This window comes from Cupriavidus sp. JZ107 (assembly GCF_053903255.1).
Genome location: NZ_CP096481.1, coordinates 1149961 through 1265303, shown reverse-complemented (window position 1 = coordinate 1265303; position 115343 = coordinate 1149961). Strand labels below are relative to the sequence as shown.

Genomic DNA, 115343 nt, shown 5'->3' with positions numbered 1-115343 from the left:
GTTGCGCCAGCGCGATCCAGTCGCCGTCGGCCGTGGCGATGCCCGACTCGATGCGCCGGCCGGGGAACATCGGCCGCAGCGCGGCCTCGTAGCGCCGCAGCTGCGCCGCGTAGGCGGCGTGTTCCTGCGGCAGCAGCCGCAGCTTGTAGTCGACCACCACCACGCGATCGGCGTATTCGACCAGCCGGTCGATCCGCAGCAATCGCCCCTGCGCGTCATACAGCTCGACCTCGTTGCGCGCGCTCAGCGCGCCCTCGGGCAGCAGCAACGCGCGCAGCGCCGGCGCGTTCAGCATCGCGCTGACGGCGCGTACCGCGGCCTCGGCCTGCTCTCGCCACTCGGTGCGCGCCTGCGGACTGCCGGCGCCGGCCAGCGGAAACCAGCGCATCACCGCATCGGCGTCCGGCACGCCGTCGTAGGCGCCGGGATAACGCGTGATCCGTTCGAGCAGCGCATGCACCAGCTCGCCGTGGCGAGCGGCGGCGGCATCGAAGACGATCTCGTCGTAGCCTTGCTCGCTCGCCTCGCCCTGGTCCTGCCCATCGAGCGGCGCCACGGGCAGCGCATCGCGATAGCGGGCACGAAAATCGGCAAAGCGGATCGGTCCTGCCGCCGCGCCAAAGGCGGCACCGCGCACGCGGGCATCCTCGCCCGGCAGCGCCGGCACCGGCTCGCCGACATCCGCGGCCTGCAGGCGCACATACCAGCTGCCGGCGATCTCGCTGCCCGGCTCGCTGCCGCCCTCGTCGCCCTTGCCGCCCTTGCCGTTGCGCTGGATGCCGCTGACGATCAGGCCCTGCCTGGCACGGGTCATCGCGACATAGAGCAGATTCCAGTTCTCGCGTTCGGCCAGCGCGGCCTGCTCGTCGAAGCGCGCCGCGCGCGCGAGCCCACGCTCCGAGCGCTTGCCGTACGCGGAGAAATGCACCGGCGCCGGGGCCGACGGCGGCCAGTCGATCAGGATGCCCGCGCGGTCGGCGGCCGGCTCGCTGTGGTTGGCATCGAGCAGCACCACGAACGGCGCCTCGAGCCCCTTGGCAGCGTGCACGGTCAGGATGCGCACCGCGTCCAGCGTGCCGTTGCTGTCGTCCGCGCCCTCGGGCTCGTCGGCCTCGGCTTCCGCCGCATCGCCCATGCCGCCTTCGTCGGGACTCTCGTCCTCGTCGCCGCGGCGGATCGCCTGCAGTTCGTCGATGAACTTGGGCAGGCTCGGATAGCGGCCGCCATCGAGATCGAGCGACAGCTTCAGGAACGCGTCGAGGTTGGCCAGCACCTGCTCGCGGATTTCCGCGGGCGCCGCCTGCGCATAACGGCGGCGCACCTCGCCCGTGTGATAGATGTGGTCGATCAGGTCGTGCACCGGCCGATGCGGGGCGATCTCGAGCCAGCCGCGCAGCCGCGCCAGTCCTTCGCGCAGGGCCGGCGACGCCTGCTGCGGAAGCTCGCCGGCGGACAGCGCCGGCCACCAGCGTCGCTTGCCGGCCAGCTGCGCGATCGCGATCAGATCGTCGTCGCCCGCGCCCACCAGCGGGCTCTTCAGCACGTGCGCCAGATCGAGGTCCGACTCGGGCGTCATCAGGAAGGCCAGCAGCGCCGACAGGTCCAGCGCTTCCAGCGTGGCCAGCAGGCCGCCGCGCCGCGGGCTCAGGCACGGAATGCCGGCCTCGCGGAACGCGCGTTCGTAGTCGGCCAGATAGGTCTTGCGCCGGACCAGCAGCGTGATATCGCGCCAGCAGGCCGGACGCTGGTTCTCGCCTTCTTCGACCGGCACCGTGTCGCGCAGCTGCCGCAGCCACGCGGCGACGCGACGGCCTTCCTCGAAGCGCGGCGAGTCGCCCAGCGGCGTGCGCGGCTGGGTCAGCGTGTCGCGGGAATCGGGGGCGATGGTGGAGCCTTCGTTGCCGCTGCCGTTGCCATTGCCGCTGCCGTTGCCATTGTCGCCGTTGGTGTCGCGCTCGCCGTTGTCACCATTGCCGCCATTGCTGCCATTGCCGTTCGCCGGCACCAGCGGCAGCAGCCACACCGGCCCGCCCTGCTGCGTCAGCGCGGTGGTCTGCGTTTCGTACAGCGGATAGCGACCTTCGGCGCGCGCCTGGTCGAACACCGCATTGACCCAACGCAGCACGTCGCCGCTGTTGCGGCGGGTGCGGTTGGTGCGCAGCACCGTGGCGCCGAACTCGTGCTGCAGCATCTGCCGCGCGACCTCGAACAGCCGCGCGTCGGCACGGCGGAAACGATAGATCGACTGCTTCGGATCGCCGACCAGGAACACCGTCGGCCGCTCCGCCAGATCCTGATAACCGGCCAGCCACCCCTGCAGGATGCGCCATTGCAGCGGGTTGGTGTCCTGGAATTCGTCGAGCAGCAGATGCCGGTAGCGCGCGTCGAGCCGCACCTGCAGATAGGTCGCGGTCTGCTCGTCGCGCATCAGCCGCGCGGCCAGCCATTCGAGATCGGCGAAATCCATCGCGCGCTGCTGGCCCTTGTGCTGCTGATAGCGCGTCAGCAGCGCATCGCCGAGCAGATAGAGATCGCGATTGAGCGCGAGCACCGCGGCCTCGCAGCGGCGCGCGGCGACCTGCCGCAAGACGTCGCAAAGCGCCGCATGCCGCGCCAGCAGCGCATCGGCCTGCGCCTCGCCGCCGGCCGCCTTGACCAGCGCCGCGGTGCGCCGCAGCGCGCGCGGCTCGCCCTTGCCGGTGAAGAAGGCCTCCCAGCAGCAGCCGAACGCTTCGTGCGCCGGCTGCCCGCTGTGCGCGCCGGCGTCGGTCCACTCGCGCATCGCCGCCAGCGCGGCGCCGATGCGATCGGCATGGCCCTGCTCGGTCTTGCCGCCCTGCGACAGGGTTGCCGCCAGCGCCTCGCAATCGGCGCGCAGCGCCGCATCGCCGATCGCCTGCGCCAGCACGTCGATACGCGCGTCGTCGCCCAGATCGGCGGCCAGCCGCTCGGCGGGATCGTCATCGGGCGCATCCTCGCGCATCGCCCACCATTCGCTGCGCGCGTGGAACATGGCGTCGAGCAGCGCGCGCGCCGAGAACTCGCCGATCGCATCGACCAGCCGCTCGTAGGCTTCGCGGTATGGCGCCGCCTCGGGCGCCGACAACCCGCGCCAGAACGGTGCCCAGGCCTCGCGCTTCATGCGCAGCGCATCCTCGCGCAGCGCCGCGCCGGGCACGATGCCGGAGGCCAGCGGCGCGCCGCGCAGCAAGGTACCGAACCAGCCGTGGAAGGTGTCGATGGCGATACGGCCCGGGCTGGCCAGCACGCGCGCATGCAGCGTACGCGCGCGAGGCAGCGCGGCGCGCGCCGCGTCGGGCGACAGTCCGCGCTGCTCCAGCGCGGACAGCACCTGCGCGTCGGTGCCGCGGGCCAGTTGCGCCAGCACGTCGAGCAGGCGCTCGCGCATTTCCTCGGCGGCCTTGCGCGTAAAGGTGATGGCGAGGATCTGGCTCGGCTCGGCACCGGCCAGCAACAGGCGCAGCAGCCGCGCCACCAGCAGCCAGGTCTTGCCGCTGCCGGCGCAGGCCTCGACCACGACGGAGCGCGCCGGATCGCAGGCGGCGCGCGTGAATTCCGCTTCGCTGACGTCCTGGCCGTCGCGCAGATAGGCGTGCACGGTCATGCCAGCGGTCCTCCTTCCTGGTCGCTCGATGGCGCGTTTGCTGGTTTGTTCGTTTGATCTTCCATCGGTGCGGACTGCCTCGGGGGCGCGTGCCCTGGCGCGTGCTCGTGCGTGTATCCTGGCGCTGCTGTCACCGCCTCCGGCAACGCGGTCGACTGCCAATATCCCTTGCGGCACAGCCCGCGCGCATTGCACCAGATGCATGCCGCGGCGTCGCCGAAGGCCGGCAGCGGCGCCCCTTCGCGCAGGCGCAGCGCATCGTGCGTCAGCTGCTCCTGCAACCATGCCACCGCCTCGTCGAAGTCCGGCAGCGAGACCTCGCGGCGGCTTGCCGGCGAGGCGCTACGCGGCTCGTTGCGGCCGTCCTCCAGCGCGATCCAGCTGCCCGCGCGCGCATCGGCGCGCAGCAGGCCGTAGAACGGCAACTGGCAATCCTCCTGCGCATCGCGCGCCTTGCGCTTCAGGCGAGCGGCGCTTTGCGTCTTGTAGTCGAGCACCGCATGACGGCCGTCGCGATGGCGGTCGAGCCGGTCGATGCGGCCATGCAGCCGGATCGGCTGGCCGTCGCGCATCGGCAGTTCCGCGCCGGCGTCGAGCTCGCCCGCATGCCAGTACCAGCCTTCGCGCTCGCGCGCGGCCTGCCACGCGACGTACGAGGGTAATACCGCGAGCCAGCGGCGGTAGTAGCCGATCGCATTGCCGTCCTCGGCCATCACGCCGTCGAAGACCTCCCGCGAGACGGCCTGCAGATGCGCGACGCGGGCCGCATCGTCGCGCAGGTCCCGCGCCTGCACGTCGCGGTGATAGCGCAGCAGGATCTGGTGCAGCAGTTCGCCGATATCGCGCTTCTCGAGGTCGTCGCTGACCGCCTCCAGGCCAGCCAGGCCCAGCATGCGCCCGGCGAAGAACTGGTACGGGCAGCGGCGCAGCATGTTGTACGACTGCGCGCTCCAGCGCGCCGGGGCCAGTTCCGGCGCCGAGGGTGCGGGCATGCCGCCGACCTGCGCGATCGCCTCGTGCAGCGAAGGCGCGACGCTCGCGGCGATTGGCGCACCGGCCGCTTCGCAGTGCACTGCCAATCGTTCGAGCCAGCCCGATACATGCTTCGGTTCGCCGCGGCCGCCGAAACGCTGCCAGGTCATCACGACGTCGTCGTTGTTCAGCAGCACCTCGGCCAGATCGCGCGCCTGCTGCGCAAAGCGCGCCTCGCGATCCTCGAGGCCGAGCTCGCGGCGCATCTGGTTGGAGAAGAACATCAGCTCGGCCGCGGTCGACGGCAGTTGCGCGTCGTCGCAGCCGACGATCACCACACCGTCGAAGCGGCGCATTCGCGCGCCGTTCAGCGGCAGGATCGTGATGCGCGCGGCGGCGGGCTCGCTCGGCTCCTTGTAGGCCACCGCTTCGAGCAGCGCGGCCAGCATCGCGCGGAACTCGGCCAGCGTCAGCGTGGCGGTGGCGCTCGCCTCGTCGTCGGGCAGTTCGTCGAGCCGCGCCAGTGCGTCGAGCAGTTGCGCGCCGGCATCGTCGGCGGTCAGCGCGGCGCGCATGTCGAGCGCGTCGAGCGTGGCCTGCAGGCGCTGCAGCCAGAATCCGACCGGACGCGCGTCGTTGCCGCGCGGCCAGGCTTGCGCCTCGCCGGCCAACTGGCGCAGCAGCGCCGCGGTGGCGGCCTGGGCCGCGGCCAGCACGGCCGCTTCCTCGTCGTCATGCGGGCCGATATCGGGCGCTGTGTCGGCGGTCCACTGCGCCTGTGGCGTCGCCGGAAAGCGCTGCAGCAGCCGGCGCCATCCGCCGGTGATGCCGTGGCGGCGCACCTGCCGCTCGAGCAGCGCGATCGCGGCGCCGCGCTGCGGCAGCTGCGGCAGGCAGAACGGGCTCTTGAGCAGGTCGAGCAGCGCCGCGGTATCGCCGTCGCCGACCACCAGATCGAACCAGCGCATCAGTGCGGCGGCGGCGCGCGTGGTCGACAGCTTCCAGCCCGTTTCGTCGCGTACCGGCGCCCCGGCGCGCGCCAGCAGCGCACGCGCGCGCCGCGCGACCACGCGGTCATGCGCGACCAGCGCCAGCTGCTTGCGGCCCTCGTTGAGCCAGCGCACCAGCTGATCGGCCGCGGCCGCCGCCTCGTCCTCGAAGCGCGCGCTGCCGATCAATCGCACGCGCGGGCGATCGGCGGGCAGGCGCGGCGCCATCAGCATCGGCAGCGACGGCAACGCGGACGTGTCGGCGGGCAGACGGCACTCGGGCCAGAGCCTGAGCAAGGTGCGATACCAGTTGCCGCGGCCGCCATCTTCATCGCGGCCGCCATCGCCGGCGCGATCGAAGTCGAAGCCGCTCGCCCCTTCCACAGCGCCGCCGCCTTCGTCATCGACTTCGTCGGCCTCGCCCTCGGCCGCCTCGCCGCTCCAGTCGTAGCCGATCTCCAGCACCGGCACCATGTCGGCGGCGGCGCGCAGGAAGGCCGCCTCGATCGGCGTCGGCGGAGTCGGCCCGAGCCATACCACCGGGCCGGTCAGTTGCTGGGTCAGCGCCTGCAACGCGCGCCGGCGCGCCGGCAGCGGATCGTCGGGTCCGGACAGCGCCTGCCAGAACGCCAGCACGATGCGCGCCTCCTCGCCGAGGAAGCGCTCGGACAGATGCGCATAGCTGCGTTGCAACGCCTCCTGCAGCAGGCCGGCGCGATCCTCGGCCAGTACCGCGTCGTCGTCGCGGATGGCGGCATCCTCGAGCCAGCGCGCCGAGAGTTCGTCGCAGACCGTCAGCACGGTCTGCGCCAGCCCCCAGGCCGCCGGCTCGGTCTGCGCGCCGAAGGCCTGCCGCAACCAGTCCTGGCCGCGGATCGCCTGCTGCACCGCGAGCAGGCGCGCGGCGTGGCTACGTACCTTGCCGCCATGCAGCATCGCTGGCGGGAAATCGAGCAGCCAATGGCCGAGCGTCAGGATCCGCGGCAGCAGCCGCGGCGCCCCGGATGCGCGCGCGGCGCGGTCCAGCGCCTGGCGCACGCCCGGAATCTGCGCCGCGGTAGGCACCACCAGATGCGCGGCGGACGCGCTCTGGCCGTGCTGCTCGCAGCGGTCGAGGAAATACCAGGCCGCGGCCGCGGCATTGTCGAGAAAGTCGCGGCCGGGGCGGAAGCGCAGCGTTGTCATGTAGCGGGGTGAAATGGCAGGGCCTGGCTGGCGGAAACGGTGGCAATCGGTGAACGTCGGCCCGCGTTCGGAGCGGGCGCATGGGGGCGCGCATGGGGGCGCGCATGGGGGCGCGCATACGGGCGCAGCACATACGGGCGCGGCATGGCGACACCTCGACCCCATCCTGACGCCGCGCGGTCCTGCGCCGGCGTCACGCGATCGCGGCCGGCCTCAGGAGCGGTCGCCTTCGATGCGGGCGCGGATCTCGCGCGCGGTTTCGAGCAGTCCTTCGTAGCCGGAGCGCGCATGTTCGGGCAGGTCCGGATCGCCGACCAGCGTACCGAGCGTCTCGATGATGCTGTAGACAAGGCCCTTGGCCGCACCCACCGCGATGCTGTTCTCTTCGACGGCGGTACTCAGATGGGCCAGCGCATCGCCAAGATGCTCGGCGCCGGCCGATTCGGACCGTGCTTCGGCATCCGCCTCGGGCAACGGCCTGGAATCGCGCAGGGGATCGCGGATCGGGTCGCGGGTCGGGTCGCGGGTCGGATCGTCTTCGGGCGTCATGGTCATGGCCTGATCGATAGCAAGGGACTGCGCCGGGACTTGTCCGGCACGTGTTCATTCTACGCGCGCCGTGCCCGCCCACGGCAACTACGAGCCAGTGCGGTGCCCTGCGCGCCTCGGGAAAACCCGAGGCGCAAGCATGCGATATTGACAAAATCTCTGGCGCCGATTGAAAGGGATCATTGGCTTCGCGGCGCCGGGCGCGGCAGAATGGCGCCATCCCTGGTACGAGGCCGATGCCGCCGGCGCCGGGACCGCACGGCACGCAAGCGTACGGACGAAGGCAGGCACGGTTGAAATCGAGGCTGTCGCCGCCATCTTCCATATTGCGAACCCGGGCGGCCAAACCGGCCAGCTCCAACCGGCGCAATATGACCGGCCCCGACGAGCCGCGAAAAAGTCGTGTAATGTAGCGGTTCGGCATAATCCAGCCTTTTGAAATCCCCGAGCGAAACCTGAGGTTTTCCGCCATGAGCGAACAAATCAAGTATGTGAGCGACGCCTCCTTCGACGCCGACGTCCTCCAATCCGACAAGCCCGTGCTGCTCGACTTCTGGGCCGAATGGTGCGGCCCCTGCAAGATGATCGCGCCGATCCTGGACGAAGTCGCCAAGGACTACAGCGACAAGCTGCAAGTGGCCAAGATCAACGTCGACGAGAACCAGCAGGTGCCGGCCAAATTCGGCATCCGCGGCATCCCCACGCTGATCCTGTTCAAGAACGGCCAGGTCGCCGCGCAGAAGGTCGGCGCGCTGTCGAAGTCGCAGCTGACCGCCTTCCTGGACGGCAACCTCTAATTGCCCTCGCGGCGCCGCGCAACGCGCGCCGCGACAGGCATCGCCGCCCTCCCGGGCGGCCACGATCCGACCGGCTCACCGCCTCTGGTGCGCCGGTCGGATTGTGCTAAGATGCCCCCTACAACTTCCCCGAGCGTTCGCTCATTTCTTTCCCCTTCCTTTGCTTCTGCCCGTCCGGGCCCATCTGTACCCCTCGTCTATGCACCTGACAGAACTCAAATCGCTTCACGTGTCTGCCCTTCTCGAAATGGCCGCGACCCTCGAGATCGACAACGCACAGCGGATGCGCAAACAGGAACTGATGTTTGCGATCCTGAAGAAGCGCGCCAAGATGGGCGAAACCATCTACGGAGACGGCACGCTGGAAGTGTTGCCTGACGGCTTCGGCTTTCTGCGCTCGCCCGAAACGTCGTATCTGGCCAGCACGGACGATATCTATATTTCCCCCTCGCAAATCCGCCGCTTCAATCTGCATACCGGCGATTCGATCGAGGGCGAGGTGCGGACGCCGAAGGATGGCGAGCGTTATTTCGCGCTGGTCAAGGTCGACAAGGTCAACGGGCAGCCGCCCGAAGCGGTCAAGAACCGCATCATGTTCGAGAACCTGACGCCGCTGCATCCGAACCGGCCGCTGACGCTCGAACGCGATATCAAGGCCGAGGAAAACATCACCGGCCGCATCATCGACATGATCGCGCCGATCGGCCGCGGCCAGCGCGCGCTGCTGGTGGCCTCGCCGAAGTCGGGCAAGACCGTGATGCTGCAGCACGTCGCGCACGCGATCGCCAACAACCATCCCGAAGCCGACCTGTTCGTGCTGCTGATCGACGAGCGTCCCGAGGAAGTGACCGAGATGCAGCGCTCGGTGCGCGGCGAGGTGGTGGCGTCGACCTTCGACGAACCGGCGATCCGCCACGTGCAGGTCGCCGAGATGGTGATCGAGAAGGCCAAGCGCCTGGTAGAACTGAAGCGCGACGTGGTGATCCTGCTGGACTCGATCACGCGTCTGGCGCGCGCCTACAACACGGTGGTGCCGGCCTCGGGCAAGGTGCTGACCGGCGGTGTCGACGCCAACGCGCTGCAGCGTCCCAAGCGTTTCTTCGGTGCCGCGCGCAATCTCGAGGAAGGCGGTTCGCTGACCATCATCGCGACCGCGCTGATCGAGACCGGCAGCCGCATGGACGACGTGATCTACGAAGAGTTCAAGGGCACCGGCAACATGGAAGTGCACCTCGAACGCCGGCTGGCCGAGAAGCGCGTCTACCCGTCGATCAACCTGAACAAGTCCGGCACGCGCCGCGAGGAACTGCTGATCAAGCCCGAGATCCTGCAAAAGATCTGGGTGCTGCGCAAGTTCATCTCGGACATGGATGAAGTGCAGGCGATGGAATTCATCCTCGACAAGATGAAGGCGACCAAGAACAACGCCGAATTCTTCGACATGATGCGCCGCGGCGGCTGAGGCCGCGCCGGCCCGCTTCATCGCCGCATGATCAAGGCGCGCCGCGGCGCGCCTTTTTTCTGCCTGCACTGACCGCCATGCTCGCCCGCCTCGCCCGACTGCTGCATGCCCGTTCGCGCCAGCGCAAGCTGCGCCGCTACGCCATCGACGACGCACTGTGGCAGCAGACCGTTTCCGCGCTGCCCTTCCTGCAGCGCTACGGCGCCGAAGACCTGGCGGCGCTGCGCGAGCTGGCCACGCTATTCATCGCCGACAAGGAATATTCGACCGCGCACGAGCTGGCGTTGACCGACGAGATGGTGGTCAGCGTCGCCGCGCAGGCTTGCGTGCCGATCCTGCGGCTCGGGCTGCAGTGGTATCGCGGCTGGCACGGCATCGTGCTGTATCCCGGCGAATTCATCATCCGGCGGACCGTCGAGGATGAGATCGGCCTGGTCCATGGCGTGGTCGAGGAGGCCAGCGGCGAAGCATGGGAGCATGGGCCCGTGATCCTGTCGTGGCCGGACGCGAGCCTGCCCGGCGCGGGGCTCGATGCCGCCGCGGACCATCCCGACGACACCTACAACGTGGTCATCCACGAGTTCGCCCACAAGCTCGACATGCTCGATGGCGAGGCCGACGGTGTGCCGCCCTTTTCGCGCGCGCTGCATGCCGGCGTGCAGCGCAGCCAATGGGCGCAGACGTTCGATGCCGAATACCAGCACTTTGCCGACGCCTGCGATGCGATGCCCGACGCCGCCTGGGACGAGTCCGAGCGCCTGCCGGCGCCGATGCGCGTGATCGACCCCTACGGCGCCGAGGCACCGGGCGAGTTCTTCGCGGTGGCCTCGGAAGCGTTTTTTGTCGAGCCGGCGGGGCTTTCGCGGCATTGGCCGGTGCTGTACGGGCTGCTGAAGACGTTCTACCGGCAGGATCCCGCGTCGATGTGACTCCTGCGGCATAAAGCAACATCCGATCTTCGCTGCGCGATGTTTGTTGCACCTTGCCCAAGTCCTTGTTTCTCTGCCATAATCCGCGTTTGTCCGTCACCGGCAAGTGGTTCGCTCGCCGCCAGCCAGCGCAACACCGAATGGCCAAGCTTGGCCAGCACGAACAGGCGGCCGCGGACTGGCTACCCAACCTGCAAGGAAACACCATGAAAGAAGGCATTCACCCGAATTACCGCGAAGTCGTGTTCGTCGACGTGTCGTGCGACTTCAGCTTCGTGACCCGCTCGACCATCCAGACCAAGGAAACGATTACCTGGAAGGACGGCAAGGAATATCCGCTGGCCAAGATCGAAGTGTCGTCGGAATCGCACCCGTTCTACACCGGCACCCAGAAGATCATGGACACCGCCGGCCGCGTCGAGAAATTCCGCCAGAAGTTCGGCAGCAAGCTGGGCAAGGCCGCCGCGAAGTAATCCGGCGCTGGACCCAGAGACGGCGCCGGCAGCGCATCCCGCATGCCTTCTGCCGCCGTCCGATGCGCGCCTTCCTGCAGGAATCGGTGCACATTGTGTTAAAAGAGGCAGCCCAGGCTGCCTCTTTGCATTTGCAACGCGTGGGGCGCCGCGCTGTCTTCTTTCCGATGCAAGCAGTCAACCGCGCCCACCCGGTTCGGTGCCACGTCCGGCGCCATGCCAGCGCCAAACCACGCCGCCCAGTCCGCTGACCGATCGATGAGCCCCGTCAAAGCCTCCCGCGTCCACCTGACCGCCGCCGCCACCGGGGCGCTGCCCCGCGCGCTGCTGCTGGCGATCTGCATCATCTACGGCGCCGTCGGCCTGTTCGGCCGCGACCCGTGGAAGAACGAGGACGCCGCCGGCTTCGGCGTGATGTGGCAACTGGCCATCGGCGGACTGCACGACTGGCTGATGCCCAATATCGCCGGCCGGCCCTACGGGCAGGACGGCCCGCTGGTGTTCTGGGTCGGCGCGGCGATGATCCGGCTGGCGGGCGGCTTGCTGGGCGCGCCCGATGCCGCCCGGCTTGCCACCGCGCTGTTCTACTTCGGCACCTGCGCCTTCATCTGGTACGCGACCTATCTGCTGGGACGCCGCACCGAGGTGCAGCCCTTCGCCTTCGCCTTCGGCGGCCAGCCCAACGCCCGCGACTACGGCCGCACGCTGGCCGATGGTGCGCTGCTGATCTTCCTGGCCTGCGTCGGCCTGGCGATGCGCGGCCACGAGACCACGCCGCAGGTCGGCCAGGTCTGCTTCGTCGCGATGAGCCTCTATGGCCTGGTGCGCAGCCTCGACATGCCGACCCAGGGCGCGCTGTGGCTGGGCGCCGGCCTGGGCGCGCTGACGCTGGCCAGCGGGCCGATCCTGCCGCTGGTGCTGTTCGCCGCGATCCTGATCGGCGGCCTGGTCTGCAAGCCGCTGCCGCTGCGGCGCGTGCTGACGATCGCCCTGCCGATCGCGCTGGCGATGGTCGCCGCCTGGATGGCGGCGACCTATTTCGGCGCGGCGCAGCGCGACGAGGCGGTCAGCTTCATCCGTGAATGGTCGCGCTACGACCGCCGCACCTACAGCTGGCCGAACGGCTTCGCGATCGGCTTCGTCGCGCGCAACTTCTTTCTGTTCTCGTGGCCGGTGTGGCCGATCGCGATCTGGTCGTGGCTGAGCTGGGCCGGCATGCGTCGCAGCCCTCATGTCGCGCTGCCGCTGGCGCTGCTGCTGCCATTGTTCGTGCTGCTGCTGATGCTGCGCCAGCCCGGCGACGTGCAGTTCATCCTGCTGCTGCCGCCGATGGCGGTGCTGGCGGCTTTCGGCCTGCCGACGCTGACACGCGCAACGATCAATGCGATCGACTGGTTCGCGCTGCTGTTCTTCACGATCTTCGGCGGCACCGTCTGGTTCATGTGGCTGGCCAAAACGACCGGCTGGCCGCCGCGGATCGCCAACAACATCTTCAAGCAGCTGCCCGGCTACCTGCATGTGTTCTCGGTCAGCGCGGTGCTGTTCGCGCTGGCCGCTACCGCGGCCTGGGTGCTGGTGGTGCGCTGGCGGCTGTCGCGCGCGCCCAAGCAGATCTGGCGTCCGGTGGTGATCTCGGCCGCCGGCACCACGCTGATGTGGGTGATGGCGATGACGCTGTGGCTGCCGTCGATCAACTACGGCAAGACCTACCGCGACGTCGCCGAGGCCGCCTCGATGGCGCTGCCCTCGACCTACGAATGCGTGCAGCCGATCCGCATGGGCGACGCGCAACTGGCCTCGTTCGCCTTCTTCGGGCATTTCCGCTTCGGCGGTCCGGAGGACGGCTGCGACGTGCTGCTGCGCCACGATCCGGTCGACTACGGCGAACCGTCCAGCATCTCGCGCTTCGAATGGCGCCTGATCTGGGAAGGCCGCCGCCCGTCGGACCGTGACGAGCGCTTCCGCATGTACCAGCTGATCGAAAAACCCGCGGTGCCGCCGCGCAAGAGCACGCGCCGGCTGCCGCGGCAGCCTTGATTCCCCGCCGCGGCGGCTGCGGTGCCCGCCCTTCCCGCGCTGCCGGGGCTTATCCCGTCCGCCCCGGCATGATCGCGCAGCCGCGCGGCCCGGCCTTGCGCGGCGCCCTCGAACGACCATGACCCTGACCCAGGACCTTCGCCGCATTGCCGCGCTGGCCGGCCCCGTGCTGGTGGGCCAGCTGGCCGTCATCGCCTTCAGCGTGATCGACACCATCATGGCAGGCCGCGCGTCGGCCACCGATCTGGCCGCGGTCGGGCTGGGCGGATCGATCTACGTGACGGTCTACATCAGCCTGATGGGGGTGCTGCAGGCGCTGGCGCCGATCGCCGGCCAGCTTTATGGCGCCGGCCGCCACGCCGAGATCGGCGTCGAGGTGCGGCAGGCCGCATGGCTGGGCCTGGCGCTCGCTGTGCCGGGCATGCTGCTGCTCAGTTTCCCCGGGCCGCTGCTGGCGTTCGCCAAGGCCCCGCCAGAACTGGTCGACAAGGCCACCGCCTATCTGCATCTGCAGGCGTTCGGCCTGCCCGCGGCGCTGGGCTTTCGCATCTATTCGGCGCTGAACAATGCGCTGTCGCGCCCGATCATGGTGACGCTGCTGCAATTGCTCGGGCTGGCGGTCAAGGTGCCGCTCAATGCGTGGTTCATCCATGGCGGGCTGGGTCTGGCGCCGATGGGCGGCCCGGGCTGCGCGCTGGCCTCGACGCTGATCAGCTGGATGTGGTGCCTGTCCGGCGTGCTGATCCTGCGCCATGGCGGCGCCTACCGGCCGCTCGGCATCTTCGCGGCGTGGAGCTGGCCGATGCGCTCGCACCTGTGGGCGCTGCTGCGGCTCGGCGTACCGATGGGGCTGACCTATCTGATCGAGATCACCTCGTTCACGCTGATGTCTGTCTTCATCACGCGGCTGGGCACCGTGACGCTGGCCGGGCACCAGATCATCGCCAACCTCGGCGCGGTCGCCTACATGCTGCCGCTGTCGCTGGGCATCGCCACCTCGACGCTGGTGGCGCAGGCGGTCGGCGCGCGCGACCGGGCCGGCGCACGCCGTGTCGGCTGGCGCGGGATCCGGCTGGCGGCGGCACTGGCGCTGGCTGTCGGCGCGACGCTGTGGCTACTGCGTGCGCCGGTGCTGCAGGCCTATGCCAGCGATGCGGCGGTGGTCCAGGCCGCGCTGCCGCTGGTGACCTTCGTCGCGCTCTACCAGGCCTTCGACGCCGTGCAGGTGACGACCGCCTTCGTGCTGCGCGCCTACAAGATCGCGCTGGTGCCGACCGTGATCTATGCGGTATCGCTGTGGGGAATCGGCCTGGGCGGCGGCTATCTGCTGGGATTCGGGCTGATCGACGGGCTGCCGGCCTTTACACGCGGCGCGGCCGGTTTCTGGCTGGCCAACAGCCTGAGCCTGGCGATTGCCGGTGCGCTGCTGGTGTTCTATTTCATTAGGATCAGCGAGGAGCGCAGCTGAGGGCGAGCGCGGGCGGAACCTGGAGACATGACCAGCGCCCCACTCCGCGCTTTCCGGCAAACCAGGCGACAAAATCCCGCGACCAATTCCCGCGACCAAAAGAAAAACCCGCATGGCGTTAACCATGCGGGTTCAGTTTTGGCGGAGTGGACGGGACTCGAACCCGCGACCCCCGGCGTGACAGGCCGGTATTCTAACCGACTGAACTACCACTCCTTAGTCGGCTTATCGATATTGCCGCACCGAAGTGCAGGCTTTACCGATAATCTGGACGTTTGATTACGCCCATTATCTGGCGTCCCCTAGGGGATTCGAACCCCTGTACTCACCGTGAAAGGGTGATGTCCTAGGCCTCTAGACGAAGGGGACAGAAACCTGTTTTTCAACACGTTCCGTCTTGCTTCGATCATCGCGGCGAACCGCCTGATCGAAACGGATAACACCGGACTGCTGATGTTATCGCTGGAATTTTGGTGGAGCTAAGCGGGATCGAACCGCTGACCTCTTGCATGCCATGCAAGCGCTCTCCCAGCTGAGCTATAGCCCCATGTGTACTGCCGTCGCCGTTATTGCCACCGGCGTTTCGCCTTTTGTTTCAGATTATCGTTCGTTTTACCGAAGCGATTATCTTGTCGTTTCCAGCGAAGCCAAGATTATATAACAGCCTTGCTTTTTTGCAAGCCCCTATTTCACTTTTTTTACTGCTTCGGTTGCCGTCGAAATCGCTTCGGATATTCGCCGCCAAACCGCTGCGGTACTGCCGTGATGCCCGCTTGGTGCTGAACCGCGCTGCAGGGAGAAAGAGATTATGCGCAAGTCGCGGCGAAAGCGCAAGCCCCCGCCGCAACTTTTTTGCTGGATCAGGCACTCACGCCGGCCTGCAGCCGGCGCAGCACGGTGTCGCGGCCGATCAGTTCGAGCACTGCATCGATGCTGGGCGTCTGCAGCTGGCCGACCACCAGCAGCCGCACCGGCATCGCGAGCTTCGGCATCTTCAGGCCGAACTCGGCCAGCACCGCCTTGAACTCGGCCGAGATCGCCTCGCGCCGCCATTCGGCCAGCCCTTCCAGGCGCTGGGCCAGCGCGCGTACCGCCGGCGCGATCTCGGCGGTCAGATGTTCTGCCTTCAGCGCCGGATCGGGCTGCGGCTCGCCGCGATAGAACAGCAGCGCGGTCTGCGCGACCTCCTTCAGCGTATTGGCGCGATCCTTGACCAGCGCCACCACGCCGACCAGATCGGCGCCCTCGACCTTGCCGCCCAGCTGCTCGATGAACGGCCGCGTCAGTTCGGCCAGGCGCGCGTTGTCGCCGACCTTGATGTAGTGGTTGTTCAGCCAGGCCAACTTTTCCGGGTTGTACTGCGCCGGCGACTTGCCCAGATGTTCCAGGTCGAACCATTCGACGAACTGCTCGCGCGAGAAGATCTCGGCGTCGCCGTGCGCCCAGCCCAGCCGTGCCAGATAGTTGAGCACCGCCTCGGGCAGATAGCCCTCGTCGCGATAGGCGGTCACCGCCATCGCGCCATGGCGCTTGCTCATCTTCTCGCCGTGCTCGTTCAGCACGGTCGGCAGGTGCGCGTAGACCGGCGGCGTGCCGCCCAGCGCGCGAATGATATTGATCTGGCGCGGCGTGTTGTTGACGTGATCGTCGCCGCGGATCACATGGGTGATCTTCATGTCGAGGTCGTCGATCACCACGCAGAAGTTGTAGGTCGGCGTGCCATCCGGCCGCGCGATCACCAGGTCGTCGAGCTCGTCGTTCGAGATCTCGATGCGGCCCTTGACCGCGTCGTCCCACACCACGCTGCCTCCGATCGGGTTCCTGAAGCGGACCACCGGATCGACGCCGGCCGGCGGAGTCGGCAGGACCTTGCCCGGCTCGGGCCGCCAGAAGCCGTTGTAGCGCGGCTTTTCGCCCCGCGCGCGCTGCGCCTCGCGCAGTGCATCGAGCTCCTCCGTGCTCATGTAGCAGGGGTAGGCCAGGCCCGCGTCCAGCATCTGCCTGACCACCTCGCGATAGCGGTCCATCCGCTGCATCTGGTAGAACGGGCCCTCGTCGATGTCCAGGCCCAGCCAGTCCATGCTCTCGAGGATCACGTCGACCGCTTCCTGCGACGAGCGTTCGACGTCGGTGTCCTCGATGCGCAGGATGAAATCGCCCTTCATGCGGCGGGCGAAGGCCCACGGATACAGCGCGGAGCGGATATTGCCCAGATGGATGAAGCCGGTCGGGCTCGGGGCGAAGCGGGTGCGGACGCGTGTGGTCATAGAGGGGAAGAACCGGGGAAGACTGCGGAGATTCGCGGAAAAACAGCCCGCGCAACAGGGGGCGCGGGCGACGATTCGAAGCCGGTCATTGTAGCAAAGGCATCAGTCAGCGCTGACTGATGCCGGCCGCGGCCGCTACGGATGATCGGGCCGCTGCGCGGAATCATTTATGCTATCGCCCGGTCTGAACCGCTGCCGCCACTGGCGGCCGTCGGAGCGCGACGCGCCGGCACGCCGGCCCCGGGGTCCTGCCCTTTCCTATTCGTATTCCCGCATGCAACGACGTACCTTCCTGAGCGCGGCGGCGGGCGCCACCGCGGCGTCCCTGCTCGCAGCCTGCAGCCTGGGCCCGAAGCCGGATACGCCGGCCGCGCCGTCCGCCGTCACGCCCGCGCCCCGCCCCGTCCGCATCGGCCTCGCGCTGGGCGGCGGCGCCGCGCGCGGCTTCGCCCATATCGGCGTGATCAAGACGCTGGAAGCGCACGGCATCCGCCCCGACCTGGTCACCGGCACCAGCGCCGGCGCGGTGGTCGCGGCGCTCTACGCCGCCGGCATGGACGGCTTCGAGCTGAACAAGCACGCACTGAAGATGGACGAGGCCACCATCGCCGACTGGGCGCTGCCGTTCGGCACCCGCTTCGGCGGCTGGCTCAAGGGCGAGGCGCTGCAGAACTACGTGAACCGCCTGGTCGACAACCGGCCTATCGAGGCGATGAAGATTCCGCTGGGCATCGTCGCCACCGACCTGAAGACCGGCCGCGCGATCCTGTTCCGGCGCGGCAATACCGGCCAGGCGGTACGCGCGTCCAGCAGCGTGCCGGGCGTGTTCCAGCCAGTGTCGATCCAGGGACACGACTACGTCGACGGCGGCCTGGTCGAGCCGGTGCCGGTCGACTCCGCGCGCAGCATGGGCGCCGACTTCGTGATCGCGGTCAACATCTCGGCCGATCCGGCCAGCCAGAACAACGCTGGCCAGAGCGGCGTGCTGCTGCAGACCACGGCCATCATGGGGCAGTCGATCAACCGGCTGGCGCTGGCCCGCGCCGACGTGGTGATCCGCCCCGACCTGCCGGACATGAGCGGCAGCGACTTCGGCGCACGCAACCGCGCGATTCTCGCGGGCGAGAAGGCCGCCGTGGCCGCCCTGCCCGCACTGCGCGAGAAGCTGGCGCAGGCGCGCCTGCAGCCGGTTGCGCCGGTCGCGCCGGTCGCGCCGGTCGCGGGGAAGTAGGCAGCGGGCACAGCAGATCGCAACCAGCACGGCACCACCGCACCAACGAAAAAGGACTGCCGAGGCAGTCCTTTTCATTGCATGGCGATCGGCGCCAATCGACGCCAATCCGGCGCCGTTGCGATCAGCCGCCGTAGAACGTACGCCCGCTGGCGTTCGGATCGAAGCGCTTGAGCGTCTCGACCATGCCGCCGATGCCGCCGGCCGCGCCGTTGTCGCGCTCGGGCATATCGTCGATGCGGCGCGCGCCGTTGTAGCGCGTGACCCAGTAGGCCGAACGCATGTCGTCGACGCGGATCTTGCTGCCCGTCGACGGCGCGTGCACGAACTTGTTGTCGCCGATATAGATGCCGACGTGCGAGAACGCGTGGCGCATCGTGTTGAAGAACACCAGGTCGCCGGGGCGCAGTTCGTGCGCGGCAACGTTCGTGCCGACGCGGCTGATCTCGACCGAGCGCCGCGGCAGCATGAAGCCGAAGGTGTCGTTGAAGACGTAGCGGACGAAGCCGCTGCAATCGAGGCCCGATTCCGGCGTGTTGCCGCCGAAGCGATAGCGGACACCGATCAGGCCCAGCGCGTTCATCACCAGATCGCCGGCCTTGTTGGCGACGTGGCTGGTCGAATTCATCATCGACGACAGCAGGCCCTTCTTCGGCTCGGGCTGCTGGACCTCGGCGCTCAGCTCCGTGCCGGGTTCCTTGAACACCGTGTCAGCCAGGGCTCCATTCGACAAGGCCGCGCCGCATGCCAGGGTCAATCCGATGGCGGCACGCGCCAGGGAATGAAGCACCGTTCGCTGCATGGGTTCTCCCGTTGGTTCCGGTTCGGATGATTCAAATCACACGATCCCTCACGCGACGCGACAACCCATCGTCGTGTGGATCGGAGATGACTATGTGGAAAGACTGCTGACGGCGAATGCCAGGAGCCGAATCGCCCCGACAACGGTGTCGGGGTACGGCCGGACGCACCCGCCAGGAGACGTGCGGCGTGCAAACCACCCACACATCAAGTTCTCGCGGGATGGTATAAGGTCACGCCGGCGATGTCAAAGTTCGTTACAAAATCGGCCGAAATCGCCGTGTAATCAAAGGAATAGCGGGGGACTTGCACGCTGATTCTTGGGATTGACCGCGGTATCAGACAAAGAGCGGCGGCCATGGGTGGCCATGTGCGGACATCAGCCGGGCGTTCATCCCGGCCAGCCTCCGGCGTCTCCTGCCCGCAGACCCAGGCCGGAGTCCATGCCGAGTTGGGCCGCCCGCATCAGCTTGCGGGTGTAGGCGTGCTGCGGTGCGCCCAGCACCGCATCGGTCTCGCCGGCCTCGACCACCTCCCCGCCCTTCATCACGATGACGCGGTGCGCCATCGCGCGGATCACGGCCAGGTCGTGGCTGATGAACAGGTAGCTGAGGTTGTACTTGCGCTGCAGCTGCGACAGCAGTGCCAGCACCTGCTGCTGGATCGATACGTCCAGCGCCGAGGTCGGTTCGTCCAGCACCACCACCTGCGGCTTGAGGATCAGCACGCGCGCGATGGCGATGCGCTGGCGCTGCCCGCCGGAGAACTCGTGCGGGTAGCGCCCCAGCGCGGTGCGGTCCAGCCCCACCTCGCGCAGCGCCTCGATCACGCGTTCGCGCATCGCCTCGCGCGACAGCCCCGGCTGATGCAGCGCCAGGCCCTCGCCGACGATCTGCTCGATCGTCATGCGCGGCGACAGCGAACCGAACGGGTCCTGGAACACCACCTGCAGCCGGGCCCGCAGCGACGCGCGCTCGCCTCGCCTGACCTGTTCCAGGCTGCGCCCGAGAAACTGGATCTGGCCGCCGCTCTTGCGCTGAAGCGCGAGCACCGCGTGAGCCAGCGTGGTCTTGCCCGAACCGGACTCGCCGACGATGCCCAGCGTCTCGCCCTCGCGCAGGTCGAAGTCGACCTCCTTGACCGCGCGGACCACGTCGCGGCCGAACCAGCCGGCCAGGCCCCGGCGCTTGCGCGTGTAGTTGACGTCCAGGCCGCGCGCGCTCAGCAGGGTCGGCGCCAGCGGCAGCACCGGCACCACCTCGCGCCGCGGCCGGCTGTCGATCAGCCGCTGCGTGTACGGGTGGCGCGGATTGGCGAAGACCTCGGCGGTCTCGCCGATCTCGACCAGCACGCCCTGCTCCATCACGCCGATGCGCTGGGCAAACGCGCGCACCATGTTCAGGTCGTGGGTGATCAGCATCACCGCCATGCCGAACTCGGCCTGCAGGTCGCGCAGCAGCTCGAGGATCTGCACGCGGATCGTGACGTCGAGCGCCGTGGTCGGCTCGTCGGCCAGCAGCAGCTTGGGCCGGCAGGCCAGCGCCATCGCGATCATCGCGCGCTGGCGCTGGCCGCCCGACAGCTGGTGCGGGAAGCTGTCGAAGCGATGCGCCGCCTCCTCGATGCCGGTGCGCTCGAGCAGCGCGATCGCCCGTTCGCGCGCGGCGCGCTTGTCCAACCCCTCGTGCAGCTCCAGCGTCTCGACGATCTGGTTGCCGACCGTATAGAGCGGATTCAGCGCGGTCATCGGCTCCTGGAAGATCATCGCGATCTCGCTGCCACGGATCGCGCGGATTTCGCGGTCGGGCACGCGCAGCAGGTCGCGCCCTTCGAAATGGATCGCGCCCTGGTAGCGCGCGTCCTCGACCAGCCGCAACATCGACAGCGCGGTCACGGTCTTGCCCGAGCCGGACTCGCCGACCAGCGCGAAGCGTTCGCCCGGGCGCAGCGAGAAACTGACATCGCGCACCGCGCGGGTGGCCTCCGGCCCTTCGCCGAAGGTCACCGACAGGCGGTCGACGCGGATCAGTGCCGGGTCGGCGGCGTCGGGCTGCGTGGCCATGGGCTGCGGCGGCATCTTGATGGGAAGGTCGTTCATGGCCGCGCTCCCGCGGCGGACTGCCCCGCCGCTGCGGCATCCGCCGCCGGTCCGCCGGCCGATCCCGCCGACGGGTCGGGCAGCTTGGGCTCGACCCGGCCGCGCAGCGCCGCCAGGCCCAGCCGCGTATCGAAGGCATCGCGCAGCGCATCGCCCATGAACGTCAGCAACAACAGCGTGACGACCAGCACGCCGAAGGTCGACAGCGAGATCCACCACGCATCCAGATTGGCCTTGCCCTGCGCCAGCAGCTCGCCCAGGCTCGGCGTGGTCGGCGGCACGCCCAGGCCGAGGAAGTCGAGGCTCGTCAGCGCCAGGATCGCGGCGCTCATGCGGAACGGCAGGAAGGTGATCACCGGCGTCAGGCTGTTGGGCAGGATATGGCGCCACATGATCTGCGCATTGGACAGGCCCAGCGCGCGCGCCGCCTTGACGTAGTCGAGCGAGCGGTTGCGGTAGAACTCGGCGCGCACGTAGTCCGACAAGCCCATCCAGCCGAACAGCGACAGCAGGATGATCAGCAGCGCCAGGCTGGGCTCGAAGATCGAGGCGAAGATGATCAGCAGATAGAGCTCGGGCATCGAGCTCCAGATCTCGATCGCGCGTTGCGAGATCAGGTCGAAGCGCCCGCCGAAGAAGCCCATCAGCGCGCCGGTGATGGTGCCGATCACCACGCCGATCACGGTCAGCGCCAGGCCGAACAGCACCGACACGCGGAAGCCGTAGATCAGCCGCGCCAGCACGTCGCGGCCGCGGTCGTCGGTGCCGAGCCAGTTCTCCGACGACGGCGGCGCCGGATTGGGCTCCTTGGCGAAGTAGTTCAGCGTGTCGTACGAATAGCGGTTGGGCGGATAGATGGCCCAGTTGCCGTTGCTGGTGATGCGCTGGCGGATGAAGGGATCGAGATAGTCGGTCGGGGTCGGGAAGTCGCCGTCGAACGTGGTCTCGGCATAGGTCTGCACGATCGGGAAATACCACTCGCCGCGGTACTTGACCACCAGCGGCCGGTCGCTCGACAGCACCTCGGCGAACATGCTGAGCACGAACAGCACGACGAAGGCGATCAGGCTCCAGTAGCCGAGCCGGTTGCGGCGAAAGCGCTGCCAGGCGCGCTGGCGCGGCGACAGCGACGACGGCAGCCGGTCCAGGCGCGGCGGCCGGGGCGTCGAGCGGAAAGGAATTTGCCAACGCGGGATCATCGCGGCATGGCCTCGAAATGGATGCGGGGGTCGACCAGCACGTAACAGACATCGGAGATCAGCCGGGTCACCAGGCCGATCAGCGTGAACAGGTACAGCGTGCCGAGCACGACCGGATAGTCGCGGCGCAGCACCGCCTCGTAGGACAACAGGCCCAGCCCGTCGAGCGAGAACAGCGTCTCGATCAGCAGCGAGCCGGTGAAGAACGCGCCGATGAAGGCCGCCGGGAAGCCCGTGACCAGCGGGATCAGCGCATTGCGGAAGATATGCTTCCACAGCACGCGCCGCTCCGACAGGCCCTTGGCGCGCGCGGTCAGCACATACTGCTTGCGCACCTCCTCCAGGAACGCGTTCTTGGTCAGCATCGTCACCACGGCGAAGCTGCCGACCACCGACGCGGTGATCGGCAGCACCAGGTGCCACAGATAGTCCATCACCTTGCCCATCAGCGACAGCTGCTCCCAGTTGTCCGAAGTCAGGCCGCGCAGCGGGAACCACTGCACGAAGGTGCCGCCGCCGAACAGCACCAGCAGCAGCACGCCGAGCACGAAGCCGGGGATCGCGTAGCCGACCAGCACGATCATGCTGGTCACCACGTCGAAGCGGCTGCCCGCCCGGATCGCCTTGGCGATGCCGAGCGGCACCGATATCAGGTAGGTCAGGAAGAACGTCCACAGGCCCAGGCTGACCGACACCGGCAGCTTGGACTTGACCAGCTCCCAGACGCTGCGGTGCTGGAAGTAGCTCTGGCCCAGGTCGAACTGCGCGAAGCGCTTGAGCATCATCCAGTAGCGCTCCAGCGGCGGCTTGTCGAAGCCGTACAGCGCCTGGATCTCCTTGATCTTCTCGGCGTCGACGCCGCGCCGGCCGCGGTATTCGGCACCGCCGCCGCTGGCCTCGCCGCCGCCCCCGCGTCCCTTGAGCTCCATCATCATCTGCTCGACAGGGCCGCCGGGCACGAACTGGATCACGACGAACGTCAGCGTGATCACGCCGATCAGCGTCGGGATCATCAGCAGAACGCGTTTGAGCAGATAGGCCAGCATGCCGTTTCCTGTTTTCCTGTGGCGCCCGTCGCGGCGATCGCCGCGCTCAGCGCGCCGCCTTGGCCGGGGCCGCCGCCTTGGCCTGCTCGGCGCCGGGCACATCGCTGCGCCACCAGCTGCTGAGCACCCAGCCCTCGGCCGTGTAGTAGTACGGCAGCCGCTGCGGATAGACCAGCTCGCGCCGGTAGGCCACGCGGTGCGAGGCGCTGTACCAGTTCGGCACCACGTAGTAGCCGTGCATCAGCACGCGGTCGAGCGCGCGCGACGCGTTGACCAGGTCCTTGCGCGTATGCGCGCGCAGCACCTGGTCGACCAGCTTGTCGACCGCCGGCGACTTCAGCCCGAACAGGTTGTCCGAGCCCGGGGTCGAGGCCGCCTCGCTGGTGAAGCGGTCGCGCAACTCGTTGCCGGGGCTCTGCGAATCGGGGAAGCGGATCGACACCACGTCGAAATCGAAGTCCTCCAGCCGCTTCTGGTACAGCGCGAAGTCGGTGGTGCGCTGATGGACCTGGATGCCGAGCTTCTCCAGATTGCGCACATAGGTGGTGATCACCCGGCTCATCGCGCCGCCGTCGTCGAGGAACTCGAACACGAAGGGCTCGCCCTTGGCGTTGCGCAGCGCGCCGTCGCTGTAGGTCCAGCCCGCCTGCGCCAGCAGCCGGCGCGCCTCGCGCAGGTTGTCGCGCAGCGAGCGCGGCGGCTCGGTGGTCGGCTGCGTCACGATCGGGCCGAACACCTCCGGCGCCAACTGGTTGCGCAGCGGCTCGAGCAAGGCCAGCTCGCCGGGGCCGGGACGGCCGTCGAAGGTCGAGCTGGCCGCCAGCTCGCTGTTGGAGAACCAGCTGTCCAGGCGCTTGTAGGCGCCGTAGAACAGCTGCCGGTTCAGCCATTCGAAGTCGAGCGCCAGGATCAGCGCCTGGCGCACGCGCACGTCCTGGAACAGCGGCTTGCGCAGGTTCATCACGAAACCCTGCATGCCGGCGCCATTGCGGTGCGGGAATTCCGTCTTCATCAGCTCGCCGTTGCCGAAGCGCTTGCCGACATAGCTCTTGGCCCAGCTCTTGGAGCGGTACTCGACGATGGCGTCGAACTCGCCCGCCTTGAAGGCCTCGAGCCGCGCGGTTTCGTCCTTGTACAGCCGGTAGACCACGCGGTCGAAGTTGAAGGTGCCGCGCCGCACCGGCAGGTCCTTGCCCCAGTAGTCCGGATTGCGCTTGTAGATGATGCCGCGGCCGGCGTCGTAGCGCTCGATCAGATAGGGGCCGCTGGTGACGGGCGTCTCGAAGGTCAGCTTCTCGAACGGCACCTTGGCCGTCCATTTGCGCGAGAACACCGGCAGCGAGCCGACGATCAGCGGCAGCTCGCCGTTGCGCTGCTTGAAGTCGTAGCGCACCGTGCGGTCGTCGATCACGGTCAGCGATTTGACGTCGGCGCACATGCTGCGATAGCCGGGGCTCGAGGCCTTGCTCATCAGCATGTCGTAGGAATACTTGACGTCGCTGGCCAGCACCGGATCGCCGTTGTGGAAGCGCGCCTGCGGGCGGATGCGGAAGGTGACCGACAGCTCGTCGGGCGCCACCGTGATGTCCTCGGCCAGCAGCCCGTAGGCGCTGGCGGTCTCGTCGGCGCTGCCGATCAGCAGCGACTCGAACATCAGCGAGGTCAGGCCCGGCGCGGCGACCCCTTTCAACGTGAACGGATTGAATTTGTCGAAGCTGGTGCGCCGGTCCGGATTGGCCAGCGTCAGCGTGCCGCCGCGCGGGGCGTCGGGGTTGACGTAGTCGAAGTGATGGAAGTCCGCCGGGTACTTCAGGTCGCCGTGCAGCGCGAAGCCGTGTGCGGCCCATGCCGTGGTCGGCGACATTGGCAACAGCGCGGCCACCAGGGCGGCTGCGGCGGACCGTGCCAGCATCTGGACCAGGCCGGTGCGGGTCCGCGCCCGGATACGATGCCATGCCGAAAACGGCCCTGCTGCTTGCCTTTGCATCCGGTCGATGCCCTCCCCCTGAACTTCGCTTGCCAATACGACGGCCGCGGTCGGTGCCCGGGCCAAGTTGTGCGACAATTTTACCTTCGTTCGGCGGCGTTCCAGCCATCCGGACATTCCAGTACGCGGCGTGGCCGCGGCCGCAGCGGGCCTGCCCGCTCGCGATCGGCAATCCGGTACGGGCCGGCGGGGGCCAAGTGGAATCCCACCCGACCCTGCGGCCCGGCAGGACTCAGCAGAAACCGTGCCCGGCAGCGTGCCCTACCCCGGCACACCGCGAACGCGCATCACAAGACCACCATGGAGAACTTATGGGATTTCTGGCAGGTAAGCGGATCCTGATCACCGGCTTGCTGTCGAACCGCTCGATCGCCTACGGCATCGCGTCGGCCTGCAAGCGCGAAGGCGCGGAACTGGCCTTCACCTATGTCGGCGAGCGCTTCAAGGACCGTATCCAGGACTTTGCCAAGGAATTCGGCAGCGATCTGGTATTCGAATGCGATGTGTCGAGCGACGAACAGATCGCCGCCACCTTCGCCGCGCTCGGCCAGCGCTGGGACAAGCTCGACGGGCTGGTCCATTCGATTGGCTTCGCCCCGCGCGAGGCGATCGCCGGCGACTTCCTCGACGGCCTGTCGCGCGAAGCGTTCCGCGTGGCCCACGACATCTCGGCCTATAGCTTCCCGGCGCTCGCCAAGGCCGCGCTGCCGCTGCTGTCGGACAAGGCCTCGCTGCTGACGCTGACCTATCTGGGCAGCGAACGCGTCGTGCCCAACTACAACACGATGGGCCTGGCCAAGGCGTCGCTGGAAGCCAGCGTGCGCTACCTCGCCGCCTCGGTCGGCCCGCGCGGCATCCGCGCCAACGGCATCTCGGCCGGCCCGATCAAGACGCTGGCCGCGTCCGGCATCAAGGGCTTCGGCAAGCTGCTCGGCCACTTCGAGGAAGCCGCCCCGCTGCGCCGCAACGTCACCATCGAGGAAGTCGGCAATGTGGCGGCCTTCCTGCTGTCGGACCTGTCCAGCGGCGTGACCGGCGAGATCACCTACGTGGACGCCGGCTTCAACATCGTCGGCGCCAGTCTGCCGGAAGGCGAGTAAGAGGTCTGCCTTGTCCCGTTTGTGGCGTTTGACCGCGGCAGTGCCGACGGATACAATGCGCGGCTTCGGGGCGTAGCGCAGCCTGGTAGCGCATCTGATTTGGGATCAGAGGGTCGCATGTTCGAATCATGTCGCCCCGACCAGAACGATAAGGGTTAGCAGGCCAAGGCCGGCTAACCCTTTTTCTCTTCCCCTTCTGTTTCTCTTCCGACCGCCCTTAGCTCAGTTGGATAGAGCACTCGCCTTCTAAGCGAGCGGTCGCACGTTCGAATCGTGCAGGGCGGGCCATCCTTCTGTCGGCGCAGGGTTCGATTCTTCCCGAACGCCACTCGACACGGCGCCAGAGTCCTATGGAGAATGGCGCCGCGTTCGTTCCGTCCGCCCAATAAACGGCTGGCGCGTCGTCGCGTGGGGCCGGCTCGGGCCGGCACCAATAAGGGGCGGTCGAGCCACTTGATCGGTGCACGCGGGAACTAAAGGGTCCTGCCGGGAACCCAAAATGCTGCAGGTGCGTTCGTGCTATAATCGCGCATCCGCAAAGGCGGCCGTCCGGCTGCCCATCATGGAGCCACAAAGGAAGGAAGCTTGGCTAAGGAAGAACTCATTGAATTCGGCGGCGTCGTTTCGGAAGCGCTGCCCGACAACCGCTATCGCGTGCTGCTGGAAAACGGCGTGGAAATCTGGGCCTACGCATCGGGCAAGATGCAGAAGCACCGGATCCGTATTCTGGCCGGCGACCGCGTGACGCTGGAAATGTCGCCCTACGACCTGACCAAGGGTCGCATCAACTTCCGTCACAAGAGCTGATACCCGGACCGCCCGGTCCAACGGTTTCGCTCCTGCTCGGCGTCGCGGCGACGACGCGATCCTGTGCGTCGCCCGGCGGCGCCGTGCCTCCCGCTCCACCACAGCTCGTACGCGGTCAGTCGCCAGCAATGACCGCGCTGGTTGCGTTCGCCCCTGCGTTATAGCCGGCTTTCCTGCGTCCCCCGCGCTTCGTCCATTTGGCGGACGACGGCCGCGACGCCATGCCCCTGCCGTTAATGCCGGCAGCACGGCTACTCCCCCGCTGAACCTCGAGAAGACCGTCCCTGGTCCGACGCCGGTCGCCCGCTTGCAGCGCCGATCGTGACCGTCGCACTTCCGTCATCGCACTGTCATCGACGCGCCCGATACTCCCGCGTCGCCCGCTGTCAGGGGCCTGTCACCGACATGGCGGCGCATTGCCCGCGCCATGCCGCTGCGCCATGCTGGCCGCGGCATTGGCTCGCCGGCCATGTCCCGGACGTACGAGCCGACAGCACCGACCGAACGCGGCGCCTGATACCGTGCCGAATACCGTGCCGAATACCGCGCCGATTACCGCGCCGAACCCAGGCGCGGCACGCCAGTCGAATCGATCCAGACGGAGCCGGTACCGGTTTCCGGAGTACCAACACCAACGACCGCCGCACGGCATTCGCGCCGTGCCCATCTCCAGCAATGAACCTGATCCTGTGGCGCCACGCCGAAGCGGAAGCGCTCCCCGATGTCGCCGGCATGGGCCGCGCCGCGGACCTGCAACGTGCCCTGACCCGCCGCGGCAGCAAGCAGGCCGAAGCCTCGGCCGCCTGGCTGCGCGCCCATCTGCCGCCGGATGCGCGGCTGCTGTGCAGCCCGGCGCAGCGCAGCCGCGAGACGGCCGCGGCGCTGCGCTCGGACGCGCTGGTGGTGCCCGCGCTGGCGCCCGACAGCGATGTCACCGACGTGCTGGCCGCGATCGACTGGCCGCATGCTGCCGGGACAACCATCGTGGTCGGCCACCAGCCCTGGATCGGCCGGCTCGCTGCCCTGCTGCTGGCGGGCACGGAGATCAGCTGGAGCATCCGCAAGAGCGGCATCTGGTGGCTGACGGCCCGCACGCGCGAGCACGAGGATCAGGTCGTGCTGCGCGCGGTGATCAATCCGGAATTCCTGTGACCCCGGTTCGGGTCGGGTACGTGGCGCGCTGACAGCCGCCACGTCTCGATGTCGCCACGGCAGCATGGTCACGCAACCGTCATCGCCGCTTCACGGGGCTGTCACCCGCCCCCTCTACATTGTTTCGCAGCCATGTTGTCATCGAAAGGACATCTGATGCGAGACCTCCCGACGCCTACCCAGCCGCTCTTCGATTCCTTGCCCAATGGCCTGGCGGGCCATCCGGGCCGGAGGCGTCTTCATCGCCAATCCGTTGCGCAGCAAGATGCAGCGCCTGCTCTCAGCGTGGCGTGGGCGCGCCACCAGGACGAAGTAGTCGAGGCACAGCGGCTGCGCTACAAGGTGTTCGCCGAAGAGATGGGCGCGCGCCTGTCGACCACGTCGCCCGAGCTCGACATCGACATGTTCGACGCCTACTGCGACCACCTGATCGTGCGCGACCTGGCCACGCTGAAGGTCGTCGGCACCTACCGCGTGCTGCCGCCGCACCAGGCCAAGCGCATCGGCTGCCTGTACGCCGAATCGGAATTCGACCTGGTCCGGCTGGCGCATCTGAAGCCGAAGATGGTCGAACTGGGCCGTTCGTGCGTGCATCGCGACTATCGCACCGGCAGCGTCATCATGGCGCTATGGGGCGGCCTGGGCGAGTACCTGCAGCGCTGGGGCATCGAGTCGATGCTCGGCTGCGCGAGCGTGCCGATCAACGACGGCGGCCATATCGCCGCCAGCTTGAGCCGCGTGTTCGCGCGCAACTATCTGGCGCCGATCGAGTACCACGCGTTTCCGCGGCTGCCGCTGCCGGTCCACGAACTGAACCAGGATCTGGAAGTCGAGCCGCCCGCGCTGATCAAGGGCTATCTGCGCCTGGGCGCGCGCATCTGCGGCATGCCGGCCTGGGATCCGGACTTCAACGTCGCGGACTTCCTCACGCTGCTGCGTGTGGGCGACATGAATCCGCGCTATGCGCGGCATTTCCTCGGGCTGCAGCGCTGACGGGATCAGGTAAGGCGCGCCGCGCTGGCGCGCTGCCCTCTTCCTGCCCCTCTCCCGGCCCTCTCCCGCGAGCGGGAGAGGGAGAACGCCCGCGCTGTTTCCGGGCGCCTTCTGACGGCGACTGCCACAGATTCAGACGTACACCACCTTGTAGCGGATCCCGATCCGCTCCCATTCGTCGGCTTCCTTGCCCAGGCTGTATTCGACCAGCGGATTGGCCTCGACCCACGTCTTCGGCAGCCGCACCTCGAAGCCCTCTTCCAGCGCATCGGCGCGCTGGCTGACCCTGATCTCCGGCAGTTCGACATCGGCGCGACGCCGGCACAGCACGAAGGCCAGCCGCAGGCTGAACAGCATGCGCCAGTCGAGAAAGCGCCCGCGCCCCGACAGTTTGCCCAGCTTGCCGGCATGGCCGAGCAGCAGCGTGGCGAGCCGCGCCTGATCGGTCTTCGAAAAGCCCGGCATGTCCGCGTGCGTGGCGATATAGGCCGAATGCTTGTGGTAGCTGCTGTGCGCGATCGACATGCCGATCTCGTGCAGGCTCGCGGCCCAGCCCAGCAGCGCCAGATTGTCCTCGCGCCGTTCGTTGGCCGGCTCGGGAAACTGCGCCAGCAGCCGCTGCGCGGCCTGCCGCACGCGCGCGGCCTGGGCACGGTCGACGCCATAGCGGCGCATGAACTGATCGACCGTGACCGTGCGCATGTCCTCGTGATGGCTGCGGCCGAGCAGGTCGTACAGCACGCCCAGCCGAAGCGCGCCGTCGGTGACGTCCATGCGGTCGATATCGAGCTCCGCAAAGACACCCAGCATGATCGACAGCCCACCGGGCAAGACCGGAATCCGGTCGGGCTTCAGGCCGACCAGCCGCACGCGATTGGTGTTCTCGGCCTTGATCAGCGCGCGCTTGAGCCGCTCCAGCCCTTCGCGCGTGATGCCATGCTCCTGCGCATTGTCGTTCATGCCGTTCAGCTCGATCAGCTCGGCCAGCGCGCGCGCCGTACCCGACGAGCCCACCGCCTGCTGCCATCCCGCGCTGCGGTACTGGCGCACCAGCACCTGGATCTCGCGGCGCGCGGCGAGCTCCGCCTGCTTCATCGCATATTCGTCGACATTGCCGCTGGGGAAGAACTGCCGGCTGTGCGAAACGCAGCCGATATACAGCGACTCCATCAGCTTGGCGGTGTAGCCGTTGCCGATGATGAATTCGGTCGAGCCGCCGCCGATATCGACGACCAGCCGATTGCCGGCGCAGGCCGGCGCATCGTGCGACGCGCCCAGGTAGATCAGCCGGGCCTCCTCGCGGCCGGCGATCACCTCGATCGGAAAGCCCAGCGCGTTCTCTGCCTCGATCAGGAACTCAGACGCGTTCTTGGCCACGCGTAGCGTATTGGTGGCGACCGCGCGCACCTGGTCCGGCGAGAATTCGCGCAGGCGGTCGCCGAAGCGCCGCAGCGCCTCGACGCCGCGGCGCCGCGCCGGCTGGTCCAGATACTTGTCGGCGGTCAGGCCCGCCGCCAGCCGCACCGGCTCGCGCAGCGCATCGACCTGGAAGATCTGGCTGACCGGACCGGTCGCGGTCTGGGTCTCGTCGACGCGGCCGATCATCAGCCGGAAACTGTTGGAGCCCATATCGACGGCAGCGAGCAGGCGTGGAGTATTGTTCATCGTCATAGCTGTCTGGAAACACGGGCCGGCGGCGTTGCGCTCATCGCCGTCCGCGCGAGGCACGAAGAATATGTCCTGGCCGTGTCGGTGTCATGACAAAATCACGTTGTCATCAAGTTGACACGATTCTATGGAAAAGTCGCCGCATCGCCCAAAGAAGGTCATGCCCATGTCGACGACCCCGCCCGGTACGCTGCTCAATCGCGAACTTGGCATCCTGGAATTCAACTCCCGTGTGTTGGCCCAGGCGGCGGACCCGTCGGTACCGCTGCTCGAGCGCCTCAAGTTCATCTGCATCGTGTCGAGCAATCTCGACGAGTTCTTCGAGATCCGGATGGCCGGACTCAAGGAGCAGATGCGCGACAACCCCTCGGGCCTGACCCCGGACGGCCTGTCGTTCCAGCAGACCTACCAGTCGATCACCGAGCGGACACAGCGCCTCGTTGCAGCGCAGTATGCCATGCTGCAGGACGTGATATTTCCCCTGCTCGAGCGCGAGGGCGTGTTCTTCCACATGACGACGGTGTGGAACGACGCGCAGCGCGACTGGGCCCGCGACTTCTTCGTGCGCGAGATCGGACCGGTGCTGACGCCGATCGCGCTCGATCCCGCCCATCCCTTCCCGCGCGTTTCCAACAAGAGCCTGAACTTCGTCGTCGAGCTGTCGGGCAAGGATGCCTTCGGCCGCGAAGCGGATCTCGCGATTGTGCAGGCGCCGCGCGCGCTGCCGCGCGTCGTGCAGATGCCGCAGTCGCTGTCGGGCTATCCGTACGGCTTCGTGCTGCTGTCCTCGTTCATGCAGGGCTTCGTGCACGAGCTGTTCCCGGCGATCGAGGTCGACGGCTGCTACCAGTTCCGCGTCACGCGCAATTCCGACCTGTTCGTCTCCGAAGACGAGATCACCGATCTGCGCGAGGCGCTGCAGGGCGAACTGCCGACGCGCCACTACGGCGACGCGGTGCGGCTCGAGGTCGCGGCCGAGACGCCGCCGGCGCTGACGCGGCGGCTGCTGACCGAATTCGCACTCGGCGAGCAGGACCTGTACCGCGTCAGCGGGCCGGTCAATCTGGTGCGGCTGATGTCGATCCCCGATATGGTCGATCGCCCCGCGCTCAAGTATCCGCCGCACGTTCCCGCCGCCGTGAAGGCGTTCAGCGGCGGCACGCCGATGTTCGACGTGATCCGCCAGCGCGACGTGCTGCTGCACCACCCCTACGAGAGCTTCAGCTCGGTGCTCGATCTGCTGCAACTGGCGGCCAACGATCCCGACGTGGTGGCGATCAAGCAGACCGTCTATCGCACCGGCAACGATTCGCTGGTGATGGAAGCGCTGATGACCGCGGTGCGCAACGGCAAGGATGTCACCGTCGTGCTGGAGCTGCTGGCGCGCTTCGACGAGGAAACCAATATCAACTGGGCCGAGCGCCTGGAATCGGCCGGCGCGCACGTGATCTACGGCGTGGTCGGCCACAAGTGCCACGCCAAGATGCTGCTGATCGTGCGGCGCGAGCCGGCCGGCCCGAAGAGCAAGCAGACCAAGCTGCGCCGCTACGTGCATCTGGGCACCGGCAACTATCATCCGCGTACCGCGCGGCTGTACACCGACTTCGGGCTGCTGACCGCCAACGAGGAAGTGTGCGAGGACGTGCACCACGTGTTCCAGCTGCTGACCGGCACGGCCGGCTCGATCAAGCTCAAGCATCTGTGGCAGTCGCCGTTCACGATGCAGAGCAATCTGGTCGAGCATATCCGTGCCGAGGCGCGCAACGCGCGGGCCGGCAAGCCGGCGCGCATCATCGCCAAGATGAACGCGCTGCTGGAGCCGTCGGTGATCGAGGAGCTGTACAAGGCCTCGCGCGCCGGCGTGCAGATCGACCTGATCGTGCGCGGCGTCTGCGCGCTGCGGCCCGGCGTGCCGGGGCTGTCCGAGAACATCACGGTGCGATCGATCGTCGGCCGCTTCCTCGAACACCATCGCGTCAACTACTTCCTGGCCGGCGGCACCGAGCTGCTGTATCTGTCGAGCGCCGACTGGATGGACCGCAACCTGTTCCGCCGCGTCGAGGTGGCCTTCCCGATCCTGGACAAGACGCTGAAGACGCGCGTGATCCAGGAAGGATTGCTCGTGCATCTGCGCGACAACGGCTCGGCGTGGGTGATGCAGCCGGACGGCAGCTATGTCCAGCAGACCGGCAAGGGGAAGGAACGGCGGGTCAGCCAGATGGAGCTGCTGGGGATGTTCGCCTGAGGGCGAAATCTGGCGCTGATGCTCCCCTCTCCCGCTGGCGGGAGAGGGAAAACGGTGGTTCAAACACCAACCGCCTCTGCTTGCCCCCCTCTGCCCAGCCCTCTCCCCCTGAGGGGGCGAGGGAGAACACAATCGGCCGCAATGGCCGGAGTCGGTCCTGCCAGCAACAGCCCTAAGCCGCGTGCCGCGCGCCCGGCTGATGGATGCTGCGGTCGACCGGGAACACCACGCGGAACACGCTGCCCTTGCCCACCTCGCTGCTGATGCGCAGCTCGGCATGGTGGCGCGACAGCACGTGCTTGACGATCGCCAGGCCCAGGCCGGTGCCGCCGGTATCGCGCGAGCGGCTGCGGTCGACCCGATAGAAGCGCTCGGTCAGCCGCGGAATGTGCTCGGCGGCGATGCCCAGGCCGGTATCGCTGACCGAGAACACCGCATGGCCGTCGCGGTAGCACAGGCCGATGCCGATGCGGCCGCCGTCGGGGGTGTAGCGCACCGCGTTCGACACCAGATTGCCCAGCGCCGACAGCAACTCGGTTTCGCTGCCCCGGATGCCGACCGCCCGGTCGATGTCGGCGGTGATCTCATGCCGGCCCTGCGACAGCCCCTGCGCGTCGTGCACCAGGTGGTGCACCAGCGCGCCGATGTCGACGGGATCCTGGCTGGGCGGCTGCATATCGCTCTCGAGCTTGGCGAGCGCCAGCAGGTCCTCGACGATATGCTGCATGCGCATGGCCTGCGTCATCATCATGTCGACATAGCGCCGGCGATCCTCGTCCGAGACCGGCAGATCGCGCACGGTCTCGAGAAAGCCCGTCAGCACCGTCAGCGGCGTCTTCAGTTCATGCGAGACGTTGGCGACGAAATCGCGCCGCATCGACTCGGTGTTCTCGAGCTTGGTGATGTCCTGCGTCAGCACCAGCTTGCGATTGTCGCCATAGGGCAGCACCTGCACCGCCAGCACGCTCTGCTTGTGTTCGCCCATGTCGCGCATCTGCAAGGGTTCGTCGAAACGTTGCAACATCAGGTACTGCACAAACTCCGGGCGCCGGATCAGATGCGTGATGCGCTGACGCGCGTCGCGCCGCGCGCTGAGGCCGAAATGCAGCTCGGCCACGGCGTTGCACCACTCGATCTGGTCGGCGTCGTCCAGCATCAGCACGCCGTTGGGCGAGGCCTGGATGGCCTGGATGAAGCGCGTGTGCTGCTGCTCGACCTGCAGCACCTGCATGCGCCAGCGCTTGACGAGGCGATGCAGCCGGTAATAGACCTCGCCCCATAGTCCGACCGCGCTCGGAATCTCGCCGTAGGCCGGCGCGTCCAGCACCTTCCACAGCCGGTTGATCTGATACAGGTAGAAAATCAGCAGCGCCAGCAGCGCGCCGGTGGTGACCGCCAGCGCGGTCGTTACGCCGACGAAAGCGGCCAGCAGCGCGGCGGCGATGGCCAGCAGGATCAGGACGGCCGCGGATCGGGCCCAGATGACATTCATGAGATCGTGCGGTGGCAGCCTGGCGGGGAACGGCGAAGGCGACGGCAACAGTCAGAGCCGGCCCCGCAGGCGGGATGGGCCGCAGTGTGCCACGAAAAACGCAACAGCGAGGCAACAGCGCCCCGGCAGCGAAGACGCCCTGCCCCGGCCACCGAATCGCGGGACAAGCCGCGCGGCAAGCCAGGGCCAGGCCGGCCGTTCACTGGCCCGGCGACCGGGCCAGACGGTAGCCGCTGCCGCGGACAGTCTCGATCATCGCGCTGTAGCCGCCGGGGGCCAGCGCCGCGCGCAGACGCTTGATATGCACGTCAACGGTGCGCTCCTCGACGAAGACGTGGTCGCCCCAGACCTGGTCGAGCAGCTGCGAGCGGCTGTGCACGCGCTCCGGGTGCGTCATCAGGAAATGCAGCAGGCGGAATTCGGTCGGGCCGAGCTCCAGCTTGATCGGGCCCGATTCGTCCTGGCCGGTGACGCGATGCGTGGCCGGGTCCAGCCGCAGGCCGTTGATCGCCACGACGTCGTCGGTCAGTTGCGGGGCGCGCCGGCGCAGCACCGCCTTGATGCGCGCCAGCAGTTCCTTCGGCGAGAACGGCTTGGTCACGTAGTCGTCGGCGCCCGCCTCCAGCCCCATGACCTTGTCCTGCTCCTCGCTGCGCGCGGTCAGCATGATGATCGGGATCTGCTTGGTGCGTTCGTTGTTGCGCAGCTCCTTGGCGAACACCGCCCCGGACTTGCCCGGCAGCATCCAGTCGAGCAGCACCAGGTCGGGCAATACATCGCTCATCAGCGAAAGCGCCTGCTCGGCGTTGTAGGCACGAATCGGATAGTGCCCGGCGTGCTGCAGATTGACGGCGATCAGTTCGGCAATGGCCGGTTCGTCTTCGACGACCAGAATACTGCTAGGCATGAATGAGGTCTCCGCTCTCTGGCAGGTTCAGGTATTGGCAGATGGAACAGCGAGATGACGTAGTACGGCGGGCGATGTACGTCGAGCGAAACGGGCAGGTACACGCCGGGCAGCAAGACAACGGACCGATACCACGGCATCGCTCGACGGGTTGGTTCAGCTCAGCGCTTCCTTCTCCATGTCCTCGCGCGAGGTATGGCGAACGTCGGTGCCCTTGACGATGTAGATGATGAACTCGGCGATGTTCTTGGCATGGTCGCCGATGCGCTCGACGGCCTTGGCGATGAACAGGAAGTCCAGCGCGACCGAGATCGTGCGCGGGTCTTCCATCATGTAGGTGATCAGCTTGCGCACGAAGGCACGGAATTCGTCGTCGATCGCCTTGTCTTCCTTGACGATGCGCGCGGCCGCGACCGTATCGAGGCGGGCGAAGGCGTCCAGCGACTTGCGCAGCAGCGCGATCGCCAGGTCGCCGGCCAGCTTGACCTCGGCGTAGTTGATGCCCTGCGCGCCGGTCTCTTCCATGATGTGCTTGGTGCGCTTGGCGATCTTCTCGGCCTCGTCGCCTGCGCGCTCCAGGTTGGTGATGGTCTTGGAGATGGCCATCACCAGGCGCAGGTCGCGCGCGGTCGGCTGGCGGCGCGCGATGATGTTGCCGCAGTCGGCGTCGATCTCGATCTCGAGCGCATTGATCTGGTTCTCGCGCTCGATGACCTGCTCGGCCAGCGTGGCGTCGAAGTCGGCCAGCGCCTTCATCGCGGTATCGATCTGCGCCTCGACCAGGCCGCCCATCTGCAGCAGCTTGGTATTGATCGCGTTGAGGTCGGCGTCGAATTGGGTCGACAGGTGCTTGTCGGTCATCATGTTCTCCTGGCCGCGGATGCTGGCGCGTCGCGCGACACGGCGGGCGTTGCTTGGGCGGGCTGCCTTGGTGCTCAGCCGAAACGGCCGGTGATGTAGTCCTCGGTTTCCTTGCGGTGCGGCTTGATGAAGATCTTCTCCGTCTCGCCGAACTCGATCAGCTCGCCCAGGTACATGTAGGCGGTAAAATCCGAGCAACGCGCGGCCTGCTGCATATTATGGGTCACGATCACCACGGTGTACTCGTCCTTCAGTTCCGCGATCAGTTCCTCGATGCGGCCGGTCGAGATCGGGTCCAGCGCCGAGCACGGCTCGTCGAGCAGCAGCACCTCGGGGCGGATCGCGATGCCGCGCGCGATGCACAGCCGCTGCTGCTGGCCGCCGGACAGGCTGTAGCCCGACTGGTGCAGCTTGTCCTTGGCCTCGTTCCACAGCGCGGCCTTCGACAGCGCCCACTCGACGCGGTCGTCCATCTCCGAGCGCGACAGCTTCTCGAACAGCCGCACGCCGAAGGCGATGTTGTCGTAGATCGACATCGGGAACGGCGTCGGCTTCTGGAACACCATGCCGACCTTGGCGCGCAGCAGCGCGATGTCCTTGCGGCTGGTCAGCAGGTTCTCGCCGTCCATGTTGATCTCGCCCTCGGCGCGCTGCTCGGGATAGAGCGCGTACATCTTGTTCAGGGTACGCAGCAGGGTCGATTTGCCGCAGCCCGAGGGGCCGATGAAGGCCGTGACCTTGCGGTCCGGGATCGACATGTTGATGTTCTTCAGCGCGTGGAACTGTCCGTAGTAGAAGTTCAGGTTGCGCACGTCGATCTTGGCGCGGACGCTGTCGGGGATGTCGATGACGGTCGAAGTCATGCTGGGTCTCGCAGGTAGATTCGTGGTTTCGCGTGCTGCTTGCGGTTCGCTTTGCTGTCTGCCGGTCGCGCTTACTGGCTCTTCTTGAACAGCACGCGCGCCAGGATGTTCAGCGCCAGGACGCCGATCGTGATCAGGAACACGCCGGCCCATGCCAGCTGCTGCCATTCGGTGAACGGGCTCATCGCGAAGCGGAAGATCGTCACCGGCAGGTTGGCCATCGGCTTGTTCAGATCCGTGCTCCAGAACTGGTTCGACAGCGCGGTGAACAGCAGCGGCGCGGTTTCGCCGGCGATCCGGGCCACCGCCAGCAGCACGCCGGTGATGATGCCCGCGTAGGAGGCCTTGACCGTGATCGACAGCACCATCTTCCATTTCGGCGTGCCGAGCGCGAAGGCGGCCTCGCGCAGCGCGTTGGGCACCAGGTTCAGCATGTTCTCGGTGGTGCGCACGACGATCGGGATCTGCAGCAGCGCCAGCGAGCAGATGCCGGCCCACGCCGAGAAATGCCCCATCCGGGCCACCACCAGCGCGTAGACGAACAGGCCGATCACGATCGACGGCGCCGACAGCAGGATGTCGTTGATGAAGCGGATGAAGCTGGCCAGCGGCGACTTCTGGCCATACTCGGCCAAGTAGATGCCGGCCAGGATGCCCAGCGGCGTGCCCAGCACGGTGGCCAGGCCGACCATCACGAAGCTGCCGAAGATCGCGTTGGCAAGGCCGCCGCCGGCGGTGTTCGGTGCCGGCGTCATCTGCGTGAACAGGTCGATCGACAGCCCGCCGATGCCCAGCGAGATCGTGGTCCACAGGATCCACGCGAGCCAGAACAGGCCGAAGGTCATCGCGGCCAGCGAGGCGGCCAGCGCGTAGACGTTGACGCGCTTGCGCCGCGCCTGCAGGCGTTCACGGACCTCGTTGGCATCGGCATGGACCGCCGGGATCGACGAGGTCGACGAGGCCGACATGGTGGCTTGGCTGGTCGAATTCATTTCTTGCCCTCATTGCGCGACAGGCGCAGCAGCAGCAGTTTGGACAGCGCCAGCACCACGAAGGTGATGAAGAACAGGATCAGGCCCAGCTCCATCAGCGCGGCGGTATGCAGCCCCGGGCCGGCCTCGGCGAACTCGTTCGCCAGCGCGGAGGTGATGCTGTTGCCCGGCGAGAACAGCGAGGCGTTGTCCAGCAGGTTGGTGTTGCCGATCACGAAGGTGACCGCCATGGTCTCGCCCAGCGCGCGGCCCAGGCCGAGCATCACGCCGCCGATCACGCCGGCGCGGGTATAGGGCAGCACGACGTTCCACATCACCTCCCAGGTGGTGCAGCCCACGCCGTAGGCGGACTCCTTCAGCAGCACCGGGGTGACCTCGAACACGTCGCGCATCACCGAGGCGATATACGGGATGATCATGATCGCCAGGATCACGCCCGCGCACAGCAGGCCGATGCCCAGCGGCGCGCCCTGGAACAGCGGGCCGATCAGCGGCAGCTGGCCCACGGTGGCGGCCAGCGGCTTCTGGAAGTATTCGCCGAACAGCGGGGCGAAGACCAGCAGGCCCCACATGCCGTAGACGATCGACGGCACCGCGGCCAGCAGCTCGATCGCGGTGCCGAGCGGGCGGCGCAGCCAGACGGGCGACAGTTCGGTCAGGAACAGCGCGATGCCGAAGCTGACCGGCACCGCGATGATCAGCGCGATCAGCGAGGTCACGATGGTGCCGTAGATCGGCACCAGCGCGCCATAGACGTCCGCGGGGGGATCCCACTGCGCGGTCCACAGGAATTTGAGGCCGAAGGCCTGGATCGAAGGCCAGGCGCTGATGGCAAGCGAGACGATGATGCCGCCCAGCAGCATCAGCGTGATGATGGCGGCGCCGCGCGTCAGGCCACCGAACAGGATGTCACCGGTGCGGCCGGGTGCGCGTACGGCGGGAAGATCGGACGTGGTCGCCATGTTCAGGAGTACTCGGTTTGGCTCCCCTCTCCCGCCTGCGGGAGAGGGGCCGGGGGGAAGGCCGGTTGCGCCCTCCCATCAGGTCAGCTGACGATCAGTACAGGCCCTTGCCCGACGCGTCCTTGATGCTGTTCTTCCAGGTCGCGCGGATCTGGTTGACGACCGACTCGGGCATCGGCACGTAGTCCAGTTCGCTCGCCATGCTGGCGCCGCTCTTGTAGGCCCAGTCGAAGAACTTCAGCACTTCCGCGCCCTGCGCCGGCTTTTCCTGGTTCTTGTGCACCAGGATGAAGGTCGCGCCGGCGATCGGCCAGGCTTCCTTGCCCTGCTGGTTGGTCAGGATCTGGTAGTACGACTTGCTCCAGTCGGCGCCGGCCGCTGCGGCCTTGAACGCGTCATCGCTCGGCGAGACCACCGCGCCAGCGGCGTTCTTCATCTTCACGTGCGTCATCTTGTTCTGCTTGGCGTAGGCGTACTCGACATAGCCGATCGCGCCGTTCAGACGCTGCACGAAGGCGGCCACGCCCTCGTTGCCCTTGCCGCCCGTGCCGCCACCCGGCCAGTTGACCGTGGTGCCCTCGCCCACCGAGCCCTTCCAGTCGGCGCTGACCTTCGACAGATAGTTGGTGAAGATGAAGGTGGTGCCCGAGCCATCGGCGCGGCGCACCGGCAGGATGTCCTGGCTCGGCAGCTTGGCGTTCGGGTTCAGCGCCTTGATGGCCGGATCGTCCCACTTCTTGATCTTGCCCAGGTAGATGTCTGCCAGCACTTCGCCCGTGATGGTCAGGTCGCCCGGCTTGATGCCTTGCAGATTGATCACCGGCACCACGCCGCCGATCACGGTCGGGAACTGCACCAGGCCTTGCTTGGCCAGTTCCTCGTCCTTCAGCGGGGCGTCGGAAGCGCCGAAATCGACCGTCTTGGCGTTGATCTGCTTGATGCCGCCGGACGATCCGATCGATTGATAGTTGACCTTGTTACCCGTGGCTTTTTGGTATGCGTCGGCCCACTTGGAATAGACGGGCGCCGGGAAAGAAGCGCCTGCACCGGTAATTTCTGCCGCGAATGCGGAGCCCGCTACCACCATCGATACGATGCCCGCAACGGCAGTCTTGACCAGCTTCATATGTCCTCCAGAGAACATGGTTGGGAATGTCAGTTTTTTGACATCCCGAACTTTATGCGGCCACTATGACAGTTCCGTGACATCGCGAAAATTTCTCTGAAGGGACATTTAAGCGGACATTTCCGCACGCACTCAAGCAGGCATGGAAGGCACCGATCGGCCCTCGGCTGCGGCGCGACAAAGGAAACGCCCGGCCGGAGCCGGGCGTTCACGGTGGGCTGGCGCCTTGTGCTGGATCAGGTTGCCAGCGCGTCGGCCAGCTTGCGGGCCGCCTGCTCGGCGGTCTCGGCCTGTTCGGCCTCGACCATCACCCGGACCACCGGCTCGGTACCGGAAGCACGGATCAGCACCCGGCCCTTGCCGGCCAGCGCGGGCTCGATCTCGGCGCGGGCCGCCTGCAGGCCGGCATGGTTCTGCCAGTCGAAACCCTTCTGCACCCGCACATTGATCAGCGTCTGAGGGAACAGCGACACGCCGTCCAGCAGCTGCGCCAGGGTCTTGCCGCTGCGGCGCAGCGCCGCCAGCACCTGCAGCGCGGAGACGATGCCGTCGCCGGTCGAGTGCCGATCCAGGCATAGCAGATGGCCGGAGCCCTCGCCGCCCAGCGTCCAGCCGCGCTTGCCCAGTTCCTCCAGCACATAGCGGTCGCCGACCTTGGCGCGCACGAACTCGACGCCCTGGCGTTGCAGCGCCAGTTCGACCGCCATATTGGTCATCAGCGTGCCGACCACGCCGGGAACGCTGTGTCCACAGGCGACGCGGTCCTGCACGATCGCATACAGCAGCTCGTCGCCGTTGTAGAGCCTGCCGTCGGCGTCGACCACCTGCAGGCGGTCGGCATCGCCGTCGAAGGCCAGCCCGAGGTCCGCGCCGTGGGCCTTGACCGCCTCGACCAGCTTGTCGGGCGCGGTGGCGCCATAGCCGTCGTTGATATTGCGGCCATTGGGCTGGTTGCCGATCGACACCACGTCGGCACCCAGCTCGTGGAACACGTGCGGGGCGATGTGGTAGGCGGCGCCATGCGCGCAGTCGACCACCAGCTTCAGGCCATGCAGGTCGCGGTCGTACGGGAAGGTGCTCTTGCAGAACTCGATGTAGCGGCCCGCCGCGTCGTCGATCCGGCGCGCGCGCCCCAGCTGGTCGGACGGCACGCAATGCATCGGCGCCTCGAGCTCGGCCTCGATCGCCAGTTCGACCTCGTCCGGCAACTTGTCGCCGGTGGCCGAGAAGAACTTGATGCCGTTGTCGTGGTACGGATTGTGGCTGGCCGAGATCACCACGCCGGCGGCCAGCCGCAGCGCGCGGGTCAGATAGGCCACACCGGGCGTCGGCAGCGGGCCGGTCAGCAGCACATGGACGCCGGCCGCGGTAAAGCCCGCTTCCAGCGCGGCTTCCAGCATATAGCCGGAGATCCGCGTGTCCTTGCCGATCAGCACCGTGGGCTTGCCCTGCGTGCTCGGCTGGCCAAGCGCCAGCACGCGCCCCGCCGCATAGCCGAGCCGCATCACGAAGTCCGGCGTGATCGGCGCCTCGCCGACCCGGCCGCGCACGCCATCGGTGCCGAAGTATTTACGTGTCATCCGATCGTTCTCCCTGTTCTGATTCGGGTTCGAAGTGTTTGGGTTGTCAGTTATGGGGGCCGTGACTGGAAGCCGGGATCGCCGTGGCGGCATCAGGCCGCGGCATCGGCTCGCTGCTGCCGCACAGCCCACCAGGTCTTGATCGCATCGACCGATGCCTGCACATCGTGCACGCGCACGATATAGGCGCCGCGTTCGGCCGCGCACACAGCGGCGGCGATGCTGGCCGCGACGCGCTGCTGCGGCGGCCGTCCGCCAAGAATGGCGCCCAGCGTCGACTTGCGCGACAGGCCGGCCAGCAGCGGCAATCCGTCGACGGCCAGGTGCGGCAGCTCGCCGAGCAGGCGCAGATTGTGATCCGCCGTCTTGCCGAAGCCAAAGCCCGGATCGAGCACGATGCGGCTGTCGTCGACGCCGGCCGCGCGCAGCGCATCGACGCGCTGCCGCAGGAAGTCGCGGACCTCGCCGACCACGTCGTCGTAGTGGGGGGCTTCCTGCATCGTCTGCGGGTCGCGCTGCATGTGCATCACGCACAGGCCCGCCTGCCCACCCTGCCCCGCTTGCGCGACCGCCTCGATCGCCCCCGGCATGCGCAGGCCCCAGATGTCATTGATCAGGTCCGCGCCGGCCGCCAGCGCCGCGCGCATCGTCTCGGGCTTGTAGGTATCGATCGACAGCGGCTTGCCGCAGTCGCGCAGCGCCTCGACGACGGGCAGCACGCGGGCCAGCTCCTGGTCCAGCGGCAACGACGCCGAGCCGGGCCGGCTCGATTCGCCGCCGATATCGATGATGTCGACGCCCTCGGCGATCATCTGCTCGGCATGCCGCAGCGCCGCGTCGCGGCTCGCATGCTGGCCGCCATCGGAGAACGAGTCGGGCGTCACGTTGAGGATGCCCATGACCAGCGGGCGGCGGTCGCGTGCAAAGCGATAGCGCCCGCACTGGAAATACGAGGTCGACAAGTTGCAGTCCTGAATATGCGGGGAAGTAAGACCAGGTCGCTGGTGCGGGAAGTCGGGACGAAAAAAGCCGGTGCCCTGGGGCACCGGCTTTGCGGAACTCAGCGCGCGACGCGCCGCACTGCCATCATCCTCTGAACGCAGGTCCCGAATCAGGCCGCGGCGGGCGCGTTCGACGGCGTCACGGGCGAGCCACCGGACGGCGGCGTGCCGCCACCGCTGGCGCCCGGCATGCCGCGCGGAGGACGCGGCGGCTTGCCGGCCATGATGTCGTTGACCTGGTCGGCATCGATGGTTTCCCATTCCATCAGCGCGGCGGTCATCGCCTCGACCTTGTCGCGATTCTCCTCGAGCAGGCGCTTGGCCAGCGCGTACTGTTCGTCGAGGATGCGGCGGATCTCGCCGTCGACCTTCTGCTGCGTGACTTCCGACACCGACTTGGACGACATCTTGCCGAACAGGCCTTCCTGCTCCGTGTCGACATAGACCATCGTGCCCAGCGTGTCGCTCATGCCGAAGCGGGTCACCATGTCGCGCGCGATCTTGGTGGCGCGCTCGAAGTCGTTGGACGCGCCGGTGCTCATCGCGTTGAGGAACACCTCTTCCGCGGCGCGACCGCCGAACAGGATGGCGATCTCGTCGAGCATGTTGTCCTTGTACTTCGAGTACTTGTCATGCTCCGGCAGCTGCCAGGTCACGCCCAGCGCCCAGCCACGCGGCATGATGGTGACCTTGTGCACCGGGTCGGCCTTGGGCAGCAGCTTGGCCACCACCGCATGGCCCGACTCGTGGTACGCGGTCGCCTTGCGTTCCTCTTCGCGCATCACCGTCGACTTGCGCTCCGGACCCATGTAGATCTTGTCCTTGGCGTCCTCGAAGTCCTGCATGTCGACCACGCGCTTGTTGCGGCGGGCGGCGAACAGCGCGGCCTCGTTGACCAGGTTGGCCAGGTCGGCACCGGAGAAGCCCGGCGTGCCGCGCGCGATCACCGACGCGTCGACATCGTTGCCGATCGGCACCTTGCGCATATGGACCTTCAGGATCTGCTCGCGGCCGCGGATGTCCGGCAGGCCGACGAAGACCTGGCGGTCGAAACGGCCCGGACGCAGCAGCGCCTTGTCCAGGACGTCGGCACGGTTGGTCGCGGCGATCACGATCACGCCCGAGTTGGCCTCGAAGCCGTCCATCTCGACCAGCATCTGGTTCAGCGTCTGCTCGCGCTCGTCGTTGCCGCCGCCCATGCCGGCGCCGCGATGGCGGCCGACAGCGTCGATTTCATCGATGAACACGATGCAGGGGGCCTGCTTCTTGGCGTTCTCGAACATGTCGCGCACGCGGGCCGCGCCGACGCCGACGAACATTTCCACGAAGTCCGAACCCGAGATGCTGAAGAACGGCACCTTGGCCTCGCCGGCGATCGCGCGCGCCAGCAGCGTCTTGCCGGTACCCGGAGGGCCGACCAGCAGCACGCCGCGCGGAATGCGCCCGCCCAGCTTCTGGAACTTCTGCGGGTCCTTCAGGAAGTCGACCAGCTCGACCACCTCTTCCTTGGCCTCGTCGCAACCGGCGACGTCCTGGAAGGTGACTGCGTTCTGGTTCTCGTCGATCAGCCGCGCACGCGACTTGCCGAACGAGAAGGCGCCGCCTTTGCCGCCACCCTGCATCTGCCGCATCATGTAGAACCAGAACACGATGATCAGCAGGGTCGGTCCGAGGTAGTACAGGGCCTGGACCAGCACATTCGGCTCGTCATCGGCCTTGCCAGTCACCTGGACGCCGTATTTCATCAGGTCGCCGACCATCCAGATGTCGCCCGGCGAGATGATGGTGTATTTCTGCCCTTCCTTGGGCGTCACCACGAGGTTCCGGCCCTGTACGTCGACGCGGCTCACCTTGCCGTTCTTGGCGTCATCCATGAACTGGGAGTAGGTGACGCTTTCCTGCGCACGGGGCTTGTCGAACTGCTTGAAGACGGTAAACAACACCAGCGCGATCACGAGCCAGATTGCCGCCTTTTGAAACAGGTTGTTATTCAAGGCCGAACTCCTTTGCGATTGCCTTGCCAACGATAGCTGCATTGCATTGTAATGCAGCGCCGCCCCGGGGGGCGAAAAGCGTCCCTATCGGGCCAATAGTGATAGCGCTAGCGGCCGATTGCCCGTAGGCCAATGCGGGACGACAGTCAGACCGGCAATGGTCCGAATGGTGCCCGGTCGCGCGCCATGACCGGTGCCCAGGCTTCAACCCGGCGACTTCAGGTGGCGTCCAAGAATGAAGGTTTCGGAGGACTTGTCCCGCGAGGCCTTCGGCTTGCGCTTGGCCACCACCTTGAACTGGCGCTTGAACTTTTCGACGATCTGGCTGTAGCCGCTGCCGTGGAAGCACTTTACCAGCAACGCGCCGTCGGGTTTCAGATGGGCCTGGGCGAATTCGAGCGCCAGGTCGCACAGATATTCGATGCGCGCCGCATCGGCCGAGGCCACACCGGACAAATTGGGGGCCATGTCGGACAAAACAAGGTCGATCTTGTTGCCGCCGGAGGCCTCCAGCACGATCGTCTCGAGCTGCCGGAACACCTCCTCGTCGCGGAAGTCGCCCTGGATGAAGGTCACATCGGCGACCGGCTCCATCGGCAGCAGGTCGATCGCGACCACCGCCCCGTCGATATGGCCTTCGCGCGCGCGCGGCGAGGCGGCCAGCTTGTTGCGGACATACTGGCTCCAGCTGCCCGGCGCCGCGCCCAGGTCGACGATGACCTGGCCCGGCTGGATCAGCTTGTCCTGTTCGTCGATCTCCTTGAGCTTGTAGGCCGCGCGCGCGCGATAGCCTTCGCGCTGCGCCAGCTTGACGTAGGGATCGTTGATATGGTCGTGCAGCCACGACTGCCTGAACTTGTTCTTGGCCATTTCTCGTGATTTCGCCGCCAGACCATGACGGTTTGACGGATAATACGCGCCGTTGCGACGCCCTTGCGACGTAAGAGGCCCTACCGGCCGCCCTTCCAGCGCCTTTACCGGCGTCGCCCCTTTCCTGCCTGACTATGCCTGCCCTTCAATTGAATCCCGCCCAGCGCTCCGAACTCCGCTCCCGTGCCCACGGCCTGAACCCGGTCGTGATGATCGGCGCCGAGGGCCTGACCCGCGCCGTCCTGGCCGAGATCGACCGCAGCCTCGCGGCCCACGATCTGATCAAGATCCGCGTGTTCGGCGACGAGCGCGACACCCGCATCGCCATTTACGAAGCCATTTGCGATGAACTTGGCGCCGCCCCGATCCAGCACATCGGCAAGCTGCTGGTGGTCTGGCGCCCGGGCCCGGCCCGGCTGAAGGAAAACCAGCCGCAGGACCTCGGCCGCATGGCGCCGGCTCGCCGCGGCGCAGCACCGCGCACCGTCACGGTGCGCAAGCCCGCCGCCAAGCCGGGCGGCCGCCCGACCCGCAACGAGGTCCGCCTGCTGGGCAACGAGCGCGTGACCGCCGGCGGCAACGTCAAGCGCGCCCGGACCCGCCAGGCCAGCCAGAAGAAGAAGTCGCTGGGCTGAGCGGCGCGTCTTCACCCACACCGCTGTATTGCCTCTCGCCCTCAGGGCAAGAGGGTTGGGGAGAGGGGGTGGTTTTCAAACCTCGGCGGCATAGCAGCTGCCGCTTTCCCTCTCCCCCAACCCCTCTCCCGCAAGCGGGAGAGGGGAGAGAAAACCGCTCTCGAGGGACGGCCCCTCTCAGTCCTCCGCCACCGTCCGCCGGCCGGCGAGACGCCAGACCAGCACCAGCGCCAGCAGGCTCTGCAGCAGGTAGAAGGCGCTCGAGACGCCGTGCAGCATGCCGAAGCGCGCGCGGAACGGCGACTCCGACACCCCGAGCCCCATCGCCTGCGCCTTGTGCCGCAGGCTCTCCATGAAGGGCTGCAGCCCGAAGTAACCGATCAGCACGCAGCACAGCATGCCCAGCACCAGCCAGCGCAGCGCCCGGTAGCGCATGGCGCCGCGCCGGATCATCACGTTGCACAGCACCAGCTGCAGCACGCCGATCACCACGCCAAGCACGGCCTCGGTGCGGAACAGCTGCCCGGCCAGCATGCCGGCCATCTCGCGGCTCGGCAGCACGGCGAACAACGTGGGCGCGACCAGATAGCCGATGGTCCAGAGGCTGCCGGCCCAGATCACGGTCAGCAGCAGGAACAGCCGGTGAGGCAGCAGCGGCTGGCCGGCGGACGCCGGGCCCGGCAGCGGGGAGGACGGCGACACCACGGCGCGCCGCCTCAGATGTAGCGGACGGTGATGACTTCGTACTCGCGCTCGCCGCCGGGGGCCAGCACGGTCGCGACATCGCCTTCGAACTTGCCGATCAGCGCCCGCGCAATCGGCGAGCTGACCGAGATCTTGCCGCTGTCGAGATCGGCTTCGTCCTCGCCGACGATCTGGTAGCGGACCGACTTGCCCGATTCCAGGTCTTCCAGGTCGACGGTGGCGCCGAACACGATGCGGCCATCGGTATCGAGCTGGGTCGGATCGATGATCTGCGCGGCCGACAGCTTGGCCTCGACCTCGAGGATGCGGCCCTCGATGAAGGCCTGTTTTTCCTTGGCGGCGTCGTATTCCGCGTTTTCCGACAGATCGCCCTGCGCACGCGCCTCGGCGATGGCATTGATCACCGCGGGACGTTCGACGGCCTTCAGGCGTTGCAGCTCCGCTTTCAGGAGTTCTGCGCCGCGCTTGGTAATCGGAATGGTGCTCATGTCTTCGTCAGGCAAAAAAATGAGCCGCAGCGCAGCGGGCGATGTACGCAGCGGTCTTGCCGGCACACCTCCGCTCAACCGCGGCTTTTGGGTGGTTCTTGGATTGTACGACCAGGCTCTGATTGCTCAGCTTTCGGGCGCCCCTGATAACCGGGGTCCGCCGAAATTCCCGTTAGTTTAGGTCAAGACGCCGAAGCACATCAACCAGGGCCAAGGGGCCGCCCCCTCCCCGAAGGGAGGAGGCAAGCCGCCGCGCCGTGGGAAGCGCCGCGGAATCAGGCCAGCGAGCCGTGCAGGCCCTGCAGGTCGTAGACCTCCAGGTTCTGCATCTGCTTCAGGCCCTCGACCGCGGCGCGGGCGCCGGCGATCGTCGTGTAGTACGGCACCCGGTTGGCCAGCGCCGAGATCCGGATCGAGCGCGAATCGGCGATCGCGGTGCGGGTCTCGTCGACCGTGGTGAACACCAGCGCCAGCTCGCCGTTCTTCAGCATGTCGACGATATGCGGGCGGCCGTCCTTGACCTTGTTGACCACGCGCACCGGAATGCCGGCCGCCTCGATCGCGGACGCGGTGCCGCGGGTCGCCACCAGCGGATAGCCCATGTCGTGCAGCATGCGGGCGACGCTGACCGCGTGCGGCTTGTCGCTGTCCTTGACGGTCAGCAGCACGGTGCCGCGCTCGGGCAGGCGCGAACCTGCCGCCAGCTGGCTCTTGAACAGGGCCTCGCCGAAGGTCTTGCCCACGCCCATTACCTCGCCGGTCGAGCGCATCTCGGGTCCGAGCACCGGATCGACGCCAGGGAACTTGTTGAACGGGAACACCGCTTCCTTGACGCTGTAGTACGGCGGCACCACCTCGGCGCCGATGCCCTGCTCGTCCAGCGACTGGCCCGCCATGCAGCGCGCGGCGATCTTGGCCAGCGACAGGCCGGTGGCCTTCGACACGTACGGCACCGTGCGGGAGGCGCGCGGGTTCACTTCGAGCACGTAGACGATGTCCTGGCCGTCCTTCTGCTGGATCGCGAACTGGACGTTCATCAGGCCGACCACGTTCAGCGCCTTGGCCATCGCGGCGGTCTGGCGCTTCAGTTCGTCGACGGTCGCCTGCGACAGCGAGTACGGCGGCAGCGAGCACGCCGAATCGCCCGAGTGGACGCCCGCCTGCTCGATGTGCTCCATCACGCCGCCGATGAAGACGCGCTTGCCATCGCACAGCGCATCGACGTCGCACTCGATCGCATCGTTGAGGAAGCGGTCGAGCAGCACCGGCGAGTCGTTCGACACCTTGACCGCCTCGCGCATGTAGCGCTCGAGGTCGCGCGGCTCATGGACAATCTCCATCGCGCGGCCGCCCAGCACGTACGACGGGCGCACCACCAGCGGATAGCCGATCTCCTCGGCCAGCTTCAGCGCCTCGTCCTCGGCGCGTGCGGTGCGGTTCGGCGGCTGGCGCAGGCCCAGCTCCTGCAGCAGCTTCTGGAAGCGCTCGCGGTCCTCGGCCGCATCGATCATGTCGGGGCTGGTGCCGATGATGGGCACGCCGTTGGCCTCCAGGTCCAGGGCCAGCTTCAGCGGGGTCTGGCCGCCGTACTGCACGATCACGCCGACCGGCTTTTCCTTGTCGACGATCTCGAGCACGTCCTCGAGCGTCAGCGGCTCGAAGTACAGGCGGTCGGAGGTGTCGTAGTCGGTCGACACGGTCTCCGGGTTGCAGTTGACCATGATGGTCTCGTAGCCATCCTCGCGCAGCGCGAGCGCCGCGTGCACGCAGCAGTAGTCGAACTCGATGCCCTGGCCGATCCGGTTCGGACCGCCGCCCAGCACCATGATCTTGCGCTTGTCGGTCGGGTTGGCCTCGCACTCGCCATGCTCGGCCTCGTAGGTCGAGTACATGTAGGCGGTGTTGGTGGCGAACTCGGCCGCGCAAGTGTCGACGCGCTTGTAGACCGGACGCACGTTGCTGGCCAGGCGCGCTTCGCGCACGGCCTTGGCGTCCGTCTTCATCAGCCTGGCCAGGCGCCGGTCGGAGAAGCCCTTCTGCTTCAGGTAGCGCAGCTCGGCGGCCGACAGGCTGGCCAGCGTGCGGGCCTTGACCTGCGCCTCGGTCTTGACGATGTCCTCGATCTGGGCGAGGAACCACGGGTCGATATCGGTCTCGGCGTACACCTCCTCGAGCGACATGCCCAGGCGGAACGCATCGCCGACGTACCAGATGCGGTCCGGGCCCGCCTCGCCGATCTCCTCGACGATCTCGTCGCGATCGGTCGACTTCTCGTCCAGCCCGTCGACGCCGACCTCCAGGCCGCGCAGCGCCTTCTGGAACGATTCCTGGAAGGTGCGGCCCATCGCCATCACCTCGCCCACCGACTTCATCTGCGTGGTCAGGTGGCTGTCGGCTTGCGGGAATTTCTCGAAGGCAAAGCGCGGCACCTTGGTGACCACGTAGTCGATCGACGGCTCGAACGACGCCGGGGTCTGGCCGCCGGTGATCTCGTTCTTCAGCTCGTCCAGCGTGTAGCCGACCGCCAGCTTGGCGGCGACCTTGGCGATCGGGAAGCCGGTAGCCTTCGACGCCAGCGCCGACGAACGCGACACGCGCGGGTTCATCTCGATCACGATCATCCGGCCATCCTTCGGATTGATCGAGAACTGCACGTTGGAGCCGCCGGTATCGACGCCGATCTCGCGCAGCACCGCCAGCGAGGCGTTGCGCAGCAGCTGGTATTCCTTGTCGGTCAGGGTCTGCGCCGGCGCGACGGTGATCGAGTCGCCGGTATGGATGCCCATCGGGTCCAGGTTCTCGATCGAGCAGACGATGATGCAGTTGTCCTTCTTGTCGCGGACCACTTCCATCTCGTACTCTTTCCAGCCCAGCAGCGATTCCTCGATCAGCAGCTCGCGCGTCGGCGACAGGTCCAGGCCGCGCTTGCAGATCTCCTCGAATTCCTCGCGGTTGTAGGCGATGCCGCCGCCGGTGCCGCCCAGCGTGAAGGACGGGCGAATCACGATCGGATAGCCGCTGGTGTTGGTCTCGCGCGCGATCTGCGACTGGACGGCCAGCGCCTCTTCCATCGAATGCGCGATGCCGGACTTGGCCGAACCGAGACCGATCTTGGTCATCGCGTCCTTGAACTTCTGCCGGTCCTCGGCCTTGTCGATCGCCTCGGGCGACGCGCCGATCAGCTCGACCTTGTACTTGTCGAGCACGCCGTGGCGGTGCAGGTCCAGCGCGCAGTTCAGCGCGGTCTGGCCACCCATGGTCGGCAGGATCGCATCGGGGCGCTCCTTGGCGATGATGCGCTCGACCACTTCCCAGGTGATGGGCTCGATGTAGGTCACATCGGCGGTGTTCGGGTCGGTCATGATGGTCGCCGGGTTCGAATTGACCAGGATGACCTTGAACCCTTCCTCGCGCAGCGCCTTGCACGCCTGCGCGCCGGAATAGTCGAACTCGCAGGCCTGGCCGATGATGATGGGGCCCGCGCCGATGATCAGGATGCTCTGGATGTCTGTGCGTTTTGGCATTGCACGCTCTCTTTGTCGGCCGGTCCGCGCTCGCTGGGAGCAGGCGCACCGCGCCGGATATCAATATTCAGTTCAGGGTGGCCGTCGCCAGCTTGGCGCCGAAGCCGATAAACATCGCGCCCACGCCGCTCGCCATGCCGGCCGACAGCCTGCGCCGGCGGCGGAAGGCCTCGGCCAGCTTCGCGCCGACGAAGATGATCGCGGTCAGGTAGGCGAAGCTGCAGACCTGGCACACCAGCCCCAGCGCGGCGAACGACAGTACCGGATAGGCGAACTGTGGATCGACGAACTGGATGAAGAACGAAACGAAGAACAGGATGGCCTTGGGGTTCAGCAGGCTGATCAGCAGCGCCTTGCGGAACGGGTTGGTCGGGTCGGTGACCTGCACCTGCACCTCGCCCTGCCCCGCCGCAGCCTCGGCGCCCTTTCCGTGGGAGCTCCAGCTTCGCAGCGCGCCGCGCAGCATCTGGAAACCAATCCACGCCAGATAGGCGGCGCCGATGTACTTGATCACGTAGAACAGCCCAGGGCTGGCCTTGAGCAGCGAGGCCACGCCGGCCGCCGACAGCACCATCAGGATGGCGTCGCCGAGGAACACGCCGCAGGCGCCGCGATAGCCGGCGCGCACGCCGCGCTGCGCGGCGACCGACAGCACGTACATCGAATTCGGCCCCGGCAGCAGCACGATGAAGATCGTGCCCAACAGATAGGTCCAGAAGTCGGTAATGCCGAAGGTAGCGTGCATCAGGGCGTTCATGGTCGCGATCCTGTGTCGTCTCGTTCCGCTCTCGATGTCGAAGTCCGCCTTACTGGCGGGCCTCCTCCATCAGCTTCGTGAAGCGGTCGAACAGATAGGCTACGTCGTGCGGGCCGGGCGACGCTTCCGGGTGGCCCTGGAAGCAGAACGCCGGCTTGTCGTTCAGCGCGAAGCCCTGCAGCGTGCCGTCGAACAGCGAGACGTGCGTCACGCGCGCGTTGGCCGGCAGCGTCGCGGCGTCGACCGCAAAGCCGTGGTTCTGCGAGGTGATCACCACGCGGCCGTCGTCCAGGTCCTTGACCGGATGGTTGGCGCCGTGGTGGCCGGTCGGCATCTTGACCGTCTTCGCACCGACGGCCAGGCCCATGATCTGGTGGCCCAGGCAGATGCCGAAGGTCGGAATGCCGCGTTGCAGGAATTCCTGCGTGGCACGGATCGCGTAGTCGCACGGCTCGGGATCGCCCGGGCCGTTGGCCAGGAAGATGCCGTCCGGCTTGTAGGCCAGCGCGTCGGCCGCGGTCGACTGGGCCGGCAGCACCGTGATGCGGCAGCCGCGCTGGGCCAGCATCCGCAGGATGTTGAACTTGACGCCGTAGTCGAATGCGACGACGTGAAAGCGCGGGTTCTCCAGCTTGCCGTAGCCGCGCTCCAGCGCCCACTCGGTCTGGTTCCACTCGTATGGTTCCTTGACCGACACGACCTTGGCCAGGTCCATGCCGGCCAGGCCCGGGAACGAGCGCGCCAGGTCGATGGCCTTCTGCGCGTTGTCCTCGCCGGCCAGGATGCAGCCGTTCTGGGCGCCCTTCTCGCGCAGGATACGGGTCAGCTTGCGGGTGTCGATGCCGGCGATGGCGGGCACCTTCTCCTGCTTCAGGTAATGCGGCAGCGTGTGCTGCTTGCGGAAGTTCGAGGCGAGCAGCGGCAGATCCTTGATGATCAGGCCGGCGGCATGGACTTTGGTGGCTTCGACATCCTCGGAATTGACGCCGACATTGCCGATATGCGGATACGTCAGCGTGACGATCTGCCGCGAATAGCTCGGGTCGGTGAGGATCTCCTGGTAACCGGTCAGCGCGGTGTTGAACACCACTTCGCCGATGGTATGGCCGGAGGCGCCGATGGAATAGCCACGAAAGACCGTGCCGTCTGCTAGCGCAAGGATGGCGGGCGGAAAAGACGGTAACACGGGTAGGCTCCTGCTGGATTCACCCCGTGACCGACCTCTCTCGACGCCTCGTGCCCCGAATCTGACGGCGAGCGCGCCGGCGGCGAGCCGGGGCTGTCGGGCCGGGCTGCGCGGGATTCGGCTTGGGTGCGCAGACAGTGTCGACGGCGATCGGCACGGCGCTCCGGGGCGAATCCGCAGGGCAGCGGTCAGGGCGGCGGAAGGTGGAATGCGGTTGGCGCTAGGGTGAAGGGTTCTGAAAGCGAAACTTTCGGATTCTACCTCACGCCGGCCAATTTCTCAAGTTTTCAAGGACTTGCGTATGCCAGGTCCTTGCAATTTGCCTTGGGACTGCTCCCCTCTCCCGCTTGCGGGAGAGGGGTCGGGGGAGAAAGCGCAGCGTTGCCTCTGCGAGACGTTGCGGTCGCTGCGACCGCCCTGTTCCCTCTCCCCGGCCCTCTCCCGCAAGCGGGAGAGGGTGACCACCGGCGGGCATGCCTTTATGCCGTCGGCGGCACTACCGCCGTCACTTCGATCTCCACCCGCGCGCGCGGTTCGATCAGGTCCGCGACCTGCACCGCGGTCATCGCCGGGAAGTGGCGGCCGATGATCTCGCGATAGTGCTTGCCGATCGCGGGATAGGCGGCGACGTATTCGGCCTTGTCCTTCACATACCAGGTCATCCGGGCGATATGCTCGGCGCGCGCCCCGCCCTGCTGCAGCACCGCGATCACATTGCGCAGCGCCTGGGCGGTCTGCTCGGCGAAGTCGTCGCTTTCGAACTCGCACTGGCCGTTCCAGCCGATCTGGCCGCCGACGAAGATCAGCCGGCTGCCGGCCTGGAACTCGGTCAGGATGCCGTTGGCATAACCGCGCGGCGCGGCCCAATCGGGCGGCTGCAGCACGGCCATCGGCTGGCCCCGCTGCGCAGCGGTGGTGGCGTTGGCGTTGGTGGTGGTCGGAGATTTGGCGGCGGGCGCCACGATATCGTTCATAGCTTGGACTCGTCAGGAATTCGAGGAAACAGGGGCCGATGCGGCCGCAGTGGCGACGTCCGCCGCCTCGACGAAGCGCGCCATCGCTTCGCGCACCGGCGCGGGAAAGGGTCGCGGCGCCATCCGGGCGGTATCGACGCAGACCAGCCGCTGCGTGAATTCGACGCGCAGGTCCGCCCGCCCGTCGCGCTGCGCGCCGACAAAGCGCACCCGCAGCGTGCAACTGGAACTGCCCAGCCGCGTCACCGCCAGCTCGCGTGTCAGCACCTCGCCCATCCGGCTCGGCGCGACGAAGCGGCATTGCAGGTCCGCGGTGGGCACGCCGGTGCGGTCGGCGCCGTGCATCCGCTCGAACGGCCAGTCGAGCGCCTCGCGAAACCAGTCTTCGACCAGATCGTTCAGCATCTCGAAATAGCGCGGAAAGAACACGATGCCGGCGGCATCGCAGTCCTTGAAGCGCACCCGCACCGTGTTGCGGAAGCTCGCCGGTGTGGCCATCACGTCGGCGTCCCGTTCTGCCCGGCCATCTGCCGCAGCCGGAAGCGCTGCAGCTTGCCGGTCTCGGTGCGCGGCAGCGCGTCGACGAAGTGGATGCGGCGCGGATACTTGTACGGCGCGATCTGGCGCTTGACGTGCTCCTGCAGCGTCACGCGCATCGCATCGTCGCCGTGAAAGCCCGGACGCAGCACCACATAGGCGGCCACCACCTGGCCGCGCCCATCGTCGGGCGCGCCGACCACGCCGCACTCGGCCACCGCTTCGTGCTGCATCAGCGCGGCCTCGACCTCGGGACCGGCGATGTTGTACCCGGCCGAGACGATCATGTCGTCCGAGCGGGCCTGATAGAAGTAGTAGCCGTCGGCATCCATCACGAAGGTATCGCCGGGCAGGTTCCAGCCGTCGCGCACATAGTTGGCCTGGCGCGGATCGTCCAGATAGCGGCAGCCGGTCGGGCCCTGCACCGCCAGCTTGCCGGGCACGCCGGGCGGCAGCGTCTGCATGTTCTCGTCGACGATGCGCGCGACATAGCCGGGCACCACCTTGCCGATCGCGCCGGGCCGCACCTCGTCGCCAGCGCTGGAGATGAAGATATGCATCATCTCGGTGCCGCCGATGCCGTCGATCATCTCGATGCCGGTCGCGGCCTTCCAGCTCTGGCGCGTGGCGTCGGGCAACGCCTCCCCGGCCGACACGCTCTTCTTCAGGCTCGACAAGTCGTAGCGCTCGGCCGCCGCGGCCATCTGGCGATAGAAGGTCGGCGCGGTGAAGACGATGGTCGCGCGCGCGTCCTGGATCAATGCCAGCAGCGCCTCCGGCGTCAGCTTCTCGGCGAGGACGGTCGATGCGCCGGCCCGCAGCGGGAAGCACAGCAGCCCACCGAGCCCGAAGGTAAAGGCCAGCGGCGGCGTGCCGCAGAACACGTCGTCGGCCGTGGGCCGCAGCACATGGCGCGGGAACAGGTCGCACATCGCCAGCACGTCGCGATGGAAATGCACGGTGCCCTTGGGCTGCCCGGTGGTGCCGCTGGTAAAGGCGATCAGGCAGATATCGTCGCTCGCGGTATCGCAGGCGGCGAAGTCGTCCGGCTTGCCCTCGAGCGCCGCCTCCAGCGAGCCCGGCCCGCTGCCGTTGAAGCACAGCACCTGCCGCATCGACGGACAGTGGAACTCGCCACCTTCGCGCATATTGGCGTCCAGCTCGTCGCGCAGCCGCGCATCGCACAGCGCGGCGCCGACCTCGGCCCGGTCGATCACCTGCTTCAGTTCGCGCGCGCGCAACAGCGGCATGGTCGGCACCGCAATCAGCCCGGCCTTCAGCGTCGCCAGCAGGCTGGCGGCCATCATCAGGTTGTTGGGACCGCGCAGCAGGATGCGGTTGCCTGGCACCAGTCCCATGTCCTCGGTCAGCACGCGGGCGATGCGATTGGTCAGCGCGGCCAGCTCGGCATAGCTGACGGCGGCAAAACCGCCCCCGCCGCCGGCATCGGGATAGCGGATCGCAGTGCGTTCACCGCGGCCTTCGCGCACATGGCGATCGACCAGTTCCACTGCGGCGTTGAGCCGCTCGGGATAGCGGGTGTCGTCGTTGAACAGGAACACCGGCCAGGCCTCGCGCGCGGGCAGGCGGTCCTGGGCGAAGGTATCGAGATGGGCTGTGCTCGCCATGGCTGTCTCCTTGATGGGCGGCGCTCGTTCTGTGGAGCGCGCGGTCAGGACTGCGGTTGCCGCGCGGCCAGCGTTTCGCGCGCGACGATCAGCTTCTGCACTTCGGTGGCGCCCTCGTAGATGCGCAGCGAGCGGATCTCCCGGTACAGGCTCTCGACCCGGCTGCCGATGCGCACGCCGAGCCCGCCGAACAGCTGCACCGCGCGATCGATCACCATCTGCGCGTTCTCGGTGGCGGTCATCTTCGCCATCGCGGCCTCGCGCGTGGTGCGCCCCGCGCGCGTATCGCGCAGCCACGCCGCGCGCCAGGTCAGCAGCGCGGCCGCGTCCAGCGCGGTCGCCATCTCGCCGAGCGCGGCCTGCGTCAGCTGCAGGTCGGCCAGCTTGCCGCCGAACATCGGCCGCGCGGTGGCCCGCGCGATCGCCTCATCGAGCGCCGCGCGGCCGAAGCCCAGCGCGGCCGCCGCAACGGAGGCACGGAAGATGTCCAGCGTCATCATCGCCAGCTTGAAGCCCTGCCCCGGCTCGCCCAGCCGCTGCGCCACCGGCACGCGGCAGCCGTCGAAGCGCAGCGTCGCCAGTGGGTGCGGCGCCATCACGTCGATGCGCTCGGCGATCTGCAGCCCCGGCGTATCGGCATCGACGACGAAGGCCGTGATGCCGCGTGCGCCAGGCGCTTCGCCGGTGCGCGCGAACACGCAATAGAAGTCGGCGATGCCGCCATTCGAGATCCAGGTCTTGGCGCCGTCGAGCACGTAGTGATCGCCGTCCAGCGTCGCGCGGCACTGCATCGCCGCGACATCGGAACCGGCCTCCGGCTCCGACAGCGCGAAGGCCGCGATCGCCTCGCCGCGCGCCACGCGCGGCAGATAGCGCTGGCGCAGCGTCTCGTCGCCCGCCAGCGTGATCGCGCCCGATCCGAGGCCCTGCATCGCGAAGGCGAAATCGGCAAGCCCGTCGTGCCGCGCCAGCGTCTCGCGCAGCAGGCACAGCGCGCGCGAATCGAGCTGGTCGAGCGCGCCGCCGTAGGCCCGCGGCACGCAATAGCGCAGCCAGCCGGCGTCGCCGAGCTGCCGCACCAGCGCGCGGCAGTCCGCGTCGACATCGGCGCCGGGCGCATGCGGCTGCGCCGACAGCGAGCGCGCGCACCACGCGTCGAGCTCGCGCGCCAGCGTGCGGTGCGCATCGTCGAACAACGGCAGCGTCAGATCATCGTCCCAGGCGGGCATCTCGGCTCTCCTCGCTCAGTTGCCTTCGAACACGGGCCTGGCCTTGGCGACGAAGGCTTCGTAGGCACGGCGGAAGTCGCCGGTCTGCATGCAGATCGCCTGGGCCTGCGCCTCGGCCTCGATGGCCTCGTCCAGTCCCATGTTCCATTCCTGGTGCAGCAGCTTCTTGGTGACGCCATGCGCGAAGGTCGGGCCCGCGGCAAGCTGCGCGGCCAGCGCGGCGGCCTCGTCGCCGAGCCGCTCGGGCGCGTGCAGCGCGTTGAAGAAGCCCCATTGCAGCCCCTCCTGCGCGCTCATCGCGCGGCCGGTATAGAGCAGCTCGCTGGCGCGGCCCTGGCCGATCATCCGCGGCAGCAGCGTGCAGGCGCCCATGTCGGCGCCGGCCAGGCCCACCCGCACGAACAGGAAGGCGGTGCGTGCCGACTCGGTCGCCAGCCGCATGTCGGAGGCCAGCGCGATCATCGCGCCCGCGCCGGCGCAGACGCCGTCGACCGCCGCGATGATCGGCTGCGGACACGCCCGCATCGCCTTGACCAGGTCGCCGGTCATCCGCGTGAAGTCGAGCAGCTCGGGCATCGCCATCTTCGTCAGCGGGCCGATGATCTCGTGCACGTCGCCGCCCGAGCAGAAGTTGCCGCCGGCGCCCTGCACCACCACGGCCTTGATGTCGCTGGCATAGACCAGCGCGCGGAACAGATCGCGCAGTTCGGCGTAGGCGTCGAAGGTCAGCGGATTCTTGCGCTCGGGACGGTTCAGCGTCACGGTGCCGACCTTGCCGTCCGCGGATACCGACCACAGGAAGTGGCGCGGCGCGAAGTCCGCGAAGCCGCGCTTGTGGTGGCGCATGTCCAGTGCGATCTCGTTCATCTGCGTTCTCTCGTCGATTTTGTCGATGGATCGATGTATCGATGTATCGATGTATGGGTTCGTCGTGGGTCGCCGGGAAATATCCGTTCAGCCCGCCATCACCTCGCCGCCCGCCACCGCGATGGCCTGGCCGGTGATCGCGCTGGCCGACGGCCGGCATAGCCAGGCGACCGCGTCGGCCACTTCGTCCGGATCCACCAGCCGGCGCTGCGGATTGCGGCCGGCCAGTTCGGCGCGCGCCTGCTCTTCGGTACGGCCCGTCTTGCCGACGATATTGGCGACCGCCTCGCGCACGATGTCGGTATCGGTATAGCCGGGGCACACCGCATTGACGGTGACGCCGCTGCGCGCCAGCTCCAGCGCCAGCGCGCGCGTCAGGCCGAGCACGCCGTGCTTGGCCGCGCAGTAGGCCGTCACATAGGCATAGCCGGTCAGCGCGGCGGTGCTGGCCACATTGACCACGCGGCCCCAGCCGGCGTCGCGCATCGCGGGCAGCGCGGCCTGCGTGCACAGGAAGGTGCCGGTCAGGTTCACATCGAGCATGCGGCGCCACAGCGCCAGATCGGTCTTCGCCATCGGCGCGCTGTGCGCCTGGCCGGCGTTGTTGACCAGCACGGCGATCGGCCCCAGCGCCCGCGCCGCGGCGTCGAACGCGCGGGCCACACTGCCGGCATCGGCGACATCGGCCTGCACCCCGTGCAGCCGCGCACCGGGATGATCGTGCCCAAGTCGCTCCGCGGCGCGCGCCAGCGCGTCGCCGTCGCGGCCCAGCAGCGTCACGCCGGCACCCTCGGCCAGCAGGCGTCCGGCGATGGCAGCGCCAATGCCGCGCGCCCCGCCCGTGACCAGCGCATGGCGCCCCTGCAGCGGCAACGACGAACGATCGGCGTTCATCGCGCCCCCGCCAGCGCCGCGGCGCGTTCGAGGTTGGTCTCCAGCTGCCGCTTGCCGGCCTGGTATTGCACCGGCCAGTCGACCGGCCGATAGCCCAGCTGCGCTGCCTGGTGCAGTGTCCAGGCCGGATCGGCCAGATGCGGGCGCGCGATCGCGCACAGGTCGGCGCGCCCTGCGGCGATGATGCTGTCGACGTGATCGGCCTCGGAGATCGCGCCAACCGCGATGGTTGGAATGCCCGCCTCGTTGCGGATGCGGTCGGCGAACGGCGTCTGGTACATGCGGCCATAGACCGGCGCCTGCTCGGGGCTCACCTGCCCCGACGAGCAGTCGATCAGATCCGCGCCGGCCGCCTTGAAGGCGCGCGCGATCTCGACCGCATCGTCGGGCGTGATGCCGCCCTCGACCCAGTCGTGCGCCGAAATGCGGACCGACATCGGCCGCTGCGACGGCCAGACTTCGCGCACCGCGGCGAACACCTCGAGCGGATAGCGCAGCCGGTTGGCCAGCGAGCCGCCGTACTCGTCGTCGCGCCGGTTGGTCAGCGGCGAGATGAACGACGACAGCAGATAGCCGTGCGCGCAATGCAGCTCCAGCCAGTCGAAGCCGGCCTCGGCCGCGCGCCGCGCCGCGGCGACGAAATCGTCGCGCACGCGATCCATGTCCTCGCGCGTCATCGCACGCGGTACCTGCGAAATGCCGGGCAGATACGGCAGCGGCGAGGCCGAGATCAGCGGCCAGTTGCCCTCGGGCAGCGGATGGTCCATCGCCTGCCAGCCGAGCTGGGTCGAGCCCTTGCGGCCGGCATGGCCAAGTTGCATGCCGATGCGCGTGCCGCCGGCCAGCCCCGTGCCCGCATGGACGAAATCGACGATGCGGCGCCACGCGTCGCGTTGTTCGTCATTCCACAAACCCGGGCATCCCGGCGTGATGCGCGCGTCCGGCGACACGCAGGTCATCTCGGCCATCACCAGGCCGGCACCGCCCTGGGCGCGCGCGCCCAGATGCACCAGATGGAAGTCGCCGGGCACGCCATCGACGCAGCAGTACATCGCCATCGGCGACACCACCACGCGGTTCTTCAGCGTCAGGCCGCGCACGCGGTAAGGCGTGAACATCGGCGGCAAGGCGCCGTCGTGCGCGCGCAGGCTTTCCTCGGGCACGCCGGCCTGGCGCGCCAGCCAGCGCTCGTAGTCCTCGACATAGCCGCGGTCGCGCAGCCGCAGGTTCTCGTGCGAGATCCGCTGCGAGCGCGTCAGCAGCGAATAGGCGAACTGCTCGGGCGCCAGCCGCGCGTAGCGCTCGACGTTCTCGAACCATTCGGTGGAATTGCGTGCGGCGTTCTGGATCTTCAGCACCTCGACGCTGCGGACGGCCTCGTAGCGGCGCAGCGCCTCGTCCAGCGCGTCCGCACCCGGTTGCGCCAGGCCGCGCAGATTGGTGGCCAGATCGATCGCATCCTCCAGCGCCAGCTTGGTGCCGGAGCCGATCGAGAAATGCGCGGTGTGCGCGGCATCGCCCATCAGCACCACCGGCACGCGGCGGCCGCCCGCCAGCGTGTTCCAGTGGACCCAGGTGTTGCAGATCACGCGGTTGAAGCGGATCCAGTTGGCCGAGCCGCGCAGGTGCGTGGCATTGCTGATCAGCGGCTGGCCATCGAGATATTTCGCGAACAGCCGCTCGCAGTAGGCGATGCCCTGCTGCTGGTCCATCTGCTCGATGCCGGCGGCACGCCAGACCGATTCGGGAGTCTCGACGATGAAGGTCGAGGTGTCGTCGTCGAAGCGGTAGGCGTGCGCCTGAAACCAGCCGTGCTCGGTCTGCTCGAAGGCGAACGTGAAGGCGTCGAAGCGCTTTTTCGTGCCAAGCCAGACGAAACGGCACTGGCGCGTATCGATGTCCGGCGCGAAGGTCTGCGCGTAGCGGGTGCGCACGCGGCTATTGACGCCGTCGGAGGCGATCACCAGATCGGCGCGGTACTGCTCGGCCAGCGCCTGGTCGTCCTGCACGTCGGTCTCGAACACCAGCTCCACGCCGAGCGCCTCGCAGCGGGCCTGCAGGATGTTCAGCAGGCGCTTGCGGCCGATACCGATGAAGCCGTGCCCGCTCGAACGCATCGTGCGGCCGCGGAAATGGATATCGATGTCGTCCCAGTGATTGAAGGCCGCGTCGATCTCGCGCGCGCTTTCCGCATCGGCCTCGCGCAGGTTGTCCATGGTGGCGTCGGAGAACACCACGCCCCAGCCGAAGGTGTCGTAGGGGCGGTTGCGCTCGACCACGATTACCTCATGGCGCGGGTCCTGCCGCTTCATCAGCAGGCCGAAATACAGGCCGGCCGGTCCGCCGCCAATACACAGTATTCGCATCTGTCGTCTCCTCGCGGCGTGATGGCCGCTGCCGCCCTGCCGCCGTGGTACCGATTCGCCGGCGCTGTGCCGTAATCAATACAGCCCTAAATATTTTATGCTTAAAATAATAGGGCGAGGCGGCCCGCTTGGCAAGCGGCCCCTGCAGCATGGCTCTGTGGCGCCGCCTGCCCGCGGCCGGGTCAGCCCTGCAGGGCCTCCCGGAACTGCGCCAGCGCCGACGGGTCCTCGATGGTCGTCAGGTCCCCGGGGTCGCGCCCTTCCGCCACCGCCTGGATCGCGCGGCGCAGCAGCTTGCCGGAGCGCGTCTTCGGCAGCGCGCCGACGAACACCACGCGGGCGGGCCGTGCCACCGCGCCGAGCTGGCGGTCCACCGTCTGCATGATCTCTCCCTCCAGCGTCATGCGGTCTTGCGGCGTGGCGGCGCGCCCGGCATCGCGCAGGATGCAGACCGCCAGCGCGACCTGCCCCTTCAGCGGATCGGCGACACCCACCACCGCGACCTCCGCCACCGCCGGGTGCGAGGCGATGCTTTCCTCGATCTCGCGCGTGCCCAGCCGGTGGCCGGCCACGTTCAGCACGTCGTCGGTACGCCCAAGGATGAACAGATAGCCGTCCTCGTCGCGCACGCCCCAGTCGAAGGTCGAGTAGCGCTGCTTGTCGGGAAAGCCGGACCAGTAGGTCTTGACGAAGCGCTCGTCGTCGCCCCAGACGGTGCTCATGCAGCCGGGCGGCAGCGGCCCCTCGATCGCCACCACGCCCTTCTGCCCCGGTGCGCATTCGGCGCCGGTCTGCTCGTCGACGATGCGCACGTCGTACCCGTACACGGGCAGCCCCGGCGAGCCCAGCTTGGCGGGCAGCGCCTCGATGCCGTGCTGCAGCGCGATGATCGGCCAGCCGGTCTCGGTCTGCCAGTAGTTGTCGACCACCGGCTTGTTGATCGCGGACTGGATCCAGCTGGCGGTCGGCTCGTCCAGCGGCTCGCCGGCCAGGAACAGCATGCGCAGGCTCGACAGGTCGTAGCGGGTCAACCAGGACGGGTCCTGCTTCTTCAGCACGCGGATCGCGGTCGGCGCGCTGAACATCACGTTGACGCGGTACTGCTCGACCAGCTGCCACAGGATGCCGGCATCGGGCCGCACCGGCGTGCCCTCGTACAGCAGCGTCGTCATGCCGGCCAGCAGCGGACCGTAGACGATATAGCTGTGGCCGACCACCCAGCCGATGTCGGAGGTGCAGAACATCGTGTCGCCGGGCTTGCCGCAGAAGATGGTCTCCATCGACGTGGCCAGCGCGACCGCGTAGCCGCCGGTGTCGCGCTGCACGCCCTTGGGCTTGCCGGTGGTGCCGGAGGTATAGAGGATGTACGACGGCGCGCTCGATTCAAGCCATTCGCATGGCACCTGCGTCGCGCCGACGCGCTCGCGCCAGGCCAGGTAGTCCTCGTCGCGGCCCGGGGTCCGTTCCATCGGCGCGAGGCCGCGGTCGACCAGGAGCACCTTGTCGGGCGGGTTCTGCGCCAGCCGCAGCGCCTCGTCGAGCAAAGGCTTGTAGGGCACGACCTTGCCGCCGCGCGAGCCGGCATCGGCGCTGACCACCACGCGCGGCCGCGCATCGTCGATGCGCGCGGCCAGGCTGACCGAGGCGAAGCCGCCGAACACCACCGAATGCACCGCGCCGATGCGCGTGCAGGCCAGCATCGCGAACACCGCCTCGGGAATCATCGGCATGTAGATCAGCACGCGGTCGCCCTGCCGCACGCCCAGCGCCAGCAGCACGGCGGCCATGCGGTTGACCTCGGCATGCAGCTCGCGGTAGCTGTAGCTGCGGCGCTGGCCGGTTTCGGTGGAGACATGGACCAGGGCCGGCTGCTCGGCCCGCTTGGCCAGGTGCCGGTCGACCGCGTTATGGCAGAGATTGGTGCGGCCGCCGACGAACCAGCGCGCAAATGGCGGCCGGCTGTAGTCGAGGACCTGTTCGCAGGGGGTCTGCCAATCGATGCGGCGGGCCTGCTCGGCCCAGAAGGCGTCGGGATCGACGAGGGAACGCGCGTGCAGGGCGCGGGTGGTGGCCATTGCTGTCTCCTCCGCTGGGGCGGCGGTTATCGTTGGACCGCCAGTTTGCCACCACCGGCACCGGCTTCGCCATCCGCAATGTCCACAAGGTCGCCCGCCTGGCTGGCCGGACCGGCCGCGCCCAAAGAAAAAGGGACACGCCCTTTGGCATGCCCCTTCCCGGTGGCTACTGCGGTGCTACGCCTTTCGCGACCGTCAGCGACCGTCAGCGACCGTCAGCGACCGTCAGCGACCATCAGCGCGCCTTGCCCTTCGCCTTCGCCTTGGGCGCCGCGCTGGCCTTGGCGCTGGCCCGACCGGAGGAGGCCCCGGTGGTGGCCTTGACACTGGCCTTGACGCTGGCCTTGGCGGAAGCTCTCGACGAGGCCCGCACCGCCTTGCCGTGCGGTTCGACCACCACGCGCTGGCGGGCGTTGACGGCGCGGCCGCCCTTGCCCGATACGCGGATCACCCGCACCTCGTCGTCGCGCTCGGCGATCGCCCGCGCGCGCTTGACCGGCACGTTCAGCACCAGGCTCTGCCCGGCCACCAGCTTGGAGCCCGACAGCTTGTTCCATGCCCGGACCTGGCTGACCGACACGCCATAGCGGCGCGCCACCGAGGCGACCGTGTCGCGCTTGCCCGCGCGCACCACCAGCCGGCGCGCTTCGGGCAGATCCGGCTCCATCGCCAGGATCGCGTTGTCCGCCAGCTTGGCGCTGATGTCCTCGGTATGGCGGCCCGAACGCGGAATCATCACGGTCGAGCCGGGCTTCAGACGCATGCCCTTCGGAATCCGGTTGATCTCGCGCAGCGTGTCCGGATCGACGTTCAGCCGGGCCGCCAGCGATTCGACGCGCTCGCGCCCGTCCACCGTCACCGCGGTCCAGCTCGACAGCCCGCCGCGATAGGTGTTCAGGTTGTACTGGAAACGCTCGGCATTCTCGAACGGCAGCAGGATCTGCGGGTTCGACGCACCGAGGATCACCGGCTTGTTGAACGACGGATTGAGCGCGCGGAATTCCTCCAGCGGCATGTTGGCCAGCTTGGCCGCCAGCGTCACGTCGATATCGCGCGAGGTCGTCACCGTGACGAAATACGGATGGTCCGGAATCGGCGGCAGCGTGACGCCATAGCTGGCCGGGTTGCTGACGATGTTCTTGACCGCCTGCAGCTTCGGCACGTAGTAGCGCGTCTCGTTGGGCATCGTCAGGCTGGCGTAGTCGGTCGGCAGCCCGCGCGCCTCGTTGCGCGCGATCGCCCGCGACACCGCGCCCTCGCCCCAGTTGTACGCCGCCAGCGCCAGATGCCAGTCGCCGAACATGTCATGCAGCCGGCTCAGGTAGTCCAGCGCCGCTTCGGTCGAGGCCAGCACATCGCGGCGCTCGTCGCGGAACATGTTCTGCTTCAGGTTGTAGTGCTTGCCGGTGCTCGGGATGAACTGCCACATGCCGGCCGCCTTCGCGCTCGACACCGCCTCGGGATTGAAGGCGCTCTCGACGAACGGCAGCAGCGCCAGCTCGGTCGGCATGTTGCGGCGTTCGAGCTCGGCGACGATGTGGTACAGGTATTTGCTCGACCGCGCGATCATCCGCTCCATATAGTCGGGCCGCGCCGCATACCACTGCGTGCGGTCCTCGACCAGCGTGCCTTCCAGGTCCGGCATCGAAAAGCCGCGACGGATGCGCACCCAGATATCCTGCGACTGGCCCAGCGTCCAGTCGATCCTGTCTTCGTCGACATTGATCGGCGCGGTCTCGCGCGCGATGGTCGGCGGCAGGTGGATCGAATTGAGCGGATCGGTAGGGGAAAGGCCGGTCTTGGGCTTGGTGGCGGAAGCCAGGGCGGTCGGCGAGCCGGCCGTGCCGGCTTCATCAGGCGGGACGGGCGTGCTGGCACAAGCCGCCAGCAGCGCCGCACAGGCTACGGCCGCCAGGTATCGACCAATTCTCATCAAGTTCTCGGATCGTGACGCTAAAAATTGGCTGATCCTAAAGACAAAGCGGTTCTTGCGTCAATTGGATTTTCCGCTTTTCGCCCAGGCGCGGGCGGTCGGGCAGACGGATCGGCGGTGCATCCGTCAGCGAAAGCCGTCCTTCCAGGCGCGCAGCGCGCCGAAGGCCCCGGCATCGTCGGCGGCGGCAGCGCCCTGACGGTCCAGTGCCTGGCGCACCGCGGGGTCACGGGAACGCAGGAAGGGATTGACCGCGCGCTCATGGCCGACGGTGGTCGGCACGGTCGGCGCGCCCGCGGCGCGCAGCGCCTCGACCCGCGCGTCCCAGGCGGCCAGCGCGGCGTTGTCCGGCTCCACCGCGCGGGCGAAGCGGACATTGCTGCGCGTATACTCGTGGGCGCAATAGACGCGGGTCTCGGCGGGCAGCGCGGCCAGCTTGTCGAGCGAGGCCAGCATCTGTGCCGGCGTGCCCTCGAACAGCCGCCCGCAGCCGCTGGCGAACATCGTGTCGCCGCAGAACACCACGGGCCCGATGCCGGGCAGCTCGCCGGTGTAGGCGATATGTCCGGCGGTGTGGCCGGGCACCTCGAGCACCCGCAGCCGCAGCGCCGGCGCCTTCAGCTCGACCTCGTCGCCCTCGCGCACCGCGCGGGTACGATGGCCGATGCGCTCGGCGGCCGGCCCGATCACCGGCATCGGTTCGCCGTTGGGTCCGGCCGGATACGCGGCCAGCAGGTCGGCCACGCCGCCCTGGTGATCGGCATGGTGGTGGGTGATTACAATGGCGCCCAGGACCAGCCCCGTCCGCGCCAGATAGGCGAGCACCGGCGCGGCGTCGCCCGGATCGACCACGGCGGCGGCATGACCGTCGTCGATCGCCCAGATATAGTTATCCTGGAAAGCGGGGATCGGCTCCACCCTCAACATACGTGCTCCTATGTCCAAGCGTCCGATTATAGATTGGGAAAACTGGCTGGCCTCCCCGCCCGGCCAGTACATGCTGCGCTGGGAGGAAGGCCAGTACGACCGCACCGTGGCCGACATCTTCGGCTACCACGCGGTCCAGCTCGGCATGCCGGTGCTGGACACGCTGCGCGAGAACCGCATGCCGTTCGGCGCGCTCGCGCTGGACGCCCGCAGCGGCCCGCACGGTCCGCGCGCCGCGGAAACCGGCATCGCCCCCGGCCCGCAGCTGCTGTGCCGCTTCGACGAACTGCCCTTCGATACGCAGAGCCTGGACCTGGTCACGCTGCCCCATGTGCTCGAATTCTCCGAGGATCCGCACGAGGTGCTGCGCGAGGTCTCGCGCGTGCTGATGCCCGAGGGACGCGTGGTGGTGTCCTGCTTCAACCCGATGAGCCTGTGGGGCGCACGCCAGGGCCTGAACCGGCTCGGCGCCGATCCCTTCCTGCCGACCGACGCCCAGTCAATCGGGTTCGTCCGCATCAAGGACTGGCTCAAGCTGCTCGGCTTCGATATCATCCGCGGCCGCTTCGGCTGCTATTGCCCGCCCTACCGCACCGACCGCTGGCTGCAGCGGGCCGCCTTCATGGAGAAGGCCGGCGATCGCTGGTGGCCAATCTTCGGCGCGGTCTATATGCTGTCGGCGGTCAAGCGCGTGCGCAACATCCGCCTGGTCGGGCCCGCCTGGAAGACGCCCAAGGCCGCGCTGGCCCCGGTAGCGGCGCCGGTCGCCACGCCGAACGGCACGCACGGCAAGTCCCCCGACGAAGAGAAGACGTGAGGCGCGCGCCCCAACCTGCCTGACCAGCCCATTCCCGAGCACCGCCCGCTCGGACCGATTTCAACCCGTTCGCCCCGGCGGACACCCGGCGCCGGCGACGTCCCGCTGCACCGGTTCCCACCGTTCATCGATGCAAGAAGTCACGATCTATTCCGATGGCGCCTGCAAAGGCAATCCCGGCCCCGGCGGCTGGGGCGCCGTGCTGCTCGCCAATGGCCACGTCAAGGAGCTGTTCGGCGGCGAGGCCAATACCACCAACAACCGGATGGAGCTGACCGCCGTCATCGAGGCGCTGCGCGCGCTGAAGCGGCCTTGCAAGGTGCAGGTCTGGACCGATTCGCAGTATGTGCAGAAAGGCATCTCCGAATGGATCCGCGGCTGGAAGGCGCGCGGCTGGAAGACCGCGGAGAAGAAGCCCGTCAAGAACGCCGACCTGTGGCAGGCGCTCGACGCCGCCGCGGCCGAGCACGACATCTCGTGGCACTGGGTACGCGGCCACAACGGCCACCCGGGCAACGAACGGGCCGATGCGCTGGCCAATCGCGGTGTCGCCTCGCTCACCGGCGCCCAGGTTGAGTAGAATGCCCGCCATGCGACAAATCGTACTGGACACCGAAACCACGGGCCTGAACGCCGCCACCGGCGACCGGCTGATCGAAATCGGCTGCGTCGAGCTGGTCAACCGGCGGCTCACCGGACGCAACCTGCATTTCTATATCAACCCGGAGCGCGACATCGACGCCGGCGCGATCGCGGTGCACGGGCTGACGGTCGAATTCCTGGCGGACAAGCCCAAGTTCGCCGAGGTGGTCCACGAGATCCGCGATTTCGTGCAGGACGCCGAGCTGATCATTCACAACGCCGCGTTCGACCTCGGATTCCTCGACATGGAATTCCAGTTGCTCGGCCTGCCGCCCTTCCGCAAGCATGTGGGAAGCGTGATTGATACGCTGCTCGAAGCGCGCCAGATGTTCCCCGGCAAGCGCAACTCGCTCGACGCGCTGTGCGAACGGCTCGGCGTCAGCAATGCGCACCGGACGCTGCACGGCGCACTGCTGGATGCGGAGCTGCTGGCCGAGGTCTATCTGGCGATGACGCGCGGCCAGAACTCGCTGGTGATCGACATGATGGACGCCAGCGCGGGCGCCGGGCCGGCCGCAGTTGCCGCCACCGACCTGTCGGCGCTGCGCCTGCCGGTGCTGGAACCGACCGAGGACGAACTGGCGGCGCACGCCGCGGTGCTGAAGGAGCTGGACAAGGCCAGCGGCGGCAAGACGGTATGGCAGGAGGCGCCGCAGCTGGAAGAGGCAGCCTGAGGCTGGGCCGATGTTCTTCGGTGAAAAAATTCGACGAAGGGCTTTACAAGATACAACGGCACTGACATAATCTCGCTTTCTCTGCTGCCCGGCAGTTTCAAGCGCAGTAGCAGGGGTGGTTAGCTCAGCGGTAGAGCACTGCCTTCACACGGCAGGGGTCACAGGTTCAATCCCTGTACCACCCACCAGAATTTTGGTAGCAAAATGAACGGCTTACGGATAAATCTTCCGTAGGCCGTTTTGCTATTCTCAGTCCATCTATCACGCTTTCGCGTCCCTCCGAGTCCCACGGCAGTCCCGCATCCGGGATGGGTTATCGCCCGGCAGAATTGCCGGACGAACCTTGATTCTACCGGGACTCAAAAAGGCGGTCCTCTCTGGGCCAATCAACCGCCTAACGGGACTCGCCGCCCGACCCACATAGCCACACGCTATCCCAACGCGACGATCCGACCATGCCGAGCTGCAGGCCAGCCGCCGCGCGGGGCCCCTGCGCCCAGCGGACACGTTGCAGCCTAGTAAACCTGTGTCTGGCCGCGTACGATTTCCGTAGACATCCCAGCCCAGGGCGTCCGTCTCCCACGGCCACCAACACAAGCTTGAGAGGACCGTGCCAGATGGGCGCCCTACGGAAACCGAAGACGGCCCCGGTCAAGAAAACCGCAAGGCCGAAGGTTGGTAAGACAAGGACCAAAGCAGAGGCCAGCGCCAGCTGGCGTACATTGAATACGCTTATAAACAATGCCTTACGTCCTTAAGTGCCTTAAGGGCGTTCGATGCGACGCGAGTGCACCCCCCAAGAGAAATATCCGTATATTTACTTCATTCTTGTCACTCAAGGCACTTAAGGCACTTAAGACTCAGAACATTAAGCACCTTAGGCAAATCACCAAAGTTCATTTTGGATTGTCCCAATCCAGCAGCCCTGCGGCTGGACCACTCCCTGCGGAACACCGACAGCCACTCGCGGCAAACCCGGCATCGCGACGGACACTCCACACCACTCGCGGCGGACACTAGCGCCAGACATACTCGTGCGCGTACGCAGAACACAAGCGCGGTAGGCCCGGCGCCAACGACCATGAGCACCATCGCCCGCATCCCAGCATCCGAGTTCGGCGACCCCGAATTTGGCAAGCTCAATGTTGACTACTTCCTCGAGTACGTTACATACCGTGTCCACGGATACTCAGCACAGTTGGCATTCCTGCGCGTATTCGGGCAAGAGAACGCGCTGCACAACGGGCACCTGAAGATTCAAGAAATCGAACACAACCCGTGGGTGCGCGAAAGCCTCAAACGCCGTCTGCACGAGGCAAAGAACAGCGGCCTGTGGAACGAGAAGATTGCGACATGGGAATTGCTTGCCATTCTGCGCGACCCTGCTGCCAAGCACTCCACGCGCATCGCTGCGGTTAAGGAACTCAACATTCTGCACAGCATCACCATCGTGGATGAGAAGGGCAACACCGGTCGCGGCATGTCCCTGGACGAGTTTTACCGATGGCAAGGACATAACGCGCGGCGAGCTTCGTCAGAGGTGCGCAAACGAAGCATACAAGTCCTCGCTTGAATGTAGATGAGCCGGAGTTGGTACGTGCTTCCCTTGGCGAAGGCAGGTCCATATCACATTCTTGCTATGCTTCCAGCACTTTAAACAAATGCTGAGGTAAGCATGGCGAGCAACGGCATCACGGTAGTTGGACGGAGTTCCGAGACACGATTCGTAGCGTATGGGGATGACTGCCAGTTTGACGACCTGTGCGGCTATGCATTGCTAGTAGTCAAACGGATCCGTATCCCTTGGATGGTGCGCGAGATCAATAAGATCAAGGACGAGTATCGCATTCCCCACAGCACAGCACTGCACTGTCGCGTCCTCTTCAGCTTCCACCAGCGACAGAAGGCCGGGCTTGAACATCTGAGTGACGCGGATGCGCGCTCCATCGTCCTGAAGTGCCTGCTGTTGGTCAACAACTTGGGCGCTCACGTCCGCTTCGTGAGCGGTAGCCTCAAGCATTTTTCCGACTCTATGGGGTCATCGCTCACTATGCGGAATCAAGCTGGCGAGCAGAGCGTGGAACTCCCTGTGCATGCAAACGCCAAGGCGCTTATCGGCTTGCTTGCACAGATAGCTCTAATCACCCCAGGCACCGACAGGAAGTTTGGACATCCATCGGAATGGGAACAGGTCATATCGCAGGATGCCACCAAAGTTAAGTCGATTGGTGACGGAAGGCGTCAGGTCCACAATCTTATGAGCGGAGGCTTTTCAGATATTGGACTGCCTCCGGGAGAGTTTCATCAATTCATGCCGCACATAAGCACCGAAGCCGAACACCCCCTGCTTCAGCTTGCTGATGTTGTCGTGTACTCCCTTACCCACGCTTTGGATACGGGCGAAAAGGCGAGCTTTTGGCGAAACGAAGTTCCATCAATGCGATGGGTTCATCACATCCCATTCGCAGCGGTGCAACAGGGCGTTTGACGGCCCGAAAACAAAGAGACCGCCCAAACCTCAGGCGGCCTCTCTTACTCCAAGGCACCAATCACTCATCCCAGCTTCAGCGCGATGTCCTCCGGTCGTGGCGCGACATACCGCTGGATCATGGAGAGCGTCTTGTGGCCGCTAACCTGCGACACCTCCACGATGTTCAGGCCGTTCTCCAGCATCCGTGACAGGCCCTCTCCCCGCAGGTCATGGAACCGCAAACCCTCGATCCCAACGCGCTTAGTCAGCCGCGCAAAGGCGTGCTTCAGCGAGCTACGGTCATTCGCATAGCGCCATAGGACGTGCCCGAACTTCGGGTGTGAGCCTGCACTGTCGGGCCGGTCCAACTGCAACTCAGTCAGCGCCTCAATCGCTCGTATCGATAGCGGGATGGTGCGCGGCGTGCCGTTCTTGGTGATAGGGAACCGAGCTACACGTCCAACCATGTCCACGTGCGCCCAAGTCAGTTTGAGCAATTCGCCCTGACGCGGGGCTGTCTCGATGGCCAGGATTACGGCAGGCCGCCACTGCTTGTTCCGGGCGCACTCGCAACCTGTCATCAGCTTGTCGAACTCGCCCGCCTTCAATCGACGGTCACGCCCGGCTGGCGTCTTCGGTCGGGTGATCTTGCACTCAGGCACCGGGATGCCCCAGTCCGTACGCGCCCGGTTCAACGCTGATCGGATGATGTTGAGCTCACGCAGGACCGTACCGGCACTGGCTGTCTTCAATCGGTCGTCCCGGAACTTGGCGAAGATGGCCGGGGTGAGCTCCAGAATTGGCGTCTTGGTCCACTTGGCGGCCAGCCACATGTCGATGCGCTCCTGGTCGATCTTGGCGCCCCTCAGAGTCGGACAGACTCGTTTCGGAATTTCTTGAGCACATCGCCCACGGTCGTTGCCGCGTGCACGGTCTTGTACGCTATGCCCATAGCCTCGCCCGTGTCGAAGGCCCGTTCAATCTGGCGCGCCCAAGTGATGGCGTCCGACCGCTTGGCAAAGGTCTTGGATTGGATCGGATAGCCCTTACGCCTGCACTTCGCCTGATAGATAACGGCGCCAGATGCAGTTACGCGCTTGGAGATGGTAGCCATGGTTTGCGTCCTTTCGGAGTCCCTTGGACGCAAGACCGCTATAGGTGGATGATGCTAAGTGATTGATTAAGCTGAGCAAATAGTGCTTGGCTCATGGGTTACCCACCAGCCTTCACACGGCAGGGGTCACAGGTTCAATCCCTGTACCACCCACCAAATTCGCGGGACACCGCATGGAAAAGGCCCTCAGACGACAGTCGAGGGCTTTTTCTTTTTCTCCTGCTTTGTTGGGTGATTGGCAGGATCGTTCGGCACCGCGCTTTTCCCCACCCTTTACGGCACCCACCCCGGCAACTGGGCTGCCTGCCGTATCCAGTCCCCTACCAACGCCTCATCGATCCCCTCGGCTTCGTAGATATCGAGATATCGCGTATTCGGGTCCTTCGATTCCCCGGGCGGCAGCGGGCGCAGCGACGATCCTTTGAAAAAGGCCACCTTCACGTACCGCGTGAAGCAGTGGAAGCTGAGAAACCAGCCCTGCCCCTCCACGCCATAGAACGGCGAATTCCATTTCACCGCCTTGCGGACGTCCGGCACGGTGCGCACGATCAGCGCGTCAAGCTTTTCGCCGACCTCACGCTTCCAGTCCGGCATGGCGGCGATGTAGGCCTGCACCGGGGCATCGCCGTCGCCCTTCGGGATCTGCGGATTGCCGCCCGACAGCAGGACCGGCTTGCCGTCGGGGGGCGGTTTATGCGCCGATTTATTGGCCGATTTCTGGGCCGATTTCTGGGCCGATTTCCGGGCCGATTTCTGGGCCGATTCGTCGGCCGGTTTTGCCGGGGACTTTCTTGCCGGCTTCGCCGCGGCGTTCAGCGGTTTCGCAGGCGTTTTGTTCGTTGCCATCGTATTCACCCCCAACGTCCCGAGTCGAGCCTGTCAAGGACGGGCCTGGACGGCCGGCCGCTGAACCGGACCGATCCTATGTCGAATGCCGGCCGTCAACAACCACCGGCGCCGTCTGGCCCCATTCGCGGGAAAGCGCAATACCCCACCAATCGGGAATAGCAGGCGCCGCCGGCAGCCTCTAGGATTGCCGCGCCCCGGTGCAATGCCGGGGCGCCATCCCGATAGAACAACAAAGACAACCCTTCGAGAATTCCATGAACAAGACCCTGCTGATTGCTTCCATGGCACTGGCCCTCGCCGCTTGCGGCGGTGGCGGTGGCGACGACGACGGCCCCGCGCCGCAACCGGCCACCTCCCCCGCCGAAGGCCTGTACACGGGCAAGACCTCGGCGAACCAGGACATCGCCGGCCTGGTGCTCGACGACGGCACCTACTACGTGATCTACACCTCGTTGGCGCCGATCTCGCTCGGCGTGATCCAGGGCAAGCTGAACGCGACCAATGGCGGCTTCACGTCGAACGACGGCAAGGACTTCAGCGTGTCGTCGCGCGGAATCTTCAATGTCGAGGTCAACGGCACCTACGCGACCAAGGGGAACCTGAACGGCACCGTCCGCTATCCGGCCACGGGCCAGACCGCGACCTTCACCAGCACCTACGACAAGAACTACGAGCTGACGCCGTCGCTGGCGACGCTGGCCGGCACCTACAGCGGCACCTCGGTGATTCCCGAGGGCGGCGAATCGGCGACGATCACCGTCGCCAGCTCCGGCACGATCAGCGGCGCGGGCGCGTCCGGCTGCCGGATCGAAGGCGCCGCCAAGCCGCGCGCACGTGGCAACGCTTACGACATCACCGTGACCTTCGGTCCGTCCCCGTGCGCCCGTCCGGGGCAGAAGATGAGCGGCGTCGCGTATTACAGCGCGGAGGATCGCAGCCTGATCGCCACCGGCACGACTTCTGACCGGTCGGCAGGCGTGCTATTCGTCGGCACGCGGTAAGCCGACAGGCGCCATGCCGCCAATCCCGTCGGCGGCATGGCGTCATCCTCGATCATGGCCGGACACGCCGACACTCAAATCTTCATGAATAGCGGATTGTCGTATCGCTGATACGACAATCGAACTCGACCGCCCCCGGAGCCGCTGCCGCTGACGTTATAGACCTGACGGCAAGGCATGCATCCCCGCCGCAGGCGCAGCCATCACGCCGCCGCCAGTCACCTGATCAATCGCCCCGATCACCTCCGGCACATCAGGCACCACGCCTTCATTGCCGATCGACACCGCGCGGCCAGGCTCGGAGATACCGAAGTGCTCGCGCGAGGTGGCGGTGAACAGCATCACCGACGGCTTGCCCAGCGCATGGGCGAGGTGGACGAAGCCGGTGTCGGTGCCGATCACCAGGTCCGCGGCGGCGACGCGCTGGGCGCATTCGGTGATCGTCATCCTGGGCAGCACCTCGGCGTCCGGGATGCCGCGGGCCAGCACTTCGGATTGCTCCTTTTCCGCCGGCGAGCCCCAGGGCAGCTGCACGCGATAGCCCCGGGCGTTCAGCTCGCGGCCGACCGCGATCCAGCGTTCCGGCGGCCATTTCTTGATCTCCAGCGAGGTCGCGTGGAACAGCATCGCGCGCGGCACGCCGTCGGTATTGAGTGGCGCGGCCGGAGCCGGGATGCGCAGTTCGTAGTGTTCCTTCGGGTCGAGCTCGTAACCGAGCGCCTTGGCGGCGACCAGGCGCATCTTGTGGCGTGCGGTGGCGTCGCCATGCGGCGCGAAGATGTCGGTGTAGAACATCTCGGCACGCGCTTCTCCCAGGTGCCTGGCGGCATAGCCAAAGCGGCGGCGGGTGCGGGCCAGCCAGCCGACGATGGCGCTCTTGTAGACGCCGTGCACGTCCAGTACCACGTCGTACTTCTCACGGCGCAGTTCGCGCACCGCGGCGAGGATCGCGCGCAGGTTCTTCCATTGCTTCGACTTCTTGTAGCCGCGCAGCGGCGGCGCGATCACGCGGTCGACGCCGACCGTCCAGCGCGGGATATCGGCGCAGGAGGCATCGGCGACCCAGTCGATCTTGGCATCGGGATAGGCGTGCCGCAGATCCCAGATCAGCGGCAGCGTGTGCGCCATATCGCCGAGGGAGGTGATCTTGATAACCAGGATGCGCTTCATGGGTGCAGGGAGCGGGCCTTTGCCGCGGGGCTGGATTTTGCGAAGGCCGTAGTATGCACCAGAGGCTGGGCGGGGGGCGTGTCCGGAGGTAACGGAGGAAATTTGAAGCCGGGCGTGCGGTGGTTGCCCTCTCCCCGGCCCTCTCCCCGGCCCCTCTCCCCGGCCCCTCTCCCGCACGCGGGAGAGGGGAGAACTGCTGTGGGCCGGTCAGCCGGCCCACCCCATCACCGCACCTTGCCCTCCTTCCACGCCTGCAGCAGCTTCTCGTAGGCGATGGTCTCGCCCTTGGGCTTCTCGTTGGCCAGCTTCTTCCACGGCGCGTGCACGTCGGACAGCCACTTGGCCGCATCCCCCTTGGGGTTCAGCTTCGGCGCGCAGGTCGCCATGCCCGCGCGCTGCAGCCGCGCCATCACCTGGTCCATTTCCTCGGCCAGGCTGTCCATCGCGGCCTGCGGAGTCTTCTCGCCGGTCACTGCGGTCGCGACGTTCTTCCACCACAGCTGGGCGAGCTTCGGATAGTCGGGGACGTTGGTGCCGGTCGGCGTCCATGCCACGCGCGCCGGACTGCGATAGAACTCGATCAGCCCGCCGTACTTGGCCGCGTTCTTGGTCAGGTACTCGTGGTTGATGTCGCTGTCGCGGATGAACGTCAGCCCGGTCAGCGACTTCTTCAGCGACACGGTCTTCGACGTGACGAACTGCGCGTACAGCCACGCGCCTGCCAGGCGGTTCGGATCGGTCTTCTTGAAGAAGGTCCACGAGCCCACGTCCTGGTAGCCGTTCTGCATCCCCTGCTTCCAGTACGGGCCATACGGCGACGGCGCCATGCGCCACTTCGGCGAGCCGTCCGCGTTGACCACCGGCAGCCCCTTCTTGGTCATGTCGGCGGTGAAGGCCGTGTACCAGAAGATCTGCTGCGCGACCTGCCCTTGCGCCGGCACCGGGCCGGCCTCGGAGAAGGTCATGCCCATGGCCTGCGGCGGCGCGTACTTCTTCATCCAGTCGACGTACTTGGTCAGCGCATAGACCGCGGCCGGGCTGTTGGTGGCGCCGCCGCGCGCGACGGACGCGCCGACCGGCGTGCATTTGTCGGCCGCCACGCGGATGCCCCACTCGTCGACCGGCATGCCGTTGGGCAGCCCCTTGTCCGCGGTGCCGGCCATCGACAGCCACGCATCGGTGAAGCGCCAGCCGAGCGACGGGTCCTTCTTGCCATAGTCCATATGGCCATAGACCTTCTTGCCGTCGATCTCCTTGACGTCGTTGGTGAAGAAGTTGGCGATGTCCTCGTAGGCCGACCAGTTGGTCGGCACGCCCAGGTCGTAGCCATACTTGGCCTTGAACTTCTCCTGCAGGTCCTTGCGCGCGAACCAGTCGGCGCGGAACCAGTAGAGATTGGCGAACTGCTGGTCCGGCAGCTGGTAGAGCTTGCCGTCCGGCGCGGTGGTGAACTTGGTGCCGATGAAGTCCTTGATGTCGAGATCGGGATTGGTAAATTCCTTGCCGGCGCCGTTCATGTAGTCGGTCAGCGGCAGGATTGCGCCATAGCGGTAGTGCGTGCCGATCAGGTCCGAATCGGAGATCCAGCCGTCGTAGATCGACTTGCCCGACTGCATCGACGTCTGCAGCTTCTCGACCACGTCGCCTTCCTGGATCAGGTCGTGATTGACCTTGATGCCGGTGATCTCCTCGAACGCACGCGCCAGCGTCTTGGCCTCGTACTCGTGCGTGGTGATCGTCTCGGACACCACGTTGACCTGGGTCACGCCCTTGGCCTTGAGCTTGGCGGCCGCGTCGATGAACCACTTCATCTCGGCCAGCTGCCTGTCCTTCGATAGCGAGGACGGCTGGAACTCGCTGTCGATCCATTTCTTCGCCTCGGCCTCTCCGGCCCAGGCGGCATGGCCGCAGGCGAGCGCGGCGGCCACCGCCACCAGCTTCACCGCTAGCCTTGCCCGTTGCTTCAGCGCTGTCATCGATGTCTCCTCGAATGGCCCTTCCCGAAAGCGTTGCGGGTCGCGGCCGGGGAAGGATTGAGCCGCGCTACCTGCGAATACCAACCAGACGCACCTCTGAACCACAGCGAACAACCCCGGGGATCACCCATGAACTCACCCGGAAATCACCCGGAGATCACCCCTTGCGCATCACCAGCGCCAGCACCGCCATCGACACGACGAAGCTGATCCACACGGACGGCTCCTCCGGCAGCGAGAACCAGTTCATCATTGCCTCGCCCAGTCCGACCCACGCCAGGTTGATCCATGCCGCGCACATCAGGCCGATGAACAGCCGGTCGCCGCGCGTGGTCGCGATCGGCAGCCAGCCCTTGCGCAGGCGCGTCGGCGAGCGCAGCTCCCAGATCGTCATGCCGATCAGCATCAGCACCACGCAGACGAAGAACACCGCGACCGGCGTGGTCCACACCATCCAGCCGAACATGGCCGTCGTTTCCATCGCCACCCCCGCTCAGACGCGGCCCATCGCGAAGCCCTTCGCGATGTAGTGCCGCACGAACCAGATCACAATGCCGCCGGGCACGATCGTCAGCACACCGGCCGCGGCCAGCACGCCCCAGTCCATGCCCGAGGCGGAGACCGTGCGGGTCATCGTCGCCACGATCGGCTTGGCGTCGACCGAGGTCAGCGTGCGCGCCAGCAGCAGCTCGACCCAGCTGAACATGAAGCAGAAGAACGCCGCGACGCCGACGCCGGCCTTGATCAGCGGCAGGAAGATCGTCAGGAAGAAGCGCGGGAACGAATAGCCGTCGACATAGGCGGTCTCGTCGATCTCGCGCGGCACGCCCGACATGAAGCCCTCCAGGATCCACACCGCCAGCGGCACGTTGAACACCAGGTGGGCGAGCGCGACGCCCAGGTGCGTGTCCATCAGCCCGACGCTCGTATAGAGCTGGAAGAACGGCAGCAGGAACACCGCCGGCGGCGTCATCCGGTTGGTCAGCAGCCAGAAGAACACATGCTTGTCGCCGATGAACTGGTAGCGCGAGAACGCATACGCGGCCGGCAGCGCCACGGTGACCGAAATCACGGTGTTCAGCGCGACATAGATCAGCGAGTTGATATAACCGGAGTACCACGACGAATCGGTGAAGATCGTGCGGTAGTGCTCCAGCGTGAATTGCGCCGGCCACAGCGACAGCGTCGACAGGATCTCGTCGTTGGTCTTGAACGACATGTTGAGCATCCAGTAGATCGGCAGGATCGCGAACACCAGATAGACCAGCAGGAAGGCGGCGCGCCACCAGCCGCCACGCGAGGCCGGATCATGCATGGGGAACCTCCTCGGCGACGGTGCCGGCGCGCTGCATCCAGTTGTACAGCACGAAACACAGCAGCAGGATGATCAGGAAATAGACGATCGAGAACGCCGCGGCCGGACCCAGGTCGAACTGCCCCACCGCTTTCTGCGTCAGGTACTGCGACAGGAAGGTGGTGGCGTTGCCGGGTCCGCCGCCGGTCAGCACGAACGGCTCGGTGTAGATCATGAAGCTGTCCATGAAGCGCAGCAGCACCGCGATCATCAGCACGCCGCGCAGCTTGGGCAGCTGGATATGGCGGAACACCGCCCAGCGCGAGGCGCCGTCGATCTGCGCGGCCTGGTAGTAGGCGTCGGGAATCGCGCGCAGGCCGGCGTAGCACAGCAGGCCGACCAGCGGCGTCCAGTGCCAGACGTCCATCACCAGCACCGTCAGCCACGCGTCGAGCGCGTTGCCGGTGTAGTTGTAGTCGAAGCCGAGTCCGGCCAGCGCGGCGCCGAGCAGGCCGATGTCGGTGCGGCCAAAGATCTGCCAGATCGTGCCGACCACGTTCCACGGAATCAGCAGCGACAGCGCGACGATCACCAGCACCGCCGACGCCTTCCAGCCGCGCGCCGGCATCGACAGCGCCAGCAGGATGCCGAGCGGAATCTCGACCAGCAGCACCGCCAGCGAGAAACCGAGCTGCCGCAGCAGCGCGTCGTGCAGCTCGCCGTCGCGCAGCACCGCGCGGAACCATTCGGTGCCGACGAACACGCGCCGCTCCGGCGAGATGATGTCCTGCACCGAGTAGTTGACGATGGTCATCAGGGGCAGGATCGCCGAGAACGCGACGCAGACCACCACCGGCAACACCAGCAGCCACGCCTTCTGGTTGATCGGCTTCATCGGACCAGCTCCTCGTCGACGTAAAAGCAGGTATGGCGGTGGAACACCGAGAACCACGCGGTCTCGCCGGGCCGCAGCGCGGCGGCCTCGTCGCCGAGCCGGGCGCGCAGCAGCGGCGCGCCATCGGCGCTGTCGATGCTCTTGCCATGGGCACCGCTGTCGTGCAGCCGCGCGGCGGCGATCCAGTAGGTGCCGATGTCCTGCGCGCGTTCGATCACCGCGGGCACCGCCTGCTCGTCGTCGGATCGCGCCAGCCGCAGATATTCGGGGCGCACGCCGATCTTGAAGGTGCCGGCCGCCTGCAGCCGCTGCGCGAGGGCATCATCCGCCGGCGGCGCATACCGCCGTCCGGCCAGTTCGATCCAGCCATCGCGCCAGCGCGCCGGCAGGAAGTTCATGCCGGGCGAGCCGATGAAATGGCCGACGAACGTATGGGCCGGCCGCTCGAACAGCGCATCGGCGGTGCCGACCTGCACGGCCTTGCCGCGCGACATGACCACCACCTGATCGGCGAAGGTCAGCGCCTCGGTCTGGTCGTGCGTGACATAGATCAGCGTCAGATGGAATTCGCGGTGGATCTGCTTGAGCTTGCGCCGCAGCTGCCATTTGAGGTGCGGGTCGATCACGGTCAACGGCTCGTCGAACAGGATCGCGGCGACGTCGTGACGCACCAGCCCGCGCCCCAGCGAGATCTTCTGCTTGGCATCGGCCGACAGGCCGCTGGCCTGGCGATCGAGCACGGCCGACAGGTCCAGCATCTCGGCCACCTGCCCCACGCGCTCGCGCACCTGGGCCTGCGGCACGCCGCGGTTGCGCAGCGGAAAGGCGAGGTTCTGGCCGACGGTCATGGTGTCGTAGATCACCGGGAACTGGAACACCTGGGCGATATTGCGCGCCTGCGGCGATTCGCCGGTGACGTCGCGGCCATCGAACGACACGGTGCCCTGCGACGGCCGCAGCAGGCCCGAGATGCAGTTCAGCAGCGTGGTCTTGCCGCAGCCCGAGGGCCCCAGCAGCGCATAGGCGCCGCCGTCGTCGAAGGTAAAGCGCAGCGGCAGCAGCGCATAGTCCTCGTCGCTGCGCGGATTGGGGCCGTAGGCATGGGCCAAGTCCAGGTCGATGCGGGCCATGGCCTCAGTTCCCCTGCCCGTTGGCGCGCCGCGGATGCACGCGGCGCGGCGCGCGCACGCAGCGTCCCTGCGCATCGAACAGATACAGCTGCGACGGGTCGAGCCGCAGCGTCACCGTCTCGCCCAGCGCCAACTCCAGCACGCCCGGCACCTGGGCGACCAGGTTGCCGACCGCGGTGTCGACGTGCACGAAGGTATCGGAGCCCGACAGCTCGGCCAGCGCCACCCGTCCCGGCAGCGGCACGCCCTCCCGCGCGCGCGGTACGCCGACCGCGAGCTCGTCGTGCCGGTCCGATACGCCATCGAGCCACAGCGTGCCGGCGCGCACGCCGACAGTGACAGGGCCGGCATAGCCTTGCAGCGCATCGCGGGCACCATCGACGGCGTTGTCGATGGCGCTGTCATCCGGGCGCAGCACCACCTCGATGCCGTCGGGCAGATGCACGGCGCCATCGCGCCATTCGCCGGCGATCAGGTTCATCGGGGGATCGCTGAAGGCGCGCGCCACGCGCAGCGAGTCGGGGTAATGGAAGACTTCGGCCGTCGGCCCGTATTGCAGCAGCTCGCCGGCATCAAGCACCGCGGTATGGCCGCCGAGCAGCAATGCCTCGCCGGGCTCGGTGGTCGCGTAGATCACGGTGGCGTCGCCCTGCGCGAACAGCTGGGCGAGCTCCTCGCGCAGTTCCTCCCGCAGCTTGTAGTCGAGATTGACCAGCGGCTCGTCCAGCAACATCAGCGGCGCGCCCTTGGCCAGCGCCCGCGCCAGCGCGACGCGCTGCTGCTGGCCGCCGGAGAGCTCGGCCGGATGGCGCTCGAGCAGATGTTCGATATGCAGCCGCGCCGCCAGCGTCCGCACCTGCCGGTCGATATCGGCGGCGCCGCGCAGCCGCAGCGGCGAGGCGATGTTGTCGAACACCGTCAGCGACGGGTAGTTGATGAACTGCTGGTAGACCATCGACACATTGCGCTGGCGTACCGGCATGCCCGTCACGTCGGCATCGTCGACCAGCACGCGGCCGGCGCTGGGACGGTCGAGCCCGGCCATCACCCGCATCAGCGACGTCTTGCCGGCCTGGGTCGCGCCGAGCAGGATCGTCACCGCGCCCGGGACCGGGGCCAGCGACATCGGATAGAGATGGACCTGCGAACCTGCCTGCTGCGCGATGCCTTCCAGTCTGAGCTGCATCCGGTCTCCGTCAGGGTTCTTGCCCTGCGCGCGGCATGGTTCGGCCCGAAGGAAGGTCGCGCGGTCAGCGGACACAGGGCGGGACGCGAAAAGGGACTCCGGCGCGCATCGATGGCTTGCTTGCTCGTTTTAGTAAAGAAGCGAACAAAAAACAATAGTGCAATGCGTCATTTGTTTTCGTTTTTGTTTGAACTAGAATCCCGGCATGACGCTCAATCCCCGCCAGACCGCTCTTCTGGAAGAAGTCCGCAGCCAGGGCTTCGCCTCCATCGAAGAGCTAGCACGCAAGTTCGGCGTGACCCTGCAAACGGTCCGGCGCGACGTCAATCTGCTGGCGGAGAACGGCATGCTGGCGCGCTTTCACGGCGGCGTGCGGATGGATGGCTCGACCACCGAGAACATCGCCTATCGCCAGCGCCAGCTGCTCAATGCCGAGGGCAAGGCGCGCATCGCGCGCGCGGTGGCCGCCGCGGTGCCCGAGGGCTGTTCGCTGATCCTGAACATCGGCACCACGATCGAGGAGATCGCCCGCGCGCTGGTCCATCATCGCGGCCTGCGCGTGATCACCAACAATCTGCACGTCGCCAACATCCTGGCCGACAACCAGGACTGCGAGGTGATCGTGGCCGGCGGCGTGCTGCGTTCGCGCGACCGCGGCATCGTCGGCGAGGCCACGGTCGAGTTCATCGGCCAGTTCAAGGTCGACATCGGCCTGATCGGCATCTCGGGGATCGAGGCCGACGGCACGCTGCGCGATTACGATTTCCGCGAGGTCAAGGTGGCGCGCACGATCATCGAGCATTCGCGCGAGGTCTGGCTGGCCGCCGATGCAACCAAATTCAACCGGCAGGCGATGGTCGAGCTGGCGCACCTGTCGCAGATCGACCGGCTCTTCACCGACGAGCCGTTGCGGGCGCCGTTCGAGCAGATCGTCGCGGACAGCGGAGTGAAGTGTGTGGTGGCGGGAGACTAAGGGGCGGAGCTGCCCTCTCCCCTACCCCTCTCCCGCAGGCGGGAGAGGGCATGTCGGTGTGCGCGCGCTGCCGGCCTTCTCCACATCCAGCGCGGGCGGTCGAGAGGCAGTCGGTCTGCGGGTACTGACGGTGCTCTCCCCTCTCCCGCGCGCGGGAGAGGGGCGGGGGAGAGGGCAACCGCGGCAACAGCGGTCCTTACTTGAAAACGACCGTCTTGTGCCCGTTCAGCAGGATGCGATGTTCCGCATGCCACTTGACCGCGCGGGCCAGTGCCACGCATTCGACGTCGCGGCCGACCGCGGTCAGCTGGTCCGGGTCCATGCTGTGGTCCACGCGTTCGATCTCCTGCTCGATGATCGGGCCTTCGTCGAGGTCGGCGGTCACATAGTGGGCCGTCGCGCCGATCAGCTTGACGCCGCGATCGTGCGCCTGGTAGTAGGGCTTGGCGCCCTTGAAGCTCGGCAGGAACGAATGGTGGATATTGATCGCGCGGCCCTCCAGCTTGCGGCACAGGTCGTTCGACAGCACCTGCATATAGCGCGCCAGCACGACCAGGTCGATCTTCTGGTCCTGCACCACCTCGAACACCTTGGCCTCCTGCGCGGCCTTCTGCTCGGCCGACGCGTTCATCAGAGGCAGATGGAAGAACGGAATGTCGTACGACGCGGCCAGCTGGTAGAAATCGCGGTGGTTCGACACGATCGCCGCGATCTCGACCGGCAGCTGCCCGCTCTTGGCGCGGAACAGCAGATCGTTCAGGCAATGGCCGATGCGCGACACCATGATCATCACGCGCGGCTTGATCGCGGCATCGAACAGCTCCCACTGCATCGAGAACTGCTCGCCGACCGGCGCAAACGCGCTCTTGAGCGCGCCGAGCTCCGGACCGCCCGGGGCCGCGGTGAAATGCACGCGCATGAAGAAGCGACCGGTGTACTCGTCACCGTACTGGTCCGAATCGACGATATTGCAGCCGTGCTGGAACAGCAGTCCCGAAACGGCATGCACGATGCCCGGCTGATCGGGGCACGAAATGGTCAGAATAAAGCCTGGATTGCTCATCGTTGGGGTTCTCTGGAGGGGGCGCGCCCGGCGGACCGGCCGCCTTACGGGGCCCCATACGGCGCGCCGTACGGGGCCCGGTACAGCGCGGCCGCGCTAGTCGGCGAAGCCCGGTACCGGCGGCGCCCAACCGCGCCGGCGCAGCGCACAGAGCGTCACCAGCGTGGCATCGAGCGTCATCGCGCCATCCGCCATGATAGCAAGCGCGGCGTCCGGGCCGACCCGCCGGTGCTCGGCGACCTCACCGTCGCGGTTGTGCGGCACGAAGTCGGCGGGCAGTTCCAGGTCGTACAGATAGACCGTTTCCCACTGCACGCCCTCGTCGATTTCGCGCAGCACCTGCACCGTGCCGTGGGCCTGCGCCTGGGCCGCCAGCCACGGGGGAATGCCGGACTCCTCGTCGCATTCGCGCACCAGCGTGGCCAGCGGATCGCTGCCGTGCGGCATGCCGCCGGCGACCAGGTTGTCCCACATGCCGGGATCGACCGCCTTGCTGTCGCTTCGCCGGGCGATCCACAGCGCGCGCTGGCCGGCCACGATGCCGTTCATGTGCGAGGCGAACGTCAGCAGACCGAAATAGCGCGCGGCCGCGCGTTCGATCGTCGCCAGGGCCGGATGATCCAGCGCCGGCGTGACGGCGAACGCCTCATCGCGCCAGCCGCGCAGCAGGTTGTGCGCGGCCAGTCGGCGGGCCAGCGTGGCCAGCGCCGCGGTACGCGCGTCGAAACCATGGATCCGCGGCAACAGCACGACCGTGTCGTCGGCTTCCGTGCCCAGCACGGCGAAGCCGATGCCCTCGGTCCCTTCCAGCTCGCGCAGCGTCTGCGCATGCCGGCGCGGCAGCCAGCCGACCTGCAGGCCGTCGACGGTCAATCGCAGATGCTGGGCGGGATCGAAGCGCGAGCGCGCGCCGAGGCTGGCGGCCACGTTGGCGGCCAGGTTGGCGGCAATGCGTTGTGCAAGGTCGTGGGAAGGGGACATCGACATATTGGCGCCCGCCAGGGGCGTTCTTCTTTCGGCTCCGCCGTACGCAACCGCGGAACCACGGAATCATTGAAATCAGCAGGATGGCAGCCATGACCGACAGCACGACGCCAGCGCGCGCCGAATACATCCTGGCGCTCGACCAGGGCACCAGCAGTTCGCGTGCGATCCTGTTCGATCATGCCGGCAATGTGGTGCGGATCGCCCAGCGCGAATTCCGGCAATATTACCCGCAGCCCGGCCATGTCGAGCACGACCCCTACGAGATCTGGCAATCGCAGCTGGCCGTCGCGCACGAGGTGCTGAACGGCGCCGGCGTGTCCGCGCGCCAGATCCGCGCGATCGGCATCACCAACCAGCGCGAGACCGCGGTGCTGTGGGATCGCTGCACCGGCGAGCCGGTCGGCCGCGCGCTCGTCTGGCAGGACCGCCGTACCGCACCGATGTGCGAGGCGCTGCAGCGCGACGGCCATGGGGAGCGCTTCCGCGCCAAGACCGGTCTGGTCATCGAGGCCTATTTTTCCGGCACCAAGCTGCGCTGGATGCTCGACCACTACGACGGTGCGCGCGAACGCGCGGCGCGCGGCGAGCTCGCCTTCGGCACGGTCGACAGCTGGCTGATCTGGCAGCTGACCGATGGCGCGCGCCATGTGACCGACGTCTCCAACGCGTCGCGTACGATGCTGTTCAACATCCACGAGTTTCGCTGGGACGACGAGCTGCTGGCGCTGCTCGACATTCCACGCAGCCTGCTGCCCGAGGTTGTGCCATCCAGCGGCGAGGTCGCGCGAACCGCGGCACGCGTGTTCGGCGCCGAGCTGCCGATCGCCGGCATCGCGGGTGACCAGCAGGCGGCGACGTTCGGCCAGGCCTGCCTGTCGCCCGGCATGGCGAAGAACACCTACGGCACCGGCTGCTTCCTGCTGATGAACACCGGTTCGGCGCCGGTGGTCTCGCAGAACCGGCTGCTGACGACGATCGGCTGGCAGCTCGGTTCGCATGCCGGCGATAGCGGCAAAGCCACCACCCAGTATTGCCTCGAAGGCGGCGTCTTCATGGGCGGCGCGACGATCCAGTGGCTGCGCGACGGCCTGCAGATCATCCAGAGCGCGCCCGAGGTCGAGCCGCTGGCGCGGCAATGCGACGACACCGGCGGCGTGGTGCTGGTCCCCGCCTTCGCCGGGCTCGGCGCACCGCACTGGGACGCATTTGCGCGCGGCACGCTGATCGGCATCACGCGCGGCACGGGCCGCCCGCAGATCGCGCGCGCGGCGCTCGAGGCGATCGCGCTGCAGAGCGTCGACGTGCTGGACGCGATGCAGAAGGATGCCGGCATCGCGCTGGCCGAGCTGCGCGTCGATGGCGGCGCCTCGCGCAGCGACCTGCTGATGCAGATGCAGGCCGATCTGCTCGGCACCGCGGTCGTGCGCCCGCGCGTCACCGAAACCACGGCGCTGGGCGCCGCCTACCTGGCGGGCCTGGCCAGCGGCTTCTGGCGCGATCAACAGGAACTGGCCAGCCAATGGCAGATCGAACAGCGCTTCGAGCCGCGGCTGTCGGCCGATGCGCGCGCCAGCCAGCTTGCGCGCTGGCATCGCGCGGTGGAGCGCGCGCGGGACTGGGCGCGCGACGGGGCGCGCGACGATGCGGCGCCGGCCAATGCGGCATCGGCCAATGCCCCGTCGGCCAGTTGAGCCCGCGCCCTCGAACCGTCTTACCCACCGATCCGATTCGCACCGCTTTCCTTGCCATGCAGACACCCAACCCTACCCTGCCCCCGGATCGCGCGGCGCTGCTCGCCACGCTGGAGCGCGAGCGCCGCTGGGACGTGATCGTGATCGGGGGCGGCGCGACCGGACTCGGCACCGCTGTCGATGCCGCCTCGCGCGGCTACCGCACGCTGCTGCTGGAGGCCGCCGACTTCGCCAAGGGCACCTCGAGCAAGGCCACCAAGCTGGTGCACGGCGGCGTGCGTTACCTGGCCCAGGGCAATATCGGGCTGGTGCGCGAGGCGCTGCAGGAGCGCGGCATGCTGGCCCGCAACGCGCCGCACCTGGTGTGGCCGCTGGGCTTCGTGGTGCCCGCCTATCAGCTGTTCGACCAGCCCTTCTACGGCATCGGCCTGAAGGTCTACGACATGCTGGCCGGCAGCCGCAATCTGATGGACAGCCGCTGGCTCAACCACCAGCAGGCACTGGACGCGGCGCCGACGCTGGCCGAGCATGTCGGCGGCCGGCCGCTGCGCGGCGCGAACCTGTATTTCGACGGCCAGTTCGACGACGCGCGCCTCGCGATCGCGCTGATGCGCACGCTGTTCGATCTGGGCGGTGTCGCGCTGAACTATGCCCGCGTGACCGGTCTCGTGATGCAGGCGGGCCTGGTCGGCGGCGTCACGGTGCGCGACGAGCTCGGCGATGCCGAACTGACGCTGCATGCCGAATGCGTGATCAATGCCACCGGCGTCTGGGTCGACGCGGTAAGGCGCATGGAGGACGAGCGCGCGCAGATGATGGTCGCGCCCAGCCAGGGCGTACACCTGACGCTGCCGCGCAGCTTCCTGCCCGGCGATCGCGCGATCCTGGTGCCCAAGACCGACGACGGCCGCGTGCTCTTCCTGGTGCCCTGGAACGGCCACACGATCGTCGGCACCACCGACACGCCGCGCCGTGACCTGCCGCTGGAGCCACGCGCCGAGGACGACGACGTCGACTTCATCCTGGAGACCGCGGCGCGCTATCTGTCGCGCGATCCCACCCGCGACGATGTCACCAGCGTCTGGGCCGGCTTGCGCCCGCTAGTCAAGGCGACCGGCGAAAACTCGACCGCCTCGCTGTCGCGCGAGCACACGATCGTGGTCTCGAAGGCGGGCCTGATCACCGTGACCGGCGGCAAATGGACCACCTACCGCAAGATGGCCGAGGATGTCATCGACACCGCGATTCGGCGCCAGATGCTGCGCGCCGCGCCCTGCGTGACCGCCGACCTGCCGCTGCATGGCGCGGGCGCATGGGCCGGCCAGCAGGCCAACCTGAACGCGCCGGACCGCTACTATGGCGGCGATCTGGGCCTGCTGCGCAGCCTGCCCGGCGCGGACAACGTGATCGCGCCCGAATCCGGCCTGACCGAGGCCCATGTCCGTTTCGCCGCCCGCTATGAACTGGCGCGCAAGGTCGAGGACGTGGTCGCGCGCCGCAACCGCCTGCTGTTCCTCGACGCGCGCGCGGCCGACGCGGTGGCTCCGCGCGTGGCCGCGATCCTCGCGGAAGAACTGGGCCACGACGCCGCCTGGCAACAAGCCGAGGTGGACAGCCTGCGCGGCCTCGCGGCAAGCTATCGTCTCGATGCCGGCGCGCGACGTTGAGCGTCACGCGCGGGCGCGCCTCCTGATCGATTGCACCTGGACCGTCTCCCCGCAGGAACCCACCGACATGGTCAAGCCCCTCCCCTTTCGCCGCGCCGCGCTGATGGCCTGCGCCGCGCTGCTCGCGGCCGCCTCGTTCACCGCGCCGGCACAGGCCCGCCCCGGCATCGACGGCGTGCGCTTCGACCCACCGATCACCGTGCATTACCGCTGCGACGACGACAAACGGCTGACCGCGCGCTATTTCAACAGCGCCGATAACCAGATCGCGATCCTGCGGCTCGACGGCAAGCCGCTGCTGTTCGTCACCGTCCTCAGCGCGTCCGGGGCACGCTACGCGCATGGCCAGCACGTCTGGTGGACCAAGGGCGACGAGGCCATGCTGCAGGACGCCACGCAGGGCGAAAACGCGCCGCCGGTCTACGCGAACTGCCGCGCGCAACGATAGGCGCGCCGCGCCAGTCCGCGAGGGATTGGTGAATGGTGGGCGGGACCATGGTGTCCGAGCGATAATGCGGGTCATCGAATCAGGGAGAACACCATGGACGAGATAGACGATCTGTCCGATCTGCCGATGCCCCGCTTCATCTGGGGCTTCGCCATCGCCACCGGCAAGGGGGGCGAAGTGATGCACGACGAATTCGAGTATCTGACCCATACCCGCAGCCCGCGCTTCACCTGCCGCGTGGTCGAGCTGGAGGACATGCCGACCGAGAGCGACGACTCCGACATCGACGGCCGCATCGTCCACTACGACGATCCCGCGCGCCTGTTCTACATCACCGATGCAGGCATGGCGCTGGTCAATTTCGAGCTGTTCGACAAGTTGCCGGACCGCCAGAAGCTGAAGAAGGTCTGCGACGAGGCCATCCGCAACTGGATGATCCGGCGCGACTTCCTCGACAGCGAGGATGACGAGGATTGAGCGGGCACGGTGCGCATTGATGCAGCGCACCGATATGCAGCCCCCATGCGGGCAGCCCGTCGGACAGCCGGTCGGCCCAGTCCTACAAGCCTAGCGGAGGGGTCCCGACAGTAGGCCCCGGCCGCGCTCCCTATAGTGAAGCCATGGAGTTCACGACAAGGAGCGAAACCATGCCTTATATCCTCGCCTGGTTGCTGGGTGTACCCGCCTTCGTGCTGGTCCTGATCTGGCTGTTCGCGCACTGATCCCTGGGCATGGCCGGCGGCTTCCGCGACGGTCCGCGCGACCCTCTCGCCGTCGGCCATGCCCCAATGTGGCAACGATCCAACGTCCGCCCCCAAGGCGGACGTTTTTGTTGCGCCCGCGGTCTGCGCGAGCGGACGGCGTGCGACATTGGTGTAGACTCCGCCCGACAAGGCGCATCGTATTGCACAGAGCGCCGCCCCCGCCGCAGCTACCGAGGGGAACCTGGCCAGACGGACGCACAGCGGGCGTTCACCGTTTATTTGGCATTGATGACGAGGATCGATTCGACTGTCGCCACGCCGCGCCGGCGTGGCGCCATGCTGACCACGGCATGGCTTCTGGCCGCGATGGCACTGCCGCCGGCCCACTCCCAACCCGCCTCCCCGAATTCTGCAGTCGAAGGCCCGAGCAGCAATGGCGGCGCCACGCCCGGCGTCAGCGCGCCGGCCGCTGCCGCGTCCGCGCCGGCCGGCACGGCGGCCCGCCGCCAGGTGCTGACGGTCGCCGAAATGGGCGCCTATGGCCCGATCGCGCTGCGCGGTCTCGATCCCGAACGCGTGCTCAATGTCGGCATCCGTGCGGACGAGGTCGTCACCAGCGCCACGCTGCGGCTGCACTACACCTACTCGCCCTCGCTGATCTATCCGCTGTCGCATCTGAAGATCAAGCTGAACGACGAGGTCGTCGCCACGTTGCCGCTCGAGGCGAATCGCGCGGGCCAGCAGGTCACACGCGACATTCCGCTCGAGCCGCGGCTGTTTACCGACTTCAATCGGCTGGCGATCGAATTCATCGGCCACTACACGGTGGACCACTGCGAGGACGCCGCGCATTCGGCGCTGTGGACGGATATCAGCGCCAACAGCGCGCTGACGCTGACCACCGCCGCGCTGCGGCTGCCGGACAATCTGGCGCTGCTGCCGCTGCCTTTCTTCGATCGCCGCGACAATCGCCGCGTCACCGTGCCGTTCGTGCTCGCGGAGAACGCCGACATGGCGACGCTGCGCGCGGCCGGCGTGGTGGCGTCGTGGCTGGGCGCGCTGGCCGACTATCGCGGCGCGCGCTTCCCGGTGGCGCGCAGTGCGCCGGCCGGCCAGCACGCGATCATGCTGACGTTGCCCGGCCCCGCCGCCGCCGCGCTGGGACTGCGCGAGATCGCCGGCCCGACGGTCACGGTGATGCCCAATCCGAACAGTCCCGACCACAAGCTGCTGGTGGTCGCCGGCCGCAATGCCGAGGAGCTGACGACCGCGGCCAACGCGCTGGTGCTCGGCAAGGCCGCGATGTCGGGCCGCCAGGCGTCGATCCAGAGCGTCGACCTGGGCCCGCCGCGCGCCCCCTATGACGCGCCGAACTGGGCGCCGGTCGATCGTCCGGTGCTGTTCCGCGAGCTCGTCACCGATCCGCAGCAGCTGCAGGTGTCGGGCAACGACCCGCAGGCGATCCGCGTCAACCTGCGCGTGCCGGCCGACCTGTACGGCTGGAACCAGCGCAGCGTGCCGCTGAACCTCAAATACCGCTATACCGCGCCGTCGACCTACAACGACTCGGTGCTGAACGTCGATATCAACGAGCAGCTGGTGCGCTCGTATCGCTTGCGGCCGCTGTCGGGCAGCGACGACGAGAATCTGGTCAGCGTGCCGCTGCTGTCGGGCAGCGACGCGGTGGTCTCCAACGCGATCCGCGTGCCGGCCTTCCGCGTCGGCAGCGACAACCAGATGCAGTTCCGCTTCCATCTGGACTCGCAGAAGACCGGCCTGTGCGCGTCGACGCCGGCAAAGGTCGCACGCGCGGCGATCGATCCGGACTCGACCATCGACTTCAGCGGCTTCGCGCACTATGCCGCGATGCCGAACCTGGCCTTCTTCGCCAACAGCGGTTATCCGTTCACGCGGCTGGCCGATCTGGCCGACACCGCGGTGGTGCTGCCAGACGCGCCGCGCGCGATCGACCAGGAAGCCCTGCTGACGCTGCTCGGCCATATGGGCCGCTGGACCGGGCTGCCGGCGCTGCGCGTCACGGTGGTGCCTGCCAGGGACGTCGAATCGGTCGGCCAGCGCAATCTGCTGATCGTCGGCAACGGCAGCGCCGGCGAACTGCTGGCGCGCTGGGGCAAGTCGCTGCCGCTGATGATCGCGCGCGGCAAGACCGAGATGGCGCTGCGCGACCAGCGCGCCAGCGCATGGTCGAACTGGCTCAGCGACAGCGAACCGGAGGCGATGACGCCGGCAGGGCGCGCAATCCTGTCGGCCGGCGGTCCGCTGGCCGCGCTGGTCGGCTTCGAATCGCCTTTTCGCGAACGGCACAGCGTGGTCGCGGTGACCGCGACCGAGGCCGACCGGCTCGGCGATGTGCTCGATGCCCTCGACGATCCGGCCAAGGTCGCGCAGATCCGCGGCGACCTGACCGTGGTGCGTGCGAAGGAAGTCGAAGGCCTGCGGCTCGGCGAGCGCTATTTCGTCGGCGATTTCCCCTGGTATGCGCGGGTCTGGGTGCGGGTGTCCTCGCACCCGGTCTTCCTCGGCATCGCCGGCATTCTGGCCGGCCTCGCGGTGGCGCTGAGCGCGTTCTGGGCGCTGTCCCGGCTGGCCGCGCGGCGCAACGGGGGCTGAGATGGCGAGGTTCGCGATGGCGGGGTTCGCGATGGCTGCGTGCCTGCGCGGCAACCTCCGCCGGCTCGCGGTGGCTTCGCGCGCGCTGCTCGGCGCGGCGCTGCTGACGGCGTCGCTCAGCTGTGCCGCGGCCTCCTGCCCCTGGCCCGCCTGGGACAGCTTCAAGCGCGACACGGTCAGCGCCGACGGCCGCGTGATCGACGCCAGCACGCCGCAGCAGACCACGGTGTCCGAGGGACAGGCCTATGCGCTGTTCTTCGCGCTGGTCGCCAACGACCGGCCAACGTTCGAGCGGCTGCTGGCCTGGACCGAGAACAACCTGGCCGAAGGCGACCTCGCTTCGCGCCTGCCTGCGTGGATCTGGGGCAAGCGCGAGGCGGCCGGCGGCAAGCCGGAAAGCTGGGGTGTGCTCGACAGCAACCCCGCCTCCGACGCCGATTTGTGGATCGCCTACGCGCTGCTCGAGGCCGGCCGGCTCTGGCAGGAGCGCCGCTACACCGCGCTCGGCACCGTGATCGCGCGCCAGGTGCTGCAGCGTGAAAGCGCGCTGCTGCCGGGGCTGGGCCGCACGCTGCTGCCCGGCCCGGTGGGCTTTCATCCTTCGCCGACGCTGTGGCGGCTCAATCCGAGCTATGTGCCGCCGCAGCTGATGCGCCGCTTCGCCACGCTGTGGCCGCAACAGCCGGAATGGGCGCAGCTGCTGTCCAGTTCGGCGCGTCTGCTGCTCGATACCGCGCCGCGCGGCTTTTCGCCGGACTGGGTCGAATATCACGGCGGCGCCAAACCGGGCTTCCGTCCGGACCAGCAGACGCAGGCGGAAGGCGCCTACAACGCGATCCGCGTCTATCTGTGGGCCGGCATGCTGTCGCCGCAGGACCCCTTGCGCGCGCCGCTGCTGAAGACCTATCGGCCGATGGCGGACTACACCATCGCACAGGGACACCCGCCCGAACGCGTCGATACGCGCTCCGGCTCCGTCGGGCCGAACTCCGGCAATGCTGGCTTTTCCGCCGCGGTCGCGCCGTATCTGGCCGCGCTCGGCGAAGCTGGCGCCGCGCAGCGGCAGGTGGAGCGGATGCGCAAGCTGGCCGCCGAACAGCCGCTGGGCTACTACAGCCAGGTGCTGGCGCTGTTCGCGCTCGGCCATCTCGATGGCCTGTACCGTTTCGAAGCCGATGGCGCGCTGACGCCGGCCTGGACCGCGACATGCCCCGCTCGCCGCTGATTCCCGCCGCCGCGGTGCTGCTCGTTCCCGCGCTGCCGGCCACCGCGCAGACCGCCGCTGCGCCCGCCGTCGCCCCCTCCATCAACGCGGAGCTGGCGCGCCTGCTGTCGTCGGCGCGCATGTGGGAGGCCAAGAACCGCGCCGATCTGGCGCGCGGCGCGCTCGACAAGATCCTGACGATCGAGCCGCAGCAGCCCGATGCGCTGCTATTGCTGGCGCAGATCGAGCTGCGTTCGAACCGCCCTGCCGAAGCACAACGGATCCTGCAGCGCCTGCGCCAGCACCATCCGAAGCACCCGGCCACGCGCGAGCTCGAGGACAGCTATCGCATCGCCACGCAGGACAAGCGCGAAATGGCAACGGTGCGCATGCTCGCGCGCGGCGGCAACGAGAAGGAAGCGCTCGAACGCCTGCAGAAGCTGTTTCCCGACGGGCCGCCGCAGGGCGAGCTGGGAATCGACTACTACCGCATCCTGGCCGGCACCGACGCGGGCCGTCCGCGCGCGATCGCGGAACTGCGCCGGCAGTTGGCGCAGCGGCCAGACGACGCCCGCCTCGCGCTGGTGCTGGGCGACCTGCTGACCGACCGCCCCGCCACGCGCGCCGAAGGCCTCGGCCTGCTGTACCGGCTGAGCCAGCGCACCGACGCCGACCGCAAGACCGCGCTCGATATCTGGCGCCGCACGCTGTATCGCGTCAGCGACGATCCGGCTTACGCGGTCTGGTTCGAGCGTTATCTGCAGGAAGTGCCCGACGACGACATCGCGCGGCAGACGCTGGCCGAGCTCGACCGCAAGCGCGAAGCGCATCGGCGCATGCTGGCCGATCCCGCCTACCAGGCACGCCAGCGGGGCCTGCGGCAGCTCGAGCGCGGCAATCTTGCCGAAGCGCAGGCGGCTTTCGAGCAGGCGATGCGCACGCGCGGCAACGATGCCGAGGTGGTCGGCGGCCTCGGGCTGGTGCGGCTGCGCGAGGGCCGGCACGACGAGGCGCGCGCCCTGTTTTCGCGCGCGCTGCAGCTCGATCCCGAGCAGCGCAACAAATGGCGCAGCCTGCTGGACACCGCGACCTTCTGGGGCACCATCGCCCGTGCGCGGCTGGCCGGCACGCAGGGCAAGCCCGGCGAAGCCGAAACGCTGGCCCGACAGGCGCTGGCGCGCCAACCGGACAACGCCGATGCGCTGGTGATCCTGGCCGACGCGCTGGTCGCGCAGCAGCGTGAGGCCGAGGCCGAGACGCTGCTGCGCCAGCAGCTCGCCGGCCGCATGCCCGACCCCGGCGCGCTGCGCCGGCTGGTGACGCTGCTGCAGAACAACGGCCGCGTGGCCGAGATCGATCCACTGCTGGCCGCCACCGAGGCGCGCCTGCAGACATCGCCCGCGAATGCGCAGACGCTGCGCCAACTGCGCGCCGAGCTGCTGACGCGGCAGGCCGACCAGCTGCTGGCCGAGCGCCGCGCGAGCCCGGCCATCGCCCGACTCGAGGAAGCGCTGCGGCTGACCCCCGACGCACCGTGGACACGCTACACGCTGGCACGGGCCTATCGCGATCTCGGGCTGCCGGCGCTGGGCCGCGAGACCATGGACGAAGGCCTGCGCCTCGCGCCGAACGCCGACATGCGCTATGCGTGCGCGTTGTACCTGAATTCCGTCGACGACCCGGATGCCGCGGCCGCGCTGCTCGCGCAGATTCCGGAAGCGGAGCGCACCGAAGGCATGCGCGAGCTCGGCGGCAATCTGCGCGCGCAGCTGCTGCTGCGGCAGGGCCGCCTGGCGCTGGCCGCCGGCCGGCACGACGAGGCCCGCGCGCTGCTGCGGCAGGCCGCGGACGCGACGCAGGCGGATCCGCAGATGCTGGCCACCGTCGGCCGCGAAGCGATCGCGCTCGGCGAGTCCGACTATGGGCTCGGGCTGGTGCAGCAGTGGCTGGCCGCCCATCCCGACGATCCGGCGATCGGCGTGCGGCTGCGCTACGGCGAACTGCTCGCCGCCGCCGGGCGCGACGAGGCGCTGCGTGCCTGGCTCGACGACCTGCGGGATCGCGACATGCAAAGCCGCGGCCAACGCGGCGCCTTCGAGCCCGCGCAGCGCGCCGCGCTCGACGACCAGGCGCTGCGGCTCGCGCTGCGCGATACCGACCGCCGTCTCGATGACGACGATCCTGCCGGGGCGCTGCGCGTATTGGCGGCGGTGCCGGCCGAGCAACAGCAGGACCCCCGCTGGTCGCTGGCGCTGGCCGACGTGCGCGAGCGCCAGGGCGATCTCGACGGCGCCGCTGCGGCCGCCCGCACGGTGCTGGCACGGAACCCCGACGATGCCGCCGCGCGGCTGACGCTGGCGCGGCTGGCCGAGCGCGCGGGACGCAACGACGAGGCGCTGCGCATCGTGCGCGACGTGCTGGCCGGCGCGGCGAACGACGATATCGACACGCGGCTCTCGGCAGCGCGGCGGCTGACGGCGCTGCGCCGCGACGATGAAGCGGCCGCGGTGGTCGACCCCCTGCGCCAGCGCTATCCCGAGCGCGCGGATATCGTCGTGCAGCAGGGACGGATCGCGCAGTCCGGGGGCCGCTTCGACGACGCGGCCTCGCTGTACCGGCAAGCCCGCACGCTCGAGCAGGCCGAAGCCGCGGCCCCCGCGGCCGGCGGCACCGCCGCGCAGCGCGCGCTGCAGGACCTCGATGCGCGCCGCGACGGCCAGGTCGCCACCGCCACGCTGTTCTCGCGCAAGTCCGGCGACAGCGGCATCTCGGAACTGAGTGCGACCGAAATCCCGCTGTACGTGCGGATGCCGCATGGCTACACCGGCCACGTGTTCTTCCACGCCGACACCGTGCTGCTCGATGCCGGCACGCTGCGCATGGACGCCAGCGGCGCCGAAGAGTTCGGCCAGATCGCCGCGCGCGGCAGCGCCGGCATCGCGCCGCGCGGGCAAAGCGACAAGGGCGTGGCACTGGCCGCCGGCTATGCGTACAACGGCGCCTACGACAGTTGGCGCGCCGACCTCGGCACGACGCCGCTCGGCTTCCTGCAGCAGTCCGTGGTCGGCGGCTTGCGCTATCGCGCCGAACTGAACCGCGCCTCGGCCACCATCGACGTATCGCGCCGCGCGGTGACCAGCAGCCTGATTTCCTACGCGGGCGCGATCGATCCGGCCAGCGGCGAACGCTGGGGCGGCGTGGTGCGCAACGGCATCACGCTCGGCTATTCGCGCGATGTCGGCCGCGGCAGCCTGTTCGCCACCGTCGGCGCCGGCGTGCTGACCGGGCATAACGTCCGCACCAATCGCGAGTTGACGGTACGCGCCGGCTTCGACTGGCCGCTGCTGCAGGCGCGCAACCAGCGCGTGACCAGCGGCCTGGTGGTCAATTACTGGCGCTATCAGGAAAACCTGCGCTACTACACCTTCGGCCATGGCGGCTATTACAGCCCGCAGCGCTATCTGTCGCTGTCGGTGCCGCTCGAATGGACCGGGCGGCGCGGCGCCTGGTCGTGGCGGCTGGGCGGCTCGGCCGGCTGGTCGGATACCTACGAGAAGGACATGCCGTTCTATCCGACCCGGCCGGACCTGCAGGCCCTGGCTGGCAATCGGTCGTTCCGCGGCGGCAGCGGCGGCGGCTTCAGCTATACCGCGCTGGCCGCGGTCGAATATCGCTTCGCGCCGAAGTGGGTCGCCGGCATGGCGCTGCAGATCGACCGTTCGCGCGACTACGCGCCCAATCGCGCGATCGCCTATCTGCGCTATCACTTCGAACCGCAACGCGGACCGGTGCCCTTCCCGCCCGAGCCGGTGCGGCCGTATTCCTCGTACTAGATCGGATCGACGCATCATGAACCCATCGACGAGGCCCGCTGCTACCTCCCTGACCCCGGACTCCGCTGCATCGACCGCGCCCGCGCCGCCGCGCTCGGCGCTGTTCGCGCGGCTGCAGGCACGTCCCGCGCTGGCGATCGACGGCCTGCCGGCCGAATTGGCCACGCTGGCGCCTGGCCATGCGCATATCGTCTATGCCGCGCCGTCGCCGGCGCGCGATGCGCTGTTCTGGCAGACCGCCGCCACCGCGCTGCGCGGTCCGGCCACGGTGCTGTCCGCCCGTCCGGCCGACGGCATCGCGCAGGCGCTGCGCGAACACGGGCTCGATATCGACGTCGGCGGCGCGCTGCATCATCGCGCCAATCTGTGCGGGCTGCGCGTGGACGAGCGCGGCGCCGACATCGACACGCTGATCGATGCGCTGCAGGCCCTGGCCGACCAATGCGCGGCCCGCCACAGCGTGGTGATGGTCGAGGGCGCCGAAGCGTGCTTTTCGTGGGACGACGGCGCGCGCCTGTCGCGCGAAGGCGCGCGGCTGGCGGCGTGGTGCGTGCGCGAACGGCTGTCGCTGCTGCTGGTGCTCGCCCCGCCGACCGACGATATCGACGAGACCCGGCGGCCCGCCGATCTGGGCAGCCTGCACGCGCGCTTTGCCGGCGCCGCGCATCTGGCGCAGGTGCAGGGCCAGTTCACCTGGGAGGTCGCGTTCTGGCGCGATCGCGAGGCGGTGCTCGCCAGCCGCTCGCTGCCGCTGCGCTTCGCCGCCGACGAGCACCGGCTGATGGTCAGCGGCGCCGGCGCGGAAGGCGAAGGCGGCGATGCCGCGGCGGCCGGCCTGCTGGCGCCCGACGAACACCGCGTGATCGTCTGCCGCGATGCGGTCGCGCACGAGCGCTGGGTGCCCGAGTCCTGGCAGCTGGTCGACAGCAACGAGGCCGCGGTGGCGAGCGCCAGCGGCGCGGTGGCGGCGACCGTGCTGCTGCACTACCACGGCAACCGCGCCTTCGAGACGCTGGCCGAACAGGTGCACCGGCTGCGGCGCACGCGCGGCAGCGCGCTGAAGATCGTGGTGCGCGAGGACCAGGAGGCGATGCGGCAGCACTACGAGTTGCTGCTGCTCAATCTGGGCGCCAATCTGGTGGTCGCGCGGCGCACACCGTTTGCGCGTGTCCAGGCGATGCTCGAAGGCGTGCAGGGCCAGGTGTTCTCGCGCCCGCTGCCGGCGGACTACCGCACCGCGCTATCGGCGGTGCTGACCGGCTCGGCGATCGGCTATGTGCCGCCGGCCGAGTTCATCGACACGGTGCGCGGCGCGGTCGAACAGGGCCGCACGATCCGGCTGCCGCATGTGCTGTTGCGCCTCACGTTGCTGCCGGAGGTCGCGCATATCGACGCGCTGCGCGCCTGCCGGATGAACCGCACCGGCGATATCTGCAGCGCGGACGGCGACAGCGTCTATGTGTTCTTCTTCGCCTGCCGGCTCGACGACGCCGACGCGGTCTGCCGGCGCGTGTTCCAGCGGCCGCTGGAGGCGCTGTTCTCGGGCGAGCTGCGCTGCGGCGACGCGCCGACCATCGAGGCCGCGCTGAACGCGTTCGCGCAGCAGGCGCAGGAGCAAGCGCTGCCCGATTACAGCGGCTCGCTGCAGGCGCGCGAGCAAGCGAACGGACAGGCGAACGATCAGGCGGCGGAAGCCGAGGCGGAACGCTCGCCGACGTCGTCGATGCCGGTAGACGAAGCCGCGCCCGCGCCGGCCGCTGTTCCGTCCTCCGGACGCGCCAGGCCCGCACTGCCGCTGCTGTCTCCATTGGACGTACTGCGGCCGCCCGCATCGGCTCACGGCGCCTCGCACCCCAAACCCCGCACCGCGCCGACGCCGGCCGCGGTGCCGCTCAAAGCCAGGGAATAGCCTCGCCATGCGCATCTTTATCGGATATTTCATCTGGGGCCTGATCCTGGCCGCGCCCGTCGCCTGGCTGATCTGGAAGCTGGACCTGATGCGCGCGATGCCGCGCTGGTTCCAGCCCAGGCAGCGCCGCGCGGTGCGGCTGCCACCCCAGCTCGAAGGCATCGTGATCCGCGGCAAGCGGTGGCAGGCGCCGAAGGACGGCACGCGATGAAGACGATCGCCATCGTCGCGCCGGTCGGCGGCACCGGCCGCAGCACGATGACCGCCGCGCTCGCCTCGCTGCTGGCCGGGCGCGGACATGCCGTGCTGGCGCTCGAGTGCGATCCGCGCAATCTGCTGGGGCTGCATTTCGGCCTGCGCGAGCCCGTCGAACGCGGGCTGGTCGACGCGGCCTTGCGACCCTCGGCGAGCGACTGGGCCACAGCGGCGCTGCGCAGCGACGACGACGTGCTGCTGCTGCCGTGGGGTCAGGCCGATGGTGTGCATGGCGGCGCCGATCGCAATGACGGTGGCGCCAATGCCGACGCCGACGCCGACGCCGAGGCCGCCGCCACGCGATGCCTGCTCGAGCGGCCGCACTGGCTGCGCACGCTGCTGGCGCAGGTCGACCTGCCAGACGACGGCATCGTGCTGATCGACACGCCGGCCTGGCCCGCCCCGCATGCCGCGCAGGCGCTTGCCGCCGCCGATCTGGCGCTGGTGCTGGCGCCGCCCGAGCCGGAAGTCTGCGCCACGCTGCCGAGACTGCAGCACGCGCTGGAACGGATCGGCCTGCCCTATCGCGTGGTCGCAACGCGGGTCCAGCCGGCGCGCCAGCTGCATGGCGATGTGCTGGCGCTGCTGCGCACCCGGCTGCGCGAGCGGCTGCTGCCCTATCAGGTCCATCTGGATCACGGCCTGCCCGAAGCGCTGGCGCGCGGCGAGAACTTCTGCCGCGCGATGCCGCATTCGCAGGCCGCGCACGATCTGCAGGGCATCGCGGCCTGGCTGTCGCAATGGATCGCGGCCGCGACCGGCGCCGCGCAACACGCAGGGGCGCGCGGATGATTCTCGGCGTGCTGCTCGAGCTGACCTTGCGGCTGCGTGCCGCGCTGGCCCAAGGACTGGATCTTGGCGAGCAGCCCGCGCGCGGCGACTGGCTGGTGCGCCTGTTCTTCCGCCCGGCGCGCCCCGGCAAGCGCGATTGGCCGGCCGAGTTCGCGGCCTGGCTGTCGCAGCGCGGTGCCGAGCGTCTTGGCATCGATCCGCGGCACAGCCTGCCGCGCCGCGTATGGCGGCTGTTCGTGCGGCCGCCTCGCGCGCGCCGGCGCCTGGCCGCGCCGACGCGCCGGCGCAGCGTACCGGACCAGGCGCCGCCGCAATCGGCGCTGCGCCGCTGGCTCGACCATCGGCTCGAACCAGCCTATCGCTACGTCGCGCGCAAGCGGCGCCGGCTCGCGGCGCGGCTGCCGCGGGTCGACTGGATGCGCGCCGGCAGCGGCCTGGCCCGCGTGGCCGCACTGGTGCACCGCGTGCGGGGCCTCGCGCCCACGCTGCTGGTGCTGGCCGCGCTGACCGGCCTGGTGTTGTGCACCACGCCGCTGCCGCTGGGCGGACAGCTGACGGTGTTCGCGCTGGTCTGGATCGCGGTGATGGTGCTGCGCAAGATCCCGGGGCGCTTCCCCACGCTGACGATGATGGCGCTGTCGCTGCTGATGACGCTGCGCTATATCTGGTGGCGCGCCACCGAGACGCTGGACCTTGCCACGCCGATGGAGGTCACCATCGGCTATCTGCTGTTTGCCGCGGAAGCCTATACCTGGCTGGTGCTGATCCTCGGCTATGTGCAGACCGCGTGGCCGCTGTCGCGCCGGCCCAAGCCGATGCCGGCCGACCCCACGCAATGGCCGACGGTCGACGTCTATATCCCGACCTACAACGAGCCGCTGTCGGTCGTGCAGCCGACCGTCTACGCCGCGCGCAGCCTCGACTGGCCCAGCGGCAAGCTGAACATCTACCTGCTCGACGACGGCCGCCGCCCGCAGATGCAGGCCTTCGCCGAGCAGGCCGGCGTGCATTACCTGACGCGCAGCGACAATCGCCACGCCAAGGCCGGCAACATCAACCATGCGCTGTCGGTGACGCAGGGCGACTACATCGCGATCTTCGATTGCGACCACATCCCGACCCGCTCCTTCCTGCAGATGACGATGGGCGAGTTCATCGCCGATCCGCGCTGCGCGATGGTGCAGACGCCCCACCACTTCTTCTCGCCCGACCCGTTCGAGCGCAACTTCGATACCTTCCGCCGCGTGCCGAACGAGGGCAGCCTGTTCTACGGGCTGATCCAGGACGGCAACGACCTGTGGAACGCCGCGTTCTTCTGCGGCTCGTGCGCGGTGATCAAGCGCGCGCCGCTGGCCGAGATCGGCGGCATCGCGGTCGAGACCGTGACCGAGGACGCGCACACCGCACTCAAGCTGCACCGCCGCGGCTACAACACCGCCTATCTGCGCACGGTGCAGGCCGCGGGCCTGGCCACCGAAAGCCTTGCCAGCCATATCGGCCAGCGGATCCGCTGGGCGCGCGGCATGGCGCAGATCTTCCGCATCGACAATCCGCTGTTCGGCAAGGGGCTCAAGCTGTTCCAGCGGCTGTGCTATTCGAACGCGATGCTGCATTTCTTCTACGGCATCCCGCGGCTGATCTTCCTGACGATGCCGCTCGCCTATCTGGTGTTCGGCATGCACGTGATCAACACCTCCGCGGCGATGATTGCGGCCTACGTGCTGCCCTACCTCGTGATCGCCAACATCACCAACTCCCGCATCCAGGGCAAGTACCGCCATTCGTTCTGGGCCGAGGTCTACGAATCGGTGCTGGCGTGGTACATCGTGCTGCCGACCACGATGGCCTTCATCAACCCGCGGCTGGGCAAGTTCAACGTGACGGCCAAGGGCGGCCGGATCGAGGACGACTATCTGGACTGGACGATCTCCAAGCCCTATCTGCTGCTGCTCGCGCTGAACGTGGCCGGCCTCGGCATGGGCGTGGGCCGGCTGCTGATGGGCACCACCACCGAACCCGGCACCGTGGTGATGAACATGGTCTGGGCCAGCGTCAACCTGCTGATGCTGGGCGCCGCGATCGGCGTCGCCAAGGAAGCGCGCCAAGTACGCGTGTCGCACCGGATTCCAATGCGCGTGCCGGCCACGCTGCTGCTGCCGGACGGCACCACGCTGGCCTGCAAGACCGAGAACTATTCGCTGGGCGGCCTGGGCCTGCTGCTGCCGATCGACGTGGCGCTCAGCGAGGGCGACCGCGTCGGCGTCTGCCTGTCGCGCGGCGCGCGCGAATATCACTTCGCCGCGACGGTGGCGCGCAACGTCAACCGCCACCTCGGCGTGCGGATGCAGGACCTGAGCCCGGAAGCCGAGACACAGCTGATCCAGTGCACCTTCGGCCGTGCCGATGCCTGGATCGACTGGCTCGACGACCAGCCGCGCGATGCGCCGCTGCGCGGGCTCAAGGAGGTCATCGAGATGGGCTATCAGGGCTTCCTGCGGCTGTACGATGCTGCGCTCGACATGCTCGAGGCCGCGCTGGCGCGGCGGCGAACGCGCCAGTCCTGAGCCGGCCGCCGTCTCGATCAATCACCAGCCCGAACTGCAAATCCTGCGATCCATATGGGACTCTGGAACCTCTACTTCGCCGCCAAGCTGTACCTGTTCGCGATCGGACAGGTGCAGCCGCGCTGGCTGCTCAACTTGCTGTTCGCGCTATGGCTGGTGCTGCCGCTGGAACACCGCGGCCTGCGCGTGCTGCGCCAGGTGCTGGCGGTGGTGGTGGGCGTGGCGCTGCTGTACCACGAATCGAACCTGCCGCCGTTCGCGCGCGTGATGTCGCAGTTCTCGAACCTCAGCGACTTCACGCCGGCCTATCTGCTCGAGCTGCTGCAGCGCTTCGTTAGTCCGAACCTGGTGCTGGGCGCGATCGTCGTCACGCTGGGCTATCTGGTGATCAACCGCTGGGTGCGCGTCACCACCTTCGTGCTGCTCGCGCTGATCGTGGTGCCGCTGTGGCAAGGCGCCGGCACGGTGTCGACCGGGACGGCGGCAACCGGCACCGGCGCGGCGCGCGGCGCGCAACGCCCGGCCTCGACCATGCGCATCGACAGCCCGGCCGAAGTGGTCGACAACGAGGCGCAGCTGAACGCCTTCCGCGCGCAGGAGGCCACGCGCCAGGTCGCGTTCACGCCGATCAGCGCCTCGCCCGACAGCCAGTTCGACATCATCGTGCTGCATGTCTGCTCGCTGTCCTGGGACGATCTCGATGTCGCCAAGGCGCGCAATCACCCGCTGCTGTCGCGCTTCGACTATCTGTTCACCGAGTTCAGCTCGGCGGCCAGCTACAGCGGTCCGGCCGCGATCCGGCTGCTGCGCGCGGCTTGCGGCCAGCAGCCGCACCAGGCGCTGTACTCGCCGGCGCAGGCGCAATGCCATCTGTTCGAGGCGCTGGCGCAGGCCGGCTTCGATACGCGCGTGCTGATGAACCACGATGGCCGCTTCGACAATTTCCGCGGCTTCGTCGACAAGGAAATCGGCATTCCGAACGTCACGCATGTGCCGGTCGACGGCGTGCCGCCGGCGATGCGCGCCTTCGACAATTCGCCGATCCTCGGCGACTACGCGGTGCTGGAGAAGTGGTACAAGGCGCGGCTCGCGCAGAACGGCGGACCGCAGGCGCTGTACTACAACACCGTCACGCTGCACGACGGCAACCGCCTGCCGGATTCGAAGCTGACCAGCATCCAGTCGTATCCGCTGCGGCTGACGCGGCTGCTGGACGATATCGACAAGCTGATCGCGATGATCGCGCAGTCTGGCCGCAAGGCGGTGGTGGTGTTCGTGCCCGAGCACGGCGCCGCGCTGCGTGGCGATGCCAACCAGATCGCCGGCATGCGCGAGATTCCCACGCCGCGGATCGTCCATGTGCCGGTGGGGGTCAAGCTGATCGGGCTGCAGGGTGCCGATGCAGGCGGCAATGCGGGTGCAAATGCCGGTGCTAATGCCGGTGCTAATGCCGGTGCTAATGCGGGCAGCAGCGACAAGGCGCCCGACGGCCCGGTGACGATCCACGCGCCGAGCAGCTATCTGGCGCTGTCGCAGCTGTTGTCGAACCTGGTCGCCGACAGCCCGTTCCGGCAAGGCGCCCCCGCGCCGTCGCAGTACGCGGCGGACCTGCCGCAGACGCGCATGGTCGGCGAGAACGAGGCGACCGTGATGATGAAGCGCGGAACCGGCTACGTGGTACGCACGCCCGACGGCGTATGGGTGGACGGCAAATGAGCGAGTGGGGCGAGGTGAGCAAGACCGGCGAGCGCCAGCGCAAGCGCGCCCGACTGCGGCGCGACATGCGACCGCGGCAGGCGCCGCGGCCCAATAACGATATCGAGGCATTGGCGATGAAGGTGCCGGGCTTCGCCGCGCAACGCTATGTCGACGAGCAGGAAGCCCAGGCGGCCCGAGCCGCCGCGACGCGCTGGCCGCGGCTGGCGGGATGGCTGGGCTATGGCGAGGACGGCGAGCCGGATGGCCTCGCCGTCGCCAGCGGGACAGCGCCGAAGCTCAGCCCGACGCCGCGTTGAGCGCCTGCGGCTCGGTGCTCGGCTCGTTCATGGCGGTGGCCGAAGCCGGGGCCGAAGCCGAGACGGATGCCGATGACAACCGTACCGGCGCATCGGCTCCCGCTACCGCGGCCAGCAGCAGATTCGCCGCCGGCTCCAGGCGCTCTTGCTGATTGAACAGCCGCACGGACACCAGGCTGTTCTGCAGGGCGGCAAACAACACCTGCGCCAAGGCAGCGGAGTCCATCGTCGGCTGCGCCACGCTGCCGTTCTGCTCGCGTGCCCGCTCCAACAGCGCGGTCAGCCAGCTTTCGTGGATCCGATGGAATTCCTGCAGCGCCTGGTGCACCGCCGACGGCAGGCACAAGGCCTCGGTCGACAGCATGCCGGCCAGGCATACCTGCTGCCCGCCGCATTCGCGCCGCCACGAGGCCAGATAGCGTTCTGCCTGCTGCAGCGGCGGCAGCGTCGGATCGATGCCATCCAGATAGCGCGCGATGCGTTCGCTGTAGGCGTTCACCGCTTCCAGCGCCAGGTCTTCCTTGGTCGGGAAGTAGTAATGGATGCTCGACGTCTTGACGCCGACGCGCTCGGCCAGATCGCGATAGCTGAAGCCGTTGAAGCCCCGCTTGCGGATCAGGTCGAGCGTGTGTTCGAGCAGCTGGTCACGCACCGTCGCCACCGGCGCGCCGGCGCCGGCGGGCTGGCCCCGGCCGGCGGAGCGGGAAGTCGAAGCGTCTTTCATGACATGCCCTCCCCCGCTACCACGAGCGGCCGTTGCGGTATTGCCCTTCAAACGTTGGCACCTTCGGTGAAGACGTCGAACTGACCCTGACGCGCGCCTTCGGTGAAGACATCGAAGCGGCCCTGGCGGGCGCCGTCGGTGTACGGGCTGCGCGACGGCTCGGCCGAAACGCCGGTGCGATCCAGGCCGGCGACGATGCGAGCGCCGTCGGTGTACGGGTCGAACTTGCCGCTGCGCGCGCCGTCGGTGAACTGATCGACGCTGCGAGCGCCGTCGGTGTACTGGTCGACGCTACGAGCCGGGCTGGCCGACACGCCGGTGCGGTCCAGGCCGGCGAGCACGCGCGCCCCATCGGTGTACGGATCGAACTTGCCGCTGCGGGCGCCGTCGGTGAACTGGTCAACGCTGCGGGCGCCGTCGGTGTACTGGTCGACGCTGCGGGCCGGGCTGGCCGACACGCCGGTGCGATCCAGGCCGGCGACGATACGCGCGCCATCGGTGTAGGGATCCGCCTTGCCGCTGCGGGCGCCGTCGACAAAGGTGTTGCGATCGCCGCTGCGGGCGCCGTCAACGAAGGTATTGCGCTCGCCGCTGCGTGCACCGTCGACATAGGTGCTGCGCTCGCCGGCGCGGAATTCGTAGCCGTACTTGTCGGCGGGAACGGTCGCAGCCTGAGCGGTACCGGCGACGAAAGCGGCGGCAAGGGTGGCGGCGGTCAACAGGGACTTGGCGAAGGTACGGTTGGTCATGATCAGCTCCTTTCGGGGATCCGCGCCTGGCGGATCGAATTGGTCAGTGTGGAATCCGGCTGTCGAATCTACGAACCGCATCTACTAGTAGATAGATAACCTGACTCGAAAAAAACCCGGATTCCCGGGGTTGTTGCGTGGACTTGAGTGCCGCTTCACGTCTTCTTCGGTGCGGCGCCGCGTCCATGTGCCCTACTTTATCTACTACTAGGTAGATAGTCAAGGAGTTTTTTCGAGCGCTTCCGTCAAGGTCGCGGGCGCCCATAATGCTTCGATACCGGACGGCCCTTTGCGGGGCGCCGGAAAATGCACTTAGCGCTGTCCACTCCGAGTCCTTCAGGGCTGTATCGAGCGCATCGAGGCCGAAGCGGCCTCGGATCGGACCGGAGATTCCCTGCCTTCACGAGGAGACTTCCATGCAGATCCAACGCGGCCGCCTGATCGACCACCTCCACCTGAAAGTTCACGACCTTGCCGCCTCCCGCCGCTTCTACGGCGCGGTACTCGGCGTGCTTGGCATCGCCATCACCGACGGCGATGGCTACTTCTACGCCGACGAACTGTGGGTCGACGAAGGCACGCCAGGACAGATCACCCACGCCCACTTCGCCTTCCAGGCCAAGGACCGCGACACGGTCGAGGCCTTCTACAAGGCCGGCCTCGCCGCCGACGGCCGCGACAACGGCGGCCCTGGCGAGCGCACCTACCACCCCGGCTACTACGCCGCGTTCCTGCTGGATCCGGATGGGAACAACGTCGAGGCCGTCTACCACGGGCCACACCAGCGATCGTCGGAAGCGGTGGTGATCAGTTGGTGAGCCGGGCTGGGTAACAGCGCTCGCCTGCCACTACGTCTCTCCCACCCCCTTGGTCACGTCACGAAACTGTGGCTTCTGCAAGCCAGTCTGATATAATCGCGGGCTTCCGGAGAGATGGATGAGTGGTTTAAGTCGCACGCCTGGAAAGCGTGTATGGGTTAATAGCCCATCGGGGGTTCGAATCCCCCTCTCTCCGCCACGAATTCAAGCGAATCAAGCACTTGGCATAACGACGCCCCGATTATTACCGTCAGACACCATCGAATTCGGTGGGGAATCGGAACCAAATCGCAACATCGAAGCTACGAAAGTAAAACGCTGCGGCGCCCACTCGGGCGCCGTTTTGCGTTGGCACGTCATCTACCGTAGCAGTTGGTGCCATCCGTCTCCATCGCACCGATTCATGGGGCTGGAACAGCCCGGGCAGCCAAGCGCCTCGGTGATGGCGCTTGGCCGGCAAAATCCCTCCGACGAAAAGCTGCAGCGATTTCCGGCGATGCATCGCGACGCGCAAGCCCGAATCGAGGAGCGGAAGCGCGGTGGACACCGGTGTCAGCCTTGGCCAAGGCCGCGGAGTTGCCGTGCCGACTCTGTAGCCAATATCAAAGAGCTTTAGGTTCTATGCCCAAGCCGTCCGCTTGTACAGCCACGACGCTTGCAGCCCCCTGATCACCAAGCTAGACTCATCGAATAGTCGGGAGCGCTGAGACATCGGTGCGTTGGACGATTGTTCCACTCGGCTTACCCCATACCAAAAAGCGGACCGCAATGCGGTCCGCATTTTTTTCGCCCCTCGGAAGCATTCCCCCTCCTGCTCCCTCGGTGTTCCGTTCGCCTACACCGCCGAGACTTGCGCCGAGGCTGCCTGTCCCACGAACTCCGGCGGCGCCGTAACGATCGAGCGCAAGTCAGGCTCGGCCGGCCGCAGCCGATCGAGATCCGGCTTCGGACGCGACAAGCCGGGCATCGAAGCAAACGCCGATTCCATCGCCTGCGCGACGCCGAGCGTCAGCGCGTCGCCGCGGAACGGGCCGGTGATTTGCAGGCCGAACGGCATGCCGGCCTCGTCGGTGCCGCAGGGCAAGGCGATGCAGGGATGGGTGGTCAGTGTCACCACGTAGGTCAGCGCAAGCCAGCGGTAGTAGTTCTCCTGCTTCTCGCCGTCGACGACGTCCGCATAGAGCTGGGTCCACGGGAATGGCGAGACCGGCGTGGTCGGCGACAGGATCACGTCGTAGTCGCGGAATGCCTGCTGGAAGCGCTGCAGGATGCGGGTCTGCTCGGCCTGCGCCCATGCGCTGTCCACCAGCGACATACGCGCGCCGATCTCGTAGTTGGCGCGCGTATTGGGTCCGAGGCTATCGGGATCGCGTTCGTAGGTGTCGCGCAGCGAGGCAACGAAGCTCTCGGCGCGCAGCACGTCGAAGCAGCGATGCACATCGCCCAGGTCGAACGCGACCTCGTCGCAGGACTTGAACAGGTGCCGCATCGCGGCGAGCCGTGCACGGAACACGCGGCGGATGTCGGGGTCGACGGCGCAGCTGCCGAAGTCTTCGGTCCAGCCGACCCGCAGTCCCGACAGGTCGACGCGCGCCGGCGTCAGCAACGCCAGCGGATCGACGGCATGGCTCAGTGGATCGCCTGCCGACTGGCCGGCCGATGCGGCAAGCTGCATGCAGGCATCGGCGACCGTGCGGCCCATCGGGCCGACCACCGAGATCGGCGTCCATCCGAGCAGCTTGCGCGAGTTAGGCACCAGCCCCGGCGATGGGCGGAATCCCACCACGCCGCATTTGGCGGCGGGAATCCGCAGCGAGCCGCCGGTATCGGAGCCGGTGCAGACCGGCAGAAAGTCCGCCGCCAGCGCGGCAGCCGAGCCGCCCGACGAGCCGCCCGCATTGAGGTTCGGATTGAACGGATTGCCGGTGGCACCCCAGACGGCGTTGCGCGAATTCGCGCCGGCGCCCATCTCCGGAATATTGGTCTTGCCGACCACCACGGCCCCGGCCGCCCGCAGCCGCGCCACCAGCGTGTTGTCCTGCGCGGGCACATTGCCGCGGTACAGCGGCGAGCCGTAGGTCGTCAGCAGGCCGGCCGTCGCTTCGAGGTCCTTGACGCCGAGCGGCAGGCCATGCAGCAGGCCCAGCGAATCGCCGCGCATCACCGCCTGTTCGGCCGCCCTCGCCTCCTCGCGCGCGCGTTCGTAGCAGGTCGCGGTGATCGCGTTGATCAACGGGTTGTAGCGCTCGATCCGCGCGATGCAGGCGTCAAGCAACTCCACCGGCGAGATCTGGCGGGCGCCGATCAGGCGGCGCAGTTCGACGGCGGACAGCGAAGTCAGTGCGTTGTGGTCGGACATGGCGTATCAGTCGAGCTTGATATTGGCGCGCTGCGCGATGGCCCGCATCTGCGGAATTTCCTTCTCGATCATCGCGCTGACCTGCTTGCCCGACGCGAACGACGGCTCGATGCCGTTGTCGGCGAGCTTCTTGCGCGTGTCGGGATCGGCGATCGTATCGGCCAGCGCCTTCTCGAGCCTGGCGTGGACCTCCGGCGGCAGGCCGCGCGGCGCGACCAGCGCGATCCACGTGCTGGCGTCCATGCCGGGATAGCCGCCCTCCGCGACGGTCGGCACATTGGGCAGCAGCGTCGAGCGTTTCGCCGTCGTCACCGCGATGGCCTTGACCTTGCCGGCGCGCACCTGAGGCAGCGCCGCGGCCACGGTGTCGATGCTGAACGGAATCTGGCCGCCGATCAGGTCGGTCATCGCAGGCGCGCTGCCCTTGTAGGGCACGTGCAGCAGCCTGGCACCGGTCAGATTGAGCAATTGCTCGCCGGCGAAATGCGCGGTGGTGCCGGCACCGAACGAACCGTACGAGTACTTGCCGGGATCGTTCTTCGCCGCGGCCACAAACTCCTTCAGGTTGTTCACCGGCACATCGCGATTGGCCAGCAGGATCAGGCCGGTCACGCCGATCAGGCCGATCGGCTCGAAGTTCTTCTGCGGGTCGTACGGCAGCTTCGGATAGACCGCGGGATTGACCGTGAACGTCGTGCCGGAACTGGCCAGCAGCGTGTAGCCGTCCGGCGCTGCCTTGGCGACGTAGCTGGCGCCGACGACGGTACCGGCGCCAGCCCGGTTCTCGACCACGACGGTCTTGCCTAGCCGTTCGCCGAGCTTCTGCGCGACGATGCGCCCCACCACATCGGTCGCGCCGCCGGGCGGGAATGGCAGCACCAGCTGGATCGGCTTGGTCGGGAAGCTGTCCTGTGCCGAGGCTGCAGACGGCGCCATCGCGACGAGCGCCAGGCCGGTGGCGGCAAACAGGAAACGGACGGATGAGGCGGAAGGACGCATGGGATGCTCTCTCGTAAGAATCCAAGGCGATGCCGGCGCCTGTGCGTCGGCTCGATGTCATCCTAATGTCAAACTTCGCATAGAATCGTCGCAATGTTTCGAACACTCGATTGCCGAAATGGCAATCGTTGGCGCAAACCCGGAGCGGGTTTTCCCCGAGGCATCCCGTCCCATTCACGTCGATTCCCATGTCCTATCGGGCCCTGCAAGAGACCGCGGTGCGCTACTTCCTCGAAGTGGTTCGCACCGGATCGGTCAAGGATGCGGCGATCAAGCTGAACGTCGCGCCGTCGGCCGTCAGCCGGCAGATCGCCAAGCTCGAAAGCGAGCTGGACACGCTGCTGTTCGACCGGCGCGCACGCGGGCTCGTGCCGAACGCCGCGGGCGAACTGCTGGCCGCGTTTGCCAAGCGCTCGCAGCAGGACATCGAGCGCGTGGCGGGCGACATCCAGGCGTTGCGCGGCCTGCGCGTCGGGCGCGTGCGGCTCGCGGCGGTCGAGGGCATCGCCCATGAATTCCTGCCGAATCTCGCCGCCAGTTTTCGCGAGACCCATGCGGGCATTCACTTCGAGCTCGAGGTCTGTCCGCAGGGAGAGATCGCACGCCGGATACGCGACGGGGAAGCCGATATCGGCATCACGCTGGCGTGGTTGCCCGAGCCGGAGATCCACGTGGAGCTGCGGCACCCGGCTCCGGTGCTTGCCGTGATGGCGCCGGACCATCCGCTGGCGCGCCATCGGCAGCTGTCGCTGGCGCAGGTCGCCACCTACCCGCTGGCGTTGCCGCCGAAGGACAGTTCCGTGCGGCAACTGCTCGACGCCGGCTGCAGCCGGCAGGGCCTGCGCTACCAGACGGTGTTCTCGAGCAACCAGCTCGATTCGCTGGTCAGCTTCGCGGCGGCGGGCGGCGGCGCGATCTGCTTCTACGGCGAGGTGTCGATCCGCGGCAGGCTGAAGGCGGGCACCATCGCCGCAGTGCCGCTGCGCGATCGCGAGATGAACGAGCGCCAGATCGAGGTGCAGACGCTGGCCAACCGCAAGCTGCCGCCTGCCGCGCGCGCCTTCGTCGAGCATCTGCGGCAGGGCCTGATCGAGCTTCCACATTCGTGATTGCCGAAAGCGCAATCGAGTATTCGGAATATTGCGCCGATCGCATGGCTTCAGCGAGGCGGTGCGCGGCGAAAATCCCGACCTGATCCACCCTTCTACGTTCCGCGCTAGTCGCTGCCCTCATGTCACAGGAAATCCTCGTTCTCGGCGCCGGCATGGTCGGCGTCAGCACCGCGCTGGCCCTGCGCCAGCGCGGGCACCCAGTCGTCCTCGTCGATCGCGCCGCCCCGGGCACCGAGACCTCCTATGGCAATGCGGGCTTCATCCAGCGCGAGGCGGTGCAACCGTATGCGTTTCCGCGCGACTGGAAGACGATCCTGCGCGTGATCGCCCGCCAGGGCAACGATGTGCACTACCACCCCGGCGCGATGCTGCGGCTGCTGCCCGTGCTCGCCCGGTACTGGCGCGAATCGGCCCCGGACCGCTACGCCGGCACGATCGCCGCCTATGCGGCGCTGGTCAGGCATTGCGTCAGCGAACACGAAAAGCTGATCGCGGCCGCGGGTGCGGAGGACCTGGTCAGCAAGGCGGGATGGCTCGAGGCCTACCGCAGCCCGCGCGCCTTCGATGACACGGTACGAACCGCGACGATGGTGGCGCGCGAGCACGGACTCGATTGCGCCGTTCTCGATGGCGCCGCGCTGCGGGCCGCCGAGCCCGCGCTGCATGGCGGCCTCGCGGGTGCGATCCATTGGCGCGACCCGTGGACCGTCAGCGATCCCGGCGAACTGGTGCAGCGCTACGCTGCGCTGTTCGAACGGCAAGGCGGCATCGTCCGCCGTGGGGACGCCACGACGCTGCAGCCCGACGGCAGCGGCTGGCGCGTGACGACCGAAGCCGGCCCGCTGTCGGCCGCGCAGGCGGTCATTGCATTGGGTCCATGGGCGTCGACGCTGACGCGGCCGCTCGGGTATCGCCTGCCGCTGTTCATCAAGCGGGGCTACCACCGCCACTACGCGAGCGCCCGCATGCCGTCGCTGCCGCTGCTCGATGCCGAACGCGGTTTCGTGCTGGCGCCGATGCGGCGCGGTCTTCGCGTGACCACGGGCGCCGAATTCGCTCACCACGATGCACCGCCGACGCCGGTGCAACTGGCGGCGGCCGAGCGCTACGCGCGCGAGCTCGTCGATCTCGGCGCACCGGTCGAAGCCCAGCCGTGGATGGGCGCGCGGCCCTGCGTCGCCGATATGCGGCCCGTGATAGGACGCGCGCCGCGCCACCGCGGGCTGTGGTTCCATTTCGGCCATGCGCATCAGGGCTTCACGCTCGGCCCGGCGACCGCGCGGCTGCTGGCCGAACTGATCGACGGCGAGACACCGTACGTCGACCCGCGGCCCTACGATCCGGTGCGATTCGAATAGTGCCCAGGGAAGGCTGGAACAAGGTTCGAGCCACGCCTGCAAAGGCGAGATGTTGGGATGCCCGGGCCAGCCACCGGCGGCCCGATGTCATGCAAAATCCGATGGCAGCCACGGCGAGCGACGCGTCGCCGACGCTCGCCCCAACCTGTCGGAGGTCGCATGCATCTCGAAGGCTCCTGCCACTGCGGCGCGGTCCATTTCAGCGTGGAATCGCCCTGGCCCTACCCCTATCTGCATTGCTACTGCTCGATTTGCCGCAAGACCGCGGGCGCCGGCGGCTATGCCGCCAATATCGGCGCATTGAACGACACCTTGCGCGTACGCGGCAGGCAGCACATCGCCATCTATCACGCCGTGATGCGCGAGCCCGGCAAACGGGCGAGACGTTCGCCGATGGAGCGGCACTTCTGCACGAAGTGCGGCAGCGCATTGTGGATACGCAACCCGGACGAGCCCGAGCGCGTCTATCCGTTTGCCTCGGCCGTCGACACGCCGCTGCCGCGCCCGCCGGAGATCGTCGAAGCGGAGCTCGACTCCGCGGCCTCCTGGGTCGACGTACCGAGCGGCAAGGGACACGTGCACTGCGCGCAGTGGCCCGAGGAAACACTGGCGCAATGGCATCGGCGGCACGGCCTGGAGCAGCGCTGAGCGGGCCCGGGACCGGTCCGGGATGGGGCTCCGCAGCGGGACGGCTCCCGCACCGCTGCTATTCTTGGCGCTCCGTCAATACCCGACACTATCAGGACACCATCCGGACACTATCCGGTCACTATCCGACACCGCGCCATCCCATGCACTGGATCTACCTGGCCATCGCCATCATCGCCGAAGTCATCGCCACCACCGCACTGAAGGCCGCCGCCGGCTTTACCCGTCCGCTGCCGTCGCTGGTCGTCGTCACCGGCTATGCGATCGCCTTCTTCTGCCTGTCGCTGACGCTGCGCAGCGTGCCGATCGGTATCGCCTACGCGATCTGGTCGGGCGTCGGCATCGTGCTGGTGTCCGTGGCCGCGTGGCTGCTGTTCGGCCAGCGGCTCGACCTGCCGGCGCTGCTCGGCATCGCGCTGATCATGGCGGGCGTGCTGGTGATCAACCTGTGGTCGAAGTCGGTCACGCATTGAATCGGCGACGCCGCCGCCGCGCACCCTACCCCCACCCTACCGCCACCCCTACCAACTGCAAACAAATGTAAGCACTTTGAAAAGTGCATTGGGAGGGGCCACAATTTGAAAAAAATACAGTACGCTAATAACAATCGATTAAGACATTACTCAATATCGATATAAACAAAACTAAAGTCAGTAACTGGCAAACGAAAATTCGACGCAGCCGTTCATCGTTCCATTGGAACGGCAAACGATTGGATTCGGCGCCAATTTTTTGACCAAAGAATTCCGGGGGGGCATCCGGGCACAGCCCATGCCAATTGATGGATATTCCATTGCCATGGAATATCGAGGGTCATTGTCGCGGTCTGTCGTCATCGCCTGTTCAGCCAACCCGTTTTGCCGCGGTGTTTGCCGCGGCCCTTTGTGGGATCGCCTGTAGCGTTCGCCGGCCCGGCGTGCGCTCGTTTTTTCGCAGGACTGAACTGGCGTATGGCTCAAACCCGCATCGGAACGGACGCGATCGTCGCGTCCAGCGTCGCGCAGGCGCAGGATTGGCTCGCCCGCCACTATCCCGGCATCACGATCGAGGCCGATGGCGCCCAGCTCCGGCTCGAAATCCAGATCGACTATCTCGACGGCATGGCCGTGCACACGCTGGCCACCGGCACCACGCTGTGCCTGCGGCTGCCTTGCCAGCACGACGGCTATCTGTTGTACACACAGGCCGAAGGCCAGCTCGCCCTCGCCACCGAGCAGGACGGGCTGCGGACCTTGCCGGCCGGCACCACCGTCGCCGACGCCAGGCGGGTCACCGCCTGGGGCTTCGGCCCGGGCCGCTACGAAGCCATCCTGATCGATGCGGCGAGCCTGCACGGGCGGCTATCGCAGTCGATCGAACGGCCGGTGACGCAACGCGTGAAATTCGCCCCGCCGGAAGGCAACGTGCCGTCCGGCGTGCGCTTCGCGGGTGAGCTGGTGCGGGCGGCGCGGCGCTATTCGAACGCGGACGGCGGCCCGCACGCGATCGCCCCGGACATCGTGCAAAGCCTGCAGGACGCCGTGATCTTCGCCATGCTCAAGGAGATTCCGCACAATTATTCGGTCTACCTCGCGCGCCGCCATGCCGGCCCGTCGCCGCGGCATGTGCGCCGGGCCATCGAGTACATCCACGCCAACGCGACGGCGGCGCTCGGACTGGCCGACATCGCGATGGCTGCCCGCGTCAGCATCCGCACGCTGCAGGCCGGCTTCGCCAAGTTCAAGGGCTTCACGCCGATGGGCTATGTCAAGCGGGTGCGCCTGGAAGGCGCGCACGCGGACCTGCGTACCGCCAGCGCGGAACAGTCGATCGCCGACATCGCGCGGCGCTGGGGCTTCAGCCACCTCGGGCAATTCGCGCGGGACTACCGCATGGCCTTTGGCGAAACCCCCTCCGAAACGCGCCGCGGAGATTGACGGCAGCGCTGGCCGGAATTGTCGACAACAAAATAAATAGCGCTTAAATCAGATTTAATTGAATTTGTAATTTAATACCCCTGCACCTACCGGCGTAGGGGTATTTTCTTTTATAAATCCGCGCCCGCATTAATGCCTTCTCCGCAATTCATTATCAAAAAAACGCAGGCCATATCAATCGCACGCACTATATCGCTTGCCGCACTGACGAAGACATACCGCCACTTGGGAATCACTTATACGCTCCACTTCC

91 protein-coding genes and 7 tRNA genes (1 of these 98 running past the window's edge) are annotated in these 115343 nt (G+C 67.6%); 43 read left to right on the top strand and 55 right to left on the bottom strand.

Annotated features, from left to right (window positions below; translation table 11 throughout):
• From M1D55_RS15255 to M1D55_RS15245, 3 genes are all read right to left on the bottom strand, one after another.
• Window positions 1–3625, bottom strand: the 5' portion of a protein-coding gene (locus M1D55_RS15255; protein WP_456282515.1) for a UvrD-helicase domain-containing protein. The gene continues 41 nt to the left of window position 1, outside the view; 3625 of the gene's 3666 nt are visible here — the first part of the coding sequence; the start codon lies at window positions 3623–3625; the stop codon falls past the left edge of the window.
• Window positions 3622–6771 carry a PD-(D/E)XK nuclease family protein gene (locus tag M1D55_RS15250; protein ID WP_456282514.1) on the bottom strand — a complete coding sequence of 1050 codons (3150 nt, stop codon included), beginning with the start codon at window positions 6769–6771 and terminating at the stop codon, window positions 3622–3624. Before M1D55_RS15250 ends, M1D55_RS15255 begins: the two co-directional genes overlap by 4 nt.
• 213 nt (window positions 6772–6984) lie before the next feature.
• A complete protein-coding gene (locus tag M1D55_RS15245; RefSeq protein ID WP_006578222.1) occupies window positions 6985–7326 on the bottom strand; it encodes a hypothetical protein in 342 nt (113 codons plus the stop codon).
• A gap of 464 nt (window positions 7327–7790) precedes the next feature.
• Here M1D55_RS15245 and trxA point away from each other — a divergent pair, with 464 nt between their 5' ends.
• The 6 genes from trxA to M1D55_RS15215 all read left to right on the top strand — a co-directional run bounded on the left by trxA (window position 7791) and on the right by M1D55_RS15215 (window position 14486).
• Window positions 7791–8117 carry a thioredoxin TrxA gene (gene trxA, locus M1D55_RS15240; RefSeq protein ID WP_006578220.1) on the top strand — a complete coding sequence of 109 codons (327 nt, stop codon included), beginning with the start codon at window positions 7791–7793 and terminating at the stop codon, window positions 8115–8117.
• A 199-nt stretch (window positions 8118–8316) separates the two neighbouring features.
• Window positions 8317–9579, top strand: coding sequence for a transcription termination factor Rho (gene rho / locus M1D55_RS15235; RefSeq protein ID WP_006578219.1), 1263 nt, complete (start codon window positions 8317–8319; stop codon window positions 9577–9579).
• A gap of 77 nt (window positions 9580–9656) precedes the next feature.
• On the top strand, window positions 9657–10508 hold the full coding sequence (locus M1D55_RS15230) for a M90 family metallopeptidase (protein WP_456282513.1): 852 nt from the start codon (window positions 9657–9659) through the stop codon (window positions 10506–10508).
• 206 nt (window positions 10509–10714) lie between these two features.
• Window positions 10715–10981 (top strand): type B 50S ribosomal protein L31, encoded by a 267-nt coding sequence (locus M1D55_RS15225; protein WP_006578217.1) that lies wholly within the window; start codon window positions 10715–10717, stop codon window positions 10979–10981.
• Between the two features lie 258 nt (window positions 10982–11239).
• A complete protein-coding gene (locus tag M1D55_RS15220) occupies window positions 11240–13018 on the top strand; it encodes an ArnT family glycosyltransferase (RefSeq protein ID WP_456282512.1) in 1779 nt (592 codons plus the stop codon).
• A gap of 118 nt (window positions 13019–13136) precedes the next feature.
• The gene (locus M1D55_RS15215; RefSeq protein ID WP_023263380.1) at window positions 13137–14486 is read left to right on the top strand and encodes an MATE family efflux transporter; all 1350 of its coding nucleotides are present in this window, start codon (window positions 13137–13139) and stop codon (window positions 14484–14486) included.
• Between the two features lie 139 nt (window positions 14487–14625).
• Here M1D55_RS15215 and M1D55_RS15210 read toward each other — a convergent pair.
• From M1D55_RS15210 to gltX, 4 genes are all read right to left on the bottom strand, one after another.
• Window positions 14626–14702: transfer RNA gene (locus tag M1D55_RS15210), tRNA-Asp, on the bottom strand.
• 77 nt (window positions 14703–14779) lie between these two features.
• Window positions 14780–14855 (bottom strand) — tRNA-Glu (locus tag M1D55_RS15205).
• A gap of 102 nt (window positions 14856–14957) precedes the next feature.
• Window positions 14958–15033 (bottom strand) — tRNA-Ala (locus M1D55_RS15200).
• 313 nt (window positions 15034–15346) lie between these two features.
• On the bottom strand, window positions 15347–16753 hold the full coding sequence (gltX, locus tag M1D55_RS15195) for a glutamate--tRNA ligase (RefSeq protein WP_006578216.1): 1407 nt from the start codon (window positions 16751–16753) through the stop codon (window positions 15347–15349).
• A gap of 274 nt (window positions 16754–17027) precedes the next feature.
• On the opposite strand from gltX, the gene M1D55_RS15190 reads away from it, so the two are divergent.
• Window positions 17028–17984 (top strand): patatin-like phospholipase family protein, encoded by a 957-nt coding sequence (locus M1D55_RS15190; RefSeq protein WP_456282511.1) that lies wholly within the window; start codon window positions 17028–17030, stop codon window positions 17982–17984.
• A gap of 124 nt (window positions 17985–18108) precedes the next feature.
• On the opposite strand, the gene M1D55_RS15185 is transcribed toward M1D55_RS15190, so the two are convergent.
• The 5 genes from M1D55_RS15185 to M1D55_RS15165 form a co-directional block, all read right to left on the bottom strand.
• On the bottom strand, window positions 18109–18786 hold the full coding sequence (locus M1D55_RS15185) for a C40 family peptidase (RefSeq protein ID WP_456282510.1): 678 nt from the start codon (window positions 18784–18786) through the stop codon (window positions 18109–18111).
• Between the two features lie 390 nt (window positions 18787–19176).
• Complete coding sequence (locus tag M1D55_RS15180) at window positions 19177–20862, bottom strand: ABC transporter ATP-binding protein (RefSeq protein ID WP_456282712.1); 1686 nt, start codon at window positions 20860–20862, stop codon at window positions 19177–19179.
• A gap of 17 nt (window positions 20863–20879) precedes the next feature.
• Complete coding sequence (locus tag M1D55_RS15175; protein ID WP_456282509.1) at window positions 20880–22082, bottom strand: ABC transporter permease; 1203 nt, start codon at window positions 22080–22082, stop codon at window positions 20880–20882.
• Window positions 22079–23128, bottom strand: coding sequence for a microcin C ABC transporter permease YejB (locus M1D55_RS15170; RefSeq protein WP_006578940.1), 1050 nt, complete (start codon window positions 23126–23128; stop codon window positions 22079–22081). The genes M1D55_RS15175 and M1D55_RS15170 overlap by 4 nt, the downstream gene beginning before the upstream one ends.
• A gap of 46 nt (window positions 23129–23174) precedes the next feature.
• A complete protein-coding gene (locus M1D55_RS15165) occupies window positions 23175–25040 on the bottom strand; it encodes an extracellular solute-binding protein (protein ID WP_456282508.1) in 1866 nt (621 codons plus the stop codon).
• Window positions 25041–25426: 386 nt separating this feature from the next.
• Between M1D55_RS15165 and fabI the strand changes: the two genes are divergently transcribed.
• The 6 genes from fabI to M1D55_RS15135 all read left to right on the top strand — a co-directional run bounded on the left by fabI (window position 25427) and on the right by M1D55_RS15135 (window position 29167).
• Window positions 25427–26215, top strand: a complete 789-nt coding sequence (fabI, locus tag M1D55_RS15160; RefSeq protein WP_006578939.1) for an enoyl-ACP reductase FabI — start codon at window positions 25427–25429, stop codon at window positions 26213–26215.
• Between the two features lie 66 nt (window positions 26216–26281).
• Window positions 26282–26358, top strand: a tRNA-Pro gene (locus M1D55_RS15155).
• A 68-nt stretch (window positions 26359–26426) separates the two neighbouring features.
• Window positions 26427–26503, top strand: a tRNA-Arg gene (locus tag M1D55_RS15150).
• 297 nt (window positions 26504–26800) lie between these two features.
• Window positions 26801–27022 carry a translation initiation factor IF-1 gene (infA, locus tag M1D55_RS15145; RefSeq protein ID WP_006578938.1) on the top strand — a complete coding sequence of 74 codons (222 nt, stop codon included), beginning with the start codon at window positions 26801–26803 and terminating at the stop codon, window positions 27020–27022.
• Between the two features lie 675 nt (window positions 27023–27697).
• A complete protein-coding gene (locus M1D55_RS15140) occupies window positions 27698–28174 on the top strand; it encodes a SixA phosphatase family protein (protein ID WP_456282507.1) in 477 nt (158 codons plus the stop codon).
• 156 nt (window positions 28175–28330) lie between these two features.
• Window positions 28331–29167: a GNAT family N-acetyltransferase gene (locus M1D55_RS15135; protein WP_006576601.1), complete on the top strand. Its 837-nt coding sequence runs from the start codon at window positions 28331–28333 to the stop codon at window positions 29165–29167.
• A 132-nt stretch (window positions 29168–29299) separates the two neighbouring features.
• On the opposite strand, the gene ppx is transcribed toward M1D55_RS15135, so the two are convergent.
• Window positions 29300–30832, bottom strand: coding sequence for an exopolyphosphatase (ppx, locus tag M1D55_RS15130; protein ID WP_456282711.1), 1533 nt, complete (start codon window positions 30830–30832; stop codon window positions 29300–29302).
• A 130-nt stretch (window positions 30833–30962) separates the two neighbouring features.
• Between ppx and ppk1 the strand changes: the two genes are divergently transcribed.
• On the top strand, window positions 30963–33080 hold the full coding sequence (gene ppk1 / locus M1D55_RS15125; RefSeq protein WP_023265070.1) for a polyphosphate kinase 1: 2118 nt from the start codon (window positions 30963–30965) through the stop codon (window positions 33078–33080).
• Window positions 33081–33252: 172 nt separating this feature from the next.
• Here ppk1 and phoR read toward each other — a convergent pair whose 3' ends face one another.
• From phoR to M1D55_RS15070, 11 genes are all read right to left on the bottom strand, one after another.
• Window positions 33253–34572: a phosphate regulon sensor histidine kinase PhoR gene (phoR, locus tag M1D55_RS15120; protein ID WP_006576604.1), complete on the bottom strand. Its 1320-nt coding sequence runs from the start codon at window positions 34570–34572 to the stop codon at window positions 33253–33255.
• Between the two features lie 199 nt (window positions 34573–34771).
• The gene (phoB, locus tag M1D55_RS15115; RefSeq protein WP_006576605.1) at window positions 34772–35479 is read right to left on the bottom strand and encodes a phosphate regulon transcriptional regulator PhoB; all 708 of its coding nucleotides are present in this window, start codon (window positions 35477–35479) and stop codon (window positions 34772–34774) included.
• A 156-nt stretch (window positions 35480–35635) separates the two neighbouring features.
• Window positions 35636–36340, bottom strand: a complete 705-nt coding sequence (phoU, locus tag M1D55_RS15110; protein WP_006576606.1) for a phosphate signaling complex protein PhoU — start codon at window positions 36338–36340, stop codon at window positions 35636–35638.
• A gap of 74 nt (window positions 36341–36414) precedes the next feature.
• Window positions 36415–37203, bottom strand: a complete 789-nt coding sequence (pstB, locus tag M1D55_RS15105; protein ID WP_006576607.1) for a phosphate ABC transporter ATP-binding protein PstB — start codon at window positions 37201–37203, stop codon at window positions 36415–36417.
• Window positions 37204–37274: 71 nt separating this feature from the next.
• Complete coding sequence (gene pstA, locus M1D55_RS15100) at window positions 37275–38171, bottom strand: phosphate ABC transporter permease PstA (protein ID WP_006576608.1); 897 nt, start codon at window positions 38169–38171, stop codon at window positions 37275–37277.
• A gap of 20 nt (window positions 38172–38191) precedes the next feature.
• Entirely contained in the window at window positions 38192–39157 is a 966-nt protein-coding gene (gene pstC / locus M1D55_RS15095) for a phosphate ABC transporter permease PstC (protein ID WP_006576609.1), read from the bottom strand.
• 94 nt (window positions 39158–39251) lie between these two features.
• Entirely contained in the window at window positions 39252–40283 is a 1032-nt protein-coding gene (gene pstS, locus M1D55_RS15090; protein ID WP_006576610.1) for a phosphate ABC transporter substrate-binding protein PstS, read from the bottom strand.
• A 236-nt stretch (window positions 40284–40519) separates the two neighbouring features.
• The gene (glmM, locus tag M1D55_RS15085) at window positions 40520–41863 is read right to left on the bottom strand and encodes a phosphoglucosamine mutase (RefSeq protein ID WP_023265067.1); all 1344 of its coding nucleotides are present in this window, start codon (window positions 41861–41863) and stop codon (window positions 40520–40522) included.
• A 92-nt stretch (window positions 41864–41955) separates the two neighbouring features.
• Entirely contained in the window at window positions 41956–42825 is an 870-nt protein-coding gene (folP, locus tag M1D55_RS15080) for a dihydropteroate synthase (RefSeq protein WP_006576611.1), read from the bottom strand.
• A gap of 149 nt (window positions 42826–42974) precedes the next feature.
• Window positions 42975–44858 (bottom strand): ATP-dependent zinc metalloprotease FtsH, encoded by a 1884-nt coding sequence (ftsH, locus tag M1D55_RS15075; protein ID WP_006576612.1) that lies wholly within the window; start codon window positions 44856–44858, stop codon window positions 42975–42977.
• A 204-nt stretch (window positions 44859–45062) separates the two neighbouring features.
• Complete coding sequence (locus M1D55_RS15070; protein ID WP_064576082.1) at window positions 45063–45728, bottom strand: RlmE family RNA methyltransferase; 666 nt, start codon at window positions 45726–45728, stop codon at window positions 45063–45065.
• A gap of 134 nt (window positions 45729–45862) precedes the next feature.
• On the opposite strand from M1D55_RS15070, the gene M1D55_RS15065 reads away from it, so the two are divergent.
• Complete coding sequence (locus M1D55_RS15065; RefSeq protein WP_053822097.1) at window positions 45863–46363, top strand: YhbY family RNA-binding protein; 501 nt, start codon at window positions 45863–45865, stop codon at window positions 46361–46363.
• Window positions 46364–46540: 177 nt separating this feature from the next.
• Here M1D55_RS15065 and M1D55_RS15060 read toward each other — a convergent pair whose 3' ends face one another.
• The 15 genes from M1D55_RS15060 to gloB form a co-directional block, all read right to left on the bottom strand.
• On the bottom strand, window positions 46541–47014 hold the full coding sequence (locus M1D55_RS15060) for a DUF4149 domain-containing protein (protein WP_064576175.1): 474 nt from the start codon (window positions 47012–47014) through the stop codon (window positions 46541–46543).
• A gap of 65 nt (window positions 47015–47079) precedes the next feature.
• Window positions 47080–47556, bottom strand: coding sequence for a transcription elongation factor GreA (gene greA / locus M1D55_RS15055; protein WP_006577738.1), 477 nt, complete (start codon window positions 47554–47556; stop codon window positions 47080–47082).
• 275 nt (window positions 47557–47831) lie between these two features.
• Entirely contained in the window at window positions 47832–51080 is a 3249-nt protein-coding gene (carB, locus tag M1D55_RS15050; protein WP_064576076.1) for a carbamoyl-phosphate synthase large subunit, read from the bottom strand.
• 67 nt (window positions 51081–51147) lie between these two features.
• Window positions 51148–51837 carry a leucine efflux protein LeuE gene (leuE, locus tag M1D55_RS15045; protein WP_456282506.1) on the bottom strand — a complete coding sequence of 230 codons (690 nt, stop codon included), beginning with the start codon at window positions 51835–51837 and terminating at the stop codon, window positions 51148–51150.
• Window positions 51838–51886: 49 nt separating this feature from the next.
• Window positions 51887–53023, bottom strand: a complete 1137-nt coding sequence (gene carA, locus M1D55_RS15040) for a glutamine-hydrolyzing carbamoyl-phosphate synthase small subunit (RefSeq protein WP_064576072.1) — start codon at window positions 53021–53023, stop codon at window positions 51887–51889.
• A 479-nt stretch (window positions 53024–53502) separates the two neighbouring features.
• Window positions 53503–53913, bottom strand: coding sequence for a RidA family protein (locus M1D55_RS15035; protein WP_006579021.1), 411 nt, complete (start codon window positions 53911–53913; stop codon window positions 53503–53505).
• A 96-nt stretch (window positions 53914–54009) separates the two neighbouring features.
• Window positions 54010–54495 carry an acyl-CoA thioesterase gene (locus M1D55_RS15030; protein WP_456282710.1) on the bottom strand — a complete coding sequence of 162 codons (486 nt, stop codon included), beginning with the start codon at window positions 54493–54495 and terminating at the stop codon, window positions 54010–54012.
• Window positions 54495–56162 carry an AMP-binding protein gene (locus M1D55_RS15025; protein ID WP_456282505.1) on the bottom strand — a complete coding sequence of 556 codons (1668 nt, stop codon included), beginning with the start codon at window positions 56160–56162 and terminating at the stop codon, window positions 54495–54497. The genes M1D55_RS15030 and M1D55_RS15025 overlap by 1 nt, the downstream gene beginning before the upstream one ends.
• Window positions 56163–56206: 44 nt before the next feature.
• The gene (locus tag M1D55_RS15020; protein WP_456282504.1) at window positions 56207–57391 is read right to left on the bottom strand and encodes an acyl-CoA dehydrogenase family protein; all 1185 of its coding nucleotides are present in this window, start codon (window positions 57389–57391) and stop codon (window positions 56207–56209) included.
• Window positions 57392–57406: 15 nt separating this feature from the next.
• Complete coding sequence (locus M1D55_RS15015) at window positions 57407–58258, bottom strand: enoyl-CoA hydratase family protein (protein ID WP_023264571.1); 852 nt, start codon at window positions 58256–58258, stop codon at window positions 57407–57409.
• An 87-nt stretch (window positions 58259–58345) separates the two neighbouring features.
• Window positions 58346–59152: an SDR family NAD(P)-dependent oxidoreductase gene (locus tag M1D55_RS15010; protein WP_456282503.1), complete on the bottom strand. Its 807-nt coding sequence runs from the start codon at window positions 59150–59152 to the stop codon at window positions 58346–58348.
• Window positions 59149–61518, bottom strand: coding sequence for a bifunctional salicylyl-CoA 5-hydroxylase/oxidoreductase (locus M1D55_RS15005; RefSeq protein ID WP_456282502.1), 2370 nt, complete (start codon window positions 61516–61518; stop codon window positions 59149–59151). The genes M1D55_RS15010 and M1D55_RS15005 overlap by 4 nt, the downstream gene beginning before the upstream one ends.
• Window positions 61519–61700: 182 nt before the next feature.
• Complete coding sequence (locus tag M1D55_RS15000; RefSeq protein WP_232206505.1) at window positions 61701–63593, bottom strand: propionate--CoA ligase; 1893 nt, start codon at window positions 63591–63593, stop codon at window positions 61701–61703.
• Between the two features lie 235 nt (window positions 63594–63828).
• On the bottom strand, window positions 63829–65526 hold the full coding sequence (locus M1D55_RS14995) for a transglycosylase SLT domain-containing protein (RefSeq protein WP_456282501.1): 1698 nt from the start codon (window positions 65524–65526) through the stop codon (window positions 63829–63831).
• Window positions 65527–65652: 126 nt separating this feature from the next.
• Complete coding sequence (gene gloB, locus M1D55_RS14990) at window positions 65653–66453, bottom strand: hydroxyacylglutathione hydrolase (protein ID WP_456282500.1); 801 nt, start codon at window positions 66451–66453, stop codon at window positions 65653–65655.
• A 10-nt stretch (window positions 66454–66463) separates the two neighbouring features.
• On the opposite strand from gloB, the gene M1D55_RS14985 reads away from it, so the two are divergent.
• From M1D55_RS14985 to M1D55_RS14960, 6 genes are all read left to right on the top strand, one after another.
• Window positions 66464–67270, top strand: a complete 807-nt coding sequence (locus tag M1D55_RS14985) for a class I SAM-dependent methyltransferase (protein WP_043442514.1) — start codon at window positions 66464–66466, stop codon at window positions 67268–67270.
• A gap of 130 nt (window positions 67271–67400) precedes the next feature.
• Window positions 67401–67850 carry a ribonuclease HI gene (gene rnhA / locus M1D55_RS14980; protein WP_006576483.1) on the top strand — a complete coding sequence of 150 codons (450 nt, stop codon included), beginning with the start codon at window positions 67401–67403 and terminating at the stop codon, window positions 67848–67850.
• Between the two features lie 10 nt (window positions 67851–67860).
• Window positions 67861–68586 (top strand): DNA polymerase III subunit epsilon, encoded by a 726-nt coding sequence (gene dnaQ / locus M1D55_RS14975; protein ID WP_006576484.1) that lies wholly within the window; start codon window positions 67861–67863, stop codon window positions 68584–68586.
• Window positions 68587–68699: 113 nt separating this feature from the next.
• A tRNA-Val gene (locus tag M1D55_RS14970) sits at window positions 68700–68774 on the top strand.
• Window positions 68775–69667: 893 nt separating this feature from the next.
• On the top strand, window positions 69668–70159 hold the full coding sequence (locus tag M1D55_RS14965; protein ID WP_456282499.1) for a hypothetical protein: 492 nt from the start codon (window positions 69668–69670) through the stop codon (window positions 70157–70159).
• 102 nt (window positions 70160–70261) lie between these two features.
• Window positions 70262–71074 carry a hypothetical protein gene (locus M1D55_RS14960; RefSeq protein ID WP_456282498.1) on the top strand — a complete coding sequence of 271 codons (813 nt, stop codon included), beginning with the start codon at window positions 70262–70264 and terminating at the stop codon, window positions 71072–71074.
• 65 nt (window positions 71075–71139) lie between these two features.
• On the opposite strand, the gene M1D55_RS14955 is transcribed toward M1D55_RS14960, so the two are convergent.
• The 3 genes from M1D55_RS14955 to M1D55_RS14945 form a co-directional block, all read right to left on the bottom strand.
• Window positions 71140–71889 carry a site-specific integrase gene (locus M1D55_RS14955; RefSeq protein WP_456282497.1) on the bottom strand — a complete coding sequence of 250 codons (750 nt, stop codon included), beginning with the start codon at window positions 71887–71889 and terminating at the stop codon, window positions 71140–71142.
• Window positions 71890–71921: 32 nt separating this feature from the next.
• The gene (locus M1D55_RS14950) at window positions 71922–72170 is read right to left on the bottom strand and encodes a hypothetical protein (RefSeq protein ID WP_456282496.1); all 249 of its coding nucleotides are present in this window, start codon (window positions 72168–72170) and stop codon (window positions 71922–71924) included.
• Window positions 72171–72443: 273 nt separating this feature from the next.
• A complete protein-coding gene (locus M1D55_RS14945) occupies window positions 72444–73016 on the bottom strand; it encodes a DUF1801 domain-containing protein (RefSeq protein ID WP_456282495.1) in 573 nt (190 codons plus the stop codon).
• Window positions 73017–73273: 257 nt separating this feature from the next.
• On the opposite strand from M1D55_RS14945, the gene M1D55_RS14940 reads away from it, so the two are divergent.
• Complete coding sequence (locus M1D55_RS14940; protein ID WP_456282494.1) at window positions 73274–74020, top strand: hypothetical protein; 747 nt, start codon at window positions 73274–73276, stop codon at window positions 74018–74020.
• Window positions 74021–74176: 156 nt separating this feature from the next.
• On the opposite strand, the gene waaC is transcribed toward M1D55_RS14940, so the two are convergent.
• The 7 genes from waaC to M1D55_RS14905 form a co-directional block, all read right to left on the bottom strand.
• Window positions 74177–75190, bottom strand: coding sequence for a lipopolysaccharide heptosyltransferase I (gene waaC / locus M1D55_RS14935; RefSeq protein WP_456282493.1), 1014 nt, complete (start codon window positions 75188–75190; stop codon window positions 74177–74179).
• 224 nt (window positions 75191–75414) lie between these two features.
• Window positions 75415–77166, bottom strand: a complete 1752-nt coding sequence (locus tag M1D55_RS14930; RefSeq protein ID WP_456282492.1) for an ABC transporter substrate-binding protein — start codon at window positions 77164–77166, stop codon at window positions 75415–75417.
• A gap of 157 nt (window positions 77167–77323) precedes the next feature.
• Complete coding sequence (locus tag M1D55_RS14925) at window positions 77324–77632, bottom strand: DUF2160 domain-containing protein (protein ID WP_006576489.1); 309 nt, start codon at window positions 77630–77632, stop codon at window positions 77324–77326.
• Between the two features lie 27 nt (window positions 77633–77659).
• Window positions 77660–78481 carry a carbohydrate ABC transporter permease gene (locus M1D55_RS14920; protein ID WP_006576490.1) on the bottom strand — a complete coding sequence of 274 codons (822 nt, stop codon included), beginning with the start codon at window positions 78479–78481 and terminating at the stop codon, window positions 77660–77662.
• Entirely contained in the window at window positions 78474–79355 is an 882-nt protein-coding gene (locus tag M1D55_RS14915) for a carbohydrate ABC transporter permease (RefSeq protein ID WP_023265145.1), read from the bottom strand. The genes M1D55_RS14920 and M1D55_RS14915 overlap by 8 nt, the downstream gene beginning before the upstream one ends.
• The gene (locus tag M1D55_RS14910; RefSeq protein ID WP_456282491.1) at window positions 79352–80485 is read right to left on the bottom strand and encodes an ABC transporter ATP-binding protein; all 1134 of its coding nucleotides are present in this window, start codon (window positions 80483–80485) and stop codon (window positions 79352–79354) included. The genes M1D55_RS14915 and M1D55_RS14910 overlap by 4 nt, the downstream gene beginning before the upstream one ends.
• Before the next feature lie 4 nt (window positions 80486–80489).
• Complete coding sequence (locus M1D55_RS14905) at window positions 80490–81671, bottom strand: ABC transporter ATP-binding protein (RefSeq protein ID WP_456282490.1); 1182 nt, start codon at window positions 81669–81671, stop codon at window positions 80490–80492.
• Window positions 81672–81876: 205 nt separating this feature from the next.
• On the opposite strand from M1D55_RS14905, the gene M1D55_RS14900 reads away from it, so the two are divergent.
• Complete coding sequence (locus M1D55_RS14900; protein WP_456282489.1) at window positions 81877–82644, top strand: DeoR/GlpR family DNA-binding transcription regulator; 768 nt, start codon at window positions 81877–81879, stop codon at window positions 82642–82644.
• A gap of 196 nt (window positions 82645–82840) precedes the next feature.
• Here the strand turns inward: M1D55_RS14900 and purU are convergent, their stop codons facing one another.
• On the bottom strand, window positions 82841–83707 hold the full coding sequence (gene purU, locus M1D55_RS14895) for a formyltetrahydrofolate deformylase (protein WP_006577300.1): 867 nt from the start codon (window positions 83705–83707) through the stop codon (window positions 82841–82843).
• A gap of 96 nt (window positions 83708–83803) precedes the next feature.
• Window positions 83804–84688 carry a DUF4743 domain-containing protein gene (locus tag M1D55_RS14890; RefSeq protein WP_456282488.1) on the bottom strand — a complete coding sequence of 295 codons (885 nt, stop codon included), beginning with the start codon at window positions 84686–84688 and terminating at the stop codon, window positions 83804–83806.
• A gap of 95 nt (window positions 84689–84783) precedes the next feature.
• Between M1D55_RS14890 and glpK the strand changes: the two genes are divergently transcribed.
• The 13 genes from glpK (at window position 84784) to M1D55_RS14825 (ending at window position 104407) form a co-directional block, all read left to right on the top strand.
• Window positions 84784–86385, top strand: a complete 1602-nt coding sequence (gene glpK / locus M1D55_RS14885) for a glycerol kinase GlpK (RefSeq protein ID WP_456282487.1) — start codon at window positions 84784–84786, stop codon at window positions 86383–86385.
• A 56-nt stretch (window positions 86386–86441) separates the two neighbouring features.
• Window positions 86442–88052, top strand: a complete 1611-nt coding sequence (locus tag M1D55_RS14880) for a glycerol-3-phosphate dehydrogenase/oxidase (protein WP_456282486.1) — start codon at window positions 86442–86444, stop codon at window positions 88050–88052.
• A gap of 67 nt (window positions 88053–88119) precedes the next feature.
• Entirely contained in the window at window positions 88120–88500 is a 381-nt protein-coding gene (locus tag M1D55_RS14875; RefSeq protein WP_456282485.1) for an MliC family protein, read from the top strand.
• A gap of 93 nt (window positions 88501–88593) precedes the next feature.
• Window positions 88594–88977: a hypothetical protein gene (locus tag M1D55_RS14870; protein WP_006577295.1), complete on the top strand. Its 384-nt coding sequence runs from the start codon at window positions 88594–88596 to the stop codon at window positions 88975–88977.
• Window positions 88978–89540: 563 nt separating this feature from the next.
• The gene (gene bcsB, locus M1D55_RS14865) at window positions 89541–91835 is read left to right on the top strand and encodes a cellulose biosynthesis cyclic di-GMP-binding regulatory protein BcsB (RefSeq protein ID WP_456282484.1); all 2295 of its coding nucleotides are present in this window, start codon (window positions 89541–89543) and stop codon (window positions 91833–91835) included.
• 31 nt (window positions 91836–91866) lie between these two features.
• The gene (gene bcsZ / locus M1D55_RS14860; protein ID WP_456282483.1) at window positions 91867–93060 is read left to right on the top strand and encodes a cellulose synthase complex periplasmic endoglucanase BcsZ; all 1194 of its coding nucleotides are present in this window, start codon (window positions 91867–91869) and stop codon (window positions 93058–93060) included.
• The gene (locus M1D55_RS14855; RefSeq protein ID WP_456282482.1) at window positions 93042–96872 is read left to right on the top strand and encodes a cellulose synthase subunit BcsC-related outer membrane protein; all 3831 of its coding nucleotides are present in this window, start codon (window positions 93042–93044) and stop codon (window positions 96870–96872) included. The genes bcsZ and M1D55_RS14855 overlap by 19 nt, the downstream gene beginning before the upstream one ends.
• Before the next feature lie 16 nt (window positions 96873–96888).
• Complete coding sequence (gene bcsE / locus M1D55_RS14850) at window positions 96889–98781, top strand: cellulose biosynthesis protein BcsE (RefSeq protein WP_456282481.1); 1893 nt, start codon at window positions 96889–96891, stop codon at window positions 98779–98781.
• 7 nt (window positions 98782–98788) lie between these two features.
• On the top strand, window positions 98789–98992 hold the full coding sequence (locus M1D55_RS14845; RefSeq protein WP_456282480.1) for a hypothetical protein: 204 nt from the start codon (window positions 98789–98791) through the stop codon (window positions 98990–98992).
• On the top strand, window positions 98989–99828 hold the full coding sequence (gene bcsQ, locus M1D55_RS14840) for a cellulose biosynthesis protein BcsQ (protein WP_456282479.1): 840 nt from the start codon (window positions 98989–98991) through the stop codon (window positions 99826–99828). The genes M1D55_RS14845 and bcsQ overlap by 4 nt, the downstream gene beginning before the upstream one ends.
• Window positions 99825–102392 carry a UDP-forming cellulose synthase catalytic subunit gene (gene bcsA / locus M1D55_RS14835; RefSeq protein ID WP_456282478.1) on the top strand — a complete coding sequence of 856 codons (2568 nt, stop codon included), beginning with the start codon at window positions 99825–99827 and terminating at the stop codon, window positions 102390–102392. Before bcsQ ends, bcsA begins: the two co-directional genes overlap by 4 nt.
• Window positions 102393–102446: 54 nt before the next feature.
• On the top strand, window positions 102447–104108 hold the full coding sequence (gene bcsG / locus M1D55_RS14830) for a cellulose biosynthesis protein BcsG (RefSeq protein ID WP_456282477.1): 1662 nt from the start codon (window positions 102447–102449) through the stop codon (window positions 104106–104108).
• Window positions 104105–104407, top strand: coding sequence for a hypothetical protein (locus tag M1D55_RS14825; RefSeq protein WP_064576029.1), 303 nt, complete (start codon window positions 104105–104107; stop codon window positions 104405–104407). The genes bcsG and M1D55_RS14825 overlap by 4 nt, the downstream gene beginning before the upstream one ends.
• On the opposite strand, the gene M1D55_RS14820 is transcribed toward M1D55_RS14825, so the two are convergent.
• Both M1D55_RS14820 and M1D55_RS14815 read right to left on the bottom strand, forming a co-directional pair.
• Window positions 104388–105131, bottom strand: coding sequence for a TetR/AcrR family transcriptional regulator (locus M1D55_RS14820; protein WP_064576026.1), 744 nt, complete (start codon window positions 105129–105131; stop codon window positions 104388–104390). The two genes, M1D55_RS14825 and M1D55_RS14820, sit on opposite strands and share 20 nt — an antisense overlap.
• A gap of 47 nt (window positions 105132–105178) precedes the next feature.
• On the bottom strand, window positions 105179–105880 hold the full coding sequence (locus M1D55_RS14815) for a copper resistance protein CopQ (RefSeq protein WP_456282476.1): 702 nt from the start codon (window positions 105878–105880) through the stop codon (window positions 105179–105181).
• 416 nt (window positions 105881–106296) lie between these two features.
• On the opposite strand from M1D55_RS14815, the gene M1D55_RS14810 reads away from it, so the two are divergent.
• On the top strand, window positions 106297–106698 hold the full coding sequence (locus M1D55_RS14810; RefSeq protein ID WP_232206530.1) for a VOC family protein: 402 nt from the start codon (window positions 106297–106299) through the stop codon (window positions 106696–106698).
• 108 nt (window positions 106699–106806) lie between these two features.
• Window positions 106807–106897, top strand: a tRNA-Ser gene (locus M1D55_RS14805).
• A 636-nt stretch (window positions 106898–107533) separates the two neighbouring features.
• On the opposite strand, the gene M1D55_RS14800 is transcribed toward M1D55_RS14805, so the two are convergent.
• Both M1D55_RS14800 and M1D55_RS14795 read right to left on the bottom strand, forming a co-directional pair.
• Complete coding sequence (locus M1D55_RS14800; RefSeq protein ID WP_456282475.1) at window positions 107534–109057, bottom strand: amidase; 1524 nt, start codon at window positions 109055–109057, stop codon at window positions 107534–107536.
• Window positions 109058–109063: 6 nt separating this feature from the next.
• Window positions 109064–110056, bottom strand: coding sequence for a Bug family tripartite tricarboxylate transporter substrate binding protein (locus M1D55_RS14795; protein WP_232206532.1), 993 nt, complete (start codon window positions 110054–110056; stop codon window positions 109064–109066).
• Window positions 110057–110244: 188 nt separating this feature from the next.
• On the opposite strand from M1D55_RS14795, the gene M1D55_RS14790 reads away from it, so the two are divergent.
• From M1D55_RS14790 to M1D55_RS14770, 5 genes are all read left to right on the top strand, one after another.
• The gene (locus M1D55_RS14790) at window positions 110245–111165 is read left to right on the top strand and encodes a LysR family transcriptional regulator (protein ID WP_006576415.1); all 921 of its coding nucleotides are present in this window, start codon (window positions 110245–110247) and stop codon (window positions 111163–111165) included.
• Window positions 111166–111287: 122 nt separating this feature from the next.
• Window positions 111288–112526 carry an NAD(P)/FAD-dependent oxidoreductase gene (locus M1D55_RS14785; RefSeq protein WP_456282474.1) on the top strand — a complete coding sequence of 413 codons (1239 nt, stop codon included), beginning with the start codon at window positions 111288–111290 and terminating at the stop codon, window positions 112524–112526.
• A 159-nt stretch (window positions 112527–112685) separates the two neighbouring features.
• Complete coding sequence (locus M1D55_RS14780; RefSeq protein ID WP_006576413.1) at window positions 112686–113174, top strand: GFA family protein; 489 nt, start codon at window positions 112686–112688, stop codon at window positions 113172–113174.
• Window positions 113175–113317: 143 nt separating this feature from the next.
• Window positions 113318–113647, top strand: coding sequence for a DMT family transporter (locus M1D55_RS14775; protein WP_456282473.1), 330 nt, complete (start codon window positions 113318–113320; stop codon window positions 113645–113647).
• Window positions 113648–114124: 477 nt separating this feature from the next.
• Window positions 114125–115090: a helix-turn-helix transcriptional regulator gene (locus M1D55_RS14770; RefSeq protein ID WP_456282472.1), complete on the top strand. Its 966-nt coding sequence runs from the start codon at window positions 114125–114127 to the stop codon at window positions 115088–115090.
• Window positions 115091–115343 lie beyond the last annotated feature (253 nt).

Excerpts from the sequence above, each read along its gene's own strand:
- M1D55_RS15250 (WP_456282514.1), bottom strand. The coding sequence starts at position 6,771 with ATGACAACGCTGCGCTTCCGCCCCGGCCGCGACTTTCTCGACAATGCC.
- M1D55_RS15245 (WP_006578222.1), bottom strand. The coding sequence starts at position 7,326 with ATGACCATGACGCCCGAAGACGATCCGACCCGCGACCCGACCCGCGAC.
- trxA (WP_006578220.1), top strand. The coding sequence starts at position 7,791 with ATGAGCGAACAAATCAAGTATGTGAGCGACGCCTCCTTCGACGCCGAC.
- rho (WP_006578219.1), top strand. The coding sequence starts at position 8,317 with ATGCACCTGACAGAACTCAAATCGCTTCACGTGTCTGCCCTTCTCGAA.
- M1D55_RS15230 (WP_456282513.1), top strand. The coding sequence starts at position 9,657 with ATGCTCGCCCGCCTCGCCCGACTGCTGCATGCCCGTTCGCGCCAGCGC.
- M1D55_RS15225 (WP_006578217.1), top strand. The coding sequence starts at position 10,715 with ATGAAAGAAGGCATTCACCCGAATTACCGCGAAGTCGTGTTCGTCGAC.
- M1D55_RS15220 (WP_456282512.1), top strand. The coding sequence starts at position 11,240 with ATGAGCCCCGTCAAAGCCTCCCGCGTCCACCTGACCGCCGCCGCCACC.
- M1D55_RS15215 (WP_023263380.1), top strand. The coding sequence starts at position 13,137 with ATGACCCTGACCCAGGACCTTCGCCGCATTGCCGCGCTGGCCGGCCCC.
- gltX (WP_006578216.1), bottom strand. The coding sequence starts at position 16,753 with ATGACCACACGCGTCCGCACCCGCTTCGCCCCGAGCCCGACCGGCTTC.
- M1D55_RS15190 (WP_456282511.1), top strand. The coding sequence starts at position 17,028 with ATGCAACGACGTACCTTCCTGAGCGCGGCGGCGGGCGCCACCGCGGCG.
- M1D55_RS15185 (WP_456282510.1), bottom strand. The coding sequence starts at position 18,786 with ATGCAGCGAACGGTGCTTCATTCCCTGGCGCGTGCCGCCATCGGATTG.
- M1D55_RS15180 (WP_456282712.1), bottom strand. The coding sequence starts at position 20,862 with ATGCCGCCGCAGCCCATGGCCACGCAGCCCGACGCCGCCGACCCGGCA.
- M1D55_RS15175 (WP_456282509.1), bottom strand. The coding sequence starts at position 22,082 with ATGATCCCGCGTTGGCAAATTCCTTTCCGCTCGACGCCCCGGCCGCCG.
- M1D55_RS15170 (WP_006578940.1), bottom strand. The coding sequence starts at position 23,128 with ATGCTGGCCTATCTGCTCAAACGCGTTCTGCTGATGATCCCGACGCTG.
- M1D55_RS15165 (WP_456282508.1), bottom strand. The coding sequence starts at position 25,040 with ATGCTGGCACGGTCCGCCGCAGCCGCCCTGGTGGCCGCGCTGTTGCCA.
- fabI (WP_006578939.1), top strand. The coding sequence starts at position 25,427 with ATGGGATTTCTGGCAGGTAAGCGGATCCTGATCACCGGCTTGCTGTCG.
- M1D55_RS15140 (WP_456282507.1), top strand. The coding sequence starts at position 27,698 with ATGAACCTGATCCTGTGGCGCCACGCCGAAGCGGAAGCGCTCCCCGAT.
- M1D55_RS15135 (WP_006576601.1), top strand. The coding sequence starts at position 28,331 with ATGCGAGACCTCCCGACGCCTACCCAGCCGCTCTTCGATTCCTTGCCC.
- ppx (WP_456282711.1), bottom strand. The coding sequence starts at position 30,832 with ATGAACAATACTCCACGCCTGCTCGCTGCCGTCGATATGGGCTCCAAC.
- ppk1 (WP_023265070.1), top strand. The coding sequence starts at position 30,963 with ATGGAAAAGTCGCCGCATCGCCCAAAGAAGGTCATGCCCATGTCGACG.
- phoR (WP_006576604.1), bottom strand. The coding sequence starts at position 34,572 with ATGAATGTCATCTGGGCCCGATCCGCGGCCGTCCTGATCCTGCTGGCC.
- phoB (WP_006576605.1), bottom strand. The coding sequence starts at position 35,479 with ATGCCTAGCAGTATTCTGGTCGTCGAAGACGAACCGGCCATTGCCGAA.
- phoU (WP_006576606.1), bottom strand. The coding sequence starts at position 36,340 with ATGACCGACAAGCACCTGTCGACCCAATTCGACGCCGACCTCAACGCG.
- pstB (WP_006576607.1), bottom strand. The coding sequence starts at position 37,203 with ATGACTTCGACCGTCATCGACATCCCCGACAGCGTCCGCGCCAAGATC.
- pstA (WP_006576608.1), bottom strand. The coding sequence starts at position 38,171 with ATGTCGGCCTCGTCGACCTCGTCGATCCCGGCGGTCCATGCCGATGCC.
- pstC (WP_006576609.1), bottom strand. The coding sequence starts at position 39,157 with ATGGCGACCACGTCCGATCTTCCCGCCGTACGCGCACCCGGCCGCACC.
- pstS (WP_006576610.1), bottom strand. The coding sequence starts at position 40,283 with ATGAAGCTGGTCAAGACTGCCGTTGCGGGCATCGTATCGATGGTGGTA.
- glmM (WP_023265067.1), bottom strand. The coding sequence starts at position 41,863 with ATGACACGTAAATACTTCGGCACCGATGGCGTGCGCGGCCGGGTCGGC.
- M1D55_RS15070 (WP_064576082.1), bottom strand. The coding sequence starts at position 45,728 with ATGGCCAAGAACAAGTTCAGGCAGTCGTGGCTGCACGACCATATCAAC.
- M1D55_RS15065 (WP_053822097.1), top strand. The coding sequence starts at position 45,863 with ATGCCTGCCCTTCAATTGAATCCCGCCCAGCGCTCCGAACTCCGCTCC.
- greA (WP_006577738.1), bottom strand. The coding sequence starts at position 47,556 with ATGAGCACCATTCCGATTACCAAGCGCGGCGCAGAACTCCTGAAAGCG.
- carB (WP_064576076.1), bottom strand. The coding sequence starts at position 51,080 with ATGCCAAAACGCACAGACATCCAGAGCATCCTGATCATCGGCGCGGGC.
- leuE (WP_456282506.1), bottom strand. The coding sequence starts at position 51,837 with ATGAACGCCCTGATGCACGCTACCTTCGGCATTACCGACTTCTGGACC.
- M1D55_RS15035 (WP_006579021.1), bottom strand. The coding sequence starts at position 53,913 with ATGGCCGTGCTGCAGCCGCCCGATTGGGCCGCGCCGCGCGGTTATGCC.
- M1D55_RS15030 (WP_456282710.1), bottom strand. The coding sequence starts at position 54,495 with ATGGCCACACCGGCGAGCTTCCGCAACACGGTGCGGGTGCGCTTCAAG.
- M1D55_RS15025 (WP_456282505.1), bottom strand. The coding sequence starts at position 56,162 with ATGGCGAGCACAGCCCATCTCGATACCTTCGCCCAGGACCGCCTGCCC.
- M1D55_RS15020 (WP_456282504.1), bottom strand. The coding sequence starts at position 57,391 with ATGCCCGCCTGGGACGATGATCTGACGCTGCCGTTGTTCGACGATGCG.
- M1D55_RS15015 (WP_023264571.1), bottom strand. The coding sequence starts at position 58,258 with ATGAACGAGATCGCACTGGACATGCGCCACCACAAGCGCGGCTTCGCG.
- M1D55_RS15010 (WP_456282503.1), bottom strand. The coding sequence starts at position 59,152 with ATGAACGCCGATCGTTCGTCGTTGCCGCTGCAGGGGCGCCATGCGCTG.
- M1D55_RS15005 (WP_456282502.1), bottom strand. The coding sequence starts at position 61,518 with ATGCGAATACTGTGTATTGGCGGCGGACCGGCCGGCCTGTATTTCGGC.
- M1D55_RS15000 (WP_232206505.1), bottom strand. The coding sequence starts at position 63,593 with ATGGCCACCACCCGCGCCCTGCACGCGCGTTCCCTCGTCGATCCCGAC.
- M1D55_RS14995 (WP_456282501.1), bottom strand. The coding sequence starts at position 65,526 with ATGAGAATTGGTCGATACCTGGCGGCCGTAGCCTGTGCGGCGCTGCTG.
- gloB (WP_456282500.1), bottom strand. The coding sequence starts at position 66,453 with ATGTTGAGGGTGGAGCCGATCCCCGCTTTCCAGGATAACTATATCTGG.
- M1D55_RS14985 (WP_043442514.1), top strand. The coding sequence starts at position 66,464 with ATGTCCAAGCGTCCGATTATAGATTGGGAAAACTGGCTGGCCTCCCCG.
- rnhA (WP_006576483.1), top strand. The coding sequence starts at position 67,401 with ATGCAAGAAGTCACGATCTATTCCGATGGCGCCTGCAAAGGCAATCCC.
- dnaQ (WP_006576484.1), top strand. The coding sequence starts at position 67,861 with ATGCGACAAATCGTACTGGACACCGAAACCACGGGCCTGAACGCCGCC.
- M1D55_RS14965 (WP_456282499.1), top strand. The coding sequence starts at position 69,668 with ATGAGCACCATCGCCCGCATCCCAGCATCCGAGTTCGGCGACCCCGAA.
- M1D55_RS14960 (WP_456282498.1), top strand. The coding sequence starts at position 70,262 with ATGGCGAGCAACGGCATCACGGTAGTTGGACGGAGTTCCGAGACACGA.
- M1D55_RS14955 (WP_456282497.1), bottom strand. The coding sequence starts at position 71,889 with ATGTGGCTGGCCGCCAAGTGGACCAAGACGCCAATTCTGGAGCTCACC.
- M1D55_RS14950 (WP_456282496.1), bottom strand. The coding sequence starts at position 72,170 with ATGGCTACCATCTCCAAGCGCGTAACTGCATCTGGCGCCGTTATCTAT.
- M1D55_RS14945 (WP_456282495.1), bottom strand. The coding sequence starts at position 73,016 with ATGGCAACGAACAAAACGCCTGCGAAACCGCTGAACGCCGCGGCGAAG.
- M1D55_RS14940 (WP_456282494.1), top strand. The coding sequence starts at position 73,274 with ATGAACAAGACCCTGCTGATTGCTTCCATGGCACTGGCCCTCGCCGCT.
- waaC (WP_456282493.1), bottom strand. The coding sequence starts at position 75,190 with ATGAAGCGCATCCTGGTTATCAAGATCACCTCCCTCGGCGATATGGCG.
- M1D55_RS14930 (WP_456282492.1), bottom strand. The coding sequence starts at position 77,166 with ATGACAGCGCTGAAGCAACGGGCAAGGCTAGCGGTGAAGCTGGTGGCG.
- M1D55_RS14925 (WP_006576489.1), bottom strand. The coding sequence starts at position 77,632 with ATGTTCGGCTGGATGGTGTGGACCACGCCGGTCGCGGTGTTCTTCGTC.
- M1D55_RS14920 (WP_006576490.1), bottom strand. The coding sequence starts at position 78,481 with ATGCATGATCCGGCCTCGCGTGGCGGCTGGTGGCGCGCCGCCTTCCTG.
- M1D55_RS14915 (WP_023265145.1), bottom strand. The coding sequence starts at position 79,355 with ATGAAGCCGATCAACCAGAAGGCGTGGCTGCTGGTGTTGCCGGTGGTG.
- M1D55_RS14910 (WP_456282491.1), bottom strand. The coding sequence starts at position 80,485 with ATGGCCCGCATCGACCTGGACTTGGCCCATGCCTACGGCCCCAATCCG.
- M1D55_RS14905 (WP_456282490.1), bottom strand. The coding sequence starts at position 81,671 with ATGCAGCTCAGACTGGAAGGCATCGCGCAGCAGGCAGGTTCGCAGGTC.
- M1D55_RS14900 (WP_456282489.1), top strand. The coding sequence starts at position 81,877 with ATGACGCTCAATCCCCGCCAGACCGCTCTTCTGGAAGAAGTCCGCAGC.
- purU (WP_006577300.1), bottom strand. The coding sequence starts at position 83,707 with ATGAGCAATCCAGGCTTTATTCTGACCATTTCGTGCCCCGATCAGCCG.
- M1D55_RS14890 (WP_456282488.1), bottom strand. The coding sequence starts at position 84,688 with ATGTCCCCTTCCCACGACCTTGCACAACGCATTGCCGCCAACCTGGCC.
- glpK (WP_456282487.1), top strand. The coding sequence starts at position 84,784 with ATGACCGACAGCACGACGCCAGCGCGCGCCGAATACATCCTGGCGCTC.
- M1D55_RS14880 (WP_456282486.1), top strand. The coding sequence starts at position 86,442 with ATGCAGACACCCAACCCTACCCTGCCCCCGGATCGCGCGGCGCTGCTC.
- M1D55_RS14875 (WP_456282485.1), top strand. The coding sequence starts at position 88,120 with ATGGTCAAGCCCCTCCCCTTTCGCCGCGCCGCGCTGATGGCCTGCGCC.
- M1D55_RS14870 (WP_006577295.1), top strand. The coding sequence starts at position 88,594 with ATGGACGAGATAGACGATCTGTCCGATCTGCCGATGCCCCGCTTCATC.
- bcsB (WP_456282484.1), top strand. The coding sequence starts at position 89,541 with ATGCTGACCACGGCATGGCTTCTGGCCGCGATGGCACTGCCGCCGGCC.
- bcsZ (WP_456282483.1), top strand. The coding sequence starts at position 91,867 with ATGGCTGCGTGCCTGCGCGGCAACCTCCGCCGGCTCGCGGTGGCTTCG.
- M1D55_RS14855 (WP_456282482.1), top strand. The coding sequence starts at position 93,042 with ATGCCCCGCTCGCCGCTGATTCCCGCCGCCGCGGTGCTGCTCGTTCCC.
- bcsE (WP_456282481.1), top strand. The coding sequence starts at position 96,889 with ATGAACCCATCGACGAGGCCCGCTGCTACCTCCCTGACCCCGGACTCC.
- M1D55_RS14845 (WP_456282480.1), top strand. The coding sequence starts at position 98,789 with ATGCGCATCTTTATCGGATATTTCATCTGGGGCCTGATCCTGGCCGCG.
- bcsQ (WP_456282479.1), top strand. The coding sequence starts at position 98,989 with ATGAAGACGATCGCCATCGTCGCGCCGGTCGGCGGCACCGGCCGCAGC.
- bcsA (WP_456282478.1), top strand. The coding sequence starts at position 99,825 with ATGATTCTCGGCGTGCTGCTCGAGCTGACCTTGCGGCTGCGTGCCGCG.
- bcsG (WP_456282477.1), top strand. The coding sequence starts at position 102,447 with ATGGGACTCTGGAACCTCTACTTCGCCGCCAAGCTGTACCTGTTCGCG.
- M1D55_RS14825 (WP_064576029.1), top strand. The coding sequence starts at position 104,105 with ATGAGCGAGTGGGGCGAGGTGAGCAAGACCGGCGAGCGCCAGCGCAAG.
- M1D55_RS14820 (WP_064576026.1), bottom strand. The coding sequence starts at position 105,131 with ATGAAAGACGCTTCGACTTCCCGCTCCGCCGGCCGGGGCCAGCCCGCC.
- M1D55_RS14815 (WP_456282476.1), bottom strand. The coding sequence starts at position 105,880 with ATGACCAACCGTACCTTCGCCAAGTCCCTGTTGACCGCCGCCACCCTT.
- M1D55_RS14810 (WP_232206530.1), top strand. The coding sequence starts at position 106,297 with ATGCAGATCCAACGCGGCCGCCTGATCGACCACCTCCACCTGAAAGTT.
- M1D55_RS14800 (WP_456282475.1), bottom strand. The coding sequence starts at position 109,057 with ATGTCCGACCACAACGCACTGACTTCGCTGTCCGCCGTCGAACTGCGC.
- M1D55_RS14795 (WP_232206532.1), bottom strand. The coding sequence starts at position 110,056 with ATGCGTCCTTCCGCCTCATCCGTCCGTTTCCTGTTTGCCGCCACCGGC.
- M1D55_RS14790 (WP_006576415.1), top strand. The coding sequence starts at position 110,245 with ATGTCCTATCGGGCCCTGCAAGAGACCGCGGTGCGCTACTTCCTCGAA.
- M1D55_RS14785 (WP_456282474.1), top strand. The coding sequence starts at position 111,288 with ATGTCACAGGAAATCCTCGTTCTCGGCGCCGGCATGGTCGGCGTCAGC.
- M1D55_RS14780 (WP_006576413.1), top strand. The coding sequence starts at position 112,686 with ATGCATCTCGAAGGCTCCTGCCACTGCGGCGCGGTCCATTTCAGCGTG.
- M1D55_RS14775 (WP_456282473.1), top strand. The coding sequence starts at position 113,318 with ATGCACTGGATCTACCTGGCCATCGCCATCATCGCCGAAGTCATCGCC.
- M1D55_RS14770 (WP_456282472.1), top strand. The coding sequence starts at position 114,125 with ATGGCTCAAACCCGCATCGGAACGGACGCGATCGTCGCGTCCAGCGTC.